This is a genomic window from Amycolatopsis thermalba, from assembly GCF_023376025.1.
Classification (GTDB): domain Bacteria; phylum Actinomycetota; class Actinomycetes; order Mycobacteriales; family Pseudonocardiaceae; genus Amycolatopsis_E; species Amycolatopsis_E thermalba.
In genome coordinates, this window is record NZ_CP091196.1 from 1525787 (window position 1) to 1639592 (window position 113806).

General features: G+C 72.7%; 104 protein-coding genes and 1 other RNA gene (2 of these 105 cut by a window edge). 68 read left to right on the top strand and 37 right to left on the bottom strand.

Annotation, left to right across the window (positions count from 1 at the left end; all coding sequences use genetic code 11):
* Window positions 1–1274 carry the 5' portion of a hypothetical protein gene (locus tag L1857_RS07510; protein WP_116111423.1) on the bottom strand. 157 nt of this gene lie to the left of the window's left edge, so the window shows 1274 of its 1431 coding nt (coding positions 1–1274); the start codon lies at window positions 1272–1274; its stop codon lies off the left edge, out of view.
* A gap of 22 nt (window positions 1275–1296) precedes the next feature.
* Window positions 1297–2028: an ESX secretion-associated protein EspG gene (locus L1857_RS07515; protein WP_116111422.1), complete on the bottom strand. Its 732-nt coding sequence runs from the start codon at window positions 2026–2028 to the stop codon at window positions 1297–1299.
* A gap of 99 nt (window positions 2029–2127) precedes the next feature.
* On the opposite strand from L1857_RS07515, the gene L1857_RS07520 reads away from it, so the two are divergent.
* Complete coding sequence (locus L1857_RS07520) at window positions 2128–2985, top strand: RecB family exonuclease (RefSeq protein ID WP_094006843.1); 858 nt, start codon at window positions 2128–2130, stop codon at window positions 2983–2985.
* 249 nt (window positions 2986–3234) lie between these two features.
* On the opposite strand, the gene L1857_RS07525 is transcribed toward L1857_RS07520, so the two are convergent.
* A complete protein-coding gene (locus L1857_RS07525) occupies window positions 3235–3843 on the bottom strand; it encodes a TetR/AcrR family transcriptional regulator (protein ID WP_249464693.1) in 609 nt (202 codons plus the stop codon).
* A 59-nt stretch (window positions 3844–3902) separates the two neighbouring features.
* Between L1857_RS07525 and L1857_RS07530 the strand changes: the two genes are divergently transcribed.
* Both L1857_RS07530 and L1857_RS07535 read left to right on the top strand, forming a co-directional pair.
* A complete protein-coding gene (locus L1857_RS07530) occupies window positions 3903–4661 on the top strand; it encodes an SDR family oxidoreductase (protein ID WP_116111420.1) in 759 nt (252 codons plus the stop codon).
* A gap of 99 nt (window positions 4662–4760) precedes the next feature.
* The gene (locus tag L1857_RS07535) at window positions 4761–5081 is read left to right on the top strand and encodes a hypothetical protein (protein ID WP_240323257.1); all 321 of its coding nucleotides are present in this window, start codon (window positions 4761–4763) and stop codon (window positions 5079–5081) included.
* Here L1857_RS07535 and L1857_RS07540 read toward each other — a convergent pair.
* The 3 genes from L1857_RS07540 to L1857_RS07550 are packed head-to-tail and all read right to left on the bottom strand — an operon-like array spanning window position 5078 to window position 8927.
* Window positions 5078–5908, bottom strand: coding sequence for an alpha/beta fold hydrolase (locus tag L1857_RS07540; RefSeq protein WP_249464696.1), 831 nt, complete (start codon window positions 5906–5908; stop codon window positions 5078–5080). The genes L1857_RS07535 and L1857_RS07540 overlap by 4 nt on opposite strands.
* Window positions 5905–7260, bottom strand: a complete 1356-nt coding sequence (locus L1857_RS07545; protein WP_249464699.1) for an Rv3212 family protein — start codon at window positions 7258–7260, stop codon at window positions 5905–5907. Before L1857_RS07545 ends, L1857_RS07540 begins: the two co-directional genes overlap by 4 nt.
* A gap of 47 nt (window positions 7261–7307) precedes the next feature.
* A complete protein-coding gene (locus L1857_RS07550; protein ID WP_094006837.1) occupies window positions 7308–8927 on the bottom strand; it encodes a DEAD/DEAH box helicase in 1620 nt (539 codons plus the stop codon).
* A gap of 333 nt (window positions 8928–9260) precedes the next feature.
* Between L1857_RS07550 and L1857_RS07555 the strand changes: the two genes are divergently transcribed.
* Complete coding sequence (locus L1857_RS07555) at window positions 9261–9908, top strand: ferritin-like fold-containing protein (RefSeq protein WP_094006836.1); 648 nt, start codon at window positions 9261–9263, stop codon at window positions 9906–9908.
* Between the two features lie 44 nt (window positions 9909–9952).
* Window positions 9953–10183, top strand: a complete 231-nt coding sequence (locus L1857_RS07560; RefSeq protein ID WP_094006835.1) for a DUF3107 domain-containing protein — start codon at window positions 9953–9955, stop codon at window positions 10181–10183.
* 70 nt (window positions 10184–10253) lie between these two features.
* Here the strand turns inward: L1857_RS07560 and L1857_RS07565 are convergent, their stop codons facing one another.
* Together L1857_RS07565 and L1857_RS07570 are read right to left on the bottom strand one after the other, a co-directional pair.
* Complete coding sequence (locus tag L1857_RS07565) at window positions 10254–10571, bottom strand: DUF4873 domain-containing protein (protein WP_094006834.1); 318 nt, start codon at window positions 10569–10571, stop codon at window positions 10254–10256.
* On the bottom strand, window positions 10561–11328 hold the full coding sequence (locus L1857_RS07570) for a TetR/AcrR family transcriptional regulator (protein WP_094006833.1): 768 nt from the start codon (window positions 11326–11328) through the stop codon (window positions 10561–10563). The genes L1857_RS07565 and L1857_RS07570 overlap by 11 nt, the downstream gene beginning before the upstream one ends.
* Window positions 11329–11380: 52 nt before the next feature.
* On the opposite strand from L1857_RS07570, the gene L1857_RS07575 reads away from it, so the two are divergent.
* Together L1857_RS07575 and L1857_RS07580 are read left to right on the top strand one after the other, a co-directional pair.
* Complete coding sequence (locus L1857_RS07575; RefSeq protein WP_094006832.1) at window positions 11381–12286, top strand: AurF N-oxygenase family protein; 906 nt, start codon at window positions 11381–11383, stop codon at window positions 12284–12286.
* Window positions 12283–13176, top strand: coding sequence for an alpha/beta fold hydrolase (locus L1857_RS07580; protein WP_094006831.1), 894 nt, complete (start codon window positions 12283–12285; stop codon window positions 13174–13176). The genes L1857_RS07575 and L1857_RS07580 overlap by 4 nt, the downstream gene beginning before the upstream one ends.
* On the opposite strand, the gene L1857_RS07585 is transcribed toward L1857_RS07580, so the two are convergent.
* Window positions 13173–13814 carry a TetR/AcrR family transcriptional regulator gene (locus L1857_RS07585; RefSeq protein ID WP_094006830.1) on the bottom strand — a complete coding sequence of 214 codons (642 nt, stop codon included), beginning with the start codon at window positions 13812–13814 and terminating at the stop codon, window positions 13173–13175. The two genes, L1857_RS07580 and L1857_RS07585, sit on opposite strands and share 4 nt — an antisense overlap.
* Before the next feature lie 84 nt (window positions 13815–13898).
* Between L1857_RS07585 and L1857_RS07590 the strand changes: the two genes are divergently transcribed.
* The 14 genes from L1857_RS07590 (at window position 13899) to L1857_RS07655 (ending at window position 31117) form a co-directional block, all read left to right on the top strand.
* On the top strand, window positions 13899–14909 hold the full coding sequence (locus tag L1857_RS07590; protein ID WP_094006829.1) for an alpha/beta fold hydrolase: 1011 nt from the start codon (window positions 13899–13901) through the stop codon (window positions 14907–14909).
* Between the two features lie 82 nt (window positions 14910–14991).
* Window positions 14992–16110 carry a DUF3152 domain-containing protein gene (locus L1857_RS07595; protein ID WP_167481456.1) on the top strand — a complete coding sequence of 373 codons (1119 nt, stop codon included), beginning with the start codon at window positions 14992–14994 and terminating at the stop codon, window positions 16108–16110.
* A 100-nt stretch (window positions 16111–16210) separates the two neighbouring features.
* Complete coding sequence (gene moeZ, locus L1857_RS07600; RefSeq protein ID WP_094006828.1) at window positions 16211–17389, top strand: adenylyltransferase/sulfurtransferase MoeZ; 1179 nt, start codon at window positions 16211–16213, stop codon at window positions 17387–17389.
* 131 nt (window positions 17390–17520) lie between these two features.
* The gene (locus L1857_RS07605) at window positions 17521–17862 is read left to right on the top strand and encodes an effector-associated constant component EACC1 (protein WP_094006827.1); all 342 of its coding nucleotides are present in this window, start codon (window positions 17521–17523) and stop codon (window positions 17860–17862) included.
* On the top strand, window positions 17855–19732 hold the full coding sequence (locus L1857_RS07610) for a caspase, EACC1-associated type (protein ID WP_116111417.1): 1878 nt from the start codon (window positions 17855–17857) through the stop codon (window positions 19730–19732). The genes L1857_RS07605 and L1857_RS07610 overlap by 8 nt, the downstream gene beginning before the upstream one ends.
* A gap of 56 nt (window positions 19733–19788) precedes the next feature.
* Window positions 19789–20592 (top strand): TIGR02569 family protein, encoded by an 804-nt coding sequence (locus L1857_RS07615; RefSeq protein WP_255407924.1) that lies wholly within the window; start codon window positions 19789–19791, stop codon window positions 20590–20592.
* Window positions 20593–20787: 195 nt separating this feature from the next.
* Window positions 20788–22800, top strand: a complete 2013-nt coding sequence (locus tag L1857_RS07620; protein ID WP_249467405.1) for a molybdopterin oxidoreductase family protein — start codon at window positions 20788–20790, stop codon at window positions 22798–22800.
* Window positions 22797–24239, top strand: coding sequence for an FAD-dependent oxidoreductase (locus L1857_RS07625; RefSeq protein WP_249464703.1), 1443 nt, complete (start codon window positions 22797–22799; stop codon window positions 24237–24239). Before L1857_RS07620 ends, L1857_RS07625 begins: the two co-directional genes overlap by 4 nt.
* A gap of 9 nt (window positions 24240–24248) precedes the next feature.
* Entirely contained in the window at window positions 24249–25622 is a 1374-nt protein-coding gene (locus L1857_RS07630) for a nitrate/nitrite transporter (protein WP_094006823.1), read from the top strand.
* A 31-nt stretch (window positions 25623–25653) separates the two neighbouring features.
* Window positions 25654–28197 (top strand): nitrite reductase large subunit NirB, encoded by a 2544-nt coding sequence (nirB, locus tag L1857_RS07635; RefSeq protein ID WP_094006822.1) that lies wholly within the window; start codon window positions 25654–25656, stop codon window positions 28195–28197.
* Window positions 28194–28544, top strand: coding sequence for a nitrite reductase small subunit NirD (gene nirD / locus L1857_RS07640; RefSeq protein WP_116111415.1), 351 nt, complete (start codon window positions 28194–28196; stop codon window positions 28542–28544). The genes nirB and nirD overlap by 4 nt, the downstream gene beginning before the upstream one ends.
* Window positions 28541–29653 carry a uroporphyrinogen-III synthase gene (locus L1857_RS07645; RefSeq protein ID WP_249464710.1) on the top strand — a complete coding sequence of 371 codons (1113 nt, stop codon included), beginning with the start codon at window positions 28541–28543 and terminating at the stop codon, window positions 29651–29653. The genes nirD and L1857_RS07645 overlap by 4 nt, the downstream gene beginning before the upstream one ends.
* Complete coding sequence (locus L1857_RS07650) at window positions 29650–30333, top strand: sirohydrochlorin chelatase (protein ID WP_094006819.1); 684 nt, start codon at window positions 29650–29652, stop codon at window positions 30331–30333. Before L1857_RS07645 ends, L1857_RS07650 begins: the two co-directional genes overlap by 4 nt.
* Before the next feature lie 40 nt (window positions 30334–30373).
* Entirely contained in the window at window positions 30374–31117 is a 744-nt protein-coding gene (locus L1857_RS07655; protein WP_094006818.1) for an SDR family oxidoreductase, read from the top strand.
* Between the two features lie 40 nt (window positions 31118–31157).
* On the opposite strand, the gene L1857_RS07660 is transcribed toward L1857_RS07655, so the two are convergent.
* Window positions 31158–32279 carry a DNA glycosylase AlkZ-like family protein gene (locus tag L1857_RS07660; RefSeq protein ID WP_116111412.1) on the bottom strand — a complete coding sequence of 374 codons (1122 nt, stop codon included), beginning with the start codon at window positions 32277–32279 and terminating at the stop codon, window positions 31158–31160.
* Entirely contained in the window at window positions 32279–32671 is a 393-nt protein-coding gene (locus tag L1857_RS07665) for a DUF3224 domain-containing protein (RefSeq protein ID WP_116111411.1), read from the bottom strand. Before L1857_RS07665 ends, L1857_RS07660 begins: the two co-directional genes overlap by 1 nt.
* A gap of 61 nt (window positions 32672–32732) precedes the next feature.
* On the opposite strand from L1857_RS07665, the gene L1857_RS07670 reads away from it, so the two are divergent.
* The 3 genes from L1857_RS07670 to L1857_RS07680 all read left to right on the top strand — a co-directional run bounded on the left by L1857_RS07670 (window position 32733) and on the right by L1857_RS07680 (window position 35699).
* Entirely contained in the window at window positions 32733–33698 is a 966-nt protein-coding gene (locus tag L1857_RS07670; RefSeq protein ID WP_249464713.1) for a helix-turn-helix transcriptional regulator, read from the top strand.
* Window positions 33691–34497: a uroporphyrinogen-III synthase gene (locus L1857_RS07675; RefSeq protein ID WP_094006814.1), complete on the top strand. Its 807-nt coding sequence runs from the start codon at window positions 33691–33693 to the stop codon at window positions 34495–34497. The genes L1857_RS07670 and L1857_RS07675 overlap by 8 nt, the downstream gene beginning before the upstream one ends.
* A gap of 71 nt (window positions 34498–34568) precedes the next feature.
* A complete protein-coding gene (locus L1857_RS07680; RefSeq protein WP_249464715.1) occupies window positions 34569–35699 on the top strand; it encodes an alpha/beta hydrolase family protein in 1131 nt (376 codons plus the stop codon).
* Here the strand turns inward: L1857_RS07680 and L1857_RS07685 are convergent.
* Entirely contained in the window at window positions 35668–35955 is a 288-nt protein-coding gene (locus tag L1857_RS07685) for an MGMT family protein (RefSeq protein WP_116111409.1), read from the bottom strand. The genes L1857_RS07680 and L1857_RS07685 overlap by 32 nt on opposite strands.
* Window positions 35956–36014: 59 nt before the next feature.
* Between L1857_RS07685 and L1857_RS07690 the strand changes: the two genes are divergently transcribed.
* The 4 genes from L1857_RS07690 (at window position 36015) to L1857_RS07705 (ending at window position 44436) form a co-directional block, all read left to right on the top strand.
* Entirely contained in the window at window positions 36015–39224 is a 3210-nt protein-coding gene (locus tag L1857_RS07690) for an ATP-dependent helicase (protein WP_369806805.1), read from the top strand.
* Window positions 39225–39630: 406 nt separating this feature from the next.
* Complete coding sequence (locus L1857_RS07695; RefSeq protein WP_249464716.1) at window positions 39631–42852, top strand: ATP-dependent helicase; 3222 nt, start codon at window positions 39631–39633, stop codon at window positions 42850–42852.
* Between the two features lie 11 nt (window positions 42853–42863).
* The gene (locus L1857_RS07700) at window positions 42864–43934 is read left to right on the top strand and encodes a potassium channel family protein (protein WP_094006809.1); all 1071 of its coding nucleotides are present in this window, start codon (window positions 42864–42866) and stop codon (window positions 43932–43934) included.
* Window positions 43935–43986: 52 nt separating this feature from the next.
* Entirely contained in the window at window positions 43987–44436 is a 450-nt protein-coding gene (locus L1857_RS07705) for a hypothetical protein (RefSeq protein WP_094006808.1), read from the top strand.
* Window positions 44437–44608: 172 nt separating this feature from the next.
* Here L1857_RS07705 and L1857_RS07710 read toward each other — a convergent pair whose 3' ends face one another.
* Entirely contained in the window at window positions 44609–45580 is a 972-nt protein-coding gene (locus L1857_RS07710; RefSeq protein WP_249464718.1) for a neutral zinc metallopeptidase, read from the bottom strand.
* A 140-nt stretch (window positions 45581–45720) separates the two neighbouring features.
* On the opposite strand from L1857_RS07710, the gene L1857_RS07715 reads away from it, so the two are divergent.
* The 5 genes from L1857_RS07715 to L1857_RS07735 are packed head-to-tail and all read left to right on the top strand — an operon-like array spanning window position 45721 to window position 50731.
* Window positions 45721–46728: a DUF7847 domain-containing protein gene (locus tag L1857_RS07715; protein ID WP_094006807.1), complete on the top strand. Its 1008-nt coding sequence runs from the start codon at window positions 45721–45723 to the stop codon at window positions 46726–46728.
* Window positions 46725–47354 (top strand): DUF4129 domain-containing protein, encoded by a 630-nt coding sequence (locus tag L1857_RS07720; RefSeq protein WP_094006806.1) that lies wholly within the window; start codon window positions 46725–46727, stop codon window positions 47352–47354. Before L1857_RS07715 ends, L1857_RS07720 begins: the two co-directional genes overlap by 4 nt.
* Window positions 47351–48469 (top strand): DUF4350 domain-containing protein, encoded by a 1119-nt coding sequence (locus tag L1857_RS07725; RefSeq protein WP_249464721.1) that lies wholly within the window; start codon window positions 47351–47353, stop codon window positions 48467–48469. Before L1857_RS07720 ends, L1857_RS07725 begins: the two co-directional genes overlap by 4 nt.
* A complete protein-coding gene (locus L1857_RS07730) occupies window positions 48466–49434 on the top strand; it encodes an AAA family ATPase (protein WP_094006804.1) in 969 nt (322 codons plus the stop codon). Before L1857_RS07725 ends, L1857_RS07730 begins: the two co-directional genes overlap by 4 nt.
* 1 nt (window position 49435) lies before the next feature.
* Window positions 49436–50731, top strand: coding sequence for a DUF58 domain-containing protein (locus L1857_RS07735; protein WP_249464723.1), 1296 nt, complete (start codon window positions 49436–49438; stop codon window positions 50729–50731).
* Window positions 50732–50940: 209 nt separating this feature from the next.
* On the opposite strand, the gene L1857_RS07740 is transcribed toward L1857_RS07735, so the two are convergent.
* The 3 genes from L1857_RS07740 to L1857_RS07750 are packed head-to-tail and all read right to left on the bottom strand — an operon-like array spanning window position 50941 to window position 52479.
* Complete coding sequence (locus L1857_RS07740) at window positions 50941–51234, bottom strand: hypothetical protein (protein WP_233157372.1); 294 nt, start codon at window positions 51232–51234, stop codon at window positions 50941–50943.
* On the bottom strand, window positions 51215–51427 hold the full coding sequence (locus tag L1857_RS07745) for a ribbon-helix-helix protein, CopG family (RefSeq protein ID WP_233157371.1): 213 nt from the start codon (window positions 51425–51427) through the stop codon (window positions 51215–51217). The genes L1857_RS07740 and L1857_RS07745 overlap by 20 nt, the downstream gene beginning before the upstream one ends.
* A 47-nt stretch (window positions 51428–51474) precedes the next feature.
* Entirely contained in the window at window positions 51475–52479 is a 1005-nt protein-coding gene (locus L1857_RS07750) for a stage II sporulation protein M (RefSeq protein WP_094006800.1), read from the bottom strand.
* Between the two features lie 22 nt (window positions 52480–52501).
* Between L1857_RS07750 and L1857_RS07755 the strand changes: the two genes are divergently transcribed.
* Window positions 52502–53416: an RDD family protein gene (locus tag L1857_RS07755; protein WP_233157370.1), complete on the top strand. Its 915-nt coding sequence runs from the start codon at window positions 52502–52504 to the stop codon at window positions 53414–53416.
* Window positions 53417–53634: 218 nt separating this feature from the next.
* On the opposite strand, the gene L1857_RS07760 is transcribed toward L1857_RS07755, so the two are convergent.
* Window positions 53635–54345, bottom strand: a complete 711-nt coding sequence (locus L1857_RS07760) for an SDR family oxidoreductase (protein WP_198958291.1) — start codon at window positions 54343–54345, stop codon at window positions 53635–53637.
* Window positions 54346–54420: 75 nt separating this feature from the next.
* Here L1857_RS07760 and L1857_RS07765 point away from each other — a divergent pair, with 75 nt between their 5' ends.
* The 5 genes from L1857_RS07765 to nudC are packed head-to-tail and all read left to right on the top strand — an operon-like array spanning window position 54421 to window position 59951.
* On the top strand, window positions 54421–54990 hold the full coding sequence (locus L1857_RS07765; RefSeq protein ID WP_094006798.1) for a TetR/AcrR family transcriptional regulator: 570 nt from the start codon (window positions 54421–54423) through the stop codon (window positions 54988–54990).
* A gap of 9 nt (window positions 54991–54999) precedes the next feature.
* On the top strand, window positions 55000–56271 hold the full coding sequence (locus L1857_RS07770; protein ID WP_249464725.1) for a DUF2207 domain-containing protein: 1272 nt from the start codon (window positions 55000–55002) through the stop codon (window positions 56269–56271).
* A 19-nt stretch (window positions 56272–56290) separates the two neighbouring features.
* Complete coding sequence (locus tag L1857_RS07775; RefSeq protein ID WP_249464728.1) at window positions 56291–57568, top strand: M16 family metallopeptidase; 1278 nt, start codon at window positions 56291–56293, stop codon at window positions 57566–57568.
* Window positions 57565–58947 carry a M16 family metallopeptidase gene (locus L1857_RS07780; RefSeq protein WP_116111499.1) on the top strand — a complete coding sequence of 461 codons (1383 nt, stop codon included), beginning with the start codon at window positions 57565–57567 and terminating at the stop codon, window positions 58945–58947. Before L1857_RS07775 ends, L1857_RS07780 begins: the two co-directional genes overlap by 4 nt.
* Window positions 58944–59951, top strand: coding sequence for an NAD(+) diphosphatase (nudC, locus tag L1857_RS07785; protein WP_116111498.1), 1008 nt, complete (start codon window positions 58944–58946; stop codon window positions 59949–59951). The genes L1857_RS07780 and nudC overlap by 4 nt, the downstream gene beginning before the upstream one ends.
* Window positions 59952–59954: 3 nt before the next feature.
* On the opposite strand, the gene L1857_RS07790 is transcribed toward nudC, so the two are convergent.
* From L1857_RS07790 to L1857_RS07800, 3 genes are read right to left on the bottom strand one after another with little or no spacing between them, the layout of a single operon-like run.
* Window positions 59955–60281 carry a hypothetical protein gene (locus L1857_RS07790; protein ID WP_094006793.1) on the bottom strand — a complete coding sequence of 109 codons (327 nt, stop codon included), beginning with the start codon at window positions 60279–60281 and terminating at the stop codon, window positions 59955–59957.
* 46 nt (window positions 60282–60327) lie between these two features.
* Window positions 60328–61701 (bottom strand): GntT/GntP/DsdX family permease, encoded by a 1374-nt coding sequence (locus L1857_RS07795; protein ID WP_249464731.1) that lies wholly within the window; start codon window positions 61699–61701, stop codon window positions 60328–60330.
* Entirely contained in the window at window positions 61698–62195 is a 498-nt protein-coding gene (locus tag L1857_RS07800; RefSeq protein ID WP_116111496.1) for a gluconokinase, read from the bottom strand. Before L1857_RS07800 ends, L1857_RS07795 begins: the two co-directional genes overlap by 4 nt.
* A gap of 133 nt (window positions 62196–62328) precedes the next feature.
* On the opposite strand from L1857_RS07800, the gene L1857_RS07805 reads away from it, so the two are divergent.
* A complete protein-coding gene (locus L1857_RS07805) occupies window positions 62329–62997 on the top strand; it encodes a FadR/GntR family transcriptional regulator (protein ID WP_094006855.1) in 669 nt (222 codons plus the stop codon).
* Between the two features lie 34 nt (window positions 62998–63031).
* Window positions 63032–63979, top strand: a complete 948-nt coding sequence (locus L1857_RS07810) for a cobalamin biosynthesis protein CobD/CbiB (protein WP_249464736.1) — start codon at window positions 63032–63034, stop codon at window positions 63977–63979.
* Here L1857_RS07810 and L1857_RS07815 read toward each other — a convergent pair.
* The 3 genes from L1857_RS07815 to L1857_RS07825 all read right to left on the bottom strand — a co-directional run bounded on the left by L1857_RS07815 (window position 63915) and on the right by L1857_RS07825 (window position 66660).
* A complete protein-coding gene (locus L1857_RS07815) occupies window positions 63915–64796 on the bottom strand; it encodes an SURF1 family cytochrome oxidase biogenesis protein (RefSeq protein WP_116111494.1) in 882 nt (293 codons plus the stop codon). The two genes, L1857_RS07810 and L1857_RS07815, sit on opposite strands and share 65 nt — an antisense overlap.
* A 420-nt stretch (window positions 64797–65216) precedes the next feature.
* Window positions 65217–66077, bottom strand: coding sequence for a fructosamine kinase family protein (locus tag L1857_RS07820; RefSeq protein WP_249464742.1), 861 nt, complete (start codon window positions 66075–66077; stop codon window positions 65217–65219).
* Window positions 66078–66144: 67 nt separating this feature from the next.
* Complete coding sequence (locus tag L1857_RS07825) at window positions 66145–66660, bottom strand: low molecular weight protein-tyrosine-phosphatase (RefSeq protein WP_429727736.1); 516 nt, start codon at window positions 66658–66660, stop codon at window positions 66145–66147.
* Here L1857_RS07825 and L1857_RS07830 point away from each other — a divergent pair.
* The 3 genes from L1857_RS07830 to L1857_RS07840 are packed head-to-tail and all read left to right on the top strand — an operon-like array spanning window position 66659 to window position 69294.
* Window positions 66659–67465: a Nif3-like dinuclear metal center hexameric protein gene (locus L1857_RS07830; protein ID WP_094006781.1), complete on the top strand. Its 807-nt coding sequence runs from the start codon at window positions 66659–66661 to the stop codon at window positions 67463–67465. The genes L1857_RS07825 and L1857_RS07830 overlap by 2 nt on opposite strands.
* Window positions 67466–67480: 15 nt before the next feature.
* Window positions 67481–68218: a zinc ribbon domain-containing protein gene (locus tag L1857_RS07835; RefSeq protein ID WP_094006780.1), complete on the top strand. Its 738-nt coding sequence runs from the start codon at window positions 67481–67483 to the stop codon at window positions 68216–68218.
* The gene (locus L1857_RS07840; RefSeq protein WP_116111491.1) at window positions 68215–69294 is read left to right on the top strand and encodes a bifunctional RNase H/acid phosphatase; all 1080 of its coding nucleotides are present in this window, start codon (window positions 68215–68217) and stop codon (window positions 69292–69294) included. Before L1857_RS07835 ends, L1857_RS07840 begins: the two co-directional genes overlap by 4 nt.
* Window positions 69295–69301: 7 nt before the next feature.
* Here the strand turns inward: L1857_RS07840 and L1857_RS07845 are convergent, their stop codons facing one another.
* Complete coding sequence (locus L1857_RS07845) at window positions 69302–70528, bottom strand: SLC13 family permease (protein ID WP_249464750.1); 1227 nt, start codon at window positions 70526–70528, stop codon at window positions 69302–69304.
* Window positions 70529–70616: 88 nt separating this feature from the next.
* Between L1857_RS07845 and rnpB the strand changes: the two genes are divergently transcribed.
* From rnpB to L1857_RS07895, 10 genes are all read left to right on the top strand, one after another.
* An RNA gene (gene rnpB / locus L1857_RS07850) (RNase P RNA component class A) lies at window positions 70617–71004 on the top strand.
* A 40-nt stretch (window positions 71005–71044) separates the two neighbouring features.
* Window positions 71045–71917, top strand: coding sequence for an SCO6745 family protein (locus L1857_RS07855; protein ID WP_205413299.1), 873 nt, complete (start codon window positions 71045–71047; stop codon window positions 71915–71917).
* 819 nt (window positions 71918–72736) lie between these two features.
* Window positions 72737–73003, top strand: coding sequence for a hypothetical protein (locus L1857_RS07860; RefSeq protein WP_094006776.1), 267 nt, complete (start codon window positions 72737–72739; stop codon window positions 73001–73003).
* A gap of 18 nt (window positions 73004–73021) precedes the next feature.
* A complete protein-coding gene (locus tag L1857_RS07865) occupies window positions 73022–73477 on the top strand; it encodes a hypothetical protein (protein ID WP_094006775.1) in 456 nt (151 codons plus the stop codon).
* Between the two features lie 10 nt (window positions 73478–73487).
* A complete protein-coding gene (locus L1857_RS07870) occupies window positions 73488–76373 on the top strand; it encodes an ATP-binding protein (RefSeq protein ID WP_094006774.1) in 2886 nt (961 codons plus the stop codon).
* Entirely contained in the window at window positions 76370–78430 is a 2061-nt protein-coding gene (locus L1857_RS07875; protein WP_094006773.1) for a hypothetical protein, read from the top strand. Before L1857_RS07870 ends, L1857_RS07875 begins: the two co-directional genes overlap by 4 nt.
* 5 nt (window positions 78431–78435) lie before the next feature.
* Window positions 78436–79032, top strand: a complete 597-nt coding sequence (locus tag L1857_RS07880; protein WP_094006772.1) for a hypothetical protein — start codon at window positions 78436–78438, stop codon at window positions 79030–79032.
* A gap of 3 nt (window positions 79033–79035) precedes the next feature.
* Window positions 79036–80034 (top strand): C40 family peptidase, encoded by a 999-nt coding sequence (locus L1857_RS07885; RefSeq protein ID WP_094006771.1) that lies wholly within the window; start codon window positions 79036–79038, stop codon window positions 80032–80034.
* Window positions 80035–80047: 13 nt separating this feature from the next.
* Window positions 80048–81349: a hypothetical protein gene (locus L1857_RS07890; RefSeq protein ID WP_116111486.1), complete on the top strand. Its 1302-nt coding sequence runs from the start codon at window positions 80048–80050 to the stop codon at window positions 81347–81349.
* A 310-nt stretch (window positions 81350–81659) separates the two neighbouring features.
* Window positions 81660–83705 (top strand): ATP-binding protein, encoded by a 2046-nt coding sequence (locus tag L1857_RS07895; protein ID WP_249464753.1) that lies wholly within the window; start codon window positions 81660–81662, stop codon window positions 83703–83705.
* Here the strand turns inward: L1857_RS07895 and L1857_RS07900 are convergent.
* Genes L1857_RS07900 through L1857_RS07910 form a run of 3 tightly spaced genes read right to left on the bottom strand, consistent with a single transcriptional unit; the run spans window position 83689 to window position 86109 of the window.
* On the bottom strand, window positions 83689–84612 hold the full coding sequence (locus tag L1857_RS07900) for a carbohydrate kinase family protein (protein WP_249464756.1): 924 nt from the start codon (window positions 84610–84612) through the stop codon (window positions 83689–83691). The two genes, L1857_RS07895 and L1857_RS07900, sit on opposite strands and share 17 nt — an antisense overlap.
* Window positions 84609–84908: a hypothetical protein gene (locus L1857_RS07905; protein ID WP_116111483.1), complete on the bottom strand. Its 300-nt coding sequence runs from the start codon at window positions 84906–84908 to the stop codon at window positions 84609–84611. The genes L1857_RS07900 and L1857_RS07905 overlap by 4 nt, the downstream gene beginning before the upstream one ends.
* Window positions 84901–86109 carry a hypothetical protein gene (locus L1857_RS07910; protein WP_162831116.1) on the bottom strand — a complete coding sequence of 403 codons (1209 nt, stop codon included), beginning with the start codon at window positions 86107–86109 and terminating at the stop codon, window positions 84901–84903. The genes L1857_RS07905 and L1857_RS07910 overlap by 8 nt, the downstream gene beginning before the upstream one ends.
* Window positions 86110–86338: 229 nt before the next feature.
* Here L1857_RS07910 and L1857_RS07915 point away from each other — a divergent pair, with 229 nt between their 5' ends.
* Window positions 86339–89344, top strand: a complete 3006-nt coding sequence (locus L1857_RS07915; protein ID WP_162831115.1) for an ATP-binding protein — start codon at window positions 86339–86341, stop codon at window positions 89342–89344.
* Between the two features lie 164 nt (window positions 89345–89508).
* A complete protein-coding gene (locus L1857_RS07920) occupies window positions 89509–89706 on the top strand; it encodes a hypothetical protein (RefSeq protein WP_094006765.1) in 198 nt (65 codons plus the stop codon).
* A gap of 53 nt (window positions 89707–89759) precedes the next feature.
* Here the strand turns inward: L1857_RS07920 and L1857_RS07925 are convergent, their stop codons facing one another.
* Together L1857_RS07925 and L1857_RS07930 are read right to left on the bottom strand one after the other, a co-directional pair.
* Window positions 89760–90152: an SCO5389 family protein gene (locus tag L1857_RS07925; RefSeq protein WP_094006764.1), complete on the bottom strand. Its 393-nt coding sequence runs from the start codon at window positions 90150–90152 to the stop codon at window positions 89760–89762.
* Between the two features lie 21 nt (window positions 90153–90173).
* Complete coding sequence (locus tag L1857_RS07930; protein ID WP_116111479.1) at window positions 90174–91136, bottom strand: ATP-binding protein; 963 nt, start codon at window positions 91134–91136, stop codon at window positions 90174–90176.
* Window positions 91137–91261: 125 nt separating this feature from the next.
* On the opposite strand from L1857_RS07930, the gene L1857_RS07935 reads away from it, so the two are divergent.
* From L1857_RS07935 to L1857_RS07945, 3 genes are read left to right on the top strand one after another with little or no spacing between them, the layout of a single operon-like run.
* Window positions 91262–92665, top strand: a complete 1404-nt coding sequence (locus L1857_RS07935; RefSeq protein WP_249464759.1) for an RNB domain-containing ribonuclease — start codon at window positions 91262–91264, stop codon at window positions 92663–92665.
* Complete coding sequence (locus L1857_RS07940) at window positions 92662–93036, top strand: DUF4326 domain-containing protein (protein WP_116111477.1); 375 nt, start codon at window positions 92662–92664, stop codon at window positions 93034–93036. Before L1857_RS07935 ends, L1857_RS07940 begins: the two co-directional genes overlap by 4 nt.
* The gene (locus L1857_RS07945; protein WP_094006760.1) at window positions 93033–93806 is read left to right on the top strand and encodes a helical backbone metal receptor; all 774 of its coding nucleotides are present in this window, start codon (window positions 93033–93035) and stop codon (window positions 93804–93806) included. Before L1857_RS07940 ends, L1857_RS07945 begins: the two co-directional genes overlap by 4 nt.
* Here the strand turns inward: L1857_RS07945 and L1857_RS07950 are convergent.
* Window positions 93793–94521: a cache domain-containing protein gene (locus L1857_RS07950; RefSeq protein WP_094006759.1), complete on the bottom strand. Its 729-nt coding sequence runs from the start codon at window positions 94519–94521 to the stop codon at window positions 93793–93795. The genes L1857_RS07945 and L1857_RS07950 overlap by 14 nt on opposite strands.
* 34 nt (window positions 94522–94555) lie before the next feature.
* On the bottom strand, window positions 94556–95299 hold the full coding sequence (locus L1857_RS07955) for a FadR/GntR family transcriptional regulator (protein WP_167481501.1): 744 nt from the start codon (window positions 95297–95299) through the stop codon (window positions 94556–94558).
* Between the two features lie 132 nt (window positions 95300–95431).
* Between L1857_RS07955 and L1857_RS07960 the strand changes: the two genes are divergently transcribed.
* Genes L1857_RS07960 through L1857_RS07985 form a run of 6 tightly spaced genes read left to right on the top strand, consistent with a single transcriptional unit; the run spans window position 95432 to window position 101842 of the window.
* Window positions 95432–96862 carry a gamma-aminobutyraldehyde dehydrogenase gene (locus L1857_RS07960; protein WP_094006757.1) on the top strand — a complete coding sequence of 477 codons (1431 nt, stop codon included), beginning with the start codon at window positions 95432–95434 and terminating at the stop codon, window positions 96860–96862.
* 5 nt (window positions 96863–96867) lie between these two features.
* Window positions 96868–97935, top strand: a complete 1068-nt coding sequence (locus tag L1857_RS07965; RefSeq protein WP_094006788.1) for an ABC transporter ATP-binding protein — start codon at window positions 96868–96870, stop codon at window positions 97933–97935.
* A gap of 12 nt (window positions 97936–97947) precedes the next feature.
* Complete coding sequence (locus L1857_RS07970) at window positions 97948–99159, top strand: ABC transporter substrate-binding protein (protein WP_094006756.1); 1212 nt, start codon at window positions 97948–97950, stop codon at window positions 99157–99159.
* 1 nt (window position 99160) lies between these two features.
* Window positions 99161–100018, top strand: a complete 858-nt coding sequence (locus tag L1857_RS07975) for an ABC transporter permease (RefSeq protein ID WP_162830562.1) — start codon at window positions 99161–99163, stop codon at window positions 100016–100018.
* Between the two features lie 10 nt (window positions 100019–100028).
* Window positions 100029–100835: an ABC transporter permease gene (locus tag L1857_RS07980; protein ID WP_116111476.1), complete on the top strand. Its 807-nt coding sequence runs from the start codon at window positions 100029–100031 to the stop codon at window positions 100833–100835.
* A gap of 53 nt (window positions 100836–100888) precedes the next feature.
* Window positions 100889–101842 (top strand): undecaprenyl-diphosphate phosphatase, encoded by a 954-nt coding sequence (locus L1857_RS07985; protein ID WP_249464762.1) that lies wholly within the window; start codon window positions 100889–100891, stop codon window positions 101840–101842.
* 437 nt (window positions 101843–102279) lie between these two features.
* Here L1857_RS07985 and panB read toward each other — a convergent pair whose 3' ends face one another.
* Window positions 102280–103140, bottom strand: a complete 861-nt coding sequence (panB, locus tag L1857_RS07990) for a 3-methyl-2-oxobutanoate hydroxymethyltransferase (protein ID WP_116111474.1) — start codon at window positions 103138–103140, stop codon at window positions 102280–102282.
* 589 nt (window positions 103141–103729) lie between these two features.
* Window positions 103730–104437 carry a maleate cis-trans isomerase family protein gene (locus tag L1857_RS07995; protein WP_116111473.1) on the bottom strand — a complete coding sequence of 236 codons (708 nt, stop codon included), beginning with the start codon at window positions 104435–104437 and terminating at the stop codon, window positions 103730–103732.
* A gap of 292 nt (window positions 104438–104729) precedes the next feature.
* On the opposite strand from L1857_RS07995, the gene L1857_RS08000 reads away from it, so the two are divergent.
* Window positions 104730–105263, top strand: coding sequence for a methylated-DNA--[protein]-cysteine S-methyltransferase (locus L1857_RS08000; protein ID WP_094006750.1), 534 nt, complete (start codon window positions 104730–104732; stop codon window positions 105261–105263).
* Window positions 105264–105409: 146 nt separating this feature from the next.
* On the opposite strand, the gene L1857_RS08005 is transcribed toward L1857_RS08000, so the two are convergent.
* The 3 genes from L1857_RS08005 to secA2 form a co-directional block, all read right to left on the bottom strand.
* Complete coding sequence (locus tag L1857_RS08005) at window positions 105410–106006, bottom strand: DinB family protein (RefSeq protein WP_116111471.1); 597 nt, start codon at window positions 106004–106006, stop codon at window positions 105410–105412.
* A 65-nt stretch (window positions 106007–106071) separates the two neighbouring features.
* On the bottom strand, window positions 106072–107781 hold the full coding sequence (locus L1857_RS08010) for an NAD+ synthase (RefSeq protein WP_094006748.1): 1710 nt from the start codon (window positions 107779–107781) through the stop codon (window positions 106072–106074).
* Between the two features lie 33 nt (window positions 107782–107814).
* Complete coding sequence (gene secA2, locus L1857_RS08015; RefSeq protein ID WP_094006747.1) at window positions 107815–110133, bottom strand: accessory Sec system translocase SecA2; 2319 nt, start codon at window positions 110131–110133, stop codon at window positions 107815–107817.
* Window positions 110134–110247: 114 nt separating this feature from the next.
* Here secA2 and L1857_RS08020 point away from each other — a divergent pair, with 114 nt between their 5' ends.
* Both L1857_RS08020 and L1857_RS08025 read left to right on the top strand, forming a co-directional pair.
* Complete coding sequence (locus tag L1857_RS08020) at window positions 110248–111840, top strand: alpha/beta hydrolase (protein ID WP_240323266.1); 1593 nt, start codon at window positions 110248–110250, stop codon at window positions 111838–111840.
* Between the two features lie 22 nt (window positions 111841–111862).
* The gene (locus L1857_RS08025; protein WP_249464766.1) at window positions 111863–113416 is read left to right on the top strand and encodes an alpha/beta hydrolase; all 1554 of its coding nucleotides are present in this window, start codon (window positions 111863–111865) and stop codon (window positions 113414–113416) included.
* Here the strand turns inward: L1857_RS08025 and L1857_RS08030 are convergent.
* Window positions 113413–113806 carry the 3' portion of an LppX_LprAFG lipoprotein gene (locus L1857_RS08030; RefSeq protein WP_094006745.1) on the bottom strand. 302 nt of this gene lie beyond the right edge of the window, so the window shows 394 of its 696 coding nt (coding positions 303–696); the start codon falls outside the window, past its right edge; the stop codon is at window positions 113413–113415. The genes L1857_RS08025 and L1857_RS08030 overlap by 4 nt on opposite strands.

Sequence of the window (113806 nt, forward strand, 5' to 3'; positions counted from 1 at the left end):
CCCGTCCCGGACGCGCCGGCCTTGCCCGCCGCTCCGGCGCGGCCGCTGTTCGCGCTTTCCGCGGCGGCCCGCGCGCCCGGCTCACCGACCCCGGCCTTGCGGCCCGCCGCCGGTTCCTGGCCCGCGGCGCCGCCGAGACGGCCCGCCGCGCCACCGGCGGCCCGGCCACCCACGCCCGCCCGCGGCGGGACACCGGCCCGGCCCGCACCCGCACCCGGGCGCGGTGACGTGCGGGTCTGGTCGGCCTGGCCCGGCGCGATCGGCATCATGCCCGCCCCGGCCGAGGTCCCCGAGCTGCCGGGAACCGTCGTGCCGGGGGAGCGGCCCCAGCCACCGGCGTGGTCGGCGAAACCGGCGGCCGGTGACGCACCGGTGGTCGGTCCGGCGCCCGGCAGCGGCACCGTGGGCGGCGCGATGCTCCCGACGGTCCGCACCCCGCCCGGGGAACCACCCATCGGGCCGACCCCGCCCGAACTCGACGCGATGGTGCTGTCGTTGGCGGCGAACTGCGGGGTCGTCGTCCCGCCGGTGTCGGGTTGCGCGGTCGGCGTCGCGTACACGGGCTGGGTCGAGCCGCCGGAGTGCAGCATCAGATCCCGCTGCGCCAGGACCGCCGCGGCCTCCTGCTGGGCCTGGTGCTGGAGCGCGGCCTGGTTCTGCATGTCGTTCATGGTGGCGGTGGCGGCCTGCCAGTCCCCGCCCGCGAGCTGCTGCCGGGCGGCGGCGACCGATTCCTCGACCGACCGGCCCGCCGGTTCCGGCATGCTGTTGCGCGCCTGAGAGAGGGCCGCGGAGGTCTGCGAATAGCGGTTGGCCGACAGGAAGGCCGCGTCCTTCGAGCTGTCCGCCCAGGTCGCGAGCGTGTTGAAGTAGCCGAAGGCGGAGTTCGCGCCGTCGCCCTGCCAGCCGGCCTGCTCCTTGGCGACACCCTGCCGGAGCGCGGAGGCCATCTCGCCGAAGGCGTTGCCGAGGTCGTTGACGATGGTGCCCTGCTCGTCGACCTCCTCCGGGGAGACACCGTCGGTGACCATCGTCTTCAGCTGCTCGTGCGGCACCCCGTCGTAGAGCTGGTCCGAGGGCGGCAGGCCGTCGCGGTAGGCGCCGCCCTCGGCCTGCAGCTTCCGCGTGTAGATCTGGCCGGACTTGATCGAGTAGCCGCCCGCGACCGCCTCGGCGTCCGGCCCGAAGAACTTGCCGGCGGACTTCCCCGCGGTCTCGGCGTAGACCTCCGACTCGTACCGGCGACGCGAGTAACCGTTGTCAGGCTGCGTCATGGCTCCCCATCCTCCCCTGGACTCAGCGATGCACCGCGGTCAGGTGCTGGTTGACCCGGTCCCGCACCCACTGGCCGATGCGCGCCCGGTCGGCCGGGGTGAACGTGTGCCGCTGCGCGCCGTCGGGCAGGTGCTCCACCGTGGTGAAGAACCGGCCGTCCGGGGTGTCGAACCAGGTCAGGCGGCCCGCGTCCACCCCGCGGACCGAGCACGAAACCACCCCGGCCCGCAGCGGCGGCGCCGCGAAGTACCGGTCCGCGACGCGCTTCTCCCGCGGCGGCTCCCCGCCGCCGAACAGATCGCCGCCGCGGGGCTGCGACACGTAGTTGACGGGCGCGATGCGCACCGGCGGCACCTCCGGCAGCGGGTCGAGCAGTTGCGGGAGCACCTGGCCCGCACGCAGCTCGTGGAACGTGACGTCGTCGCCGGTCTGGCGGCTCAGCACGCCGTGTTGGCCGGCCCAGCCGCCGCGCGCCAGGATCTGCGCGTCGGTGGTCAGCTCGGCCACGACCTGGGTGACGAGCACCTCGGGCCGCGCCCACAGCCGCAGCAGGTCCTCGAACTCGGGTTGCAGCCGGTCCCGCGACATGCGTCCGAGCCGGTGCCAGTGCTCGAACACGCGCCGCCGCTGCTCGGCCCGCTCGGTCCGGGTCCCGCTCACGAACGGGACCTTGTGCGGGTAGACGAACCTCCCGAGGCCCAGTTCCTCGTCGAGGATGTCCAGTTCGGCCGGCGCCGCTTCGAACGTCAACACGCACTGCCCCCTGATCCGAATGCCAACCGCCCAGATCATATGCGCAGCGGGGCGCGGGCGGAGCCGAAAGTGTCGGAGGTGGTGCGTACCGTAGTGAGCGTGGAGCAACTGGGGTTCGAGTTCGCGGTCCAGCCGCGGCGGTTGACGAAGGTGAGCCCGGCGCGGCTGGCCACCTTCGCGGACTGCCCGCGCCGGTATCGCCTGGCCTACCTCGACCGGCCGACCCCGCAGCGCACGGGGCCGTGGGCGCACAGCACGCTCGGCGCGGTCGTGCACAACGCGTTGCGTGCGCTGTTCGACCTGCCGCCCGCGCGCCGCACGCCGGAGCGCGCCGCGGCGCTGTTGTCGGAGCACTGGCAGGACGCCGGTTTCGCCGACGCCGAGCAAGCCGCGACGTACCGCGCGCGTGCCAAGCAGTGGGTGGCCGAGTACGTCGAGCAGCACGACGTGACCAGCGATCCGGTGGGCATCGAGCGCTGGGTGTCGGCGCCGGTGAACCCGGAGCCGGGGCAGCCGGCGTCGATGATCATCGAGGGCCGCGCGGACCGGATCGACCAGCGCGGCGGCGAGCTGGTGATCGTGGACTACAAGACGGGCCGCCGCGCGCCGGACGAGTACGAGGCCCGCAGCTCGCAGGCGCTGGCGATGTACGCGGTGGCGGCCGAGCGGACGTTGCGGCGGCCGTGCACGAAGGTCGAGCTGCACCACCTGCCCAGCGGCACGGTCGCGGAGGCGACGCACACGCCGGACAGCCTGCGGCGGCACCTGCGGCGCGCGGAGGAGACCGCGGAGGACGTCCGGCTGGCCACGGACACCCTGGAAGCCGGCGGCGACGGCGACGTGCTGTTCCCCGCCCGCCCCGACCGCCGCTGCGGCTGGTGCGACTTCCGCCCCAGCTGCGAGGCCGGACAGGCGGCCGCCGCGGCGGCGAAGCCGTGGGAGCTGCTGGCGCCGTAGGGGCGAGGCCGGGCTCAGGAGCCCCGCTCGGCAGCGGGCGGTGGCGGTTGCTGGCGCCGTAGGTGTGGGGCTGACCGCGTGGCTGGTGTGTGCGGCCGGACCGTGGGGGTCGTTGGCGCCGTAGGTGTGGCCGGGCGGTCGGCTGGTGTGGGTCGAGGTCGTGGGGGTTGCGGTGCCGGGTGGTTCTCGCCCAGCCGCCGATGGGGTGACCGGCCGGCCGCGGCACGAATTCCCTCGGAAACTCCAGAGTCAGGTCGCGCCGCCCTCCGCGGCGTCACCGAAGGCGGCGGCTTGTGCTTGCGCGATGAGGGCCGGTAGCGAGGTCTTCCCGTCCTCCTCGGCCCAGCGCACCAGCGCCGTGTGCATCGCGGCCAGACAGGCTCCGGCCGCTGCTCGGGCTTGGAACGTCCCCTCGGGGTCGGTCACGCCGAGGGCGTCCACGATCGCCTCCTGCAGGGCGTAGTGGTTGTCCAGGTGCCTGGCCCGCAGTGCCGGTGCCGAGATCATCAGCCGGAGACGCGCGAGCAGGTGCCGCCTCGTCGCGGGGTCACCCTCGGTCAGCGTCGCCGTCGCGTCGACGAGTGCCCTGCCGATCCGGCGGACCAGCGGCTGCGCCGGCGAAGTCGCGGCGAGCCGCTCGGCGACGAGCCCGCCGTGCTGGTCGGCGAGCACGAGGTCTTCCTTCGTGGGGAAGTGCCGGTACACGGTCATCGCCGAAACACCCGCGGCCTCGGCGACCTCGTTCACGGTCGTCGCGTCGTAGCCGCGTTCGGTGAACAACCGCACCGCGTGCGCCTGGATCACGCGCTGCGTTTCGGCTCGTTGTCGCGCCCGCAACGTTGATTGCCGCTCAGCCACCTGGTAGACAGTACCGCAATGGTAGTCACTAACAATTCGGTGGCAGCTAACAGACTGGGGTGATCGGTGTGCGAACGGCTTTGGTGACCGGGGCATCGCGTGGCATCGGACGGGCGATCGCGGCTCGCCTCGCCGCGCAGGGGGCGGTGGTGGTCGTGCACTTCGGCACGGACGCCGAGGGCGCGGCGGCGACGGTCGCCGAGATCGAACGCGACGGTGGGCGCGCGTTCGCCGTCGGGGCGCGGCTGGGTGTGGACGACGACGTCGAAACGCTCTTCGCGGGCGTCGAGTCCGCCTTGGCGGGGCGGCCGCTGGACATCCTCGTCAACAACGCCGCGGCCGCACCCGCCGGACCGCTCGGAGCCACGACGCGGACCGAGTTCGACCACCTCTTCGCCGTCAACGTGCGTGCGCCGTACTTCATCATCCAGCGCGCGTTGCCGCTGTTCCGCGACGGCGGCCGCATCATCACGATCTCGTCGGTCGCGACCCGGATGGCCAACCCGGCCCAGACCTCGTTCGCCATGACGAAGGGGGCCGTGGAAACGATGAGCATGACGTTGGCCAACGAACTCGGTGCCCGGGGCATCACGGTGAACGCGGTCGCTCCCGGCGCCACGCGGACGGCGACCAACGGTTCCGCGTTCGAGGCCCCGGGCCTGGCCGAGTTCATCGCCGGCTCGACGGCGCTGAACCGCCTCGGCGAATCCGGCGACATCGCCGACGTGGTCGCGTTCCTCGCCTCCGACGCGGCGCGCTGGATCACCGGTCAGGTCATCGACGCCAGTGGCGGCCTGTTCCTCGGGCCGCGCGCCTGACCGGGATCCCCGGTGCGGGTGGTCCCGATTCGGCCCGTCGCGGGCGTGGTGGAATCCTCGGGGGTCCCGGTCGAGGAGTGGAACAGGGTGAGCGAGGACATGACGGACACCGAAGAGCTGGCGCTGGCCCCGGCGCGTGGCCGGAGCCGGACGGCCCGGCGGTGGCGCGGGCTCACCGGCTCGCTGGCGGCCGGGCTCGTCGCGCTGGCTGTGCTCGTGCTTGGTGCCGGGCTGCTGTGCGCCTTCCTCGACGTCCCCGGGCCGGGTGCCGCGCCGATGATCGCCCACCCGGCGGCCGCCGTGCTGGCCCTTCTCGCGCAGCGCGTCGCCGATCGGAAGGACGGGGTTCTCGCCGGCGCCGCCGGGCTCGCGGTGCTGATGATCCTCGCCGGCGCGTTGTGGACCTTCTGGTGGGCCTAACCCAGCCACTCCCGCCACGCGCGTAGCAGCACCCGCAGCAACGCGGCCGGGTTTTCGGTGTTCGGGGAGTGCGCGGCGCCGCGGATGAGTTCGAACGGCGCGCCCAGCCGCGCGGCCATCTCGCGCTGCGCCGCCACGCTCCACGCGTCGTCCCACTCGCCCGCGACCACCAGCGTCGGGACGCCCGTCGCGGCGAGGGCGTCCACCAGGTCCGGCTCGGTCCGCAGGCCGTCGGCCATGCCCAGCAACCCCACCGGGCTCGACGCCAGGAACCGCAACCGCAGGAACTCCTTCAGGTCCGCCGGCATCGCCGCCCACATCGGTGACCGCGCGCTCACCTGCTCCCGCACCCGGTACACCTCGTCCAGCCCGGACGTCCGCAACACCGGCTCACCCGCCCCCAGCGCCCGCCGCCGGGCGCCGTCGGGCAACTCGCCGGGGCCGCTGTCCAGCAACGTCAACCCCACGACCGGCGCGCCCGCCAGCACCGCCGCCCGCGCGACCAGCCCGCCGTAGGAGTGGCCGAGCAACACCACCGGCCCCTCGACATCGGCGACCAGCTCGGCCACCACCGAACCCAGCGCGGACGGCAGATAAGCCTTCTCGTCCGGCGGGCCGGGCGACTCGAACTGGCCCGGCAGATCGATCGCGACCGCGCGGAAACCACCGTCCGCCAAGCCGTCCAGCAGCGGGGCGAAGTCCTCTTTGGACCCCGTGTACCCGGGCACCAGGACGGCCGTCGCCGTCGCGGGAGCCGGTGTGCGCAGCGCCGCCAGGCCCCGCAGCCGCACCTTCTCGGCCCCGTGCGGCGTGAGCTGACCGGTCACGACAACGCGACCAGCGTGTTCCCGCGCTGCTCGAACAGCACCGGTCCGAGCGCGGCCAGGCGCACCGGTCCGGTGTAGCCGTGCCGGTCCACCGCGATGGTGCGGATCGTCGACCCGTCCGACTCGTTGAGCACCGCCAGCCCGCCCTGGATCGGCACGACCAGCTGGTGCGCGAACGTGATGCCCGGCCCCAGCGCGCTGTTCAACGTCCACAGTGGAGTGAGATCGTCCCGGGACAGCGCCATCGTCTTCGAGCCGGTGAACCAGTACACGTTCGCCGACGTGGTCGACGTGACCGGCGCCAGGCCCACCGGGTCCTGCGCCAGGTCCGACGCCGGCACGTCCAGCGGGTACGCCGCCGTCTGCTCGCCGTCGGCGTCGTACCGCACCAGCAGCCGCTGGTCCGGCAGCGCGACCGCCGTGTAGTCACCGGACATCGCGACCAGCTTCGCGTTGTGCCCGGCCACGATCGCGCTGAACGACACCTGCGGCTCGTCCGACTCCTTCGGCACGGCCTTCATCACCGTCAGCCGGTCTCCCGGATCGCCGGGGCAGCGCTCGATCACGCCGATCCGCCCGGACGCCATCGCGACCGACCCGTACGTGCACCCGGTGCGCGGCTGCTTGCCGGGGTTCACCAGGGCGGGGACCTTGCCGTACTCGTTGGTCTCCACGAGGTCGTCCCGCCAGGTCACGAGCAGCTCGGACCCGGTCGCGGTGACCTGGCTGCCGTCGGTCACCAGCCGCGTGCCCAGCGGCGCGCTGCCGGTGCGCTGCGCCTTGCGCAGCCCGGTGTCGATGCCGAGCCCGACCACCTCGGAGCAGCCGGACTCGCCGTTCACCCCGTCCTTGCGGTACACCGCCAGCACCCGGCCCCAGGCCTCGGCAGCGGTGCACAACGTCAGGTCGCGGGCGTAGCGCCAGCGCACCGCGCCGGTGAGCGGGTCGCGACCGGCGATCTCACCGCCGTTCGCGGTCGCCACCGCCGTGCCCTCGGCGATCGGGACCGGGGCCGCGTCGCTGGGCGCCTGCCACAGCTCACGCAGCGTCGCCGGCACCGTCGCGGGCGAGGGCGGCAGGGGAGTGCCCGGCGCGGACGTCTCCTGGGTCGTCGCGCGGTTCGCGCTACCGGCCCAGATGACGACGCCGGTGACGACCACGACGACGGTGATCGCGACCGCGATCACCCGGTCGCGTGGCCGGTTCCACGGCGACGGCCGCTCGCGTCGCGGCCGCTGGGGAGCCGGCGCCGGGGCGGGAGCACCGGCCAGCACGTCCTCCGCGCCGATCGGCCCGGCGGCCGCATCGCCCTCGGGACGGCGGTGCCGTCCTCCCGCCTCGGGCTCGCTCACGTTCCTGCTCCCGGTGTTCGCCGGCGCCCCCGCGGCGCCGGTCGGCCTCAGTCTGCCGAACCCGGTGTATCAGACGTGTTCGCCGACGCGCTGGCCGAGCCCGAACGGCGACGGCGGCGACGACGGGCGGGTCGCTCCGCGGACTCGCCGGCCTCTCGCTCGGCCGGGCCCTTCTCGGACGGGCCGGAGGCCTCGCCGACCGCCTTGCCACCGCGCGTGCGGCGGCGCGGACGGCGCTCCTCACCCGACGACTCGCCGGTGGCCTCGGCCGCCTCGCCCTCGGCGGGCTTCGCCGCGCCACGCGTGCGGCGGCGGCTGCGGGTGGTCGCACCGCCGCTGCCCCGGCGGCCGCCCATCTGCTCCTCCGGCTCGGCGGCCAGCCCGGCGCGGGTGCGCTTGGACAGCGGCAGCCGCCCGGTGGCGTCCTCCGGGATGTCCAGGTTGCTGAACAGGTGCTTCGACGTCGAGTACGTCTCGACCGGCTCGGCCATGTCGAGCTTGAGCGCGTCGTTGATGGCCTGCCAGCGGTGCATGTCGTCCCAGTCGACCAGCGTGATCGCGACACCGGTCTTGCCCGCGCGGCCGGTGCGGCCGATGCGGTGCACGTAGGTGCTCTCGTCCTCGGGCGTCTGGTAGTTGATCACGTGCGTCACGTCGGTGACGTCGATGCCGCGGGCCGCGACGTCGGTGGCGACCAGCACGTCGACCTTGCCCGAGCGGAACGCGCGCAGCGCCTGCTCGCGGGCGCCCTGGCCCAGGTCACCGTGCACCGCGGCGGCGGCGAACCCGCGCTCGGCGAGGTCGTCGGCCACCTTCTGGGCGGTGCGCTTGGTGCGGGTGAAGATCATCGTCAGGCCGCGGTCCTTGGCCTGGAGCACGCGGGCGATCAGCTCCGGCTTGTCCAGCGAGTGCGCGCGGTAGGCGAACTGGGTGGTGCGCTCGTGCACCGCGCTGGAGTCGTTCTCCTCGGCCCGCACGTGCGTCGGGCGGTTGAGGAAGGTGCGGGCCAGCTTGATGATCGGGTCCGGCATCGTGGCCGAGAACAGCATGGTCTGCCGCTCGTCGGGCACCATGGTCAGGATGCGCTCGATGTCCGGGAGGAAGCCCAGGTCGAGCATCTCGTCGGCCTCGTCCAGCACCAGCGCGCGGACCTTGCCCAGGACCAGCGCCTTCTGCTCGGCGAGGTCGAGCAGGCGGCCCGGGGTGCCGACGACCACGTCGACGCCCTTGCGCAGCGCGCTGATCTGCTGCTCGTAGGGGCGGCCGCCGTAGATGGCGAGCGTGCGCACGTCCAGGTGCTTGGCGGCGTCGGTGATGTCGCGGGTGACCTGCAGGCACAGCTCACGCGTCGGGACGACCACGAGCGCCTGCGGGGTGCCGTCGCCGGGGGAGACCACGCGCTGCAGCAGCGGGACGCCGAAGCCCAGCGTCTTGCCCATGCCGGTGCGGGCCTGGCCGATCAGGTCGTCGCCGGCCAGCGCGAGCGGCAGCGTCAGGGCCTGGATGGCGAAGGTGTGCTCGATGCCGGCCTCGGCGAGCGCGCGCACGATCTCGGGGCGGACGCCCAGCTCGGCGAAGGTGGGCGTGGCGGGCTCGACGTGGTCGGCCTGCAGCGGGTGGGAGGTGTCGGTGTCGGGAACCCCGGTCTCGCTGTGCTCGAGGGCCACCGGGTCGGTCGTGTTTTCCGGATTCGTCGCGGTCAGTGTGATCGCCTCTCTCTACCAGCGCGCACGGCCTGGTCGAGATTGGGCACTCAACCGGCGGGAAGGTCCACCGGGAATGCCTGGACGGCGTGCACGCGCATTACCTGCCGCTCGCCCTGCGCCCGGGTGTGCTCGTCCTCCGGCGAGTCGAGGCGGGTGTGCCTCGGGTGGGGCGCATCTGAGCTGATGCGGTAGCTTTCCCGTCCAATTGTAACGGGTGCGGCCCCGGCCTCGGCATTTCGGCCCGGTGTGTCCACGTTAGATTCGTCTCTCCGGCGCGGCGGTACGCTCACGGCCGTGACACGAGAGATCAGCGAAGGCGTCGTCGACCTGCTCGGGGTCATCGCGTACGGCGAGTTGTCCGCGTTCGACCGGATGGCGGAGGACGCGCGGAAGGCGCCCACCCTGTCCGGGCGCGCCGCGCTGTCGGCGATGGCGGCCGCCGAGATCGGGCACTACGAGATGCTGGCGAAGTTCCTCGCCGACCACGGCAGGCGCGTCGAGGACGCGATGGCGCCGTTCGTGGCCCGCTTCGACGCCTGGCACGCGTCCACCGCGCCCCGGTCGTGGCTGGAATCGCTGGTCAAGGCCTATGTGGGGGACGGGCTGGCGGCGGACCTCTACCGCGAGGTCGGCAGCTGGCTGGACCCGGAGACCAAGGACCTGGTGGTCACCGTGCTCGCCGACACCGGGCACTCGGCCTTCGCCGAGCGGGAGGTCGCGGCCGGGATCGAGGCCGACCCGAAGACGCGGGACAAGCTGGCGCTGTGGGGGCGGCGGCTGCTCGGCGAGGCGCTCACCCAGGCGCAGTACGTGGTGGCCGAGCGGGACCCGCTGGCGGAGCTGATCGTGTCCGGGTCGGGCGACCTGTCGGGAATCGCCGGGCTGTTCCGGCGGTTGCAGCAGGGGCACACCAAACGGATGCAGGTGCTCGGGCTGGGCTAGCCTGGGCAGTGGAGTACGTGGCAGAACCCAGTCGGAGGTAGCAGGTGGAGGTCAAGATCGGCATCAAGGACACCCCGCGTGAGCTGGTGGTGTCCAGTGGCCAGTCCGCCGAGGAGGTCGAGAAGCTGGTCGCCGACGCGCTGAAGACCGCGGACGGCCTGTTCAGCCTCACCGACGACAAGGGGCGCAAGTTCCTGGTCCCGTCGGACCGGATCGCCTACGTGGAGATCGCGCCCACGGACGTGCGCCGGGTCGGGTTCGCGGTCGGTTCCTGACAAGCAGACGCGAAGAAGGGGCGCCCACCGGCTGGTGGGCGCCCCTTTCTGCGTTTCACGGGTGACGCGGTTATTCGGCCAGTTCGGCCAGTGTCCTGGGCACCGTGAACGGCGGGGTGCTCGTCCCGAGGATGCGGTAGCGGCCCCACGGGTCCGGGTCCGACAACTCGCCCGCCGCGGAGCCGTCCGGGGTGCGGATCTCGCCCTTCTTCTTGCGGCCACCGCACAGCTCGTCCAGCCGGGCGTTCGGCGCGATGCGGCCGTACCAGCGGTAGTAGCCGTCGATCGGCTGGAAGTGGCCCCTCAGCGCCACCTCGACGGGCACCTCGGTGCCGTCCACCACCACCGTCGCGGGACCGGTGTAGCCGTCTTCGTCGTCAGCCGACATCCGTTTCCTCCTTCGGGCGCACCCGTCCGAGCTGGACGATCTTGTTCTCCTCCAGCGGCTTGTTCGGGTCGATCGTGACCCCGTGCTGGCGGGCCAGCCCGTCGATGGCGGCCCAGATGATCTGCGTCAGGTACTCCACGACGCTGTCCCGGCTCATCGACCGGCGCTCCAGCCACCACTCACCCGTGTTCTGGACCATTCCGACGATCCCGTAGGCCCACGGCTCGGCGGCGCCGGAGTCCATGTTGAACATCCGCATGTAGTCGCCGAGCAGGGCGGTCAGCGCGGTGGCGATCAGTTCCTTGTCCTCGGCCACCACGTCGGCGTCGGCCTGCTTGCCCGCGAACGAGCCACGCGCCAGCAGCCGGTACAGGTTCGGGTGCTCCTCGATGACGGTGAAGAACGCGTCCAGCGCCATGCGGATCCGCGGCACCGGCGCCAGCTCGGCGTTGATCGCCGGCACCAGGCGCGAGAACAGCAGCTCGGTGCCCCGCTGGCCGAGCGCGTCGTACAGGTCGGCCTTGTCCGCGAAGTGCCGGTACAGCACCGGCTTGGTGACCCCGGCCGCGACGGCGACGTCGTCCATCGCCAGGTCCGGCCCGCGCTCGTCCAGCGCCTTCAGGGCCGCCTCGACGAACTCGGCCCGCCGCTCCACCCGGTGCTTGCGCCAGCGGTCGCGGCGCGCGTCGCCGGTCGCCGGCTCGCCGGCCGAGGGGTGCTTGCCGCTGCGCTTGACACGATCCGTCACGCGCCCCATGCTACCAGAGGTAACTGTTACCACGGGTTACACAATCAGTGGGGAGCACGCGATGACGCGAACGCTGGATGACCACGGCCGGGAGAAGACCGCGGAGCGGTTGCTGAAGTCCTCGGCGAACAAGTTCTACGACCCCGAGGTCGACATCGACTGGGACGCCCCACTGGACGAGGGCAAACCGTTCCAGCTGGAGCACCGCAGCTCGCTCTACGGCACGCACCTGTGGGACCGGCTCAGCGAGGAGCAGCGGCTCGAGCTGGGCAGGCACGAGCTGGCCAGCGTCGCCAGCAACGGCATCTTCTTCGAGGTGCTGCTGATGCAGCTGCTGCTCAAGGAGGTCTACAACTCCGACCCCACCACGCGTCACGTGCAGTACGCGCTCGCCGAGATCGCCGACGAGTGCCGCCACTCGACGATGTTCGCGCGCTCGGTCGAGCGGGTCGGCGCACCGGCCTACGGGCCGGTCAAGATCGTGCACCGGCTGGGCAAGCTGCTGCAGTTTATCGGCTACGGGCCCGCGCTCTACGGCTCGATCCTGGTCGCCGAGGAGATCCTCGACCGCATCCAGCGGGAGAGCATGGCCGACGAGAACATCCAGCCGCTGGTGCGCATGGTCAACCGCATCCACGTGCTCGAAGAGGCGCGGCACGTGACCTTCGCCCGTGAGGAGGTCACCCGCGGCATGGCGAAGCTGTCCAAGGCCGAGCTGCTCTACCAGCGCTGGCTGATCGCCGTCGTCAGCTTCGCGATCACCCGCAGCCTGATCAACCCGCGCGTCTACAAGGCGGTCGGCCTCAACCCGCGCGAGGCGTGGGAGACCGCGATGAGCAACCCGAACTGGCACGAGACGCTGCGCTGGTCCGGCGAACGCATCATGGCGTTCCTGGACGAGGCCGGGCTGGTCGGCCAGCCGGGCACGTACTGGTGGCGCAAGTCCTTCCTGCTGGGGGCCCGATGACGGCGACGGTCCGTCGAAGGGGGACGGACCGTCGCTTCACCACCAGCGACGGCACCGTCCTCCACGTCGACGCGTCCGGCCCGCGTGACGCCACCGTCACCCTGGTCCTGGTGCACGCGTGGACGCAGGACCACCTGGAGTGGGACCCGGTCCTGCCGCTGCTGCCGACGGGGGTGCGGGTGCTGCGCTACGACCACCGCGGCCACGGCTGGTCCGAGCCGGCCAAGCCCGGCACGGCGACCGTCGCGCAGCTGGCCGACGACCTCGCGGAGCTGATCGCCGAGCTGGCGCCGGCGGGCAGGCTGGTGCTGGCCGGGCACTCGATGGGCGGGATGACCGTGATGGCGCTGGCCGAGCGGCACCCGGAGCTGGTGGAGTCGCGGGTCGACGGGGTCGCGTTGATCGCCACGTCGTGCTGCGACATGGACCGGCTCACGCTCGGGCTGAACGGGCGGGCCGGACGGGTGGCGGCGCGCGTGGACAAGACGTTCGGGCGGCTGCTGAACCGGTGGGGCGCCGAGCACGTGCCGATCCCGGCGCCGCTGGCGCGGCCGTCGGTGAAGTGGCTGGCGTTCGGGAAGAAGGTCCGCCGCGCGGACGTGCGCGCGATGACGGAGCAGTTCCTGCGGGCGCACCCGCGCAGCGTGGGCGGGTTCCGGGACTCGATGTCCGACCACGACCGGCGCAAGGCGCTGGCGACCCTGCGCGGCACGCCGACGGTGGTGATGGTCGGGGACCGGGACCGGATCACGCCGGTGCACCACGCGCGGGTGATCGCCGAGGAGCTGCCGGACGCGGAGTTCGTGCTGTTCCCCGGCGCGGGCCACGAGCTGACCTACGAGCGAACCCGCGAGGTCGCGAAGCGGCTGAGCCGCCTGCTGCGGAACTAGCCGGACTCGCCTGGCGCGTGCTGGAGCGGGAAGCCGCCGCCGATGCCGCGCCAGGCGAGCGTCGCGGTCAGCGACACCGCCTCCTCGCGGCTCATCGTGCTGTGGTGGGCCAGCCAGAAGCGGGCGCTGACCTGGCTCAGCCCGACCAGGCCGACCGCCAGCAGGCGTGCCCGGCCCTCGTCCAGGCCGGCGTCGGCCGTGATGGTGTCCGTGATCGCGTTCACGCACTCGGTGGTGGCGCGGTCCACGGCCTCCTGCACGACGGGCTCGCCCCGCAGGTCGGATTCGAAGATCATCCGGAAGGCGCCGGTCTCGCTGGCGACGAAGTCGAAGAACGCGCCGACCGCGGCCCGCACGCGGAGCTTGTTGTCGGTGGTCGAGGCCAGCGCCTCGTTCACGCGCGCGACCAGCTCGTCGACGTGGTTCTCCAGCAGCGCGGTGTAGAGGTCGAGCTTGCCGGGGAAGTGCTGGTACAGCACGGGCTTGCTGACACCGGCCTGTTCGGCGATCTCGTCCATGGCCGCCGCGTGGTACCCGTTGGCCGAGAAGACCCGCTGCGCCGCGGCCAGAAGCTGAGCGCGCCGCTCGGTCCGGGGTAGCCGGACTCCCCGCTGTTGCGCCGCCGCAGTCTCCGTCATGCTTTCCTCCCAAAGAACCCGTTCGAGATTACTCGCCGGTATCGCCGAGTCGCCAAGGGACGGGTCGGTAGGCATCCTGGATTGATGACCGACACCGTCCCGAGTTCCCGGCCGACCCCGGATTCCGGGGCGCCCCGGGTGCCCGTCACGCACGTTCCGCTGTCCACTCGTGAGTTACCCGAACTGGACCCGAAACTCCCGCCGTGGCCCGGCGAAACCGAGCAGGTCGGCGGCGTCTCCCTGCACGTCCGCCGCACGCCCGGCGCCCAGGACGAGACCGTCCTCTACGTGCACGGGCTCGGCGGGTCGTCGACGAACTGGACGGATCTGGCCGCGCTGCTCGCGCCGACGGCCGGGGGTGTCGCGATCGACCTGCCCGGCTTCGGGTTCTCCGAGCCGGAACGCGCGTTCGACTTCAGCCTCGACGCGCACGCCGAGGTGGTCGCCAAGTTCATCACGGGCCTCGGCGTCGGCCCCGTGCACCTGGTCGGCAACTCGATGGGCGGGGCGGTGTCCCTGCTCGTCGCGGCGCGCCACCCGGACCTGGTCAAGACGCTGACGCTGATCTCGCCCGCGATGCCGGACCGGCGGCCCGACCCGCGGCGGCTGTCCGATCCGCTGATGGCGCTGGCCTACCTGCCGTTCATCGGCCGCCGCGCCCGGCGCAGGCTCGCCGCCTACACCGCGCAGGAACGCGCCAAGATGGTGATCAAGCTGTGCTTCGCCGATCCGGACTCCTTCCCCGAGCACCGCATGGCCGAGCTGGTCGAGGAGCACAGCGCCCGCGCCGAGCTGGCCTGGGCGAACCTCGCGATGTCCCGGAGCACGTTCGGGATCTTCCGGACCTGGTTCGCGCGGGGCGCGGCGTCGCTGTGGCGGGTGGTGCCGAACGTGACGGTTCCCACGCTCGTGGTGTGGGGCACCGAGGACAAGGTGATCTCCGTCCGCCGGGCGGCGCGGACCGCGAAGCTGCTCCCGCGCGGGCGCCTGCTCGTGCTGCCGAGGACCGGTCACGTGGCGCAGATGGAACGCCCGATCGTCGTAGCGAAGGCTGTTCTGGGTATGTGGGAGGAAGTCGCCGCCGGTTCGTGGTAGCCCATTCGAGCTAATTCGAGTTCGCAGCGTGACGGCTTGGTCGCGCGTTGCGTAACTCTGCGCATGTGGCAATCTGGGACCCGTGAATCGGGCGAGTAACGGCGAGCGTGGCGAAGGACGGCGAGCGCAGTACGCGCCACCGTCGGGCCGGTCGTCGGTCCGCCTGAGTGAGGACCGCTACCGCCCGCGTGCGCGCCGCGTGCAGGCCGAGCCGCTGACCGCGTCGTGGAAGCCGCCGCAGGCGCAGCTCGAGCAGGACCCGGAGGAAGCCCGCGAGGCGCGCCGCCGCAAGGGCCGGATGCGGCGTCTCGTCGGCGCCTACGGCTGGCGCGCGTACGCACTGCCGGTCCTCGTGGTGATCACCGTCCTGGTGGTGTTCAACACCGCCACCGAGCCGGCCCCGCCGCAGACGAACTCCGCGTCGCAGGCCGTGGACGGAGGTGCCGGGCAGGGCGGGGACAGCGTGCTGTCCGAACAACCGGCCGCGCCACGCGACCTCAACATCCCCACCGCCGAGCTGCCGACCGGCGGTGATTTCACGCCGGGCGGCTCGATGGCCTACCACGTCGTGCCGGTGCCCAACGACGGTGTGAGCGGCAAGGAGGCCGGCAGCGGCGGGAAGCTGTACCACTACACGATCGAGGTCGAAAACGGCATCGACCCGGCCAGCTACGCCGGGGACGACGCCTTCGCCAGCGCCGTCGAGCGGACGCTGTCGGACGTGCGCAGCTGGATCGGCACCGGCAAGGTCAAGCTGCAGCGGGTCGGCGCGGACTACCCGGACATCGACTTCCGCGTGAGCCTCACCACTCCGGACACCGCCAAGCGGCCGGACGTGTGCGGGTTCAGCATCCCGTTCCCGACCTCCTGCTACTCGCGGGCGTTCGACCACCGCGTGGTGATCAACCTCGCCCGCTGGGTGCGCGGGGCGATGGCGTTCACCGACCTCGGGCTGTACCGCCAGTACGCGATCAACCACGAGGTCGGGCACGCGCTGGGCAAATCGCACGTGGGCTGCCAGGAGAACGGCGCGCTGGCGCCCGTGATGATGCAGCAGACCTTCGGGGTGTCCAACAACTACGTGGCCCAGCTGAACGCGGTCGACCAGTACAACTCGAAGGCCGTGCCGGCCGACGGCAAGACGTGCGTGCCCAACGCCTGGCCGGTGCTCCAGTTCGGCGACAGCGCTCCCGCCGGCTGACCCGGTCCCACATCCTGGGACGGCGGGAAGAGTCCGGTCGCGCTCCGTGTTGTGGATACTTGGGGAGCGACAACGACAGCCGCGCGAACTTGGAGGACCGATGGCAGGCACGCTGCCGCCGCTCGTGGAGCCGGCGGCCGAACTCACCAAAGAAGAGGTGGCCCGCTACAGTCGGCACCTGATCATCCCGGATGTCGGGATGGACGGGCAGAAGCGGCTGAAGAACGCGAAGGTCCTGGTCATCGGTGCGGGCGGCCTCGGCAGCCCGGCGCTGCTGTACCTGGCCGCCGCGGGTGTCGGCACCCTCGGCGTGATCGACTTCGACGTGGTCGACGAGTCGAACCTGCAGCGCCAGGTCATCCACGGCCAGTCCGACATCGGCAAGCCCAAGGCCGTGTCGGCCAAGGAGTCGATCGCCGAGATCAACCCGTTCGTCGACGTCATCCTGCACACCGAGCAGCTGACCACGGCGAACGCGCTGGACGTCTTCCGCGGGTACGACCTGATCCTGGACGGCACGGACAACTTCGCCACCCGCTACCTGGTCAACGACGCCGCCGTGCTGCTGGGCAAGCCGTACGTGTGGGGCTCGATCTTCCGGTTCGAGGGCCAGGTCAGCGTGTTCTGGGAGGACGCGCCGAACGGGCAGGGCCTGAACTACCGCGACCTCTACCCCGAGCCGCCGCCGCCGGGCATGGTCCCCTCGTGCGCCGAGGGTGGCGTGCTGGGCGTGCTGTGCGCCTCGATCGGCTCGATCATGGTGACCGAGGCGATCAAGCTGATCACCGGCATCGGTGAGCCGCTGCTCGGCCGCCTGATCAGCTACGACGCGCTGGAGATGAAGTACCGCGAGGTCAAGATCCGCAAGGACCCGGAGACGCCGAAGATCACCGAGCTGATCGACTACGAGGCGTTCTGCGGTGTCGTGTCGGACGAGGCGCAGCAGGCGGCGTCGGGCAGCACCATCACCCCGGCGGAGCTGAAGGCCAAGTTCGACGCGGGCGAGGACTTCGAGCTGATCGACGTCCGCGAGCCGCACGAGTACGAGATCGTGAACATCAAGGGCGCCAAGCTGATCCCGAAGGACCGCATCCTGTCCGGTGAGGCGCTGGCCGAGCTGCCGCAGGACAAGCCGATCGTGCTGCACTGCAAGTCGGGTGCCCGCTCGGCCGAGGCGCTGGCCGCGCTGCACCGGGCCGGGTTCAAGGACGCCACCCACCTCGGTGGCGGCGTGCTGGCCTGGGCGCGGCAGATCGACCAGAGCCTGCCGACCTACTGACGCGTGCCGGAAGGGCCCGCCGCGGTGTCGCCGCGGCGGGCCTTTTTTTCGTCAGCGCCGCCCATTCGGCGACCCTTTTCTGCGACGATGCGAGTGCGAAGCGTGTCAGTCCGAGCAGGGCGAGGGGGATCATGCGCGGGAAGAACGCGTCCTGCAGCGTCGACGTGGTGGTGTCCGACCCGGCCGAGCTGCGGTCGCTGCGCGAGCACCTGGGCCGGATCCCCGGTGTGGAGGTCACGCAGGTCCCGGGCCGGCCCGGTGCCGGCGAACAGGGGGCCTGGGACCTGCTGCAGGTCCTGGCCGCCGGTGGCGGGGTGCTCGCGGTGACGATCAAGACGCTGCCCGAGTTCATCCGGTCGCGGCGCTCGAACGTGACCGTCACGCTGGAGTCCGGCGATCGCCGCGTGACGGTGACCGCCGAGAACGTCGAAGACGCGGAAGCCGTGGTCGACAAGCTGCTTGGCGATGCCTGACGCGCTGGATGGGGAGTTTTCCCGGTCGCGGGCGGTGCTGATCGGTACCTGGAAGTACCGTCACCTGCCGCCCGTACCGGCCGCCGAGTACAGCCTGAACCGGATGACGGCCCTGTTGACGAGTCCGTTGTGCGGACCGTGGCCCCAGGACCGGATTTCGGTGGTCGGCAATCGGGCGAGGCTCGGCGACCTACCGCACGAACTGGTGGTCGGGTTGCGCGACGCGGTGGACGTCGCGTTGTTCTACTACGTCGGCCACGGCCAGTACGACAACGAGGACCGGCTCTGCCTCGCGCTGGGCGACTCCAGCCCGGACCCGGTCCTGCGCACCACCACCAGCCTCACCTTCGACGCCGTCCGTCAGGCTTTCCGGGCCAGCAAGGCGACCACGAAGATCGCGATCCTGGACTGCTGCTTCGCCGGCCTCGCCGCGGGCCGGGACGGCCACCTCGCCGGAACTCCGGACCTGCCGCGTTCGCCGGGCTTCTACCTGATGATGGCCAGCGGCGAATTCAACACCGCCTGGTTCGAGACCGCGGCCGGCAACCCACGACCGCAGACCTACTTCACCAAGTACCTGGTCGACGTGGTCGAGGCCGGGATTCCCGGCCAGCCACCCGGGCTCACGCTCGGCCCGATCTTCGACCGGGTTGCGGAAGCCCTGGTGCGGGACGGCAAACCCGAGCCCGGCAGCCGGGTGAGCGACCGTGCCGCCGACTTCGTCTTCGCCCGCAACCGCGAAGCCTCGGCAACGGGTGCTGACCAGCCTGCCGGACACCCGGGGAAACCGCAGATCAGTCCGGGGCCGGCGCGAGGCTGGCGGCCGAGTCGCCGTGCCGTCCTCACCGCCGGGGCAAGCGCACTGGCCGCCACCCTGGCGGTCCCGGTGGCGGCCAAACTGATTTCCTCCCCGTCGGCGAACCAGGGCGGCCAAGGCACGGCCGCCGCGACCACGCACAGCGGTGCCCCTCCGGTGGATCTCGCTGCCGACGACATCGTGCGCGGGCTGGCGTTCAGCCCGGACGGCACGCTGCTCGCCGCCGGGGTCTCCTACTCCATCAAGCTCTGGGATCCGGTCACACACCGGTTGCTCGCCCCGCTCAGCGGTCACATCACCGTTGCCCGGTCCGTTTCGTTCAGCCCGGACGGCAAAACCCTGGTCTGCGTCGACAGCGGCGGCGAGGTCACCCTGTGGGACCCGATCGCCCGCACCTACACGACCAAGCTGACCGGCACCGGGCACGTGACGGCGACGACGTTCCACCCGGATGGCACCGGTATCGCCTGCGGCAACGAGGACGGAACGATCAGCCTGTGGAGCACCGTCACCCACCAGCACGCCCGCGACCTGCCGCCCGAGGAGCAGCCGGCGGCGGTCAGCGCGGTGGACTACAACGGCAGCGGTGCGCTCCTGGCCGCCGGCTGCGCCGACAACGCCGTGCGCGTGTGGCCGCTGCGTCAGCCCGGCACCGTCGTCACCCACGTCGGTCACACCGATCGGGTCACCTGCCTCGCCTTCGGCCCGGTCGACCCGGTCGGTGTGGTCAGTGGCAGCGCCGATCACACGATCAAGCGGTGGTTCGCCGGCAGGGAGGAGGATGATCTCCTGGGCACGTTCGTCGGCCACACCGGCGCGGTGAACGCCGTCGCGTACAGTCCCGACGGCAAGACCCTGGCCAGCGCGAGCGACGACGGCACCGTCTGCCTGTGGGATCCGTGGTCCGTCGACGACGCCGGCGAACGGACCGCACCCGTCGCGGTCCTCACCGGCCACACCGGCCCGGTGAACGCCGTCGCGTTCAGTCCCGACGGCAACACACTCGCCAGCGGCGGCGATGACGGAACGATCAAACTCTGGGCCGTCCGATGAGGCCGGTCGTGCTCGAACGGCCGAAAAACGTCGTCCCCACGCGGTAATCTCGGGCGGTGCCCGACGGTCCGAGAGCAGGTCAGCCACCGGCGGCTGTGCTCATGGCCTTCGGCCTCCAGCACACCACCCCCGAGCCGCTGCCCGGTGGGCGGGCGCACCGCTGCGGTGACATCGTCCTGACCCCGGTGCGGGACCGGCCGCGCACGCTGTGGCTCGCCGGCACGCTGCCCACCCTCGACGTCCCCGACCTGCGCCTCGCCAAGCCGCAACGCGCGCGGGACGGGCGGTGGATCGTCGCGGGGTGGGCGGCGCGCCGCTACCTCGACGGCAGTCCCGAGCACCGGCACGACGAGATCATGCTCGCCGCCCTCAAACTGGCCCACGCGCTCGACGGCCTGCCGCGCCCGCGGCACCTGGCCGCCCGGACCGATCCGGACGCGGTGGCCGACCGGGTGGCCTGGGGCGAGGCCGACGTGCCGGTCGACGAGGCCAAGGGCGGCCGCTGGTTCGAGGTCCTCGCGGTGGCGCGAAGACCCGTGCGGCTGCCGGACCAGGTCGTGCCGGGCGACCTCTTCGGCACCGTCCTCTTCGACGACGACGCCCCGCCCGGCATCGTCGACTTCGACCCGTTCTACCGGCCCGCCGAATGGGGCGCCGCGGTGGCCGCCGTCGACGCCGTCGCCTGGGGTGACGCCGCGCCCGGCTTCCTGCGGCGCTGGTCCCACCTGCCGGAATGGCCGCAGCTCCTGCTGCGGGCCGTGCTGTTCCGGTTGGCGGGCAACGCGCTCAGCCCGCGCGCCACGGCCGCTTCGCTCGACGGTTTGCGTGCCGCCGCGGCCGCGGTGAGTGAGATCCTGTAGCCCGCGTCACTTCTCACCGGGCATCCCTCGAAATGCCGTAGCAATGTCAAACGCCTGAAACATTCGAGAGTTTCCAGGTAACACGCCGTTCCTACCGTCTCTGGGCAGAGGCGGAAGGAGGTGCGCGTGACGCTCACCGCGGAACCCCAGGTCAAGGTGGCCACCCACTGTCCCTACTGCGCCCTGCAGTGCGGGATGAGCCTGTCCGGCACCGCCGTCGCACCCCGCGAGTTCCCCACCAACGGCGGCGGCCTGTGCCAGAAGGGCTGGACCGCCGGCAGCCTGCTCACCAGCCCGGCGCGGCTGACCACGCCGCTGGTCCGGGTCGACGGCGAGCTGGTGCCGGCGACCTGGGACGACGCGCTCGACCTGGTCGCGCGCCGGATCGCCGAGGTCCAGGCCGAGCACGGCCGGGACGGGGTCGCCGTGTTCGGCGGCGGCGGTCTGACCAACGAGAAGAGCTACCTGCTGGGCAAGTTCGCCCGGGTCGCACTGGGCACCTCGCAGGTCGACTACAACGGCCGGTTCTGCATGTCGTCCGCGGCGGCGGCCGGAAACAAGGCGTTCGGCCTGGACCGCGGGCTGCCGTTCCCGCTGACCGACGTCGGCGAGGCGGACGCGGTCCTGCTGATCGGGTCGAACCCGGCGGAGACCATGCCGCCGTTCATGCAGCACCTGCGCAAGGCCATCGACCTCGGCGGGCTGGTGGTGGTCGATCCGCGCCGCACGCCGACCGCGGACCAGGCGAGCCTGCACCTGGCGCCCGCCCCGGGCACCGATCTCGCGCTGGCGCTGGGCATCCTGCACGCGCTGGTCGCCGAGGGCCTGCTCGACCGGTCCTACGTGGAGCAGCGCACCCGCGGTTTCGACGCGGTGTGGCAGATCGTCGCGCGCTGGTGGCCCGAGCGCGTCGAGCGGGTCACCGGTGTCGCCGCCGCCGACCAGCGCCGCGTCGCCACCCTGCTGGCGAACGCCCGCGACGCCTACATCCTCACCGCGCGCGGCACCGAGCAGCACGCGAGCGGTTCGGACACCGTGAGCGCCTGGATCAACCTGGCGCTGGCGCTCGGCCTGCCCGGCCGCGCGGGCTCGGGTTACGGCTGCCTCACCGGTCAGGGCAACGGCCAGGGTGGTCGCGAGCACGGCCAGAAGGCCGACCAGCTGCCCGGCTACCGCAAGATCGACGACCCGGCCGCCCGCGAGCACGTCGCGCGCGTGTGGGGTGTCGACCCCGCCGATCTGCCCGGCCCCGGCCGCTCGGCCTACGAGCTGCTCGACGCGCTGGGCACCGAGACCGGCCCGAAGGCGATGCTCGTGTTCGGCAGCAACGTCGTGGTGTCCGCGCCGCGGTCGGCGCACGTCGCGGATCGCCTGCGCGGCCTGGACTTCCTCGTCGTCGCGGACTTCGTGTTGTCCGACACCGCCGCGATGGCCGACGTCGTCCTCCCGGTCACGCAGTGGGCCGAGGAGAGCGGCACGATGACCAACCTGGAGGGCCGTGTCCTGTTGCGGCAGAAGGCGATCGACCCGCCCGCCGGGGTGCGCAGCGACCTGGAGGTCCTCAGTGGACTCGCGCGGCGCCTGGGACAGCCGGCCGCGCGCTTCCCGGTCGAGGCGGAGACGGTGTTCGCCGAGCTCCGCGAGGCCTCGCGGGGTGGGCTCGCCGACTACTCCGGCGTCACCTACGAACGCCTGCGCGACGGTGAGGCCCTGTACTGGCCGGTGACCGGCACCGAGCACGCCGGGACGCCGCGGATGTTCCTGGACTCCTTCGCCCACCCGGACGGCCGCGCCCGGTTCGTGCCGGTCGAGCACCGCGGCCCGGCCGAGCCGACCGACGGCGAGTTCCCGCTGATCGCGACCACCGGCCGGGTGCTGCAGCACTACCAGTCCGGCGCCCAGACCCGGCTGATCGGCGAGCTGAACGACGTCGTGCCGGAGGCCTACGTCGAGGTGCACCCGGACACCGCCGCCCGCGCCGGTCTGGCCGACGGCGACTGGGCGGCGGTGGTCTCCCGGCGCGGGGAGACCACCGCGCGTGTGCGGTGCGTCGCCTCGATGCGGCCGGACACGGTGTTCCTGCCGTTCCACTTCCCCGGCGCGCAGCGGGCGAACCTGCTGACCAACCCCGCCCTGGACCCGACGAGCCGCATGCCCGAGTTCAAGGTGTGCGCGGTTCGCCTGACCACGAAGGACGGTGCGGAATGACCCGCAAGGTGGTGGTGCTGGGCTACGGCATGGCCGGGGCCCGGCTCGCCGACGAGATCCGGGCCCGCGACTCGGAAGGCGCTCGCGTCACGCTGACCGTCATCGGCGAGGAGCCGCACGCCGCGTACAACCGCGTGCTGCTCTCCGCCGTCGTCGCCGGGACGATGCGCCCCGAGATGGTCCGCCTGCACGATCCGGACTGGGCGGCCCGGCACGCGATCGACCTGCGCACGGACGTCAGGGCCGAGCACATCGACCGCTCCGCCCGCCGGATCCGGCTCAGCGACTCCTCCACTGTGGACTACGACGCGCTGGTGCTGGCGACCGGCAGCCGCCCGTGGCTGCCGCCCGTCGAAGGCCTGACCCTGGACGACGGCACCCCCGCGCCGGGCGTGGTCACCTTCCGCACGCTGGACGACTGCGACCGCATCCTGGACGCCGCCCAGGCCGGGGCGCCGGTCGCGGTGCTCGGCGGCGGCCTGCTCGGCCTGGAAGCCGCCCGCGGCCTGGCCGGGCGCGGCAACCTCGTCACCGTCGTGCACCCGGTCGGCCACGTGATGGAACGCCAGCTCGACGCCGGGGCCGGTGGCGTGCTGGCCAGGGCGCTGGGCGAGCTGGGCATCGACTTCCGGCTCGGCGCGGGCGCGGCCCGGTACGTTCCCGGCGACGGGCTCAAGCTCGACGACGGCAGCAAGGTCCACGCCGACCTGGTCGTCGTCAGCACCGGCGTGCGGGCCGAGACCACGCTCGCCGCCGAGGCCGGTCTGGCGGTCGACCGCGGCATCGTGGTCGACGACGCGCTGCGCACCAGCGACGGCCGCATCCACGCGATCGGCGACTGCGCGCAGCACCCGGGCACGGTGTCCGGCCTGGTCGAGCCGGCCTGGCAGCAGGCGAAGGTGCTGGCCGACCTGCTGACCGGCGCCGACGTGTCCGCCCGCTACCGCGGCACGCAGGTGATCACCAAGCTGAAGGCACGCGGCATCGACCTCACCGCGCTCGGCGACGTGCACACCGACGCGAGCGACCCGGACGCCGAGGTGGTGTGCTTGACCGACCCGGCGCGCGGCCGCTACGCGAAGCTCGTGGTGCGCGGCGAACGGGTGGCCGGGGCGATCCTGCTGGGTGCGCCGGACGCCGCCGCGAACATCACGCACCTGTTCGACCGGGGTGTCCCGGTCCCCGAAGACCGGCTCGCCGTCCTGCTCGGGCGCGCGCTGCCGGGCGGGGCGACCGTCGCGTCGAGCCCCGCCGACATCCCGGCGGCCGCCCTCGTCTGCCGGTGCAACTCGGTGACGAAGGGCCGGCTGGTCGAGGCGTTCCGCGCCGGTGCCACCGACGTCACCGAGCTCGCTTCCGTGACCCGAGCGACAACCGGATGTGGCAGCTGTCGCGACGCCGTCTGCGGCATCGCCGACTGGCTCGCCACCACCGCCTAGGGAGGCCACATGACGACAACGATGACCGCGCCGGCGGCGCGCAAGCACTGGATCGAGCACTGGGAGCCCGAGAACGAGTCGTTCTGGGAGTCCACCGGCAAGAAGATCGCCCGCCGCAACCTGTGGTTCTCCATCTTCTCCGAGCACATCGGGTTCTCCATCTGGACACTGTGGTCGGTGATGGTCCTGTTCATGGGGCCGCAGTACGGGTTCTCGGCCGCCGACAAGTTCCTGCTGACCTCGACGCCGACCCTGGTCGGCGCGATCGCCCGGCTGCCCTACAGCTGGGCGGTGGCGCGCTTCGGCGGTCGCAACTGGACGATCGTCAGCGCAACCCTGCTGCTGATCCCGAGCATCGGCGCGGCGATCGTGATGGAGCCGGGCACCCCGCTGTGGGGCTTCCTGATCGTCGCGGCGCTGGGTGGTGTCGGCGGCGGCAACTTCGCGTCCTCGATGACCAACATCAACGCGTTCTTCCCGGAGAAGGCCAAGGGCATGGCGCTGGGCCTGAACGCGGGCGGCGGCAACCTCGGCGTCGCCGTGATCCAGCTGCTCGGTCTGCTGATCATCGCCACCGTCGGCACCGGCGCGCCGCGGATCATCCTGTTCATCTACATCCCGCTGATCGTCGTCGCGGCGCTGTGCTCGGCGTTGTTCATGGACAACATCGCGTCCGTCCGCAACGACAAGAAGGCGATGCGGGAGATCATCGGCGACGCCCACACGTGGGTGATGTCGTTCCTCTACATCGGCACGTTCGGCTCGTTCATCGGCTACAGCTTCGCCTTCGGCCTGGTGCTGCAGAACCAGTTCGGCCGCACCCCGCTGCAGGCCGCGGCGGTCACGTTCCTCGGCCCGCTGCTCGGCTCGTTCTCCCGCCCGGCCGGGGGCTGGCTGGCGGACAAGCTGGGCGGCTCGCGGGTCACCTTCACCACGTTCGTCGGCATGGCGGTGATGACCGTCATCCTGATCATCGCGTCCAACACCCAGTCGCTGGCGTTGTTCACCACGGCCTTCATCGTGTTGTTCGTGCTGACCGGGGTCGGCAACGGCTCCACCTACAAGAGCATCCCGGCCATCTTCCGCACCAAGGCGAGGGCCGCGATCGCGGCCGGCGCCGACGAGGCGACCGAGATGCTCAAGGCCCGCAAGCGGTCCGGCGCCCTGATCGGCCTGGCCGGTGCGGTCGGCGCGCTCGGCGGCCTGTTCATCAACCTGGCGTTCCGGCAGTCCTTCCTGGACACCGGCAGCGGCGTGCCGGCGTTCGTCGGGTTCCTCGTCTTCTACGGGATCTGCTTCGTCCTCACCTGGGCCGTGTACCTCCGCAAGTCGGACGCGCCGGTGAGCGAGCGCGGGCTGGCTCTCGCCGGTGCCCGGGTCTGAAGCAAGAGCAAGCGAGCAGGAGGTTTCGGTAATGCGCACACTCGTCGTCGTCGGGAACGGCATGGTGAGCCACCGGCTGGTGGAGGCACTGCGGGCCGAGGACACCGAGGGCGCCTGGCGGGTCGTCGTGCTCGCCGAGGAGCCGCGCCCGGCCTACGACCGGGTTGCCCTGACCTCCTACGTGGATGGCTGGGACGTCCAGGCGCTCACCCTGTCCGGTTCGGATTACGAAGGTGACGACCTGGTCGAGCTGCGGCTGGGCGACCCGGTCACCGCGATCGACCGGGCGACCAGGACGGTCACCACCGCGTCCGGGCACGTGCAGCCCTACGACGCGCTCGTGCTCGCCACCGGCTCGCGCCCGTTCGTGCCGCCGGTGCCGGGACACGACCTGCCCGGCTGTTTCGTCTACCGCACGATCGAGGACCTGGACGCGATCCGGGCCGCGGTCGAGCACGCGAAGGCGACCAAGCGCGGCCGCGCGGCGGCGATGGTCGTCGGCGGTGGCCTGCTCGGCCTGGAGGCGGCGAAGGCCCTGCGCGACATGGGCCTGTCCCCGCACGTGGTGGAGATGGCGCCGCGGCTGATGCCGCTCCAGGTCGACGACGGCGGTGGCCGGCTGCTGCGCAAGCTGGTCACCGACCTGGACCTGACCGTCCACACCGGAACTTCGGCCGAGAAGATCGAGCAGGACGGCGACCGCCTGTTCACCAGGCTCACCAACGGCACCGAGCTGGACCTGGACCTGGTGGTGTTCTCCGCCGGTGTCCGCCCGCGCGACGACCTGGCCCGCTCGTCCGGGCTGGCGGTCGGCGAGCGCGGCGGGATCATCACCGACCTGGCCTGCCGCACCAGCGATCCGGACATCTGGGCGGTCGGCGAGTGCGCCGCGGTCGAGGGCCGCTGCTACGGCCTGGTCGCCCCGGGCTACACGATGGCCGAGATCGTCGCCGCGCAGCTGCTCGGCAAGACTGGCGAGTTCCCGGGCGCGGACCTGTCCACCAAGCTGAAGCTGATGGGCGTGGACGTGGCCAGCTTCGGCGACGCGCACGCCACCACGGAGAACGCGGTCGAGGTCGTGCTCTCCGACGCGGTCGGCGGGTACTACAAGAAGCTCGTCGTGTCCGAACCTGATGAGCACGGGCGCCGACTCCTGTTGGGCGGTGTGCTGGTCGGTGACGCGAGCGCGTACAACCTGCTCCGCCCGCTGGTCGGCAGCCCGCTGCCGGCCGATCCGGCCGCGATGCTCGCGCCGGAAGGCGGCTCCAGTGCGGTGGGTGTGGACGCGCTGCCGGACGAGGCGCAGATCTGCTCGTGCAACGCGGTCAGCAAGGGCGCCATCACCAGCGCGATCCACGACGAGGGCTGCGACAGCGTCGCGAAGATCAAGGGCTGCACCAAGGCGGGCACGACGTGCGGGTCGTGCGTGCCGATGCTGGCGAAGCTGCTCGACGCCTGCGGGGTCGAGCAGTCCAAGGCGCTGTGCGAGCACTTCGCCTACTCGCGCCAGGAGCTGTTCCAGATCCTCAGCGCTACCCGCATCACCACGTTCGGCGAACTGATCGCCAAGCACGGCACCGGCTCGGGCTGTGAGATCTGCAAGCCGGCCGTCGCCTCGATCCTCGCCACGCTCGACACGACCCACCGCGACGGCGGTCACGTCCTGGCCGGCGAGCAGGCCGCGCTGCAGGACACCAACGACCACTTCCTGGCGAACATGCAGCGCAACGGCACCTACTCGGTCGTGCCGCGGATCCCCGGCGGCGAGATCACCCCGGCGAAGCTGAAGGTGATCGCCGAGGTCGCCGAGGAGTTCGGGCTCTACACCAAGATCACCGGCGGGCAGCGGATCGACCTGTTCGGCGCGACCGTGGACCAGCTGCCGCACATCTGGAAACGGCTGGTGGACGCCGGGATGGAGTCCGGGCACGCCTACGGCAAGTCGCTGCGCACGGTGAAGTCGTGCGTCGGCTCCACCTGGTGCCGCTACGGCGTGCAGGACAGCGTCGGCCTGGCCGTCGAGCTGGAGCTGCGCTACCGCGGCCTGCGCTCGCCGCACAAGCTCAAGGCCGGGGTGTCCGGTTGCGCCCGCGAGTGCGCCGAGGCCCGCGGCAAGGACTTCGGCGTGATCGCGACCGAGAAGGGCTGGAACCTCTACGTCGGCGGCAACGGCGGCGCCCTGCCCCGGCACGCCGAGCTGCTGGCGTCCGACCTGGACAAGGACACGCTGATCACCTACATCGACCGGTTCCTGATGTTCTACGTGCGCACCGCCGACCGGCTGCAGCGCACCGCGCCGTGGATCGAGGAGATGGACGGCGGCCTGGACCACCTGCGGGCGGTGATCGTCGACGACAAGCTCGGCATCTGCGAGGAGCTGGACGCCGCGATGGCCAAGCACGTGCAGAACTACGCCGACGAGTGGCGCGGCGTGCTGGAGGACCCGGCGAAGCTGGCCCGGTTCACCTCGTTCGTCAACGCGCCGGGCACGCCCGACCCGACCATCTCGTTCCGCGCCGAACGTGACCAGAAAGTCCCCGTCCTGCTGGGTGTTCCGGAGGTGGTTTCGCGATGACCGCGGTGGAGGAGAAGCGCGCCACGGAGGCGGTCGAGATCTGCCCGGTCGACCGGCTGATCCCCGGTCGCGGGGTGGCCGCCCTGCTGCCCGACGGGCGGCAGGTGGCGATCTTCCGCACGGTGACCGGCGACGTCTACGCCGTGTCCAATGTGGACCCGTTCACCAAGGCGGCGGTGCTCTCGCGGGGGATCATCGGTGACGTGAAGGGCGTGCCGCACGTCGCTTCGCCCATGCTGAAGCACCGGTTCGAGCTGGCCACCGGCAACTCGCTGGACGACGAGACGGTGGCTGTGCGCACGTATCCGGTGCGGGTGATCGAGGGTGTGGTGTACCTCCAGCCATGATCGATTCCCCCGGTGTCCTCCCGCTCGCCGGGTTCGCGGTGGGCATCACGGCCGCGCGCCGCGCGGACGAGCTCGGCGCGCTGCTGGTGCGCCAGGGCGCGACCGTGCGGTACGGGCCGGCGATCCGGATCGTGCCGCTCGCCGACGACACCGAGCTGCACGCCGCGACCGTGCGGATGCTGGCGGAGCCGGTCGACGTGGTCGTGGCGACCACCGGCATCGGGTTCCGCGGGTGGGTCGAGGCGGCCGAGGGCTGGGGTCTCGGCGAGGCGCTGGTCGGCCGCCTCGGCGAGGCGTCGCTGCTGGCCCGTGGGCCGAAGGCGCGTGGCGCGATCCGCGCGGCCGGGTTGTCGGAGAGCTACTCGCCGGCCTCGGAGAGCAGCGCGGAGCTGCTCCAGCACCTGCTGGCGTCCGGTGTGGACGGTCAGCGGGTCGCGGTGCAGCTGCACGGCGAGCCCCTGCCGTACTTCGTGGAATCGTTGCGGGAGGCCGGGGCCGAGGTCATCGAGGTGCCGGTGTACCGCTGGGTCGGGCCGTCCGATCCGGGGCCGCTGGACCGGCTGATCGACGCGGTGCTGGACGGCTCGGTGGACGCGATGCCGTTCACCAGCGCGCCGGCCGCGGCGAGCACGCTGGCGATGGCCAAGCGCACCGGGCGGCTCGCGGCGCTGGTGGAGGCGCTGACGCACCGGGTGCTGGTCGCGTGCGTCGGGCCGATCACGGCGGCCCCGCTGGCGGCGGTCGGGATCCCCACCGTGCAGCCGGAGCGGGCGCGCATCGGCGCGCTGGCGCGGACGGTGTCGCAGGCGCTGGTCGAGCGGTCGCCGAAGCTGCGGGCGGCCGGGAGGCTCATCGAGCTGCGCGGCCAGGCGGCCATTGTGGACGGTCAGCTGTGCGACGTGGCGCCCGCGCCGATGGCGGTGCTGCGAGCGCTGGCCCGCGAGCCCGGCCGGGTCGTCTCGCGCCGGGAACTGACGTCGGCACTGCCCGGCGGCGGTGAGGAACACGCGGTGGAGACCGCGATCGGGCGGCTGCGCACGTCGCTCGGCGAAGGGAAGCTCGTGCAGACCGTGGTGAAGCGCGGATACCGGTTGGCGGTGGAACGATGATCGTGCTGGCAGCGCATGGGACGCGGGACCCGCGGGGCGCGCGGGTGATCGAGGAGCTGGCGGACCGCGTGCGGGCCGGGACGCCGGTGCCGGTGCGGGTGGCCTACGCCGACGTGCGGCAGCCCGACGTGACGACGGTCCTCGATGCGGTGCGCGGCTACCAGGCGATCGTCGTGCCCGCGTTCCTGGCCGCCGGGTACCACGTGCGAACCGACATCCCGGCGCAGATCGCCGCGAGCGGGCACCGGAACGTGCTGCTGGCCGACCCGTTCGGCCCGGCGCCCGAGCTGGTCGGCGTGATGCGGGACCGGCTGGAGTGGGCTGGCTACCGCGCGGGTGACGCGGTCGTGCTGGCCGCGGCGGGCTCCAGCGATCCACGCGCGCTCGCCGAGGTGCGGGTTGCCGCGGATGCCCTGGGTGCGGTGCTGGGCACGTCCGTGCGGGTGGGTTACGTCGCGACGGCGCAGCCCTCGATCGCCGACGCGGTGGCCCGGGCGCGGGGGCGGGGCCGCCGGGTGGCGGTGGCGTCGTGGCTGCTGGCGCCGGGGTTGTTCCAGCGGAAGGTGCTGGACGCGGGCGCGGACGTGGTGGCCGATCCGCTGGGCGTGCACCCGGACGTGGTGGACCTGGTGCTGGCCCGGTATCAGCAGGCGCAGCGGCGGCTCGCGGTCGCCGCCTGAGACTTGTGGTTCGCTGGATGAAACAGTAGTTTCTGTTTTCGTGAAGCGCTACGTGGGTCGCGTCGTCCTGATCACCGGTGCCGGGCAGGGGCTCGGCCGTGCCATGGCGCGCCGGTTCGCCGACGAGGGGGCGTCGCTGGCGTTGTGCGACGTCAACGAGGCCGCGGTGAAGGAGACCGCGGCCGACTGCATCGACGTGCGGGCGTCCGTGGTGGACGTGGCCGATCCGGCGCAGGTCGGTTCGTGGGTGGCGGGGACGCTGGCAGCGTTCGGGCGGGTGGACGTGCTGGTCAACAACGCCGGGGTGATCCGCGACAACCGGCTGGAGCGGATGACCGACGACGAGTGGGACGCGGTGATCGACGTCAGCCTGCGCGGCATGTTCAACTGCAGCCGGGCGGTGTTCGGTGCGATGAAGCGGCAGGGGTACGGGCGGCTGCTGTCGTTGTCGTCGATGTGCTGGCGCGGAAACTTCGGCCAGGTGAACTACTCCGCGGCGAAGGCCGGGGTGGTCGGGATGGCACGCACGATCGCGCTGGAAGGCGCGCGGCACGGCGTGACCTCGAACGCGATCGCACCGGGGCTGATCGCGACGCCGATGCTGGCGTCGATGGACGACAAGGCACGGGCGAAGCTGGCCGCGCGGGTGCCGGTGGGGCACATCGGCGACCCGGCGGACATCGCGGAGGCGGCGGCGTTCCTGTGCTCGGAGGCGGCCGGCTACGTGACCGGGGTGGTGCTGGATGTGGATGGCGGCATCAGCATCGGCAGTGCGTTGCGCTGACGAGACCGCGGTGCGCCCGCGACGGCTTCGGCGACTGGTGCTAGTTCCAGCTCACCTTCAGGTCCGCGAACCCCCGCGTGCGCGCCACCCGTTCGGCCTCCTCCTCGGCGGCTGTCCGCGCCGCGGGCGGGAGCGGGTCGAACGCGGTGATCGTGAAGTCCAGCCGCTTGCGGCCGCTGCCCTTCGCGCGCCACACGCCGGCCACCTCGCCGCCCGCGAGCAGCGCTCCGGGGTTGCCGAGGATCCTCCAGACCTCCTTCTGCCGCGCCCGGTCCGGCACCAGCACCGCCCGGTCCCGCGACTGCAGGAACGGGTCCCACGGCGGCAGCAACCGCACGACGTCGGGCTCCGGCGGGTTCTCCAGCGCCGCCACGTCACCGGCCGGCAGGAACACCGTCCGCCCGGCGAACCGCACCTCGGCGAGCTCCTCCGGCCACATCCGCTTCACCACGGCGACCTTCGTCCCCACGAAATCCGCCGCCTCCTTCGGCGCCGCCGGGCCGTGCAGGTGCAGGTAATCCCGGACGACGGCCGTCGCGGCCCCGGCATCGGGCGTCGTCCGCATCCGCGGCCGGCCGTCCAGCGGCGCCAGCGTCGCGGGCTGGGCCCCGGCTTCCAGCCGCACCCCGCCGTGGATCGCCGCCAGCCGCATGACGTGATCCAGGATGTGGGTGGCCTGGCAGACGCGGCACTGGTACGACAAGCCGTCCGGGATGATCTTCGTGACGGCCTCGCTCACCGCGCCCTTCGACATCACCCGGGTGACGACCTTCCGCATCGCCCGCGCCGCGGTGAACAACCCGTCCAGCGCGCCCATCCCGGCCGCCTCGATCTGCTTGCGCTGCCAGCCCATCCGCGCCATCGCATCGTCCTCGTCGAGCGGGACCAGCGCGGCGGTGACCCGGCCGATCTCGTCCGTGCGATGGAAGTGCGGCGCCCCGCGGTGCGTCCACGCCAGCACGAACCGCGGATCCTCCACGAAGGACTCCTCGGTGACCGGGCCGGGCAGCCGCGCCGCGAGGGAGATCGCCGCCGTGTCGCGCTGGGTGCTCTGCAGGCCGAGGTCGAACACGGTCAGCCCGGCCGGGTCGGCGACGTCGCGGTGCAGGCCCTGCGCCGCGATCCGGTGGGCGAGCACCTGCTCGCGCTCGACCTCGATCATCACAGCCGGTAGTCGAAGGTGTAGTTCACGGTCTCGCTCGCTCCTCCGATCGTGCCGGTCCCGGCCAGTCCGGCCAGCTCACCCGTGCCCGAGCCCTCGACGACCGTGAACGTGCCCTGGATGCCGTCGGCGCCGTAGGCCACGTCGTGCCGGATCACGAAGCTGCCCTTCCGTCCGTCCACGCTGCCCTCGATCCGCTCGAACCCCGGCGCGGTCTGCCCGCTGCCGCTGTAGCCCTCGCCCGGGTAGTACAGCAGGAAGTCGCACGCCGACTCGCCCTCGATCATGCCGGAGTAGGCGAACGTGGCGTGCGCGTGGGCGTACCGGGGGCCGTTCTCCGGGCCGCTGACGACCTTCTCGTCCCAGGTCCGCGTGGTGAAAGTGTTGGTCATGGCCCCAGTGTGCGACCCATGCCTGACACCTTCTGTCAGGTTTCCGGGGAATACTGGGTCCATGCGCGCGAGCAGGTTGCTGTCGGTGCTGCTGCTCCTGCAGAACCGCGGCCGGATGACCGCCGAGGAGCTGGCGGAGGAGCTCGAAGTGTCGGTGCGGACCGTGTACCGGGACATCGAGTCGCTGTCCGCCGCCGGGGTGCCGGTCTACGCCGAACGCGGCCGGGCCGGCGGCTACCGGCTGCTCGACGGCTACCGCACCCGCCTCACCGGCCTGACCGGCGAGGAAGCCCAGTCGCTCCCGCTGGCCGGGCTGCCCGACGCGGCCGCCGAGCTGGGCCTGGGCACCGTGCTGACCGCCGCCCAGCTCAAGCTCTACGCCGCGCTGCCGGACGAGCTGCGCAGCCGCGCGGGCAAGGTCGCCGAGCGGTTCGTGCTCGACGTGCCCGGCTGGTTCCGCGGCATCGAAAGCCTGCCGCACCTGGCCGAGGTCGCCCAGGCGGTGTGGGATTCGCGGCGGGTTTCGGTGAAGTACCGGCGGTGGGACAACAGCGAGACGAACCGGCTGCTGGAGCCGCTGGGGCTGATCCTCAAGGCCGGGAACTGGTACCTTGCCGCACAGTGTGAGGGTGCGATCCGGACCTATCGAATGTCCCGGATCCGCTCGCTCGAACCCGGCGCCGCGTTCGAGCGCCCGGCCGGGTTCGACCTGGCCGCCTATTGGCGGGAGTGGTCGGAGCAGTTCGAGCGGCGGATGTACCCGCGGGTCGCCGTGGTGCGGCTGTCTCCGCTGGGCCGGGACCTCGTACCGTTCTACCTGGGCGCGGTGGGTGCCCGCGCTCTGCGCGAGTGCCGCGAGGTGCCGGACGAAGACGGGTGGTTGCGCGTGGAGTTACCGGTGGAACCCGGCGCCCCGGCACTTGGGGAGCTGCTGCGGTTCGGGCCCGAGCTGCGGGTGCTGGAGCCCGCGGACCTGCGTGACCAGGTGGCGGCCGCGGTGGACCGGATGGGTGCGTTCTATGGGTGATCTGAGCGGAGTCACGATCGGGGTGACCGCGGAACGGCGGGCCGAGGAGTTCATCGGCGCGCTGGAACGCCACGGCGCCACCGTGCGGCACGCGCCGCTGATCCACATCGTCCCGCTGCCCGACGACGCCCGGCTGCGCGCGGCCACCGAGGAGGTCCTCGCCGAACCGCTGGACATCCTCGCGGTCACCACCGGCGCCGGGTTCCGCGGCTGGGTGGACGCCGCCGAGGGGTGGGGGCTGCGGGAGGACCTGCTGGCGTCGCTGACCCGGGCGCGGGTGTTCGTCCGCGGCCCGAAGGGCAAGGGCGCGGTGCGGGGCGTCGGGCTCACCGAGGAGTGGGCCGCGCCCGAGGAGAGCAACCGGCAGCTGTTCGGTCACCTGCTGGACGCCGGGGTCGCGGGCGCGCGGCTGGCGGTCCAGCTGCACGGCTCGCCGCTGCCCGAGCACACCGCGCCGCTGCGGGAGGCCGGCGCGCGGGTGATCGAGGTGCAGCCGTACCGGTGGGAGTGGCCCGCGGACCTGCACCCGGCGCACGAGCTGCTGGACGGCGTGCTGGCCGGCACGGTGCGGGCGCTGGCCTTCACGAGCGCCCCGGCCAGCGCGAACATGCTGGAGCTGGCCCGCGAGCGCGGCAGGTACGACGAGCTGGTGCGGGCCCTGCGGGGTGACGTGGTGTGCGCGTGCGTGGGCCCGGTGACGGCCGCACCGTTCACCGAGGCCGGAGTGCCGACCCTGCAACCGGACCGCCAGCGGCTGGGCGCGCTGGTCAAGCTGCTGGTCGCGGAGCTGGGCACCTAGGGGGAGATCTCCGGGCCGCTCCCGGTGATCAACCCGATGTGCCCGGTCCGGCCGCTTCCTAGGTTCGGTGCATGGTCAAACCAAGATCGACGATCCGCCGCCTCGCACTGCTCACCGCCGCCGCCTTCGCGCTCACCGTGGTCCCGGCGTCGGCCGGGACGGCACTCGCCCTGCCGGAACCGTCCGGCCCGTTCGCCGTCGGAGTCACCGAGCTGCACCTGGTCGACCAGGCCCGCGACCGCGAGCTGATGGCGACGGTGCGTTACCCCGCGATCCACGACCGCGGCCCGCGGGCGCCGTTCCTGACACCCGGCGCCGCCGCCGTGATCGCCGAAGCCGACGCCGCCCGGCTCGGCATGGACCCCGCCCGGCTGGACTACGGCTTCGCCACCAACGCACGCTCCGGCGCGCCCGTCGCCGCCGGACATCTGCCCGTCGTGCTCTACACACCGGGCGCCGAGCAGCCCCGCGCGCTGGCGACCACCCAGCTGGAGGAGCTCGCGAGCCGGGGGTACGTCACCGTCGCGTTCGACCACCCCGGCGAGACGTCCGTGGTGGAGTTCCCGGACGGCCGCCTGGTGCGCGGCGCCCTGCCACCGCAGAGCGTCGAGGTCGGCCGCCGGATGATCGCCACCCGCGTCGCGGACGCCCGGTTCGTCCTCGACCAGCTCGAAGTCCTCGCGCGGGGCGGCAACCCGGACGCGGAAGGGCGTGCGCTGCCCGCCCGGCTGGGCCGCTCGCTCGACCTGACCCGGATCGGCATGTTCGGGCATTCGGCCGGCGGGTTCACCACGGCCGAGACGATGCTGGCCGACCCGCGGATCGACGCGGGCGCCGACCTGGACGGCAGCATGGCCTACTCGCAGCGGGACCGGATCTTCGGGCAGGCCGTCGAGCAGGGCCTGGACCAGCCGTTCCTGCTGATGAGCGCCGGTGACCACAGCGCCGCCACGGACGGGTCCTGGCAGGAGTTCCTGAGCAACCAGCGCGGCCAGGCGAGCAGCGGCACCTGGCCGGCGGCGAGCACTTCAGCTACACCGACTACCAGTTCCTGCTGCCCCGGCTCGGCGTCGATCCGGCGATCACCGCGCCCTGGATCGGCGACGTCGACGCCGCCCACAGCCTGGACTTCCAGCGCACCGGCCTCGTCGAGTTCTTCGACCAGCGGCTCTACGGCCGCCAGCGGTAGGTCTTCAGGTTGACTTTCTGACCGTCCGCCAGCACGCCCTCCGCCCGGAGGAGTTCCAGCTGCCGGTGCACGAGGTGCGGCGCGGGCGTGCCGTTGGCGCGCAGGATCCGGTGCCACGGCAGGTCCGCGCCGTCCTCGGACAGGATCCGGCCGATCATCCGGGGTGACGGGGCGCCGGCGATCGCCGCGATGTCACCGTACGTGGCGACCTTCCCCGGCGGCACGGTCGCGACCACCTCGCGCACCCGCTCGTGCAGCTCCTCGTTCACGTGACCAAACTACCGCCAGGGTGTGCCGGTCCCCGGTTCTGTCGGGCGGTCGTGATTCCATGCCAGACGTGAGCGCAGAGGGCACCCGGTCCCGGGCGGGCGCGCGGCTGGTCCGGCCGCCCGCCCCCGAGCAGCGCCCGGAACGCTGGGACGACGACGCGCGGGCGGTGCTGGCGGCGCCCCGCGGGTTCGTCCGCGTCCTCGGTGGACCGGGCACCGGCAAGACCACCCTGATCACGAGCGCGGCGGCGGCCCGCATCGCCGGTGGCGCCGATCCGGAGAGCCTGCTGGTGCTCACCGCGTCCCGCCGCGCGGCGAACGCCCTGCGTGCCGAGATCACCCGCCGCGTCACCGCCGGTGACGGCGTGCCCCGCACGATCCGCGAGCCGATCGTGCGCACCGTCCACTCCTACGCGTTCTCCTTGCTGCGCCTGCAGGCCGGGTTGCAGGACGTGCCGGCGCCGCGGCTGCTGTCCAGCCCGGAGCAGGACGTCGTGGTCCGCGAGCTGCTCGCCGGCGACCTCGCCGAGGGCGCGCCGGACTGGCCCGAGCAGCTGCGGCCCGCGCTGGCTGTGCCCGGCTTCGCCGAGGAGCTGCGCGACCTGCTGCTGCGTGCCGCCGAACGCGGTCTGGGCCCGGAGGACCTGGTCAAACTCGGCAGGCGCAAGGACCGCCCGGAGTGGGTCGCGGCCGGGGTGTTCTGGCGGCAGTACGAGGAGGTCACGGTCCTGCAGGGCGCGGGAGGCAACGCGCTCGGCGCGCCCGGTTCGCCCGCGCTGGACGCCGCCGAGCTGGTCGCGAGCGCGCTCGTCGAGCTGGAGGGCGACCCGGACCTGCTGGCGCGCGAGCAGGCGCGGATCCGGCACGTGTTCGTCGACGATGCCCAGCACCTGGACCACCTGCAGTTCCGCCTGCTGCGGCTGCTCGGCACCGCGGCCGAGGACTTCGTCGTGACCGGCGACCCGGACCAGGCGATCTTCTCCTTCCGCGGCGCCGACCCGAACCTGCTCACGCGCGCCGACGCCGACGGCGGCCGCACGGTGACGCTGACCCGGACCCACCGGTTGAGCCTGGCCGTGCACGAGGCGGTGACGAAGCTCGGCGCGACCCTGCCGGGCGCGAACCGGCACCGCGCGATCAGCGTCGACCCGAAGGCCGACGAAGGCGAGGTGAAGGTCCGGCTGCTGCCGACCCCGTCCGCCGAGGCGAGCTGGGTCGCCGACCAGCTGCGCCGCGCGCACCTCATCGACGGCGTGCCGTGGTCGGAGATGGCCGTGCTGGTGCGCTCGCCGGGGCGGTCGTTCCCGGTGCTGCAGCGGGCGTTGCGGGCCGCGGGGGTGCCCATCGCGTCGGCGGTGGAGGAGCTGCCGCTGGCCCGCCAGCCGGCGGTGCGGCCGCTGCTCGCGGTGCTGCGCGTCGCCGGTGATCCCGCGCTGCTCGACGTCGACACCGCCGAGATGCTGCTGGCGTCCCCGCTCGGTGGCGCCGATCCGCTGGCGCTGCGCCGGATGCGGCGTGGTCTGCGGCGGCTGGAGCTGGCCGGTGGCGGTGAGCGGTCCAGTGACGAGCTGCTCGTGGAAGTGTTGCGGGACAACGACAAGCTCGGCGGTCTCGCGGAGGCCGAGGCGGCGCCGATCCGGCGGGTCGGTGGTCTGATCGCGGTCGCGCGCGCGGCGATCGGCCGGGGCGCGGGGGTCGAGCAGGTCCTGTGGGACGTGTGGCAGGAGAGCGGCCTGCAGAAGCGGTGGGTGCGGCTGTCCGCGCGCGGCGGGACGCTGGGCGCGCAGGCCGACCGCGACCTGGACGCGGTGGTGGCGCTGTTCCACGCCGCGGGCAACTACGTCGACCGGCTGCCGAAGGCGAGCGTGGCGGCGTTCGCGGACTACCTGTCGTCGCAGAACATCGCGGGCGACAGCCTGGCGCCGGTGGCGATGCGCGGCGAGGGCGTGTCCCTGCTGACCGCGCACGGGGCGGCCGGTCGCGAGTGGACGGTCGTGGCCGTGGCGAACGTGCAGGAGGGCAGCTGGCCGGACCTGCGGCTGCGTGGCTCGCTGCTCGGGGTCGAGCGGCTGGTGGACCTGCTGTCCGGGCTGGAGGAGGAGACGGTGTCGGCGACGGCGCCCATCCTGGCCGAGGAGCGGCGGCTGTTCTACCTGGCGCTCGGCCGCGCGAAGCGGACGCTGCTGGTGAGCGCCGTGATCGGGGAGGACGAGCAGCCGTCGCGGTTCGTCGACGACCTGGAGGCCAACAGCGCGGACGAGTCCGGGCTGGACTCGCGGGTCAAGCCGCCGGGGCGGTCGCTGGTGCTGGCCGAGCTGGTCGGCGACCTGCGGCGCGCGGTGTGCGACCCGGACGTGCCGCCGGACCGGCGGGCGCGGGCGGCGCGGCAGCTGGCGCGGCTGGCGCGGGCCGGGGTGCCGGGCGCGCACCCGGATTCCTGGTACGGGCTGGTGGAGACGTCGACGGACACGCCACTGTACGGCGAGGGTGACGTGGTGCGCATTTCGCCGTCCACTGTGGACACTCTGAAGAAGTGCCCGTTGCGGTGGCTGATCGAACGGCACGGCGGGTCTGACCCGGCCCAGCTGGCGGCGATCACCGGGACGCTGGTGCACGAGCTGGCGCAGGCCGCGGCGGACGGCGTGGACGACGAGGGCCTGCGGCGCGCGCTGGACGAGGCGTGGGCGAAGGTCGACGCGGGCGCGCCGTGGTTCTCGCGGCGCGAGCGGAACCGGGTCGAGCAGATGGTGCGCAACTTCCTGGCGTGGCTGGCGAGTTCGCGGCACGAGCTGCAGCAGATGGGCATCGAGCAGGACATCGAGGTCGAGCTGCCGGTCGGTGGCGACGGTCTGCTGGTCAAGCTGCGCGGCCGGGTGGACCGCCTGGAGCACGACGCCGAGGGGCGGCCCGTGATCGTCGACCTGAAGACGGGGAAGACCGCGGTGAGCGCCGCGGATGCCGAGCTGAACCCGCAGCTGGCGGCGTACCAGTTGTCGGTGCTGCTGGGCGCGTTCGGCGGCGGGAAGCGTCCCGGCGGGGCGAAGCTGGTGTACCTGGCGAAGTCGCACAACAAGACGGGCGCGACGGTGCGGGAGCAGCCCCCGCTCGACGACGAGAGCGGCCGGGAGTGGCTGGAGCTGGTGCGGAAGGTGGCGGCGTCGGCGACGGGCCCGGCGTACGAGGCCACGGAGAACCCGGACTGCGACCGCTGCCCCGCGAAGGGTTCCTGCCCGCTGCGACCGGAGGGCAGGCAGGTGACGGGGCCGTGACCGGTTCCGCGAAACCCGCCGGCACGGCTGCTACTGCGCACCGGCCACGCGCGATCACACTTGTGATCCGGCGCTGGGCGCCTTGGGCGGGGGCAGTGCCGAGCGCCGCGATGCCTGCCACGGCGCCCGGGCGGCGGGCGGTGGTGCGGATGGCGGTGCCGAATACCTCGGCGACCGCCGAAGCCGCGCTACGCGCGGCGGCTCCTGCGGGGGCGGCGGTCCGCGTGGCGGTGCCGAACGGCTCGACGACCGCCGAGGCCGCGTTGCGCGTGGCGGTTCCTGCTGAGGCCGCGCTGCGCGTGCCAACCCCCACTGCCTCCGCGCTGTGCGTGGCCGCGCCTGCGCCGGGGCTCGCGCCGCGGGCGGCGTCGCAAGCCGCTCCCGTGTCCAGCACGGGAGCCAAGCCATGACCGAGATCGCCTCCCCGGCCGAGATCGCGCACGCGCTCGGCCTGCACCCGCCCACCCCGGAGCAAGCGGCGGTCATCGCGGCGCCCATCGAGCCCGCGCTCGTCGTCGCGGGGGCTGGGGCCGGGAAGACCGAGACCATGGCCGCCCGGGTGGTCTGGCTCGTCGCCAACGGGTTCGTCACCCCGGAGCGCGTCCTGGGCCTCACGTTCACCCGCAAGGCCGCCCGCCAGCTCGCCGACCGCGTCCGCGCCCGCCTGCGCCGTCTCGCCGGCTCCGGCCTCCTCGACCGGCTCGACCCGGGCGGCGCGCGCCGGGCCGCGGTGCTCGCCGGGGAACCCACCGTCCTCACCTACCACGCCTACGCCGGCCGCCTCCTCGCCGAGCACGGCCTGCGCCTGCCCGTGCAACCCGGCGTCCGCCTGCTCTCCGAAACCAGCTCCTGGCAGCTCGCCCACCGCGTGGTGTCGACCTGGGACGAAGACCTGGACACCGACCGCGTCCCCGCCTCGGTCACCGCGCAACTCCTCGCCCTCACCGGCGAACTCGGCGAACACCTGGTCACCGAAGAGAAACTCGCCGAGTACACCCGCTGGCTGTGTGACCTCATCGAACGCGCCCCGCGCGCCAAGGGCCAGCGCGCCGCGATGCCCAAGTCGCTGACCGACATCATCGCCGCGCAGAAGTTCCGCCTCTCGCTCATCCCGCTCATCGAGGAGTACCAGCGCCGCAAACGAGCCGAGGGCGCACTCGACTTCGCCGACCAGATGTCCCTCGCCGCGACCCTCGCCGACCAGCACCCGGCCGTCGCCGAGGGCGAACGCGCCCGCTACGGCGCCGTCCTCCTCGACGAGTACCAGGACACCGGCCACGCCCAGCGCATCCTGCTGCGCGCGCTCTTCGGCGGCGTCGAGAACGAGCCGCTGCCGGTCACCGCGGTCGGCGACCCCGCACAGGCCATCTACGGCTGGCGCGGCGCCAGCGCGGCCAACCTGCCCCGCTTCACCACCGACTTCCCGCGCCCGGGCCTCGAACCCGCCCACGAGTACGGCCTGCTCACCAGCTTCCGCAACCCCGCCGAGGTCCTCGTCCTCGCCAACGGCATCGCCGAACCGCTGCGCCGGCGCGGCCTCGGCGTCGAACGGCTCCGCGCCCGCGACAACGCCGACCCCGCCGACATCGAGGTCGCCCTGCTGCCGGACATCCGCACCGAACGCGAATGGGTCGCCGACGCCGTGGCGCGCAGGTGGTTCGCCCACCAGGACGAGCACGGCGCCCCGCCCACCGCCGCCGTCCTCGTCCGCCGCCGCGCCGACATGGCCCCGATCGCCGCCGAGCTGCGGGCCCGCGGCCTGCCGGTCGAGGTCGTCGGCCTCGGCGGGCTCCTCGACGAACCCGAGGTGGCCGACCTCGTCGCCACCCTGCGCGTCCTCGCCGACCCGCTCGCCGGCACCGCCGCCGCCCGCCTGCTCACCGGTGCCCGCTGGCGCCTCGCGGCCGCCGACCTCGCCGCGTTGTGGCGGCGCGCCAACGAGATCTCCGCGCCCCCGCCCACCGAAGAGTCCAAGGTGGACGAGCTGTTCGCCGAACGCGCCGAGCAGACCGGCCTCATCGACGCGCTCGACGACCCGGGCGACCCCAAGCGCTACTCCCCGGAGGGCTACCGCCGCATCCGGCAACTCGGCCAGGAACTCGCCGCGCTGCGCCGCCGCCTCGACCAGTCGCTGCCCGAGCTGGTCGCCGACGTCGAACGGACCATGCTGCTCGACGTGGAAGCGCAGGCCCGCCCCGGCAGCGCCCGCCGCGCCCACCTGGACGCCTTCGCCGACGTGGTCACCGACTTCGCGGAGACCTCGCCCACCGCCACCCTGATGTCCTTCGTGGACTACCTGGCGACCGCCGCGCACGCCGAGGACGGCCTCACCCCGGGCGAGGTCGAGGTGGTGCCGGACCGCGTGCAGGTGCTGACCGTCCACTCCGCGAAGGGCCTGGAGTGGGAGGTCGTCGCCGTGCCGCACCTGGCGCGCGAGGTCTTCCCCAACAAGCGCCGGTCCTCGTCCTGGCTGCGCACCGTCACGTCGCTGCCCGCCGCGCTGCGCGGTGACTCCGCGGACCTGCCGAAGCTGCGCGTGTCCGACGGCATGGACCGCAAGGAGGTCATCGAGGCGTTCGAGATCCACGAGCAGGACTTCGCCGAGCGCGAGGCCGACGAGGAACGCCGCCTCTGCTACGTCGCGCTGACCCGCTCCGAGCGCGCGCTCGTCGTGTCCGGGCACTGGTGGAACGAGACGAGCACCCGTCCCAAGGGCCCCTCGGACTTCCTGCTGGAGGTCGGCGAACTGGCCGCCGACGGCGTCGGCAAGGTCGCCGCGTGGGCCGAGGAACCACCGGCCGACGAGGAGAACCCACTGGTCAGCCAGGCCCGGACGGCGCACTGGCCGTCCGACCCGCTGACCGGCCGCCGCGACGCCGTGCACGAGGGCGCCGACCTGGTCCGCACCGCGCTGGCCGACGGCGAGGTCGAGGAGGACGAGGACGAGGACGATCCGGACGGCTGGATCGCCGACACCGACGTGCTGCTCGCCGAGTACGCCAAGCGCGCCGGCACCGCCGACCAGGTCGCGCTGCCCGACCACCTGTCGGTGAGCCAGCTCGTCGAGCTCGCCGCGGACCCGGCCGGACTCGCGCGCCGCCTGCGCCGCCCGCTGCCGGTGCCGCCCAACACCTTCGCCCGCCGCGGCACCGCCTTCCACGGCTGGCTGGAGCGCCGCTTCGCCGGTGACCGGCTGTTCGACCTCGACGAGCTGCCCGGCGCCGCCGACCCGGACGAGGCCGGCGACGACGCGCTCGAAGCGCTGCAGGAGGCCTTCGACCGCAGCGCCTGGGCGTCGCGCACGCCGCACGAGGTGGAGGTGCCGTTCTCCACCGAGGTGGACGGCGTGACCGTGCGCGGGCGGATGGACGCCGTGTTCGCCGATCCGGACGGCGGCTGGACCGTCGTGGACTGGAAGACCGGCGCCGTGCCCGAGGAGGGCCGGATGGCCTCGCTCGCCGTGCAGCTGGCGGCGTACCGTCTGGCTTGGGCGTCGCTGTCCGGAACGCCGTTGGAGAAGGTGCGCGCCGCCTTCCACTACGTGCGCGAGGACCACACGGTGCGCCCGGTGGACCTGCTCGACGCGGACGGTCTGCGCGATCTGCTCCGCAGCGTGCCACAGCCCTAGCGAGGCCTGACATGATCCCTTACGATCCGCGGGTGCGTGTCGCGGACGAACCGGACCACTCGCTCGTCGGCGTCGTCCGGATGCCGGAGCCGGCGGTCAGCCCGATCCGGTCCATCGGCAGACGGGTCCTGTGGGCGCTGGTCGCGCTGGTGGCGGCCGTGTTCATCGTCTACCTGGGGCGGGACGGCTACCGGGACGTCAACGAGGACGGGCTCTCGCTGCTCGACGCGTTCTACTACGCCACGGTGTCGCTCTCGACCACCGGTTACGGTGACATCACCCCGGTCACGAGCACGGCCCGGCTGATCAACGTGCTGGTGATCACGCCGTTGCGGGTGCTGTTCCTGATCGTCCTGGTCGGCACCACGCTCGAGGTGCTGACCGAGCGGTCGCGGCAGGCGCTCCGGATCCAGAAGTGGAGGACCAAGGTGCGGGACCACGTGGTGGTCGTCGGGTTCGGGACCAAGGGCCGGGCCGCGGTCAAGACCCTGCTCGGTGACGAGGCGATCGAGCCGAACAAGATCGTCGTGGTGGACACCGACCAGCAGGCGCTCGACGCGGCCGCCGCGCTGGGCCTGGTCACCGTGCACGGCTCGGCCACCCGGTCGGACGTGCTGCGGGTGGCGGCGGTGCAGCGGGCGCGGGCGGTCGTGGTGGCCGCGGATCGCGACGACTCGGCGGTGCTGGCCACGCTCACCGCGCGGGAACTGGCGCCCAAGGCGCACATCGTGGTGTCGGTGCGCGAGGCGGAGAACGTGCACCTGCTCAAGCAGTCCGGCGCGAACCAGGTGGTGGTGTCGAGCGAGACCGCGGGACGGCTGCTCGGCATGGCGACGTCCACGCCGGTCGTGGTCGACATGTTCGAGGACCTGCTGACCCCGGAGTCCGGGCTGGCGATCGCCGAGCGCCCGGCGGAGAAGTCCGAGGAGGGCGGCTCGCCGCGGCACCTGCCGGACATCGTGCTCGGCGTGGTGCGCGACGGGCAGCTGTACCGGGTGGACTCGCCCGCCGTGGACGCCATCGAACCCGGCGACCGGTTGCTCTACGTGAGGAAAGTGACCCCGGCCGACCGGGTTGAGTGATAGATCTCGGCAGCCCGTCGGCGGCTGTGCTTCACCCGGCGCTTCTGGAAGCATGGTGATCGTGCTGCGCTGGAACACCCTCGCCGTCGCCGTGCTGGTCGGCATCGCCATCGTGACCGCCGTGTGGTGGGCGGGGCCGGGCGTGCTGGGCACCGCGGCCGCGGCGCAGGGCACGGTCGCGCAGGCCACGGTCACCAAGGGTGCCGAGTGCACGGCGCCGAACCCGCAGGAGACGGTGGAGATCACGGTCGACGGCCGGACCCGCACGGGGATCCTGGACGCGTGCGGGCACGACCAGAACGACCGGGTCGACGTCACGGTGCCGGCCTCCGCGGGCGACGGGGAGATCCAGGTGCACCTGGCGGACGTGGTCACCGGCCACGACGACCTGCGCCGCCCGATCGGGCTGGCGCTGCTGGCGCTGAGCTGCCTCGGCGGAGGCACCTACGCATTCCTGATCCACCGCGGCCCGCGCCGCGCGGAGATCCCTGCCGCGAGCTGACCCGGCGCGCCGACGCTGCTGGCCCCACCGGAGGAGGTGAGGCCACATCACCCGCGACACGCGGAGGGCAGCCTTCCCGATGCCACCTGCACCGCGTGGGCGTGACCCGTCGGGCACATCCGGGAAGTGCGCGTCGGCTGGCCCCGGCCGCGGCGCCCGCCCGGAACCGCCCTCAGCGGACCTCCGCCGCCGGGGCCGCGAACGTGTTGCACTTCGCGATCCGGTTGAACTGCGCGCCCGTCCGCCACCACTGCGCGTAGTGCGCGTTGGTGCCGTGGTCGGAGCTGCCGGAGGTGTTGTCGCCGCGGGTGTCCTGGTCTCGCCAGGCCTTGGCGTACATGTCGCGCGTCACGGAGCCGCCCCGGTCGACCACCGCGCCCAGGAACATCCCCGAAAAGCACTGCGCCTGCAGCTCCTTGCGCCGCGACAGCTCCAGCCCGGCCGGGCTGTTCTGCCCGACGGCGTAGATCTGCTGCCACACCGCGTCCATGATCCCGGCGACCTCCTGCACGTGGTGGCCGTACTCGTGCGCGAACAGCGCCAGGTAGACACCCGGGTTGTCGCCGTACTGGTCGGTCTGCAGGCCGCGGAAGGGCACGTACAGGTTGTCGTCGCAGTAGTAGGCCGCCGTCGCCACGCTCACCGCGATCGTGCCGCACGCGGTGGTGAAGTGGGTGCCGGTCGGGAAGTGCAGGGTCGGCGGGGTGAACGGCAGGTGGTAGCGCTCCAGGAACTCGCCCCAGGCCTGGTTGAGGCACTGGTCGGCGGCGGTGAAGAACGCCTCGGCCGACGCCTGGTCGCTGCGCCACTCCGGCAGCTCGCACGCGAAGTTCTGCAGCCCGTCGTCCGGGTTCTGCAGGATCGGGTGGCTCGCCAGCGCAAGGATCTTCTCGCCGTCCACCGAGCTGGTCGCCGCGCCCGCCGCGTTGCCGCCGCTGGCCGCGGTGCTCGTCGGGGCGGCCACGGTCGGCGACGGCGAGTCCGGCCTGTTGCCGACCGCGATGAACACCACCAGCCCCGCGAGCAGCACCACCACGGCGCTCAGCGCGAACGCGGTCACCGGCCGCGAGGAACGACGCTCCGCCCGGTGCCGCGGCGCGGACGAGGGCGGCGGCAACGGTTCCCGGGGCGGCGGAGACGTCATCGGCCGCCAGCATAGTCAGCGCGCGTCCCGCGAGGGAGAGATCACGACTCGGCGGCGGCCGCGTGCCACCCGTGGCCGGTGCCGGACCGCTCTGCGAGAGTGGGCGGCGAAGCGACCCGCAGGAAGTTGGAGAAGACCCGATGAGCGACACCGGAGGCTGGACCGGCCCCGATCCGAAGGACCGGCCGGACGACAAGACGCCTCCCGCCGGGAACCCGATCCCGCCCGCCCCACCGCCGCCCGGCGCGCCCTACCAGCAGCAGGGCTGGGGGCCGCGGCCCGGCTACGGCAAGCCCGGCGTGATCCCGCTGCGCCCGCTGTCGGTCGGCGAGATCCTCGACGGCGCCATCACGACCATGCGCCGCCACCCGGCGCTCGTGTTCGGCTCGTCGGCCGTGGTCGCGGTGATCGGCGCGGTGCTGCAGCTGCTCGCCAGCCGCTACCTGCTGCCGGACTTCCAGACGCTGCAGAACCTCGGCCCCGCGGCCACCGACCAGCAGATCCAGGACGCCGCACTGGAGGCGCTGGGGGACACCGCCGCGGTCCTCGGCGTCTCGGTGATCATCACCGTGCTGACGCAGACCTTCCTGTCCGGCTTCCTGACCGTGGTCATCGGCAAGGCCGTGCTGGGCAGGCCGGTCACGTTCGCCGAGGCCATGGCCGAGGCCCGGCCGCGGTTCCTGCCGCTGCTCGGGGCCACGATCATCTACGTCATCGCGGTCGGCGTCGGCTCGCTGCTGTGCCTGGTCCCGGGCATCTGGCTCTACACCTTGCTCGGCCTCACCACGCCCGCGCTGGTGCTGGAGCGCGCGGGCGTGGGGCAGTCGCTGAAGCGCTCCGCGAGCCTCGTGTCCGGCTCGTGGTGGCGCTGCTTCGGCGTCCTGGTGCTGGCCGGGCTGATCGCCTCCGTGCTGGCGTACCTGATCGACATCCCGTTCAGCCTCGCCGCGGGCGGCACCGACGCGCTGACCGGTGAGGCCGTGCCGTCCGGCTGGGGCGCGCTGCTGATCATCGCCGTGGGACAGGTCATCTCGCAGACCATCGTCGCGCCGTTCGCCGCGAACGCCACCGCCCTGCTCTACATCGACCAGCGCATGCGCAAGGAGGGCATGGACCTCCAGCTGGCGCGGGCGGCGGGCACGGCTTGATCCGGCTCGCCGACGTCCCGGTCGTCGTCGACGCCGACGACGCGCGCCGCGCGGCCGAGGCCGAGCTGTCCGACCCCGCCTACGCGCTGGCGCAGCCGAGCTGGTTCGACCGTGCCATCGGCTGGCTCGCCGAACGCCTCGCCGACCTGTTCACCAGTGCGGCGAACGTGGTGCCGGGCGGCGGGTTCGGGGTGCTCGTGCTGATCGCGGTGCTGGTGCTGGTGATCGTGGTGGTGCGGCTGCGGGTCGGGCCGCTCGCCCGGTCCGCGCGCCGCCCGGGCGTGGTCTTCGCGGACCGCACGCGCACCGCCCAGGACTACCGGGACGCGGCCGAGCAGGCGTTCGCGGCCGGCGACCCCGGTGCCGCGGTGCGCGACCGTTTCCGCGCCGTGGTCCGGGCCCTGGAGGAACGCGGTGTGCTCGACGAACGCGCCGGGCGCACGGCGGACGAGGCCGCGCGCGAAGCCGGCGCACGCCTGCCCGCGGCCCGGGACGCCCTGCGGCAGGGCGCCGAGCTGTTCGACGCCGTGCACTACGGCGGCCGCCCGGCCACCGCCGACGACTACCACCGCCTGGCCGGCCTCGACGAGCTGGTCCGCCGCAGCCGTCCCGAGGTGCCGGCGTGACCAGTGTCGCTCCCGACGCCCGCCGGATCTGGCGGGCGGCCCGCGCTCCAGTGGTGATCGCGGTGATCGTGCTCGTGGGCGCGGTGGTCGTGCTGCTCGGCTCGGCCGGGCAGCAACGCGGGTCGCTCGACCCCGAGTCCGTCCAGCCCGGCGGATCCCGTGCGCTGGCGCGGCTGCTCGACCAGCAGGGCGTGCGGATCGTTCCCGCGCGGACCTACGCCGAGGCCGAAGCCGCGCTGCGAGGCGAAACGACGCTCCTCGTGACCGGTCCGGACCTGGTCGAACCGGGCCGCCTCGCGGCGCTGCGGTCCCGGGCGACGGACGCGGTGCTGGTCGGCCCCGGCGATCCGGTCCTGGACATCCTGGTGCCCGGGGTGGTCGTCAGCGGCGAGGTCGAGCCGTCGGCGCGCGAACCCGGGTGCACGGTCGCCGGCGCGGTCGCCGCGGGCAACGCCGTGCTGGGCGGCTTCACCTACGAGGCGCACGGCCGGGCCCGCGGCTGCTACGACGGCACGCTGCTGCAACTGCCCGGCGACCGCGGCACCACCACGATCCTGGGCGACGGCTCGCCGCTGACCAACGACCGCCTCGACGAGGCGGGCGACGCGGCGCTGACCATGCGCCTGCTCGGCCGCCACGCCACGCTGGTCTGGTACGTGCCCACGCCGGGCGACACCGGCGCCGGGCTCGGGGCGCGGTCGTTCACCGATCTGATCCCGCGCCCGTGGCTGTTCGGCGCGATCCAGCTCGGTGTCGCCGCGGTGTTGTTCGCGCTGTGGCGGGCGCGGCGGCTCGGGCCGGTCGTGACCGAACGGCTGCCGGTCGTCGTGCGCGCCGCCGAAACGACCGAGGGCCGCGCCCGGCTCTACCGCCGCGCGGGCGCGGCCGATCACGCCGCGGCTACGCTGCGGCAGGCGGCGATCGACCGGATGCGGCCGCTGCTCGGCCTCGGCGCGGGGGCGGAACCGGCGGCCGTGGTCGCCGCGGCCGCGGCCCGCACCGGACGGCCCGCCGCGGCCGTCGGGGAGCTTCTGTACGGTCCCGCGCCGGGGGACGACGCCGGTCTGGTCCGCCTCGCCGACGAGCTGGACCGCATCGAGAGGGAGATCAGTTGACCAGCACGGACACCACTTCGGACGCCCGGAACGCGTTGGTCGCGTTGCGCGCCGAGGTCGGGAAGGCGGTGGTCGGCAACGACGCCGCGGTCACCGGGCTCATCATCGCGCTGCTGTGCCGCGGCCACGTGCTCGTCGAGGGCGTGCCGGGGGTGGCGAAGACGCTGCTCGTGCGGGCACTGGCGACGGCGCTGGACCTGGGCACCACGCGCATCCAGTTCACGCCCGACCTGATGCCCGGCGACGTCACCGGCTCGATCGTCTACGACTCGCGCTCGGCCGAGTTCTCCTTCCGCGAGGGCCCGGTGTTCACGAACCTGCTGCTCGCCGACGAGATCAACCGCACCCCGCCGAAGACGCAGTCCGCGCTGCTGGAGGCGATGGAGGAGCGGCAGGTGTCGGTGGACGGGCGGCCGCGGCCGCTGCCGGACCCGTTCATCGTCATCGCCACCCAGAACCCGGTCGAGTACGAGGGCACCTACCCGCTGCCGGAGGCGCAGCTGGACCGGTTCCTGCTCAAGCTCACCGTGCCGCTGCCCGCGCGCGAGGACGAGATCGGCGTGCTGGCCCGGCACGCGCAGGGGTTCGACCCGCGTGACCTGTCCGCGGCCGGGGTGCGTCCCGTCGCGGGCGCGGACCAGCTCGCGGTGGCGCGGGCCGCGGTCGCCGGGGTGACGGTCGGACCGGAGGTGCTCGGCTACATCGTCGACCTGTGCCGCGCCACGCGGGCGATGCCGTCGGTGCGGCTCGGGGTGTCCCCGCGCGGCGCCACCGCGTTGCTCGCCGCGACGCGGGCGTGGGCCTGGCTGTCCGGGCGGGCGTTCGCGACCCCGGACGACGTGAAAGCGCTTGCGCGGCCCGCGCTGCGGCACCGGCTGAACCTGCGGCCGGAGGCCGAGCTGGAGGGCGCGACCGCGGACGGCGTGATCGAACGCGTGCTGGCCACCGTTCCCGTCCCGCGCTGACATGGCGATCACCGGCCGGGCCGGCCTGCTGGCGCTCGTGGGCATCGTCGTGGTGGCGCTCGGGGTGCCGTCGTGGACGGGTGTGCTCGCGGTGCTCGGCGTGATCGCGCTCGGTGTCGTCGTGGATCTGCTGCTCGCGGCTTCGGTGCGGGGGCTGGGGTTCGCGCGGTCCGGGGCGGGCGCGGTGCGGCTCGGCGAGACGGTCGAGGTGACGCTGTCGGTGACCAACCCGGGATCCCGTCCGCTGCGGGGGATGCTGCGGGACGCGTGGCCGCCGAGCGCCGGTGTCGAGCAGGACCGGTTCCGGATCGCGGTGCCGGCGGGGGAGCGGCGGTCGGTCGTGGTGCGGCTGACGCCCGTGCGGCGGGGCGACCGGTCGTCGGCGCGGGTGACCGTGCGCGCGCTGGGACCGCTCGGGCTGGCCGGGCGGCAGGGGTCGCACCGGGTGCCGGGCGGTGTCCGGGTGCTGCCGCCGTTCACCAGCCGCAAGCACCTGCCGTCGCGGCTGGCGCGGCTGCAGCAGCTCGACGGCAGGCAGGCGGCGCTGGTCCGGGGCGAGGGCACGGAGTTCGACTCGCTGCGGGAGTACGTCATCGGCGACGACGTGCGGTCGATCGACTGGCGGGCGTCGGCGCGGGCGGCGGACGTGATGGTGCGCACGTGGCGGCCGGAGCGGGACCGGCGGGTGCTGCTGGTGCTGGACACCGGGCGGACGTCGGCGGGCCGGGTCGGCGACGCGCCGCGCCTGGACGCGGCGATGGACGCGGCGTTGTTGCTGGCGGTGCTGGCGTCGCGGGCGGGGGACCGGGTCGACTTCCTGGCCTACGACCGGCAGGTGCGGGCGGACGTGCGCGGGCTCGCGGCCGCGGAGTTGTTGCCGGGACTGGTGAACGCGATGGCGCCGCTGGAGGCGAGCCTCGTGGAGACCGACGCGCGCGGCATGGTGGCGCAGGTGCTGCGCCGCGCCCGGCGGCGGTCGCTGGTGGTGCTGCTGACCGGGCTGGACGCGGCGCCGCTGGAGGAGGGTTTGCTGCCGGTGCTGCCGTCCGTGGTGGGGCGGCACCAGCTGCTGGTGGCCGGCGTGACGGACCCGGGGGTGGCCGCGATGGCCCGTGCCCGCGGCGACGCGGAGGCGGTCTACGAGGCGGCGGCGGCCGAGCGGACCCTGGCGGAGCGGCGGCACGTGACTGGTCTGCTGGCGCAGCGCGGGGTCGAGGTGGTGGACGCGGTGCCGGACGAGCTGGCACCCGCGCTGGCCGACCGGTACCTGGCGCTGAAGGCCGCCGGCCGGTTGTGACGGCGGTTCGCGCGGAGACACCCGCACAACCGCAGAACTCACCGCCCGGAGCGCAGAACTCACCGCCCGGAGCGCAGAACTCGCCCGCGCGAACGTGGGACTCGCGCCCACCGCGAGTCCCACGTTCCGGCGCGTGAGTTCCACGTTCCGGCGCGTGAGTCCCACGTTCCGGCGCGCGAGTTCCACGTTCCGGCGCGTGAGTTCCGCGCTCAGTCGGTGGCGATCACCATGAACAGGCGGGTGCTGAGGCGCTGCATCAGCTCCTCCGGCACCTCGCCGACCTGGCGCGTCAGCGACTCCTTCGGCACATGGTCCAGCCACGTGTACCGCACCCAGCCGCCCGCGCCGGTGGCCACGCTCAGCGGCACGGCGTGCTCGATGACCTCCATCGTCACCACGTGCTCGTCGTCGATGTCGTTCAGCATGTTGCCCGAGAAGACCAGCACCCGCCGCGAGCCGCCGGACACCGTCCAGATCTGGCCCCTACGCGGCCGAAGAGCCACGGGCACGCCATTCGTCCGCGGCGGCGCGCACCTGCTCGGGGTGCTCGGCGTTCCACCGCGCCTGCTGCTCGCACAGCTGCCGGTACGCCTCGCGCTCGACGGCAGCCCGGACCCACTCGCCCACGGACTGCCCCGCCGCCTCGGCGAGGGCCGTCACCTGCGCGTACGTGTCATCGGAAAGCTCCAGCCGCATGCCTGCCACCATAAGACCCGGTACCGACGATCCCGGGCAGCGGCGTGTCACCCGGCCTCGGGCAACAGGTCGCCGCGCTCCCGCACGCCGGTGTCCCCGGTGACCCCGGCCCGCACGGCCCGCCGCCCGAGGACGAACACGTACACCAGGAACAGGACCTCGGCGGCCACCCCGATCGCGATCCGCCCCCACGTCGGCAGCCCGGAGGGCGTCACGAACGCCTCGATCACGCCCGACACGAACAACACGCACGCCAGCCCGAGCGCCATCCCCGCGGCCGCCCGGCCCTCCTGCGCGAGCGCCGCCGCGCGGGACCGCCGTCCCGGGTTGACGACCGTCCACCCCAGACGGAGGCCGGTGCCCGCGGCGACGAACACCGCGGTCAGCTCCAGCAGCCCGTGCGGGGTGATCAGGCCGAAGAAGACGTCCAGCCGCCCGGCCGCGGCCATGAACCCGGCCGACAGCCCGACGTTGAGCACGTTCTGCCACAGCGCGACCAGCACCGGGATCCCCAGCAGCACCCCGAAGAACAGGCACACCGCCGCGACCCAGGCGTTGTTCGTCCACACCTGCGCGGCGAACGAGGCGGCCGGGTTGCTGGAGTAGTACGTCTCGAACTGGCCGCCCGGCTCGGTGAGCGCGCGGATCTCCTCCGGCGCGGCGATGCTCGCCTGCACCTGCGGGTCGGACGCGATCCACGCGCCGATCAGCCCGCCCACCAGGATCGACACCAGCGCGGTCGGCAGCCACCAGCGGACCGTCGTGTAGACGGCGGCGGGGAAGCGCTGCGCGAAGAACAGCCCGACCTCGCGCCAGGCCGGCGTGTGCGAGCCGGTGACGGCCGAGCGGGCGCGCGTGACCAGCGACGACAGCCAGGACAGCAGGGCCGGGTCCGGCGCCGAGGACCGCACCACGGACAGGTGCGTCGCGGCACGCTGGTACAGGGTGACCAGTTCGTCGGCCTCCGGGCCGGTCAGCCTGCGGGCGGCCAGCAGCTGGTCCAGCCGGGCCCATTCGGCGCGGTGGGCCGCGACGAACAGGTCCACGTCCATGGGGGCAGATTACAGTGAGCGCGTGACAGGCGAACCCGATCTGGTGACCGGCGAGGCCGTGGTGCTGGAGCTGCCGATCGCGCAGCTCGCCAGCCGGGCCGCGGCGTTCGCGATCGACGTGGCGGTCCAGGCCGCCGCGCTCGTGCTCTTCATGCTGGCCCTGTCCGTGTCCGGCGTGACCGACGAGGCGCTGTTCGCCGCGCTGGCGCTGAGTTTCTTCGTGCTCGTGCGGGTCGGGTACTCGGTGCTGTTCGAGACGCTCAGCCGCGGCCGCACGCTCGGCAAGATGGCGCTGGGACTGCGCGTGGTGCGCGACGACGGTGGCCCGATCCGCTTCCGGCAGGCCCTGACGCGGGCACTGGCCGGCGCGATCGTCGACTTCGGACCGGTGCTGGCGTGGAGCGCGGTGGCGTTGTTCGTGTCGCTGTTCTCGCCGCGGTCCAAGCGGGTCGGCGACTACCTGGCGGGCACGGTGGTGATCCGGGAACGCGCGGCGCGGACGGTGGCGCCGAACATCGCGATGCCGCCCGCGCTGGCCGGCTGGGCGGCGCAGCTCGACCTGACGGGGCTGAGCGACGAGCTGGCGCTGATGGCGCGGCAGTACCTGGCGAGGTACGCCGAGCTGAGCGACCGGGCGCGGGAGCCGTTGGGCCACCAGCTGGCCCAGGACGTCGCGGTGCGCATCGGGACGCCGCCGCCGTGGGGCGTGCCGCCGTGGGCGTACCTGCAGGCGGTACTCGCGGAGCGGCGGCGCCGGGCCGGTGGGTACGCCGGAACGCCCGGCTGGACGCCGGTGACGCAGCAGCCGTTGGCGCCGCCTGCCACGCCGTCGGCGGCGGCGCCGGGCGAGCTGCCCGCCGCCACGCCGTCGGCCGCGCCGTTGCCGGCGGCGCCGGGCGAGCCGACGCCGCCGCGCGGGTTCGCGCCGCCGAGTTGAACTTCCGGCGGGGCTGGGCGTGGTGGGGGCCGCGCGTTGGTGGTGGGGCCGGGGAGTCGATGCCGCCGCGCGGGTTTGCGCCGCTGAGTTGATCTTTCGGCGGGGGGCTGGATCCCGGTGACGCAGCAGCCATTGGCGCTGCCTGCCACGCCGGCGGCCGCCGGGCCGGGGGAGCCGACGAGTTGATCTTCCGGCCGGACCCGCCCCCGCCGTCTGGATCAGGCCGCCGAGGCCAGTCGTCCGCCGCCGTCGACTCGGAGGACCACTCCGGTCGTGTAGGTGTTCTCCGTCAGGAACGCAATTGCCGAGGCGATGTCGTCCGGCGTGCCCACCCGGCGGGCCGGCAGCCCGGCCGCGATGGCCTCGAACGTCGCCGCCTTGGTACCGGCGTCCAGAAAGTCCCACCACGCCGTGTCGACCACCCCGGGCGACACCGCGTTGACCCGCACCGGCGCCAGCTCCACCGCCAGCACCGGCACCATCGCCTCGATCCCGGCGTTCACCGCCGCCAGCGCGGCCGTCCCCGGCATCGCCGCCCCGGCCGACGCCGCCGTCACGAACGTCAGCGAACCCCGCAGCACCGGCAGCGCCGCGCGCGCCGCGGCGGTGTGCGGCACCAGCTTCCCGTCCACGCCCTCGCGCAGGCCGTCCATCGTCAGCTCGGCGAACGCCGTCGTCCCGGGCGCCCCGGTGACGGTGACGACCAGGTGGTCCACCGGCCCGGTCGACCCGAAGAACGCCTGCAGCGCCGCGTGATCCCGCGCGTCCACGACCTCGCCCCGCGCGTCGCCCAGCTTCGCCAGCGCGGCGTCGAGCTTCCCGGCGTCGCGCCCGGTCACGATCACCTCCCGGCCGCTGTCGAGCATCCGGTGCGCGGTCGCCAGCCCGATGCCGGAGGTGCCACCCAGGATCACGACTCGTTCGGTCACGATCTCTCTCCTCAATTTCGAGACACTATGCGCCGAAAACATATCCGAGGCAAGGTGTCTTGTAAAGTGCCGCGCATGAGAGGACGCCCCCGCAGCGAAGAGGCCCGGCGCGCGATCCTGGACACCGCCCTGCGCATCTGCCACCGGGACGGCTACCAGCAGGTCACGATCAAGGCGATCGCCGACGAGGCAGGCGTCGGACGGCAGACCGTCTACCGCTGGTGGCCCGACCGCGCCCAGGTCCTCCTCGACGCCCTCATCGACCTGCGCACCCGCGAGCCCGGCCTCGACCGGAACACCGGCGACACGCTGCGCGACGTCGAGCGGGTGCTGGTGCGCACCTTCGAACTCACCCACGAGATCACCGGCCCGGCCCTGATCGGCCTGATGGCCGACGCCCAGACCGACGACGACCTGTCCGCCCGCCTGCAGGGCACCGTCATCGGCCCCCGGCGCGACGCCCTGCGCGAGATCCTCCGGCGCGGCGTGGAGTCGGGCGAACTCGCCGAGAACGTCCCGCTCCCGCTCGTCGTCGACTTCGCGTTCGGCACGATGTGGTACCGCCTGCTCAGCCGCCACGCCCCGGTGGACGACCGGCTCGCCGCCGACATCACCGCCGCGATCGCGCGCCTGCTCGCCCGCTAACCTGCGCGGGTGCGATGGCTGTGCGCCGCCCTCCTGCTGATGACACCGCCGCTGCCGGCCCTGCCGAACAGCGCCGAGGTCGAGATGCGGCTCCAGCCCGACGGCTCGCTGTCGGTCGTCGAGGCGATCGACACCGGCGCCCGCACCACCCGCACCATCCCGCTGCGCACGCCGGCCGGAGGCGACCGCGACCGGGTCTACACGCTGCGTGACCTGAGCATCGAGGGCTCCGGCTCGGCCGAGCGGCGCGACGAGGCCGTCACCCTCCGCCTGAACCCCGGCACCTCGATCATCCGGTACACAGTGGACGGTGCCGTCCGGGACGCGGGTGACCGGCTCGAGGTGACCTGGACCCTGGACGGCTGGGACACCGCCCGCACCCTCGTCCGCGCGAGCTTCGCCGCGCCGCGCATCGCGATCGGCGTCCGCTGCACCGGGTGCGCCGCCGCCCAGAACGACCAGACCGGCCTGACCCGCTTCTCCGGTCAGCGCCTGGAGCCGGGCCAGACGCTGGACATCGCGGTCGATCTCCCGCCGGGCACGGTCCCGGCCAACGCCCGCCTGCTGCCCGCGAAGACCCTGGCCGGCGCGTTCGTCCTCACCGCACCCGTCGCCTGGGCGTGGGTCGCCTTCGGGCTCCTGCTCCTCGCCGGGGCGGTGTCGCTCGCGCTCGCCCGCCGTGCCCGCGCGCCGCTGCCCGCCGGGTTCACCGCCGAGCCGTTCGCGACCCCGGACGGCGTCCTGCCCGGGCACATCGCCTTGCTCCGCAACGAGAACCCGGCGGACGTCACCGCCGTCGACCTCGCGGTCCGCGGCTACCTCGGGCCGGACGCCGCACCGGTCCACCCGCCCGACGACCGGCTCACCGCGTTCGAGCGCCGCGTCCTGGCCGGCGAGGATCCCGGGCCAGCCCTGACCGCCGACGCGATCCGCCGCGGCTGGCTCCGCCCGCCCGGCCGCGCACGCCGCGCCGGCATCCGGATCGCCTGCTACGGGCTGTTCCTGACGATCGTGCTCGCGCTGACCACCGGGTACGCGCAACTCGGCGTGATCCTCACCCTCGCCGGGCTCGCCCTGGCGCTCGGCGCGCGGTTCCTCCCCGCGCTCACCCGGCGCGGCCGCACGCTGGACCGCCGCCTGCGCGACCCGGCCGAACTGCCCGCCGGTGAGCGGTTCGTCCCCTACGCGCTCGCCCTCGGACGGCCGGTGCCGGACACCGCGTTCGCTCTCGGTGAATTCCTCGCCGCCCTGCAGGACCGTCGGCGGACCCCGGCCCCGTGATGGCCGTATGGTGGGGCCCATGGCCGAGACCTCCCGCTTCACCCTGCACAACGGCCTGCGCGTAGTGCTCGCGCCGGACCCGACCGCCCCGGTGGTCGGCGTCGCCGTGCACTACGACGTGGGCTTCCGCTCCGAGCCGGAAGGGCGCACCGGGTTCGCCCACCTGTTCGAGCACCTGATGTTCCAGGGCAGCGAAAGCCTGGAGAAGCTCGCGCACTTCAAGCTCGTGCAGTCCAGCGGCGGCACCTTCAACGGGTCGACCCACCCGGACTACACCGACTACTACGAGGTCCTGCCCTCGGCGGCGCTGGAGCGCGCGCTGTTCCTCGAGGCCGACCGCATGCGCGCGCCGAAGCTGACGCGGGAGAACCTCGCCAACCAGATCGACGTGGTCAAGGAGGAGATCCGCCTCAACGTGCTGAACCGGCCCTACGGCGGGTTCCCGTGGATCCTCCTGCCGCCGGTGCTGTACTCGACGTTCCCCAACGCGCACAACGGCTACGGCGACTTCACCGACCTGGAGCAGGCCAGCCTGGACGACTGCGCGGCTTTCTTCGACACCTACTACTCGCCGGCCAACGCGGTGCTCACCGTCGCCGGTGACGTCGAGCCGGACCGGGCCCGCGAGCTGATCGAGAAGCACTTCGGCGACGTGCCGCACCGCCCGGCGCCGCCGAAGCGCTCGTTCGCCGAGCCGCCGCCGTCCGGTGAGGTCCGCGGCCACCACACCGACCCGCACGCGCCGCTGCCCGCGCTCGCCGTCGGGTACCGGTTGCCGGACCCGGTCGGCGAGCTGGACGCCTACCTCGCCAACCTGGTGCTGGCCGGGGTGCTGACCGACGGCGACGGCTCCCGGCTGCAGCAGCGGCTGGTGCACCGCGAACCGCTGGTCACCGACATCGGCGCGGGCGCCGGCCTGTTCGGCCCGTTCGAGGCGCGCGACCCGGACACCTTCTCGATCACCGCCATCCACTCGCCGGACGTCTCCGCGGAGCGGGTGCTGACCGCGATCGACGAGGAGCTGGAGAAGCTGGCGGCCACGCCGCCGGACGCCCAGGAACTGGCCAAGGTGACCGCGCGCTGGAGCGCGAGCCTGCACGCCGAGCACGACCGGCTGATGTCCCGGACGCTGTCGCTCGGCGCGTTCGAACTGCTCTACGGGGACCCGACGCTGGTGTCCCGGCTGCCGGACCGCATGGCGGCCGTCACCAGCGAGGACGTGGCCGCTGCCGCCAAGGCGCTGCGGCCCGACTCGCGCGCGGTCCTGCTCGTCGAGCCCGAAGGGGGAGCGAAGTGACAACCGCCGGACACCGCAGCGCCGAGGAGATCGGCCGCACCGCCACCGGGCCGCGCCCGGTCCCGGAGCTGGGTGCGCAGAAGGCCGCCGCGGACCTGTCCCATGTGGACACCGTGCTGCCCAGCGGCCTGCGCCTGCTCGCGGTCCGCAAGCCGACCGTGCCGCTGGTGGAGCTGCGCCTGCGGATCCCGTTCGGCGGCACCGCGCCGCTGCACGCGGCCACCGCGGAGGTGCTCGCCGAGACGATGCTCACCGGCACCGCCCGGCGCGACCGCATCGAGATCGACACCGAGCTGGCGCTGATCGGCGGCGAGCTGGACACCGTGGTCGACCCGGAGCGGCTGACCATCTCCGGCAACGGCCTGGCCGCCGGCCTGCCGACGCTGCTGGACGTGCTCGCCGACGCGCTCACCGCGGCGTCCTATGTGGACGACGAGGTGGCGCGCGAGTCGGCGCGGCTGGTCGAGCGGCTGGCCGTGTCCCGCACGCAGCCGCGGGTGATCGCCCGCGAGGCGCTGCTCAGGCACGTCTACGGCGACCACCCGGCGACCCGGGAGGTCCCGCAGGCCGCCGATGTCGAGCAGGTCACGCCCGAGGCCGTCCGCGCGCTGCACACCGCCGCGGTGCTGCCGCGTGGTTCGGTGCTGGTGATCGTCGGCGACATCGACCCGGAGAAGATCGCCGGGGACGTCGAGCGCGTGCTGGGCGGCTGGTCGTCGGAGGCGTCCGCGGTGGCGATGCCCGGCCTGCCCGAGGTGACCGGCGGTGACCTGCTGCTGGTGCCGCGGGCCGGGGCGGTGCAGTCGCAGATCCGGCTCATCGCGGAGTCCCTGCCGCGCACCGACCCGCGCTACGCCGCGCTGCAGCTGGCGAACCTGACCTACGGTGGCTACTTCTCCTCGCGGCTGGTGGAGAACATCCGCGAGGACAAGGGTTACACCTACAGCGCGCACTCCGGGTTCGAGTTCACCGGCGCCACCGCGACGGTCGGGGTCGACGCGGACACCGCGAACGAGGTCACCGCGGCCGCGCTGCTGGAGACCCGCTACGAGCTGGGCAGGCTGACGGTCGTGCCGCCGACGGCCGAGGAGGTCGAGTCGGTGCGCCAGTACGCCGTCGGCTCGCTGCTCACCGCGACGTCCTCGCAGGCCGGGCTGGCCAGCCAGCTCGCCGCGCTGACCGCGGCCGGCCTGGGCACGGAGTGGCTGGCCGAGCACCCCGAGCGGGTCGCCGCGGTCACCGTCGACGAGGTCGCGCAGGCCGCGCTGGACTTCTTCGCCCCGACCCGGTTCACCGGCGTCGTGGTGGGTGACGCCGAGACGCTCGCGCCGCAGCTGACCGCGCTCGGCGGCGTCGTCGTGGGGGAGCCCGGGAAGTGACCGTCGCACCGTTCACCCTGGGCCGCCTGCCGACCCTGTCCCGGTCCACTGTGGACCGTCAGGAGATGTTGCGGACCAACCCCGAGCGCCTGCGCACCCGCTGGCCGGACGCGCAGGTGATGCTGCTGGACCAGCAGTTGCGGACGCCGGTGCGCGAGGGGGAGGCGGTGCTGGCGACTCGCAAGGCCCTGGCCTTCGGCGAGGAGCCGCCCGCCGACGCGGTGTTCCTGGGCGAGTGGCAGGGCGTCGACTACTGGGCGCTGCCGGGTGAGCCGGAGGGCGAACCGGAGATCGTCGGGATGCCGGGCAGCTGGGGCGTGCCCGAAGAGGTGCCGCGGGCCGGCGGCGAGCTGTGGGTGACGCTGCGGGCGTACGGCGACCAGCTGGACGACACGGCGGCGGGGCTGTTCACCACGGCGCAGGCGCTGCGGGTGTGGCACCGGCAGGCGCGGTTCTGCGTGCGCGACGGCAGCCCGACGCGGCTGGTGCAGTTCGGGTGGGCGTCGCAGTGCGAGGCGTGCGGCCGCGAGGAGTACCCGCGCACCGACCCGGCGGTGATCTGCCTGGTGCACGACGAGGAGGGCGTCAACGGCGAGCACGTGCTGCTGGCGCGGCAGCCGGTGTGGCCGCCCGGGCGGTACTCGGTGCTGGCCGGGTTCGTCGAGGCCGGTGAGTCGCTCGAAGGCTGTTGCGTGCGGGAGATCCGCGAGGAGGTCGGCGCCGAGGTCCACGACGTGCGCTACCTGGGCAGCCAGCCGTGGCCGTTCCCGCGCTCGATCATGCTCGGCTTCACCGCGAAGGCCGACCCGTCCCGCCCGCTGGTTCCCGCCGACGGCGAGATCGAGGCCGCGCTGTGGGTGCCGCGCGCCGAGGTGCGCGCGGCGTTCGAGGCGAAGGGCGAGCCGGTCCCGATCCTGGACGGGGCGAGCGAGCTGATCCTGCCGGGGAACTCGTCGATCGCGCGCGTGATGCTGGAGGCCTGGGCGTACGCGGACCGCGGCTGAGCCTCAGCCGCGCACCAGGCGTTCGGCGTGGCCGGCCTCGGCCGGTGACACGTCGCTCGCCCGGCTCGCGCGGACCTGCCACCGCTCGGACAGGGCCCGGTCGATCCGGTGCCGGACCTCGCGTTCGGCACCGGGCTCGGCGGCGAACAGCACCCGGACGTGCAGCTCGTCGCCGCGCCGGTCGGCCCGCACGTGGTGCGGGGCCAGCGGACAGGGCGGCTCGTGCTCCCAGTGGCCGCACAACGCCACGGTCACTGCTGCGCCGGGAGCCCGCTCGTCGGCCCCGGGGGCCATCCCGAGCACCGCGTCGTGCGCGAAGACCTGCCGCATGAGACCAGTATGGCCCGGCATCCCGGTCGCGGCTCCGGTTGCCATCTCAGGCGAGCAGCGCCCCCAGCGGCAGGATGATCACGATCGCCACCACGGAGATCACCGTCTCCATGATCGACCAGCTCCGGATCGTCTGGCCGACCGACAGCCCGAAGTACTCCTTGACCAGCCAGAACCCGGCGTCGTTGACGTGCGAGAAGAACAGCGAACCCGCGCCGATCGCGAGCACCAGCAGCGCGGCCTCGGTGGGCGACATGGTGGCCGCCAGCCCGGACACCAGCCCGGCCGCGGACACCGTCGCCACCGTCGCCGAGCCCGTCGCGAGCCGGATCAGCACCGCGACCAGCCAGCCGAGCAGCAGTGCCGGGATGTTGGCCCCCTCGGCGATCTGCGTGACGACGTTGCCCACGCCCGCGTCGACCAGGATCTGCTTGAACCCGCCGCCCGCGGCGACGATCAGGATGATCCCGGCGATCGGGCCGAGCGAGTCGCCGACCGTCGACGCCAGCCGGTCGCGCGTGAACCCGGCGGCGCGGCCCAGCGTGACCATGCCCAGCAGCACGGCGGCGAGCAGCGCGATCAGCGGGTCGCCGACGAAGTCCAGCACGCGGCGCACCGGGTTGCCGCTGCCGACGAGGATGTCCGCGATCGCCTTGCCCAGCATCAGGACCACCGGCAGCAGGACCGTCACCAGCGTCGCCCCGAAGCTCGGCCGCAGGCGCACGTCCTCGCTGCCGCCGCTGGCCGGGATCAGGTGCTCCGGCGCCTTCGCCTCGGGCACCCACCGCGCGGCGAGCTTGCCGAACACCGGACCCGCGATGATCACGGTCGGGATGGCGACCAGCAGGCCGAGACCGAGCACGATGCCGACGCTCGCGTTCAGCGCACCGGCCGCGGCCAGCGGACCGGGGTGCGGCGGCACCAGGCCGTGCAGCACGGACAGCCCGGCGAGCGCGGGGATGCCGACCAGCATCAGCGGTTTGCCGCTGCGCTTGGCGACCAGCAGCACGACCGGGATCAGCATGACCAGGCCGATCTCGAAGAACATCGGCAGCCCGATCAGGGCGGCGACCAGGGCCATCGCCCACGGCAGCGCCTTCGACGAGGTGCGGGACAGGATCGTGTCGACGATCTGCTCCGCCCCGCCGGAGTCGGCCAGCAGCTTGCCGAGCATCGCGCCCAGCGCGATCAGCAGGCCGACCGACGCGACGGTCGAGCCGACCCCGCTGGAAAAGCTCTTGATCACTTTGTCGACCGGCAGCCCGCCCAGCAGGCCGACCACCAGCGATCCGAAGATCAGGGACAGGAAGGCGTGCATGCGGGCCTTGCTGATCAGCACCACGATCAGGGCGATGCCGACCAGCGTCGCGACGACCAGCCGGGTGTCGGTCCCGGTCCAGGCGGCGGCGAGAGTACTCACGGCTGCTCCTTCGCCAGCTCGGTGAGCGCGCGGTCCACGATCGCCGCGGGGGATTCGAGGATGTCGGCGACCATGCCGCGCTCATCGGTTTCGAGGGGTTCGAGGTCGGCGAGCTGGGAGTCCAGCAGCGACACCGGCATGAAGTGCCCGGTCCGCCCGCGCATCCGCTCCGCCAGGACGTCCCGCGGGCCGTCGAGGTGCAGGAACCACACGTTCCCGCCGGTCCGCAGCACGTCGCGGTAGCGCCGCTTGAGCGCGGACGACGACACCACGCCGCCGGTGCGCTGGTGCTCGGCGATCCACGCCGCGATGGCGTGCAACCAGGGCCACCGGTCGTCGTCGTTCAGGGGATGGCCGGACGACATCTTCTCGATGTTGGCCGGCGGGTGGAAGGCGTCGGCCTCGGCGTATTCGACGCTCAGTCGCTCGGCCAACGCCGAACCCACCGTCGTCTTGCCCGACCCGGCGACACCCATCACGACGATGACCGTCATTGGCTTCGCTCCTCCGACCTCGCTGTCACTCGATCAGTGCAACGCAAAAGTACTACTTATTCAACCCACAAGTACTACTTAATCGAATCAGTGGTCTAGCGTCACCGGCGTGGCCGAGGGAATGCACGAGCGCATGCTCGACGCGGTGGGGACCGCGATCGCCTGTGGGGAACTGCCGCCGGGATCGGTGCTGCGGCTGGAGGAGCTGCAGCAGAGCTACGGCGCCTCGCGGACGGTGGCGCGCGAGGTGGTGCGCGCGCTCGAAGCGATGCGGCTGACCACGAGCAAGCGCCGCGTCGGCGTCACCGTGCGGGACTGCGCCGACTGGAACCACTACGACCCCCGGTTGATCCGCTGGCAGCTGGACAGCGAGCAGCGGCCCATCGCCCTGCGCAACCTGATGGAGCTGCGGTGGGCGGTCGAACCGAGCGCCGCGCGCTTCGCCGCGATCCGCGCGACCCCCGAGGAGCGCGGACGGCTGCGTGCACTGGGTGCCCGGCTGGAGGTCACCGCACACGCCCGGGACCTGCACACGTTCCTCGGGCACGACATCGACTTCCACCACCTGGTGCTCGCGGCGTCGGGTAATCCGATGTTCACGCAGCTGTCCGAGGTGGTGGCGGAGGTGCTGACCGGCCGCACCGAGCACGGCCTGATGCCGCCGGAACCACAGCCCGAGGCCGTCGCGCTGCACCTGGAGGTCGCCCACGCGATCGATTCCGCCGACGCCGACCGGGCCGAACGCGCGATGCGGGACATCATGGTCCAGGCACGCGACGAGGTGGCTTCCCAGTTCCAGTAGTCTCACGCCGGGATTCGACTTCGGGGGGCCACGAGTGAGTGCCGCACGGGCGATCGGACTGCTGCTGGGGGCGGCGGCGGACGGGGTGATCGGCGAGCCGAAGCGCGGCCGGCCGGTCACCGTGTTCACCCGCGCCGTCCGGACCGCCGACGCGAACCTGCCCCAGCACCGCCTCGCCGGCGTCGCCTTCGCCGGTGGCCTGGCCGGTTCGGCCGTGGTGGCCGGGCTGCTGGCCGAGCGGTCGGTGCGGCGCAGCCCGGTCCTGCAGGCCCTCGGCACGGCCGTCGCGACCTGGGCGGTCCTCGGCGGCGCCGGTCTCGCCGCCGACGGCACCGAGCTGGCCCGCGACCTCGAAGAGGGCGAGCTGGACGCGGCCCGCGCGACGCTGTCCGAACTGGACAACCGGCAGACCGGCGGGCTGAACGTGGTGGGTCTGTCCCGGGCGTCGGTGGAGTCGGTCGCCCAGCACACCGCCGATGCCGTCGTCGGGCCGCTGTTCTGGGGCGCGGTCGCCGGGATGCCCGGCCTGCTCGCCGCGCGGACGGTGTCGGTGCTGCGGACCCTGGGTGATCCGACGCGGCCGGCCGGCTGGTTCGCGCGGCGCCTGGACGACCTGGTCAACCTGCTGCCGACGCGGTTCGCGGCCGCGTTGACGGTGTCGAGCGCGCCGGTGGTCGGCGGTTCGGCGGCCGGGGCGTGGCGTGCGTGGCGGCGGGACACCGCGGCCCACCCGAGCCCCAACGCGGGCCGCATGGAGGCGGCGTTCGCGGGCGCGTTGGAGATCCGCCTCGGCGGCCGCACGGTCTACCCGCACGGCGTCGAGGAGCTGCCGGTGCTGGGCGACGGGCGGAACCCGGACGCCGGGCACGTGACCCGTGCGGTCGAGTTGTCCCGGGTGGTGGGGTGGCTGGCCGGGGTCAGTTCCGCCGTGCTGGCTGCTCTGTTCGGTCTGCGTCGCCGGAGTCGTCAGCCCCAGCCCTAGCCCTAGCCTCGTCTTCGGCGAGGATTTCCGCGACCGACTTCCGCTTGCGCTTGTTCTTCTCGGCCATCTCGTTGAGCACGCCGCCGGGTTTCATCTCGCGGACGGTGAAGTACACCAGGCCGGCGATGGCCATGATCCCGAACGCGATCCACTGCAGGGCGTAGGAGAAGAAGGGGCCGGCGTCGGTCTGCGGCAGGGGGAGCGCGTTGAGCACGCCCGGCTGGTCGGAGTCGAGCTGGAAGTAGCCGCCGCGGATGTCCAGGCCGCTCGACCGCGCCACGACGCGCGAGTCGACGCTGTAGCTCTGGAGCTTGCCGTGGGTGGAGGCGTCGGCGAAGGCGTCGCGGGTCTTCGGGTCGTTCTCGTCCGCCCGGATCCGCGCGACGATCGTCACGGTGCCCGCCGGCGGGGCGGCGTAGGGCGGGACCTCGGTGCGGGAGTCCGGCTGGAGGTACCCGCGGTCGACGAGGACGACCTGGCCGTCGGTGGTGCGGAACGGGGTGAGCACCTCGAAGGCGGGCTGCCCCTGAACGGTCCGCAACCGGGCGACGACCTCGTGCTCGGGGAGGTAGGCGCCGGTGATCTCGACGCGGGTCCACTCGGTGTTCGCGTCCGGCGCGGTGCCGGGCGGGAGAACGTCGTTCAACGGGCGCGGGTCGGCGGTGAGAGAGGCCTCGATGGCCCGGTTCTGGGCTTCGCGCTCGTCGTTGCGGGAGAACTGCCACGGAGACAGCAGCGTGAAGCAGGCGAACGCGAACGCGAGCACACCCACCACGAGGGCGAGCCAGCTCGGCCGGAGGAGGAACTTCAGCCGCACAGGTACACGGTAGGCCGTGCCCGGTGGGGGTGGTGTGGGGAGGTCAGCGCAGGGTGTGGCAGGTGACACCGGCTCCGGCCGGTGGGGGCTTCGGGCTCTGCCCCGCATGGGGCGTGCTCCCGCCTGGCGACCCCGGCGAGCCCAGGCGCCCTGCGGGCGCTTCGCGCCGCGCGCCCTGCGGGCGCTTCGCGCCGCGCGCCCTGCGGGCGCTTCGCGCCGCGCGCCCTGCGGGCGCTTCGCGCCGCGCGCCCTGCGGGCGCTTCGCGCCGCGCGCCCTGCGGGCGCTTCGCGCCGCGCGCCCTGCGGGCGCTTCGCGCCGCGCGCCCTGCGGGCGCTTCGCGCCGCGCGCCCTGCGGGCGCTTCGCGCCGCGCGCCCTGCGGGCGCTTCGCGCCGCGCGCCCTGCGGGCGCTTCGCGCCGCTCAGCCCGCCAGCGTCTCCGCCACCCGGAGCGCCTGCCGCGCGTACCCGGCCCCGAACACAGCGGCGTGCATGAGCAGCGGGAACAGCTGGTGCAGCTCCACGCGCTCCCGCCAGCCGTCGGCCAGCGGGGCGTCCAGATCCTTCGCCTCCTCCTCGTACGCGCCGAGGATGTGCTCCAGCAGCGGCGTCCCGAACAGGCGCAGCATCGCCAGGTCCGTTTCGCGGTGGCCGCCGTGCGCGGCGGGGTCGATCAGCCACACCGCGCCCCGCGCCCAGTGCACGTTGCCGCTCCACGCGTCGCCGTGGAGGCGGGCCGGGGGTTCGGCCGGGCCGCCCAGCTCGGGCAGCCGCGCGCACACCCGCTCGAACACCGCCGCCTGCCCGGCGTCGTACAGGCCCTGGTCCACGCACATCCGCACGTACGGCAGCACGCGGTACGAACCGTAGAACGTCGCCCAGTCGGCGCACGGCTCGTTGCGCATCGGCGCCAGGCCCATCCACGCGTCGGCCGGTCCGCCGGGCGGTGGCGATCCGTACGCGGGCGCGCCCCGCAGGTGCAGGCGCGCCAGGCCGCGTCCGAACGCCTCCGCCGCGGCGGTCTCGGGATACGTCGGCGGGACGTACTCCATGACGATCCACTCGTCGTCGTGCGCGTGGACCTGCGGGACCGGCACGTCGCCGTGCTCCCCGAGCCAGCGCAGCCCGGCGGCCTCGGCGTCGGTCGCGCCCGGGCCGCTGCCCTGCTTGGCGACCAGCACGCCGCGCCCCTCGGTCGTCACCAGGCACACCGCGCCGCCGCTGCGGCGCACCCCGGTGACCGGGACTCCCAGCAGCCGTTCGACGGCTTCGCGAACGCTCATGTCCAGCACCTTTTCGTCTGCCCGCCGCCACGGTATCCGCGCGCGGCGGCAACCGCATGGCCGCAGCTCAGAGCCGCGCCTTCGCCCAGTCCAGCAGCGCGGGGACGGTCCGTTCGACCATCGCGAGGACCTCGGGGAAGCCGTCGTCGCCGCCGTAGTACGGGTCGGGGACCTCGGCACCGTCGGGCGCCTCGGGGTCGAAGGACCGCAGCAGCCGCACCCGTGCGGGGTCGTCCACCATGCGCCGCAGCTCCCGCAGGTGGCCCCGGTCGGCGGCGAGGAGCAGGTCGGCGGCCAGGTGATCGCTGTCGACCTGCGCGGCCACGTGCTTGCCGCGGTAGCCGGCCTCGCGCAGCGTGTCGCGGGCGCGCGGGTCGGCCGGTTCGCCGACGTGCCAGGGTCCGGTGCCGGCGCTGGTGACGCGGACCCGGTCGGCGAGCCCGGCTCGCTCCAGGTGCGCGCGGAAGACGATGGCCGCCATCGGGGAGCGGCAGATGTTGCCGGAACAGACGAAGCAGATGTGCAGGCTCGGCTCGGTCACACCCCGCAGTCTGCCCCACGGCACGTGCGAAGATCGCCCCATGCCCGCGCTCGCCGAAGTGATCGCCGCCCTGGAGGACGCCTATCCGCCCGCGCTGGCGGAGAGCTGGGACGCGGTCGGCCTGGTCTGCGGCGACCCCGCTGAGCCGGTCACCGACGTCCTGATCTGCGTCGACCCGGTCGCCGCGACCATCGACGAGGCGATCGAGACCGGTGTGCAGCTGGTCGTCGCGCACCACCCGCTGCTGCTGCGCGGCGTGCACGGCGTGCCGGCCGACACCCCGAAGGGCGCGCTGGTGCACCGGCTCATCCGCGCCGGCGTCGCCCTGTACTGCGCGCACACGAACGCCGACTCGGCGAATCCGGGCGTGTCCGACGCGCTCGCCGAAGCGATCGGCCTGCGCGTGCTCCGCCCGCTCGACCCGCACCCGGACGGCGGCACCGGCCTGGGCCGCATCGGCGAGCTGCCCGAGCCCGAACCGTTCGCCGCGTTCGTGCGCCGGGTCGCCGACGCCCTGCCGCGCACCGAGCCGGGCGTGCTCGGGGCAGGCGACCCGGATCGTCTGATTAGGACGGTCGCGGTGTCCGGCGGGGCCGGCGACGGCTTCCTGGGCGCCGCGACCGCGGCCGGGGTGGACGCCTACGTCACCGCCGACCTGCGCCACCACCCCGCCGGCGAGCACCTGGAGACCGGCGCGGACGCGCCCGCCCTGGTCGGCCTGACCCACTGGGCCAGCGAGTGGCCGTGGTGCGGGCAAGCCTCGGCGGTCCTGCGTGCCGCCTTTGCGGGTAACGTCAACGTGCACGTGTCCGCGCGCCGGACCGATCCGTGGACCATCCGCGCGTAATCCGAGGGAGTACCAGTGAAGGCAGAGCCAGCCGTCCAGCGTCAGCTGCTCGAGCTCGCGAAAGTGGATGCCGAGCTGTCCCGGGTCGAGCACCGCCGCCGCACCATGCCCGAGCTCGCCGAGATCGAGGGCATCCAGAAGACCCTGCGCGAGCTGCGCGACACCGCGATCCGGCACGAGACCGCGGCCTCCGACCTGGACCGCGAGATCGCCCGCCAGGAGAAGGAGATCGAGTCCGTCCGCGCCCGCGAGGACCGCGACCGCAAGCTGATCGACGGCGGCACGCTGCCGTCCAAGCAGGTCGCGGACCTGCAGCACGAGCTGGAGACCCTGGCCCGGCGGCAGAGCGCGCTGGAGGACGACCTGCTGGAGCTGATGGAGCGCCGCGAGGCGCTGGGCCTGGACGTGCAGCGCACCGGCGCCGAGGTGGACAAGACCGAGCAGGCGCTGGCCGACGTGGAGAGCCGCCGCGACGAGACGCTCAAGGACCTGGACACCACGAAGACGCGCCGCGAGGAGGACCGCGCCAAGCTGGTGCCGCGGTTCCCGGAGGGCCTGCTCAAGCTGTACGAGCGGGTCCGCGCGCACAAGGGCATCGGCGCCGCGCTGGTGCGGGCGCGCAAGTGCCTGGCCTGCAACATGGAGTTCGACCGCAACACGGTGTCCGAGCTCAAGGCGGCCGCGGAGGACGAGGTCGTGCAGTGCGAGAACTGCGGCGCGATCCTGGTGCGCACCGTGGAGTCGGGCCTGTGAGAGCGGTCGTCGAGGCCGACGGTGGCTCGCGGGGCAACCCCGGGCCGGCCGGCTACGGCGCCGTCGTCCGCGATGCCGCGACCGGTGAGATCCTGGCCGAGCGCCAGGAGGGGCTGGGCGTGGCGACGAACAACGTCGCCGAGTACTCGGGCCTGATCGCCGGGCTGCGCGCGGCCGCCGAGGCGGGGGCCACCGAGGTCGACGTGCGGATGGACTCCAAGCTGGTGGTCGAGCAGATGTCCGGCCGCTGGAAGATCAAGCACGAGGCCCTGAAGCCGCTCGCCGAGCGGGCGCGCGAGCTGGCCGCCGGGTTCGCGCGGGTGAGCTACCAGTGGATCCCGCGCGCGGAGAACGCGCACGCCGACCGGCTCGCCAACGAGGCGATGGACACCCAGGCCGGCAAGGACCCGGCGCCGGAGCGCACGACGCCGCAGAAGTGGACCGGCGCGCAGGGCACGCCGGTCCGGATGATGCTGCTGCGGCACGGTCAGACCGCGATGTCGGTGGACCGCCGGTATTCCGGCCGCGGTGACGTGCCGCTGACCGAGCACGGCGGGCAGCAGGCCGCGGCGGCCGCGAAGCGCCTGGCCGCGGTGTCCGAGCTGGGCACGGACACCGCGATCGTGGCCTCCCCGCTGACCCGGACGAAGCAGACCGCGCAGGCGGTGGCGGACGCGCTCGGCGCCCGCGTGGAGACCCACCCCGGCCTGCTGGAGACCGATTTCGGCGAGTGGGAGGGGCTCACGTTCGCCGAGGCCGCCCAGCGCGATCCGGAGCTGCACGGCCGCTGGCTGCGCGACCCGTTGGTGCCCGCGCCGGGCGGGGAGAGCTTCGACGCGGTGCACCAGCGGGTCCGCCGGACCCGCGACGAGCTGGTCGAGACCCACGCCGGGAAGACGATCGTCGTGGTCAGCCACGTCACCCCGATCAAGTCCCTGCTGCGGCTGGGTCTGGACGCGGGCCCGTCGCTGCTGTTCCGGCTGCACCTGGACCTGGCGTCGCTGTCGATCGTCGAGTTCTACCCGGACGGCAACGCCTCGGTGCGGCTGGTGAACGACATCTCGCACCTGGCCTGAGCACGCGTCACGGGAGCACCAGCCACAGCGCGACGGTCGCCGCGGCGAGGCTCGCCGGGACCGTCGCCAGGCCGAGCCGGGTGAACTCGCCCAGGCCGGGCGCGTCCCGGCCGAGCACGCGCCGCCACAGCAGCGTCGCCAGCGAGCCGACGTAGGTGGCGTTCGGGCCGATGTTCACGCCCAGCAGCACGGCGAGCAGCACTCCGGGAGCCGGGTGCGGGCCGAGCGCCGCCAGCAGGATCAGCGTCGCCGGGAGGTTGTTCACCAGGTTGGCCAGCGCGGCCGCCACGAACGCCGTGAGCAGCAGCGCGGGCAGGCCGGTCGTCGCCGGCAGCACCGCCCGCAGCGGGCCGCCGAGCAGGTGGTCCGACACCGCCTGGACGACGATCGCGAGACCCAGCACGAACAGGCTGAGCAGCGGGTTCGCCGCGACGACCAGCCGCACCGGGCTCGTCGTCCGCAGCGTCAGCGCCCGGACGGCGAGGACGGCGGCGGCGATCGCGGCCACCCACCCCGGCGCGAGCCCGATCAGCGGACCGGCCCCGAACCCGGCGAGCGTCAGCCCGAGGACGACCAGCGCGAAGACCGGCGCCTCCCGGCCGGCGTCCGCGGGCGGCGCGAACCCGGTCAGGTCGCGCCGGAAGAACCACCGGAAGACCGCCAGCTCGACCGCGATGGTGACCAGCCACGGCACCGCCATCAGCGCGGCGAACCCGGTGAAGGTCAGCCCGGACGCGGCGAAGGCCAGCAGGTTCGTCAGGTTCGAGACGGGCAGCAGCGTCGACGCCGAGTTGGCCAGGTGGGCACACGCGTACACGTGCGGCTTCGGCGGCAGGCCGAGGGTTCTCGTGGTGGCCAGGACGACTGGTGTCAGCAGGACGACCGTCGCGTCGAGGCTCAGCACCGCGGTCGTGCCCGCGGCGGCCGCGAAGGTCAGCGCGAGCAGCCACCGCGTCCTGCCGCGGCAGGCGGTGGCCAGCCGCGCGCCGAGCCACCGGAAGACGCCCTCGCGGTCGGCCAGGTCGGCGAGGACGAGGATCGCCGCGAGGAATCCGAGCGTCGGGGCCATCGCGGTGACCTGTTCCCACGCCTCGCCCGGCGGCACCAGCCCGGCGGCGAGCACGACGAGCGCCGCGGGCACCGCGACCAGCGCCTCCGGCAGACCCCGCGGACGCGCCATGGCGAACCCGAGAACGGCGGCGAGCGCCCCGAGGCTCCCGACCGCCGCGACCATGCCCGCACGCTAGCCCGCCGGCCGATGTTCTCCGGCGGGAGGGCAACCGCCGTCCGCGGCGCGGGAACGGTTACCCTGAGTGGGCGGACGAGTTGGCCGGGCGGTCGCGAGGGGTCACTCCCTCGAGGAAAGTCCGGACTCCGCAGGGCAGGGTGGTTGCTAACCGCAACCCGGGGCGACCCGCGGGACAGTGCCACAGAAAACAGACCGCTCCGGCCGTCACCGGCCGGGGCAAGGGTGAAACGGTGGTGTAAGAGACCACCAGCACCCCGGGTGACCGGGGTGGCTCGGTAAACCCCACCCGGAGCAAGGCCAAGAGGGCGCCGCGAGGCGCCTGCGCAGGCGATCGAGGGCGGCCCGTCCGATGCCTGCGGGTAGGCCGCTCGAGCCTGCCGGCGACGGCAGGCCTAGATGGATGGCCGCCACCGCGGCTTCGCGCCGCGGGACAGGATCCGGCTTACAGGCCAACTCGTCCGCCCCTTTCCCGCCGGCCCGCCGGTGGCCTAGGGTCGGGCGGTGGATCACGCAGAAGCCCGCGGCGTCGCGTTCCGGTGTCACCGGGTGCTCGAACCGCTGCACTCGTTCGTCTACTTCGCGCCCGAGGCGGAGCAAGCGCTCACCGAGGCCGGGTTGCGGCCGGGCCGGATGGGCTACTTCGCCAGCCGCGCCGCGCCGATGGGCACGGTGAGCGCGGGTGTGGTCGCGGCCACCTTCTACAACTTCAACCCGGAGCTGGTCGCCCGGCACATCCCGCGGGCGTGGACGCTGGCCACGCCGGAGCGGATCCTGCCGGCCCGGATGGCGGCGGCGGACGCCGGGCTGTGCCGCGTGCTGGGGGAGGAGCTGATCACCTCGCCGCGGCTGGCCGAGGCGGCGGAGCTGGCCCGCTCGGCGGCGTCGGCCTGCACGGCGGAGGGGCGCCCGTTGTACGCGGGGCACGCGGAGCTGGAGTGGCCGTCCGAGCCGCACCTGGTCCTCTGGCACGCGGCGACGCTGTTGCGTGAGTACCGGGGCGACGGGCACATCGCGGCGCTGGTCGGTCACGGGCTGGGCGGGCTGGCCGCGCTGATCACCTACACGGCGACGGGGAAGGGCTTCCTGGAGCCGGTCGCCAAGACGAGCCGCGGCTGGTCGGACGAGCAGTGGGACGCCGGCGTCGAGGACCTGCGCGCCCAGGGCCTGCTCGACGAGGACGGCCGGCTCACCCCGGAGGGCACTGCGCTGCGCGAGAGCCTCGAGGAGCAGACGAACGCCTCCGCGGTGGCCCCGTGGCGCCACCTGGGCGCCGAGAAGGCCGCGCGACTGCACGAGCTGGGCCGGGAACTGGCCCGCCACGCGGTCGCACACGGCGCCTTCCCGGACGGCATCTTCGCGGCGACGCGGGCCTGAGCTTCGCGCCTGTGGGCACGGAGGTCGCGCCAGCGATGGCACGTGCGACGCCCCGCGGTCGCGCGGAAGCGCGCGCCGCCCGGCTATCGAACGCCCGGCCCCTACCGTGCGGAGCCCGAGTTCTCACGGCGCCGGGCCCGCCGAACGCCCTCAGCCCCAGCCGCGCGGAGCCGGACTTCTCACGTTCGGTGAGGAGGAAAGCGTTCGCCCTTGCCCTGTGTCACCGCCGCTCGCCGCGGAAAGCGCTCGCCGCCTCCGCGCGACCCGGTGGGCCCGCACTGTTCACCTCGCCGCGGTACACCGCGGCACTCCGCACAGCGAGCGCTTACACTCGAGTCCACCCGAAAGTGCGTATCGATCACACATCGTGAGGACGAAACGGCTCCACTTGGGCGCTGGGTGACGGTGTTCGCTGGATCGGATGATCGACTCGCCCGGAGAAGTCGTCACGCCCGGGTACATGGCATGCGGCCGATCGGGTCATGCCACACTGTTGTCCGCGCCATCGAGGAGCGATACCGCGCACCCAGAGTGAAACGGGAATGCGCCTGTGGGTGAGTCCCTACCCACACTAGGAAATCCGGGTGCAGGGGGTTAACCCTGAGCGGTCTTGCCACGATGATGGAGGGCGACGAGTTCAGGAGAAGTGGCCGTACTGTGCCTGGTGTGGATGGACTGCCGTTCGACAGAGAGCGCTTTGACCGTCACAGCTTGTGACGCCATGATGGGCTAGACAGACCGGACGAACTTTCCGACCTCGTGGGCCCGCCCCGCGCTGACCCACCCGACACCCACACTCCTCGCACCTGGGAGTACGCGATGACCATGATGACACTTGTGCAGCACCTGGCGCAGGGCGAGATCAGGACCCGTGGAGTCCAGCAGTGGCTCCTCGACAACATCATTCCCCTGGTCCTGCTCGCCGTCGCGCTGCTGCTGCTCTGGCTCGGTGGCGGCAAGGGCGACAACGCCGGCGTCATGCGCCGCCTGGCCGGTGTGGTGATCGCGCTCGCGATCGTCGGCCTCGCCGTGAGCGGGCTCGGCGTCAACGTCGGCGAATGGATCGCCGGCTTGTTCACCAGCTGACGGCGCGGGGTAGCGCGCGTGCGGATTCGAACCGATGACGAGGTCTACCGGGTCGACGCGGTCTGGCTCGGCCCGCCGAAGGCGACGTTCCCGTGGCGGGCGCGGTACGTGGCCTGGGGTGTCGGCATCCCGGTGTTCCTCGTCGTCCTGGCCGTGGAGCGGCAGCTCGGCTTCGGGTTCGGCTTCTTCTCCACCGCGTGGGCGTTCGTCATCACGATCTTGATCACCCGGATGATCACGGCCAAGATCAGTCACGAGCGTCCGCTCGGTGCGGTCATGACGATGTGGCTGCGCGAGCTGCAGACGCCCCGCGAGAAGACCTCCGGAGAGGGCGGTGCGGTCACGGCCACGAAGATCCGCGTGCGGAACGAGCGGCCGCTGCCCAAGCACAAACGGCACCTCGCCGCGGCGGGGTCGCATCCTCACCACCAGCCAGCACGACCGCGTGGCGCGCGCACTTCGGCGCCACGGTAGGAGGTAGAGGTTGTTCGGAAGCGGCGGACGCCGGAAGGCCGGGAAGTCCGACCCCAGCGGGGCTGCGCAGTGGCCGCCGCAGCCGGGTCGCGCCCCCGGCAAGCAGGGCCGCCGGCTCCCCGGTGAGCAGGCGATACCCAGCTACACCCCGTCGATCTCCCTGCGCACCATCGACGGGCACCTGGTGCGCACCGAGAACGAGGTCTACGCCTGGTACCGGCTGGCGCCGCAGCGGTGGTCGTTCCGGTCGGACTCCCAGCGTCGCGACCTGATCGCCGCGATCGCCGGCCAGTACGCCGAGCTGCAGGGCCGCTGGCTGCACCTGCGCGTCACCACCCGGCCGTACCCGATCCGCATGTGGGCCGAGGCCCACGTGCACAACGCCATCCGCCGCCCGCCGGACGTGCCCGGCGCGCTGTCGTTCGACGACTACCTGATCGGTGAGCAGCAGCAGCTGCTCGGCCGGTCGATGGCGGAGAAAGAGGTCTACATCGGCGTCCAGGTGCAGACCCGGCGCGTCGTCGACCGCGCGGTGGAGCGCGCCGCCCCGCTGCTGCGCCGCATCCTGCCCGAGGCGGTCGACGCCGAGCTGGCCGCGCTGGACTCCGAGGTCGAGCACCTGGACCAGGTGATCGGCTCGTCCGGGCTGGAGGGCCGCCCGGTGCACGCCGAGGAGATGTCCTGGCTGATGCACCGCTCGTGCTCGCTCGGCCTGCCCGCGCCCCGGAATCTGCCCGCCGTGCCCGGCGCGGTGTGGGAGCCGGAGGACCTGGCCAGCTTCACCGACGCGGCGGACTTCCACGCCGAGCCGTACGCGCCGACGCTGACCGTGCGCGGCCGCACCGGGTCCAACGCCGGGGTGCAGCGGCACCTCGCGGTGCTGACCGTGGGCCAGATGCACGGCCTGCAGATCCCCGAGGTCGACGACCCGTGGGTGCAGCACGCGGACCGGCTGCCGGCTTCGGTGGAGTGGTCGGCCCGCATCTACGTGCGCCGCCCCGAGGAGGTGGCCGGCGAGCTGCAGCGCCAGATGAACAAGGTGCGCTCGCAGGTCAAGCACTACACCGACGAGCACGAGCTGGAGCCGCCGCAGTCGCTGGCGCGGCAGGCGACGCGCGTGCTCGAGATCGACGACGAGATGACCTCCGGCTTCACCGCGCTGGCGACCCGCGTGCGGTCGTGGTGGCGGCTGGCGGTGTCCGGCGACACCGAGCGCGAGGCGCTGCGGCTGGCGCAGCAGCTGCTCGACCTGTACAAGCCGAAGATCGCGATCGAGCACCCGGAGGCGCAGTACGCGCTGGCGCGGGAGTTCATCCCGGGTGAGCCGCTGTCGTCCTCGGCGTACATGCGCCGGGGTTCGGTGGTCTGGGCCGCGGCGGCGGTGCCGACGGCGACGGCCGAGGTCGGTGACCGGCGCGGCATCCTGCTCGGCGAGACGGTCACCGCGACCCGGCGCCCGGTCGCCTGGGACCCGTGGATGGCGCAGGAGATCCGCGACGGGTCCGGCCTGACCGCGATGGTCGCCGGTCTCGGTGGCGGCAAGTCGTTCCTCGGCGGCGGCATCGTCTACAAGACCCTGCGCGCCGGGGCGCACTGGACGCTGCTGGACCCGTCCGGCCCGCTGTCCCGGTTGTGCGATCTGCCGGAGATCCGGCCGTACGCGCGGCCCATCAACTTGCTGAATGCACAACCCGGCATCCTCAACCCCTACCGCGTGGTGGCCGAGCCGCTGCTCGAGCACTTCATGGACGAGGAGGACCCGGAGCGGGCGTGGCGGCGCGAGCGGGCGCTGGCCGGCGCGACCCGGCGGCGGCTCGTGCTGGACGTGCTCACCGGGGTGCTGCCGTACGAGGTCGCGCGGATGCCGCAGAGCCGGATCGTGCTGCTGCGGGCGGTGCGCGCGGTCGGCGGCCGGTACGACGCGGACCCGGGCCAGGTGATCGACGCGCTGCGCCGGGACTCCAGCGAGCACCACGAGCACGCGGTGGTGGTGGCGGACTTCCTGGACGAGATGCGTGAGCGCATGTCGCTGCTGATCCCGGAGAACGACGCCGACCCGTACTCGGAGACGCGCGACGACCGGCTGACGGTGCTGACGATGGCCGGGCTGACGCTGCCCAAGGACGGCGTGGGCCGCGAGCACTGGACCGACGCCGAGGCGCTCGGTGTCGAGATGCTGAACCTGGCCGCGTGGCTGACGCAGCGGTCGGTCTACGAAAAGCCCAAGGACCTGCGCAAGGGCGTGTGGATCGACGAGGCGTTCTTCCTGTCCGAGGTGCCGACCGGGCGGGTGCTGATGAACCGGTTCGCGCGTGACTCGCGGAAGTGGAACGTCCGGGTGCTGCTGTCCTCGCAGATCCCGGCGGACTTCCTGAAGATCCAGGGTTTCGTCGCGCTGCTGGACTCGGTGTTCGTCGGGCGCCTCGACGACGACGAGGCGCAGGCCGACGCGCTGCGGCTGCTGAAGGTGCCGGTGGGCGTCGGGTACGAGCAGGTGGTCGCGTCGCTGGGCCGGCGGCCCGGTGCGCAGCGCGGCCTGGAGCGCGACCGCGAGCCGAGGCAGTTCATCTTCGGCGACGGTGCCGGTGGCGTGGAGCGGATCCGGGTGGACTTCTCCGGGCCGCACCTGGCCCACCTGCGCGCGTCCCTGGACACGACGCCGGGTTCGAAGGACGCGCTGCCGGCGGACACGCACGCCCGGGACACCGAACCCCCGCGCGAGGAGCAGCACGTGGCGTCCCCGCCACCGGACGACGAGCTGGAGCCGGACCTGGAGCTGGCCGCGGAACGCGACCTGGGGCTGACGGAGGAGCAAATCCTCGCCGAGGACGTCCCGGGTTCCGGCGACGGCGAGCGGGCGGGCGCGGGCAAGCGCGGCGGCTGGGACGCGGCATGACGCTCGTGACGGTCTTGAGCGTGCTGGCCGTGGCCGGGAGCTGGCACGCCCTGCGAAGGGGCCTGAAGAACCGCGGGAGCCGCCGGAAGAGACCACCCCGCTGGGCGGCCGTGGTGGCGGTCGCCCTGCTGATGGGTTTCCAGACCACGGTCATGGCCCCATCAGCCTCCGCGGCGTCCTGTGGTGAGGCGCCGAACCCCGAGCGGCCTGGTGCCGGTTTGGTGGGCGCTCTCGACCCACCTGCCCGGCACGGCGAGAACGGCAGCGCCTATCTGGACTACAGCTACGCCGGGACGGTCTGGTACGTGTACCAGACCGACTGCGGTCCGCTGTCCGGGATCACCAGCCCGAACACGACCATCGACACCTGGGCCGGCAACCAGCTCTTCAACATCGGCAAGAACATCGTGGGAGCCACCAACTCACTGCACTACACGGTGATGGAGGGCGGGCTCCTCAACCCGATCTACAACGCCGTGAAATCGGGCGCGGAGAAGGTCTACAACAACGTCTACGCGCAGCTCTTCGGTCTGTTCGCGCTGGTGCTCGCCATCATGATGTTCCGCAACATCTGGCGCGGGGACCTGTCCGCGGTGAGCAAACGCGGGCTCTACGCCCTCGGCGCCGTGTGGCTGGCGGCGTCGTCGATGGCGATGTTGCAGTACTTCGATCCCATCGACCGGGCGATCGTACAGACCAGCACCAACATCCAGGCCGGGTTCGTCGACAACTCGGGCGACCGGATCGTGCGCGAAGTCCTGCCCACGGACCTCTACAACCAGGTGATCTACAACAACTGGCTGCGCGGGGAGTTCGGCGCGCCGGACGCGCCGCAGGCGCAGCAGTTCGGGCGTCCGCTGCTCGACGCGCAGGCGTTCACGTGGACCCAGATCCGCAACGGCGACGACGCGAACCAGGGTGTGGTGGACGCGAAGAAGGCCGCGTACAAGAACATCTCCACCCAGCTCGGTCCGGCGACCCAGTACTTCACCGGAGAGGGTGGCAGCCGGACGGGATCCGGGTTCCTCGCACTCGGCCAGAGCCTGGTCTACGCCTTGTTCCAGTTGCTGGCCAAGGCTTCCGTGCTGCTGGCCCAGGTGCTGATCCGGTTGTTCGTCCTGACGGCACCGTTGATCGGCCTGGTGGCCCTGGTCCACCACGACATCCTGCGCCGCGTGGCGCGGTTGCTCGGGGCGGTCGGCTTCAACCTGCTCGTCCTCTCGGTGCTCGCCGGTGTGCACGCCCTGCTGCTGCAGGCCATCTTCGCCGCGGGGAACTCGCTCTCGATCCTCACCCAGATGGTCATGGCGGGGCTGGTGACCGTTCTGCTGTTCCTCGTCGGGCGGCCGGTGCGTCGGCTCTGGCAGATGGTCGAGATGTCCGTCGGCGTGGTCGGGTCCTCCATTCCGGCCCCGAGCGGCGGCCTGTTCAGCCGCTTCCGCAGGAAGCAGGGGCCCACGCCGCAGGACGAGTTCTGGGAGAGCGTCCGCGAGAGCGAGGAGAGCGAGGTCGCCAGCCCGACCGGGTCCGCCGGCCGCGGGCGTCCCGAGGCGACCGTCTTCGCCACCGCCCAGCGTCTCGACGGCGCCGGGGCCATGGCCGCCCGCCCGGCGGCCGCCTGGTCCGGTGCGCCCTGGCCCGGCGGTGGACCGGCGCTGCCCGGACACGCCAGGCCCGGCCTGCCCGCCGGCGGCGGCAACCAGCCCGCCTTCGCCGGTTACGCACCCGACGGCGCGGACCCGGACGCGTTCGTCTACTCCGCCCCGCCGGGCACCACGCGCCGCGCGGACGGCTGGATGCCGCCGGTCGCGCAACGGCCCAGCCGCCGCGTGGACACCTCGCCCGTCTACGACCGCGGCTGGGACGAACCCGACCCCGTCGTCGTCCCGTCGCGCATCTCGCGGCCCGGCATGAGCGCCACCCCCGCCCAGCGGCCGGAACCCCGCCGCGCCGGGCAGGAGCTCGTCGGCGGCAAGCCGGTCCACGTGCTGTACCGCCCCTCCCGCGGGCTCGAGGTGCGCGACGACTCCCGTGACACCGACCGGATCGTGCGGTGATGTAGATGCCGATCCGGACCAACCGCGGCCGCGCCGCCGTCTACCGCCGCATCTGGGGTTTCCCGCTGCGCTCGCCGGCCCACCTCGTCGGCACCGCCGTCGCGGTGATCGTGCTGATCGTCGCCATCGGCATCGTCGTGCCGCAGTTGCTGGGCAACCCCAACCGTTCCGGGCCGACGCCGGTGCGCATCCAGGACCCCGGCGCCGGCAGCAGCCCGACCAGCGCGGGCTCCTCGCCGGCCCCGATGTCCACCCGCCTCACCGCGCCGCTGCTCCAGCCGACCTCCGCCGCGCCGGACCCGGCGGCCCTGCGGATCGCCAAGCAGTGGGCCACCGCGTGGGCCACCCACCCGGACGGCATCACCAACGCCCAGTGGCTGGACGGCCTGCGTCCACTCACGACGGAGGAGTACCTGCCGGAGATGTCCACTGTGGACCCGGCGAACATCCCGGCGACCAGGGTGACCGGCGAACCCACCGTCACCAAGTCCTACACCAGTTCCGTGGAGGTGCTCGTCCCGACCGACGGCCCGAAACTGTCGATCACCGTGGCGAAGACGCCGTCCGGCTGGCTCGTCACCGGCTACGACCAGGCGAGCTGACCCATGCGGATCGGTGTCCTCGTCGGCGTTCTCGTCGCCGTGCTCTTCGCGGGGGTCGCGACCGTCGGGGTCGTCACCAAGGTCGTGACCGACCAGCAGCAGGCCCAGATGCAGGCCGCGTACACCAACGTCAGCTGCGACGCGGCGATCGGCCCGAGCGTGCCCGGCACCGACCAGGGCGCCGCCCAGGCCGCGAAGCTCAACGACGAGCAGCGGTACATCATCAGCCAGATCATCGAAATCGGCAAACAACGCGGGTTGTCGCCGCGTGCGTGGCAGATCGCGATCCAGGCCGGCATGACCGAGTCCGGCATGCGCAACCTGAACTACGGCGACCGGGACTCGCTGGGCATCTTCCAGATGCGGCCGTCGATGGGCTGGGGCACGCCCGCCCAGCTGCAGGACATCCCGTACCAGATCAACAAGTTCTACAACGTCCTGCTCACCGTGCCGGACTGGGACAAGCAGCGCCCCGGTGCGTCGGCGCAGGACGTCGAGCGGTCGGCGTTCCCCGAGCGCTACCACAAGTGGGAGCAGATGGCAGCCCACCTGGTGGAGAACCTGGGCCAGGTCGCGGACATGGTCGGCTGCGGGCAGAGCGCGGGGCTCGTGCTGCCGCCCAACAACGCCGCGGCCGCCGCGATCCAGTTCGCGCTGGGGGAGCAGGGCAAGCCGTACGTGTGGGGCGCGACCGGGCCGAACTCCTACGACTGCTCCGGCCTGATGCTGCGGGCGTACGAGGCGGCGGGCATCACACTCAGCCGGGTGTCGCGCGACCAGTACAAGAACGGCGCGATGCTTCCGGTGCGTGACGCCCAGCCCGGTGACCTGCTCTTCTGGGCGTATGACCCGTCGAACCCGGCGACCATCCACCACGTCGCGATGTACCTTGGCGACGGGAAGATCGTGGAGGCCCAGCAGACCGGCGTGCCGGTGCACACCCGGAAGGTCTCCTGGAACGAAGACGAGCTTGTGCCGCAGGCAGTCCGGCCCGGCGTGTAGAAGGTGATGCCCCGTGGCGAAGAAGTTCGGTAAGCGCAACAAGAAGCCGGCGCAGCTGGGCGACCTGTTCGGCGCCCCGCCGCCCCCGCCGCGGTCGGGGCCGCCCGCGTCGAGCACGCCCCTGTCCGATTACCTGTCGCAGGGACTGCCGGGTGTGGACGACGGTTACGTCGTGCTGCCGCGTTCGCTGGCGGAGGGGATGTCGCTGCCGTGGCAGCAGCAGATGGCCGCGTTGCTGTCGCAGTTCCACCAGACGCACCGGTCGCTGTCGTGGCCGATCTACCGCACGGTGCCCTCGCGCTACGAGAAGCTCGTCGACCTGGACGAGGAGCAGCTCGCCGAGGTCGGCTACCTGGTCGAGATCGACGCCGACGGGGACATGGTCTACCGGGAGCGCAGCGGGCGGAAGGTCGAGGAGCCGGAGAACACGACCGTCCTGGTGCCCTGCCTGGACCCGATCCCGCCGCGCGGACGGACCAGCCGCGAGGCCGAGGCGCCCGCCCCGGCCGCGGACGCCCCCCGCGCCGCGCCGATGATCATCCCGCCCGCACCGGTGTGGCGGACCACGCCGACGACGCCGTCGCCGGAGGTGCCGCCGCTGCCGGAGCCGCCGAAGAAGCTCGCCGCCCCGCGCACACCCCCCGAGAGCGGCCCAGCGCTGCCCAGCGCACCCGAGGCGGGTGCCGTGGCCGGTCCGGCCGCGGTGCCCGGTGCTGCCGAGAGTGGCTCAGGAAGGGCCAGGGTGCCCGGTGCGCCCGAGGTGGGTTCGGTGGCCGGTGCGCCTGGGGCCGGTCCGGCCACGGTGCCCTGTGCTGCTCCCGCCGGTCCGGTGGCGCCGGGCCCCTCTGGGAGTGGTTCGTCCGCGGCGCCCGGCGCCTCTCCGGCCGGCCCGGTGGCGCCCGGCGCGCCCCAGGCCGGCCCGGCAACCGGGGCTTCTCAGGCAGGGCCGGGAATGCCCGCAACTGGCTCGGGGCCGGCCGTGGCGCCGGCCGGCCCCGCCGCGCCCGGTCCGTCCGGGGCAGCCCCCAACGCGCCGTCGCCCGAGGGTGCCCAGCGGGTCACCAACCCGCAGGCCTGGCGCACGATGGAGCCGCCGGAGGAGCCCCCGCGCTTCACCGAACCGCTGCCCCCGCAACCGCAGCCCACCCCGGCGGCCGGTATTCCGCTGGGCGGCCTCACCAAGCACGATCCGGAGCCGACGCCGCCGCAAGGCACGCCAAGGGTGAACCGCGACTGGTTCGAGCCGGACCAGCCGGAGCACGAGTTCGGCCCGACCGGCCAGCCGACGGAGCTGCCCTACCGCTACCGCCCCTGACCGGGACGTCCCGGCCACAGCCGACCTTCTGGGGGCCGCCGTATCTCCGTCGGCGGTGCGCTGCCCGTTCACGGCACCGGGGCCCGCCCCCGTCCGGAGGGATCGTCGTATCTCCGTCGTCGGTGCGCTGGCCGCTCACAGCACCCCTACTCCGCCCGGAGTAGCCGCCGTACGCCACCAGCCGTGGCTTCGGCGTTCACCGCACCGCCCCAGGGAGCAAACCACCGCACCCCGGCCACCCTTTCCTCCACCCCCCGTTGCACGCCGTACTACTTTGGAGTGAGTAGGCGAGCGTGACTGGGGGTTGACGGTGAGTGAGCACGCCAACTCGGTTTCGGGCGGGGTCGAGGGTGCCGTCGTCCAGGCGGGCTCCGTGCACGGCAACGTGTACATCTCGCAACCGGCGCCGATTCCGGTCGTGCCCCGCCAGCTTTCGCCGCCGCCGGCCGGGTTCGTCGGCCGCGACGCCGAAGTGGCGCGGCTCGACGAACTCCTGGCCGACGGCGGCGTCGTCGTGCTCAAGGGACCCGGCGGCGTCGGCAAGACCGCCCTCGCGTTGTCCTGGCTCGCCCGCGCCTGCAAGCGCTTTCCCGACGGTCAGCTCCACGCCGAACTCGCCCTCCCGACCGGCGAACCGGTGGCGCCGGAGGACGTGCTCGGCCAGTTCCTCCGCGCGCTCGGCGTGCCGGCTCCGCAGGTGCCGGCCGGGCTGGCCGAGCGAACCGCCCTCTACCGGTCGGTGACCACCGGCAAGTCGCTGGCCGTCCTGCTCGACGACGCGGTCTCGGCCGCACAGGTCCGCGTGCTGCTCCCGGTTTCGGGCGTCACGGTGGTGACCACGCGCCGGGCACTGCTCGGTCTCCTCGCCACCGGGGCGCACGTCGTTCCGGTCGGCCCGCTGCCCGCGGAGCCCGCGCTGACACTGCTGGAAGCGCGGATCGGCACCGAGCGGCTGGCGGCCGAGGAAGAGGCCGCGCGCGATCTGGTCGGCTTCTGCGGAGGACTGCCCATCGCGCTGTGCGTCGTGGCCGCCCGGGCCGCCACCAGGCCACGGCGTCCGTTGATCCGGTTGGTGGCCGAACTGGCGGACGAGCGCGCCCGGCTCGACCGACTGTCGGCGGAGGGAGACCTTTCGGTGCGTTCTACTTTGGACGGTGCGTACGACGACCTTCCCGCTGACCTCAGGCGCCTCTACCGCGCCCTGAGCCTGCACCCCGGCGACGGGTTCGGCCCCGAGGTGGTCGCCGCGATGCTCGCCGTCGGCGTGGACACCGCCCAGGACGGGCTGGACGCCCTGGTGGACGCCAGCCTGGCCGAGGAACTGGAGGAGGGCTCCTACCGGCTGCACGATCTCGTCCGGGTGCACGCGCACGGCCTGGCGCTGGCCGAGGACAGTGAGGACGAGCGTGCCGGCCTGGTGCACCGGATCGCCCGCTGGTACGTGTACGCGACCCACCGCGCGAACCGCATGGTGATGCCCGCGCGAGCGATCATCAGTTCCGAACCCGAGCCGGCCGAGTTCGCCTGGCCACGGTGCCTCACCCAACACAGCTCGGCACTGGACTGGCTGGAAGCGCACCGCACCACGCTGCTCGCACTGGCCAAGGAAGCCCTGGGACGTTCGTGGCCGCGGCTGGCCCTCGAACTGGCCGACGCGTTGCAGCCGCTGCTCAAACTGCACAAGCACCGCGCGGACGCCTTCGCCAGCAACGAAATCGCCCTGCGCGCCGCCGAAACCGCGGGAGACCCAGCACTGCGCGACCGCATGCGCAAGCGGTTGGCCCGGGCGCACCTCGCGCGCGGCGAATGGCAGATCGCGCAGGAGCACGCGGCGGATCTCCTGCAAGCCAGCCGAGCCCGTGGCGACCGGCGTGGTGAAGCCGGCGCGCTCAAGACCCTCGGCCTGGTCGCGGTCGAACGCGGTGATCTGGACGACGCGGCCACCTCGTTCCGCGCGACCGCCGAGATCCTGCGTTCACTCGGCCGGAGCCGGGGCGAGGCTCTCGCCTTGATCAACCTGAGCGAGGCGCTCGTGGGGCTCGGCCGGCACGAGGCCGCGATCGAAGAGGCGGGCCGGGCGCGCCGCTTGCTGTCGACGCTCGGCCGGGCGGACCCGTACAACGTCGCGAGAGCTGTCGCCGTCCTCGGGCACGCGCACCTCGCGGCCGGTGACCTCACGCAGGCGCGCCCGCTCCTCGAACACGCCCTGACCGCATTCGCCGAGCTGGGTTCCGATCACGAGCGCGCCCGTGCCCACCAGTTGCTCGCCCAGCTGGCCCGCCGCGTCGGTGACGACGACCAGGCCCGGCGGCACGAAGACCTGGCCCGAACGCTGCTGGCTACGCGAGCGTGGTGATCGGCGGCAGACCCGGCGACCGGCACAGTCCGGCCAGGGCGTCCGCGTCGATCCCCGGCTCCTCGTCCGGCCCGCCGCCGACTTTCCAGCCCGCCGCCAGCACGGCCCGCCGCAGCGCCCGGCCCGGGTCGCCCGAAGCGAAGTACCCGTGCGTGAAGGTGCCCAGCAAGGTGTCGCCGGCTCCGGCCATGAAACGGACACCACGCGGGCTCACGGATTCCACCCGCCAGATGCGCCGGTTCGTTCTGACGCCGAGCACAGCGCCTTCGGAACCGCAACCGACCAGAACCACTTCCGTGCCGTAGCGGTCCCAGATGGCGCGGATCCAGTTCTCCGGGAGCATCGGCAGCTTCTCGTGCGAACAGGCCAGTACGTGCGCGCTGTGCATCCAGTCGCGGTTGTGCCGGGAACCGATGTCGTCCACCAGGTGCAGATCGGTGACGATCGGGATACCCCGGTCGACGGCGGCGGGGATCAGCGGACGCGTGAACCCGATGTTCGTCAGCACCGCCGCCGTGCAGCCGTCCGCGACAGCCTGCGCGAAGCGCGCCGCGGGATAGGCGAGCCGGGGCGTGCCGCGCAGGTCGGAGGCGCCGCACCGGGTGCCGTTCCGGTCGTAGAGCACCATCGACCGGGGCTGGCTCTCGCAGGGGAGTGTCGTCGTCCCGGCCAGCCCGTGCCGGCGCAGTCCCAGCTCGACCATCCGGCCCAGCAGATCGGTGCCGACGAAGGTGGCCAGGGTGACCCGCTCACCGAGCCGCTGGAGCGTGCGTGCGACGGTCCAGCCGACCCCGGCCAGGCGGAGGCTGATGTCACCGGGATGAGTCGTGCTGGACACCAGCGGGATGGGGAAGGACTCGAACTGGCGCGCCATCCGCACGGTCACCGCGCCCGCGACGAACATCATGACGTCACCGCCCTGGTGTGCGCTTCCCGAGCGTGCTCGCCCAGCGCCTGCCAACTGATGCGCCCACTGAAGCCGGGCCGGACGATCCGCGGATCGTGCCCGCGCGCGGCGAGCAACGCCCACTGCCCGCACTCGTGCCGGACCGCGACGACCAGGCAGCCGGGATAGCCGGCGAACGCGCTGACCAGCTGCCACGAAGCCCGTGCCAGCGTGGCCGCCTCCAGGAGGATGATGTCCGCGCACTGCAGGACACACCGGCTCGCGGAACCAGCGCGGACGAGCAGCTCGTCAGGCATCGAGGTCTCCTTCCGTGCGCAGGGACGCCGGCGGGACGGCCCGGTGCTTCCCGGGCATCGGGAGCCGCAGCAGGCGGTACATCTCCGCGCGGAGCAACCGGTGCGCCTGCCCAGGCCGGGAGGTCAACCGCCGCGTGACCTGGACGCCCCAGTCCGCCGGGGGTGTCTGGTGCAGTTGCGGCTCGATCGGCTGAAAGCGCCGCAGCCGCGGTGCGTGCCTGCCGACGTACGCCTGCGCTGAGTCGTCGTCCAGCTCGCCGAGCGGGATGTCGGTGTGCAGCACCGGTTTGCCCACCGCGGCGGCGTAGACCGTCGTCGAACCGTGATCGCCGATGACGCGGTCGGCAGCCACCACGACTGCCTTCCAGTCGGCTTCGGGCTCGACGAGCACCAGGCCGGCCGCACGCTCCTCCGCCAGCCAGGCCTTCACCTGGCGTCGCCCGTGCCCGGCCCACGCCGCCGGGTGGAGCATCGCCGCCACCCGGTACCGGTCGGGATCGAGCTGACGCAGCAGGTCACCGAGCAGTCCGGGATGCCGCCCGAACAAGGAATGCGGTCCCCAGGTCGAGGTGACCAGCACCAGTTCCCGGTCGCCGATGCCGAGTTCGCGCCGGTAGCCGTCGCGGTGAGCGACGCTCGCGGCGAGCTGGTCGACACACGGATCACCGGCCACCAGCGCGACTCCGGCCGCTTCGGGGCACTGCTCGGCGAGCACGGCCAGCTGGGCCTCGTGTGACAGCACGATCGACGCCGGCACGACTCGCCCGGCCTTCACCAGGTGCTCGGAGCCGAGACCGTAGACGCTCCGGCGGGCGGCGACACCCGCGGCGGCGAGCGGGGTCTTCTTCGCATACCCGGCGCCGTGCGGCAGGACGAGCACCGGCGCGTGCACGTCGGCGATCCCGCCGTAGGCGGCCGCGAGACCGAGGTCGAACCGTTCCCGGACCGCCTGCTCCCACGGAATCTCCAGCGCGCCGGCGCTGCGCAGCAGGTCACTGACGCCCTCGGTGAAGACGTCCGGCGCCTGCGTGAAGACGGCCTGGACCGCCTGGTCCTCTTCGATCAGGCCGAGCACGTCGAGCAGCCGCTGCCCGGTGACGATCGTGTGCACGACGACGAGGACCGTCCGGCAGCCGCGCCTGGTCACCCAGCGGTCGGCATCCGGCCCCACCGGGACGGCCGACCATTTTCGCTCCACCATGTTCCGCTCCCCTCACGAGACGGTGTGGTCCAGCATCGGGAGGGGCACGACCAAAACAGTTGCAACGCCGGGCAACGCATTGCCGGGCAATGTGCCGCATAACGATGGAGTATCGGAAAGAGGCAGGCTCGCCCGAGCGTTGCCGGTGCGGTGACACTTCTTGAGGAGTGGGCCGCATCCGATGGGTGTGCGGGGGCGAATACCAATGGAATTTCGAATTCTGGGGCCGGTGCGCGTCGCCGCACCGGAGGCGCTCGACGAGCTTCGTTCCGTCAAGCGCCGTGGGCTGCTTTCGATCGTGCTGCTGCAGGCGAATCAGCGCGTGCACGAGGAAAAGCTGTTGAACTGGTTGTGGCGGGACGAGGACGGTAGCGAGAACCTCGCGGAGTTGCGCCGGACCGTCACGAAGGTCCGGCGTGTTCTGAAGCGCACGCCCAGCCGTCCGGAACTGCGGCGGGAAGGCGAATATTACCGACTCGACGTGAACCCCGATCTGGTCGATTTCCACGTCTTCCGGCGGCTCGCGAAAGAGGGGGCCGGCGCCCGGGAAAGACGGGAGCACCGGAAGGCGTTGTCCCTGCTGGAAAGCGCGCTGGAGCTCTGGCCGGAACCCGTGGCGTTCGAGAACGTTCCGCTGTCGTGGGCGCGGCAGGCCAGTGACCGGCTGGTCGAACACGAGCTGGTGCCCGCGTGCCGCGATTACTACGAAACCCACCTCGCGCTCGAACACTACGACGTCGTCGTCTCGCACCTGCGGCAGCGACCCGCGTTGTTGGAGCGCAACGAAACCATCGCGGCCGTCTACGTCCGGGCGCTGGCCGTCGTCGAGGACGCGGACGCCGTGGCGGACTTCCGCGAGCGGTTCGCCGACGGGTTCCGCGAACACTTCGGAGAAGACCCGAGCGAACGCTTCTTCGCGCTCTGCCGTCGGCTGATCGACGAGCAACCGCCGGCTTCGGCGTACGGCCTTCCCGAGCCGCCCTGTCTGCTGCCCCGCGACGTGCCCGACTTCGTCGGGCGGGAGGACCTGCTCACCACTCTCGACGACTGGCTGGTCGCCGACGACGTGCCGGGTGTCGCGGCACTGGACGGCCTGCCCGGATCCGGCAAGACCGCGATCGCGAAGCACTGGGCGCGGACGCGGGCCGAACACTTCGTGCACGGCCAGCTCTACGCCGATCTCGAGGGCTTCGGCCCGGCGCGCCCCCTGGCTCCCTCAGCGGTCCTGGCGCGGTTCCTCGCGGTGCTGGGCGTCCACCAAGCGGATCTGCCGCACGGCGTCGAGGAGCGGGTGATGCTGTTGCGGCACAAGCTGCGTGGCCGCCGGGTGCTCGTCGTCCTCGACAACGTCCGCGACGCGGCGCATGTACGGCCGTTGCTCGACGCCACCGCGCCGTGCTCGGTGCTGGTGACGAGCCGGAACCGCCTGGGGCTCGCCGACTGCCGTCACCTGACGGTCCCCAGCATGGCCCCGCACGAAGCGGTCGCGCTGCTGCACCGCCGGATCCGTGACGGGCGCGCGCGGCACGAAGCCGGTGCGCTGCGAAACCTCGCGCGCCTGTGCGACGGGCTTCCGCTGGGACTGCGGATCGCCGCCGAGTACGTGGCGGCCCGGTCCGACGTCGCGATCGGGGATCTGGTCGGTCAGCTCGGTTCCCGGCAACGACTCCTGGACCTGAGCAGTCCGGGGGACAGCGAGTACCGGACGTTGCGCGCGGTCTTCACGTCGTCGTTCGCGCTCCTGCGGCCGGAGGCGCAGAGGTTGCTGCGTCTGCTCGGGCTGCACCCCAGCGCGTCGATCACCAGCCCGGTGGCGGCGGCGATGGCCGGAACGCCGGTGCCGGACGTCGAGGACGTCTTCGCGGTCCTGCTCGGTGCGCGGCTGGTCGATCAGAAGACCGTGACCGGTTACCGCGTGCACGACCTCGTCCACGCCTACGCGGGCGACAGCGCGCGCCGCTACCTCGGGGAGGCGGAGCGACGCGAGGCACTCGTGCGGATGGTGGAGTTCTACCGGACCACGGTGGACAACGCGGTGCGCACCATCGAGCCGTCGCTGACCGAGGTGCCGGCGATGGCGGTGCCCTCCGGCGTGACGCCGCTCGAGTTCGCCGACCCGGAGGAGGCCCTGGCGTGGTGCACCGAGCAGCGCGCGCAGGTGCTGGCCGTCAGCCGGGTCGCCGCCGACGAAGGTCTGCACGAGCAGGTGTGGCGCATCGTCGGGCGGTTCGCGGAGGTTCTCAAGCGCCACGGTGATCCGCGGGAGGTCGTCGAGGTGCACGAGATGGCTCTGCGGTCGGCCCAGATCGCGGCGTCGCGGCTGGGGGAGGCGATGCTCACGAACAACCTGGGGTCGGCGCTCCTCGGGGTCGACGAGTTCGAGCAGGCGGAGACCGCTTTCCGGCGTGCGCTCCAGCTGAGCCGGGAGCTGGGGGACGATCTCGGGCAGGCCGTCGCGTTGCACAACGCCGGTCACGCGGCGTTCCTGCGTGGGTACCTCGCGCGCGCCGGGCGGCTGTTCACCGAGGGCCTCGAACTCTTCACCCGGCTCGAGCACCGCCTGGGCCGGTGCAAGGCGTACCTGCACCTCGGTGACATCGAGTGGCGGCAAGGCCGTGCCCGCGCGGCTTCGCTCTGCTACCGGCACGCCCTGGCCATCGAGCGCCACCCGGACGTCCTGGCCAAACTGGCCGCGTTCCACCACGAGACCGGGGAGCCGGACGTGGCCGTCGAGTACGGCCGCGAGGCCCTCCGGCTGCACCGGGAGGCGCGGCACGAGCGGGCGGCGTGCGGTGATCTGCTCGTCCTGGCCGAGGCGCTGCACGACCTGGCCGAGCACGAAGAGGCGATGAGTTGCGCGCGGGAGGCGACGAGTCTCGCCGAGAGCTGCGGCGACCTGCGGACGAAAGCCGCGGCGCTGGAGTTGACGGGCGTGTGCGCGGAGGCGCTGGAGGCCCGGGGACGCGCGGCCGAGTTCTGGACGGCCGCGGCGGACCTGTTCGAGGAACTCGGGGACAGCCGGGCCGCGCGGGTCCGTGCCCGGCTGGCGGAGGCGGGCGCTGCCCGGGTGATGCCCGAACAGCGCCGCGCCGGGAATGGGTCAGTTGAGGATCTGCGTGATCTGCCAGCAGGCCAGGACCGCGAGGCCCGCCATTGCGACGGGCTTCGACCGGCCGAGCCTGCTCAGGCTGCGGCCGAGCGCCGCAACAGCGTTCTTGATCATGGCGGTCAGTAGACCACCGAGGCGCGGTATGGAGCGGAGGCGGGCACCGATCCGCGGTAGCTCGATCGTGGATAGGATGGCAGGTTCTTCTACTTGGAATAGCCCTCGGGGCGGAGCGCGTCGCTCGGCGGTGAAGACCGGGTGACAGCGGGGCCGCCGGGTGCGAAGCTCGGAGCATGGCGAAGAGCAAGGATCCCAACCCTGACCAGGGGTGGTATTATAATACCAGGACCGGCGAGGTCGAGCACCTCGAGCGGTCGCGGTCCATCGATCTCCTCGGGCCGTACCCGGACGAGGCCACCGCCCGCCGGGCGCTCGAGATCGCCCGGGAGCGCACCAAGAAGGCCGACGAGGAAGACGCCAAGTGGCGCTGACCGACGAGCAGGAGCCCCGGACCGCGGGGGTCCGGGGCTCCTAGAACACACCGTCAGCAGTCGCGCAGCGCGGGGCTCTGGTTGCGCAGCTGGCCGGCCGCCGAGATGAACTCCCGGTACGCGTCACTGTCCACGGCGGCCGGGCGGAAGGCCGCGACCCGGTGGCAGTTCTGGAACGCCAGCTTCATGCCGAAGTGCCGCTCCAGCCCGCCGCGGATGGCGTCCGAAGCCAGCGCCCGCAGCAGCTGGCCCCGCTCCTTCTCGCTCGGCGGCGGGGTCGCGTGGTCGGCGAAGTCGGCGGCGCCGCCCTCGAGGTCCGCGGCCACTTCGCTGATCACCTGCCACGCGTAGGGCAGCGAGTCGCGCACGCAGGCGACGAACTCGGCGTCGCTCACCTCACCGGATTCGGCGCGGGCGAGCAGGTCGGCGGGTACATCGAGGGACATCGTGCTCCTTTCGATTTCTTCCTACGCCCCGGCCAGCGCGGGCGGGCCGGGCACGAACTCGGGGTCCACCTGCGCGGCCAGGTCCAGCCCGGTGCGCTCGGTGCCCCACGACCGGGCGTTGCGCAGGTGGAACTCGACCGCCTGGCGGTGGAACTTCGCCCAATCCCGCGGTGTGGCATCCACAGTGGACTGGATGGTGGCCAGCGCGTCCAGGTTGTGCGGCTCCAGCGCGGTGATCGGCCGGGTCCGGCCGCGCTCGGCGGCCCGCACGTGCGACGACCCGGTCAGCCAGCACAGCAGGTCCGGGCCCAGCTGGTCGCGCAGGAACTCGACGTCCTCGTCGTCGGTGACCTTGTTCCCGACCACCGCGAGCCGCACGCCGAAGTCGCGCGCGTACTCGGCGTACTGCCGGTACACGCCGACGCTGCGCAGCGTCGGCTCGCACACCAGGAACGTCACGTCGAACCGCGTGAACAGGCCGGAGGCGAACGCGTCGGCGCCCGCGGTCATGTCCATCACCACGTACTCGCCTGCGTCGTCGACCAGGTGGTTGAGCAGCAGCTCCGCCGCGCCGACCTTCGAGTGGTAGCAGGCCACGCCGAGGTCGTCCTCGGTGAACTGCCCGGTCACGCCCAGCCGGACCCCGGCGACCTCGCGGAAGCACGCCGCGAAGACCGGGTTGTCCTCGAACGGCCGCACCAGTCGCGATCCGCGCCCGGGCGGGGTCGTCTTGATCATCGCGTCGGCGCCGGCGATCCGCGGGTTGTCGCCACGCAGCCAGTCCTTGATCAGCGGGAGGTGCTCGCCGAGCGTCGGCAGCGCCGCCGCCTCCTCGGCGGACGCGCCCAGCGCGACGGCCAGGTGCTGGTTGATGTCGGCGTCGATGGCCAGGACGGGGTGGCCGGAACCGGTGAGATAAGCGGCGAACAGCGAGGTCAGCGTCGTCTTCCCGCTTCCGCCCTTGCCGACAAAGGCGACTTTCACAGTGGGGGCACCCTTCATCCAGTTGAAAACGATATCGCTTTTCGGTGGTGTGCGGGCAAGATACACCCGTCCGGCTCAACCCCGAACGGGCGACCGAACCGGCGATACCGGGTTAGGGTCTAGGTGTGCACCACGTCGTGACCAGCACGAACTCGGCGGACGGCGGGTTCGCCCGGCTGCGCGCCGAGTTCGAGCTGCCGGAGGACTTCGACCCGGCTGTCCTGGCCGAGGCCGAGAGCGTCGTGATGGACCCGTCCGAGTTCGCCGCCGACCGCGCCGACGCGACCGACCTGCCCCTGGTCACGCTCGATCCGCCGGGCGCGAAGGACCTCGACCAGGCCATCCTGATCGAACGGCGCGCACGCGGCTTCCGGGTGCACTACGCGATCGCCGACCTCGCCGCGTTCGTCACGCCGGACGGCCCGATCGACCGCGAGGCGCGCCGCCGCGGCCAGACCCTCTACCTGCCCGACGGCACCGTGCCGCTGCACCCGCCGGTGCTGTCCGAGGGCGCCGCGAGCCTGTTGCCCCGCGAGGTCCGGCCCGCCGTGCTGTGGACCCTGGACCTCGGCCGCGGCGGTGAACTCACGCACGCCACCGTGCGCCGCGCGCTCGTCCGCTCCACCGAGCAACTCGACTACGCGACCGAGGACCCGGCCGCGCCGCACCCGTCGATCGCCGCCCTGCCCGAGCTGGGCACGCTCCGCCGCGAACTGGCCGTCCGCCGCGGCGCGGTCGAACCGCAGCTGCCGGACCGGATCATCGGCGCGAACGGCGGCGACTGGGTGCTCGGCATGCGGCCGCGCACCAGACTGGAGGCCTGGAACGCCGAGATCTCCCTGCTCACCGGCATGGCCGCGGCGGAGATGATGATCGGCGCGAAGATCGGCCTGCTGCGCACCCTGCCCGAGCCGGACGCCGAAACGCTCGACTGGCTGCGTGGCGCGGCCGGCGCGCTGGGCATCGACTGGCCGGCGGGGACCAGCGTCGCCGAGCTGCTCGCCGGGCTCGACCCGGCGCAACCGGAGTCGATGGCCTTCTACACCGACACCACCCGCCTGCTGCGCGGCGCCGGCTACACCACCTTCGACGGCGAGCTGCCCGAGGTCGTCACCCACGCCGGCATCGGCGCCCCGTACGCGCACGTCACCGCGCCCATCCGGCGGCTGGCGGACCGGTTCGCCGCCGAGGTCTGCCTCGCCGTCAGCGCGGGCGAGCCGGTCCCGGCGTGGGCCCGCGCGGCGCTGACCGAGCTGCCCGGCCTGATGAACGCCTCCGACCTGCTCGCCGCGCGGGTCGAGAAGGCGTGCCTGGACCAGGTCGAGGCGTGGATGCTGGCCGACCGCGTCGGCGACACGTTCGAGGCGGTCGTGCTGCGGGCGGAGGAGAACCGCGCGGAGATCCTGCTGGCCGACCCGCCGGTGATGGCGCGGTGCGCGGGGGAGAACCTGCCGGAAGGCCGCCGCATCACGGTCCGGCTCACCGCGGTGGACGTCGACAAGCGGAAGGTGTCGTTCGAGCGGGCATGAGCGACTGGACCGACGAGGAGCGCGACCTGGCGCGGCGCGTGCGGGACGGCCACGCGGTGGTCGTCAACGTGCGGAAGTCCGGACCGCACGAGCACCTCGTGCCGTGGCTCGTGGCGCACGACCTGATCACCTACATCGGCCACCGGGGCAACCGGCACGCTTGGCCCGAGTCCCCGTTCGCGAACCCGTTCGTCAAGGAGGCCAAGCAGGACCGCGCCGCCATGGTGCGGCACTACCGCGAGTACCTGAACGGGCGGCCGGACCTGCTGGCCCGGCTGGACGAACTGGCGGGGCGGGCGCTGGGATGCTGGTGCGCGCCGGAACCCTGCCACGGCGACGTCCTGCTGGAACACCTCGAAGGAGACCGATGACGCTGTTCGACGACCTCGGCGCGGACGTGCCGCTGCGTGGTGTGCCCCAGCGCGTGGTCTCGCTGGTCCCGGCTCTGACGGAAGCGGTCGAGGAGAGCGCGCCCGGCCGCATCGTCGGCGCCACCGACTACTGCACGCACCCGGACCGCCTGGAGGTGTCGCGGGTGGGCGGGTCGAAGTACCCGAAGGTCGACGACGTCCTGGCGCTGCGCCCGGACCTCGTGCTGGCCAACTCCGAGGAGAACCGGCCGGAGGACGTGGAACGCCTGCGCGCCAACGGGGTTCCGGTGTGGGTGATGGAGGCGCCGGCGACCGTCCCGCACGCGCTGGCGTCGTTGCGCCGCCTGCTGGCCCAGGCGCTGGAAGTGTCCGAACCGGACTGGCTGGTCACCGCCGAGGAGCTGTGGCGGGAGGCGAAACCCGAGCGCGCCCGGGCGGTCGTCCCGGTCTGGCGCAAGCCGTGGATCGTGCTCGGCCGGGACACCTTCGGCGGCGACGTGCTGCACCGGCTGGGCATCGTGAACGTCTACGCCGACCACGAAGATCGTTATCCCCGGCCGAAGATCGACGAGCTGCGGGCGCGGTTCACCGAGGGCGGGGCCGATCTGCTGGTGCTGCCCGACGAGCCGTACCTGTTCACCGACACCGACGGCCCGGAGGCGTTCCCGGACGTGCCGTTCGTGCTGATCTCCGGCCGTTACCTCACCTGGTACGGACCGTCCCTGGTGGACGCCCACCGCGAGCTGTCCGCGGCGTTCAGCGCTTGGTGACCAGCAGGGCGATCGGCGCGTCACCGCAGCGGAGCAGCACCGTGTCCGCGTCGTGCACCGGCGGCGCGCCGGAGTTCCACCAGGACGCGATGTCCGGATCCCGCACCAGCGAACCGGTCGCCTGGCGGGCGGTGTTCGCGGCGATCACCCGGCCCTGCGCGTTGATCACGGCGGCCCGGCCGTCGACGCGGCGCAGCTTGGGCAGCAGCAGCCGCTCGAACTGGTGCACGAACACGTCCGCCCCGACGACCCCGGCGAACGCGCCGTCCCGCAGCACCGGGACGGTGAAGGTCAGCGTGTACTCGTCGGTGCACAGGTAGTCGACGTAGGGGCCGGTGATGTGGCGGCGGCCGGAGTCGCGCGGCACGGTGAACCACGACTGCCGCGTGTAGTCCAGGAAGTGGTCGCTGGCCGGGTCGAGGCTGATGAACAGCTGCGCGGGCGGCCCGCCGGGCGTGCACGTCCACCATTCGAAGCCGAAGCGCTGGTCGGCCAGTGCGTCCGGGGCGGCGATGAACCCGGCCCCCACGATCCGCTCGCCCAGCGCCGCGATCACGTCCGGGCGCAGCGCGTCCAGGTCGGCGGCGCGGACCGGGCCGGGTCTGCCGAGGATCGCGGTGGCCGCGGCGACGGCGGGCGCCAGCCGCTCGAAGACGCCCTCGACGATGCCGGACACCTCTTCGGCGATGTCCTCGCCGGCCAGCGTGTCGTTCACGATGCCGCCCCTGGTGTAGTCGAGGTGTCGAAGCTTAGGACCCGAGTAGGTCAAGATGCACCTCACCCAATCGGTCGATGGTGTCCAGGATGTGCTGCTCGGTCAGCTTGCGGGCCAATTCGCCGTCGGCCTGGGCGATCGCCGCGGCGATCGCCCGGTGCTCGGTGCACGCCGTCACCGGATCGTGGTGCCCGAGCGGCAGCCACAGCAACGCGCCCTGTTCGCTCTGCAACCGGATCTCCTGGTGGGTGAGCCGCGGGGACTGGGACGCGGCGGCGACCTCCAGGTGGAACTGCCGCTCGGCGCGGGCGGCCGCGGTGCCGACCGCACCGTCCAGGTCCTCGGCGGCGAGCTGGACGCGGGCGATGTCCTCGGTGGAACTGCGTTCGGCGGCCAGCCGGGCGGCGGCGCCCGCGATCGCGACGTAGTCGTCGCCGATGTCCCGCAGTTCGCTCAGCGAGACCTCGCGCAGCCGCGCCCGCCAGGTCTCGTCGTTCTCCTCCGGCGGCGCGCAGACGAAGCTGCCGCCGCCGCGACCCCGCTTCGTCTGCACCAGACCCTGCTGCCGCAGGGCCACCAGCGCCTCCCGCACGGTCACGGTGGACACCCCGAACTGCTCGGCGAGCTCGGCCTCGCTCGGCAGTTGCTCCTGGTCGGCGAGGACACCCAGCGTGATCGCGTCCACCAGCCGCCGGGCGACGAGCTCGGCCCGCCCGGTCTGGTCCAGGGGCGCGAACAGTACTGATCGCGCGCTGGGGGACGTCAACGGCCTTCGCATCGGGCTCCTTCTTTCGGGTACCGCCGCGAACAATCCTGCCTCAAAGCCTTGTCCTATGAAATATGGTCTTATATGTTTTCCGGCCATCGGGGTACCGACCCGCACCGTCCCCGCCGAGCCAGGAGCCTGCCCGTGCACCAGCTGAAGCACTTCATCGACGGCGAACTCGCGGATTCCGCTGACGGAGCCGTCGCCGAGATCATCGATCCGGTCACCGGCCGGCCGTACTGCACCGCGCCCGTCGGCGGCCCGCAGGACGTGGACCGTGCCCTGCGCGCCGCGGCCCGGGCCTTCGAGCAGTGGCGCGAAACCACGCCCGGCGACCGCCAGGTCGCGCTGCTGAAGATCGCCGACGCCGTCGAGCGGCGGGCCGAGGAGATCGTCCGCGCCGAGTCGGCCGACACCGGCAAACCGCTGGCCGTCACCACGGCCGAGGAGATCCCGGTGATCATCGACCAGTTGCGGTTCTTCGCCGGGGTCGCCCGCGCCCTGGAGGGCCGCGCCGCGGGCGAGTACCTCACCGGGCACACGTCCTACGTCAGGCGTGAGCCGATCGGGGTGTGCGCCCAGGTGACGCCGTGGAACTACCCGCTGATGATGGCGATCTGGAAGATCGCGCCCGCGCTGGCGGCTGGGAACACCGTCGTGCTCAAACCCGCCGACACCACCCCGGCGTCCACCGTGCTCCTCGCCGAGATCGCCGCCGAGTTCCTGCCGCCGGGCGTGCTCAACGTCGTCTGCGGCGACCGGGCCACCGGCCGGACGCTGGTCGAGCACGACATCCCGGCGATGGTGTCGATCACCGGCTCGGTCCGCGCCGGCATCGAGGTCGCCGGCTCCGCGGCCGCCGACCTCAAGCGCGTCCACCTGGAACTCGGTGGCAAGGCGCCGGTGATCGTCTTCCCCGACGCCGACCTGGAGAACGCGGCCGAGACCATCGCGGGCGCCGGGTTCTTCAACGCCGGCCAGGACTGCACCGCCGCCACCCGGGTCCTGGTCCACGAGGACGTGCACGACGAGTTCGTGGCCGCGCTGACCCGGCACGCGGAGGCGACCAAGACCGGGCTGCCCGACGACCCGGACGTGCTCTACGGGCCGCTGAACAGCGCCGGTCACCTCGCGAAGGTCACCGGGTTCATCGAGCGGCTGCCCGCGCACGCGACCGTCCACACCGGAGGCAAGCGCGCCCGCGACGAGGGCTACTTCTTCGAGCCGACCGTGGTTTCCGGCGTCCGGCAGGACGACGAGATCTCGCAGAACGAGGTGTTCGGCCCGGTCATCACCGTGCAGCGGTTCGCCGGCGACGACGAGGCGCTGGCCGCGGCCAACGGCGTCGAGTACGGGCTCGCGTCGTCGATCTGGACCGCCGACCACAGCCGCGCGATGCGCCTGTCCGCCAAGCTCGACTTCGGCTGCGTGTGGATCAACACGCACATCCCGCTGGTGGCCGAGATGCCGCACGGCGGGTTCAAGAAGTCCGGCTACGGCAAGGACCTCTCGCTGTACGGCCTGGAGGACTACACCCGCGTGAAGCACGTCATGACGGCCTGGGGAGCGCAGTGATCGACATGTCGCCCAACCAAGCACCCGCACTGGCCGAGAAGACCGCCCCGGCCGGGACCACGAGCGCGATCCGCCTGCGCGGCCTGCGCAAGGAGTTCGGGTCCGTCGTCGCCGTCGAGGGCGTCGACCTGGACATCGCGCAGGGCGAGTTCTTCTCGATGCTCGGACCGTCCGGCTCGGGCAAGACCACCGTGCTGCGCATGATCGCCGGGTTCGAGCTGCCCACGTCCGGGACGGTCGAACTGGCCGGCCGCGACGTCACCCGGCTGGCGCCGTTCGAACGGGACGTCAACACGGTGTTCCAGGACTACGCGCTGTTCCCGCACATGACCGTGCAGCAGAACGTCGAGTACGGGCTGCGGGTCAAGAAGGTGCCCCGCGCGCAGCGCCGCGAACGCGCCCGCGAGGCGCTGCGGACCGTCCACTTGGAAGGGTTCGAGGGCCGCAAACCCACGCAGCTGTCCGGCGGGCAGCGGCAACGCGTCGCGCTCGCCCGCGCGCTGGTCAACCGCCCCAAGGTGCTGCTGCTCGACGAACCGCTGGGCGCGCTGGACCTGAAACTGCGGCACGCCATGCAGACCGAGCTGAAGCAGATCCAGCGCGACGTCGGCATCACATTCATCTTCGTCACGCACGACCAGGACGAGGCGCTGACGATGAGCGACCGGATCGCCGTGTTCAACACCGGCGGGATCGAGCAGGTCGGCACGCCGAGCGAGGTGTACGAGAAGCCGGCCACGGCGTTCGTCGCCGGGTTCGTCGGCACGTCGAACCTGCTGTCCGGCGACAGCGCCGAAGCCGTGCTCGGCACGCGCGGCGTGTTCAGCATCCGGCCGGAGAAGATCCGCATCGACCCCGACCTGTCGCAACCGGCCGCCGCGGGCGAGGTCTCCGCGACCGGCACCGTCACCAGCACGTCCTACGCCGGCGCCACGGTTCGCTACGTGGTGGCGCTCGACGTCGGCGGGCAGCTCTCGGTGGTCCGGCAGAACGCCGGCGCACCCCTCGAACTTGCCGACAACCGCGTCCGTCTCGCCTGGCGGCAAGAGCACAACTTCCGCATCACCGAGTAAGGAGCCAACCAGATGCGCAACAGCCGGACCCTGCGCTTGATCGCGGGGCTGATGTGTGCGGGGACCGCCGTGGCGGCCTGCGGCACGTCGAGCACTTCGTCCAGCCCGTCCAGCACGGGCGGGCAGGGGTTCACGCCGCCCAAGCTCGAAGCCCTCTCCCAGCTCGGTCAGCCCGAGGGCGCGCTGAACATCCTGGCCTGGCCCGGTTACGCGGAGAACGGGTCCAACGACCCGAACGTCGACTGGGTCACCCCGTTCGAGCAGGCCACCGGGTGCAAGGTCAACGTCAAGACCTTCGGCACCTCCGACGAGGCCGTCAGCCTCATGAAGACCGGCCAGTACGACGTCATTTCCGCCTCCGGTGACGCCTCGCTGCGGCTCATCGCCGCCGGCGACACCGAACCGGTCAACACCAGCCTCATCCCGAACTACGCCGACGTCTACGACTTCCTCAAGAACAAGCCGTGGAACAGCGTGAACAACGTGTCCTACGGCGTGCCGCACGGCTGGGGCGCCAACGTCCTGACCTACCGCACCGACCACGTCAACCCGGCACCGACGTCGTGGTCGGTGGTGTTCGACGCGAACTCGCCCTACAAGGGCAAGGTCACCGCGTACGACTCGCCGATCTACATCGCCGACGCCGCGCTCTACCTGATGAAGACCAAGCCGGAACTGGGCATCAAGAACCCCTACGCCCTGGACGACAAGCAGTTCCAGGCCGCGGTCGACCTGCTCAAGCAGCAGCGCCCGCTGGTGTCGGAGTACTGGTCGGACTACCTCAAGGAAAGCCAGGCGCTGAAGAACGGCGACGCCGTCATCGGCACCGCGTGGCAGGTGACGGTCAACCTGACCAAGTCCGAGGGCGCGCCGGTGGAGTCCACGCTGCCGGTCGAGGGTGCCACCGGCTGGTCGGACACCTGGATGGTCTCCACGAAGTCGCCGCACAAGACCTGCGCCTACAAGTGGCTCGACCACATCGTTTCCCCGCAGGCCAACGCGAAGGTCGCCGAGTACTTCGGCGAGGCCCCGGCCAACCCGAAGGCGTGCGCGCTGACCGCGGACGCGAAGCACTGCGAGACCTACCACGCCGGTGACGCCGCCTACGCCAGCCAGATCTGGTACTGGACCACGCCGATCGCGCAGTGCGTCGACGGCCGCACCGACGTCAAGTGCAAGGACTACGGCGAGTGGACTCGCGCGTGGACGGAGATCAAGGGCTGACATGAGCATCGCCGCCAGTGTGTCGGGATTCCTCTACCGCAAACCCAGGCTGCGGCTGGGCATGCTGCTCAGCGCGCCGCTGCTCTGGCTCGGCCTGGCCTACCTCGGCGCACTGGCGGCGTTGTTCGTCACCGCCTTCTGGCACACCGACACGTTCACCGGCCAGGTCGTCACCGAGTGGTCGCTGGACAACTTCGCGACCCTGTTCACCGACGAGGTCTACCGCACGATCACCTTCCGCACGCTCGGGATCGCGGTGGCGGTGACGGTGATCGACGCCGTCATCGCCTTCCCGATGGCCTTCTACATGGCCAAGTTCGCCTCGCCGCGGGCGCAGCGGATCCTGGTGATCGCGGTGATGACGCCGCTGTGGGCCAGCTACCTGGTCAAGGCGTACTCGTGGCGGGTCATGCTGTCGGGCAACGGGCTGGCCGGGTGGCTCTTCGGCACCACCCCCGGCTACGGCCTGACCGCCACCATCCTCACGCTGTCCTACCTGTGGCTGCCGTACATGATCCTGCCGATCTACGCGGGACTGGACCGGTTGCCGAACTCGCTGGTGGAGGCGTCGAGCGACCTGGGTGGACGGTCGTGGCGGACGTTCCGCACGGTGGTGCTGCCGCTGACCTTCCCCGCGATCGTGGCCGGGTCGATCTTCACCTTCTCGCTGACGCTCGGCGACTACATCACGGTCAAGATCGTCGGCGGCGCCAACCAGATGCTCGGCAACGTCGTCTACGACAACATCGGCGCGGCGAACAACCTCCCGTTCGCGGCGACGGTCGCGACGGTGCCGGTCGTGATCATGCTCGTCTACCTCGCCGCGGTGCGCCGGACCGGCGCGCTGGACAACCTCTAGGCGGTTCCCGATGATGCTGTCCAAGAAGACCAAGTACGTCCTGCTCGCCGCGCTGGTGCTCGGGCTCGCCGTGATCTACGTGCCGCTGCTGGTGGTGCTGCTGAACTCGGTCAACAGCGACACCACGTTCGGCTGGCCGCCATCCGGGTTCACGCTGGAGTGGTGGGGCCGCGCGGCGCAGAACGAGGGCGTGTTGCGGGCGCTGCTGACCAGCCTGCAGGCGGGACTGGCGGCCACCGCGATCGCGCTGGTGCTCGGCATGATGGCGGCGTTCGCGCTCCAGCGGTACCGGTTCTTCGGCAAGGACACGGTGTCGCTGCTGATCATCCTGCCGATCGCGCTGCCCGGCATCGTCACCGGCATCGCGCTGAACAACGCGTTCCGCACGATCCTGGGCATCGACCTCGGCCTGTTCACCGCGATCGTCGCGCACGCCACGTTCTGCATCGTGGTGGTGTTCAACAACGTCGTCGCCCGGCTGCGGCGGATGGGCGGCAACCTCGAAGAGGCGTCGATGGACCTCGGCGCCGACGGCGTCACCACGTTCCGGCTGGTCACGTTCCCGATGCTGCGGTCGGCGCTGCTGGCAGGCGGGCTGCTGGCGTTCGCGTTGTCGTTCGACGAGATCATCGTGACCACGTTCACCCTCGGTGCCGGGCTGCAGACGCTGCCGATCTGGATCCTGGACAACCTGTTCCGGCCCAACCAGGCGCCGGTGGTCAACGTGGTCGCCGCGGTGCTGATCGTCGTGTCGACCGTGCCGGTGTACCTCGCGCAGCGGCTGTCCGGAGACACGGCCAGCGGCGGGCGGCTCTAGCGCCTCGGGTATTTTCAGCGGACGGTTTCCGGCGGTCGGAAAAGAGGTCCGCGATGTCCGCTGTCACGTATTTCGAGGCGATTGTCGTCGGCGCTGTGCAGGGTGTGTCGGAATTGTTTCCGGTGTCCAGCCTCGGGCACAGCATCCTGATTCCGGCCTGGCTGGGCGGTTCGTGGGCGCGCGACCTGAGCATGGGCGGGGAGTCGCCGTACCTGGCCGTGCTGGTCGCGATGCACGTCGCGACCGCTCTCGCGCTGGTGGTCTTCTACCGGCGGGACTGGGCGCGCATCGTGCGCGGGCTGTGGACGTCGGTGCGCGACCGGCGGGTGTCCGATCCGGATCAGCGGCTGGCGTGGCTGCTGGTGCTGGCGACGATCCCGGTCGGCGTGGCCGGGTTGCTACTGGAGCGTGCGCTGCGTGACGTGCTGGGCAAACCGGTGCCGACCGCGGTGTTCCTGGCGCTCAACGGGATCGTGCTGCTGGCGGTGGAGCGGTCGGCGCGTGCCGCGCGGCGGCCGGTCCCGGTCGCGCCGGTGCCCGAGCCGACTGAGGTGACGCGGGACTTTTCGGCGGAGATCACGATGCCGATCCGGATCGTCCGCGCCGAGGAAGCGGCCGACCGCCGCCTGGCCCGGCTCGGAGTGGGTGAGGCGGTGCTGATCGGGGCGGCGCAGATCCTGGCGCTGTTCCCGGGCATCAGCCGGTCGGGCATCACGATGGTGGCGGGCCTCCGGCGGGGCCTGTCCCACGAGGACGCCGCGCGGTTCGCGTTCCTGCTGGCCACGCCGGTGATCCTGGCCGCTGGCGTGCTGAAGCTGCCGTCCCTGTTCACCCCGGCGAACTCCGCGTCACTGGGACCCGCGCTGGTGGGCAGTCTGGTGGCGGGCGTGGCGGCGTATCTGGCGCTGCGATTCCTGACCCGTTATTTCGAAACCCGGACATTGACCCCGTTCGCGATTTATTGCGTGGTCGCCGGATTGGGCAGTCTGGCGTATTTCCTGGCGTGAATGCGGCCCGGTCTGCCGCCCTTCGCGGGAGGACGGCAGACCGGGCCAGGGTTGCGCCGCGCCGCGGCCGCGCGTTGCTGCTGCCCGCCGCGCGTTGCCGTCACCCGCGCACGTTGCCGTCACCCGCGCACGTTGCTGCTTCCCGCCTCGGGTTGTCGTCACCCGCGCACGTTGCTGCTTCCCGCCTCGGGTTGTCGTCACCCGCGCGCGTTGCTGCTTCCCGCCGCGCGTTGCTGCTTCCCGCCGCACGTTGCCGTCACCCGCGCGCGTTGCTGCCACCCGCGCATGTTGCCGCCACCCCGCATTGCCGCCACCCGCGCAGGGTCGCTCTGCCGCCACCCGGCGTGCCCGCGCTGCGCCGAGCCCGTCTTGCCGCGCCGTCTGGGCCTGCCGCGCCCGCCCGCGCCTGCGGCCCTCGCGCTCCGGGCCGTCAGTGATCAGTGGAAGGCGTGCTCGGCAGCCGGGAACTCGCCGCGGCGGACCTCGTCCGCGAAGGCGGTCGCCGCGCCGGACAGGGCGCCCGCGAGGTCGGCGTACCGCTTGACGAAGCGCGGCGCCTTGCCGCGGCGCAGACCGGCCATGTCCTGCCACACCAGCACCTGCGCGTCGCAGTCCGGGCCGGCGCCGATGCCGACCGTCGGGATCTTCAGCTCGTGCGTGACCTGCTTCGCGACCTCGGCCGGCACCATCTCCATGACCACGGCGAACGCCCCGGCCTCCTGGAGCGCGAGGGCGTCGGCGATCAGTTCCGCGCCCGCCTCGCCGCGGCCCTGGACCCGGTAGCCGCCGAGGTTGTGCTCGCTCTGCGGCGTGAAACCGATGTGGCCCATGACGGGTACGCCGGCGCCGGTGAGGGCCTCGACGTGCGGTGCGAAGCGGCGGCCGCCTTCGAGCTTGACGGCGTGGGCGCGCCCTTCCTTCATGAACCGGACGGCGGTGGCCAGCGCCTGCTCGGGCGAGAGCTGGTAGGAGCCGAACGGCAGGTCCGCGACGACGAGCGCACGTTTCGTGGCGCGCGTGACGGCGCGGACGAGCGGCAGCAGCTCGTCGACGGTCACCGGGAGTGAGGTCTCGTAGCCGAAGACGTTGTTGGCGGCCGAGTCGCCGACGAGGAGCACCGGGATGCCCGCCTCGTCGAACAGTTCGGCCGTGTACATGTCGTAGGTGGTGAGCATGGGCCACGGCTCGCCGCGGCGCTTGAGTTCCTGCAGGTGGGGGATGCGGACCTTCTTCACGGGGCCGCCGGAAGCCGGGCCGGAGCCGTACGGGGCCGCGGTCTCGCCGCTGTTGGTGGACATCTTCGTCGACCGTCCTTCCCTCGAGGCCCTCGTCGGGTCCCCGGGTCGTGGATCTGGGAAACCCAGCGTGACACCGGGGAACAACGGAGCCCAAGCCCCTGCGATGAGCTTCACACGACGGTGATCCAGGCCCCGGCAGGCGACGCGGAGCCGCGGACGCGTGGCCGAAGGGACACACCCGAACTCGCGGGTGACGGCCAGACCGGCCCGAAACGGCGAGACACCGAGCGTTTCGGCGAGGGAGAGGAGGGCGCCAGCGGCCGCTTCCCGCGCAAGGATGGCCCTCCGCACCCAGGCAACGATGGCCCGGTCTGCGTGCCCTCTGGGGGCGCCTCGGGTGCCGCGCGAGGGCGTCCCGGTCTGCGTGCCCGCTGCGGGGGTGGTGGGTTGGTGCGGTGGCGCCTCGGGTGCTGGGCGAAGGCGTCGCGGCCTGTGTCCCCCCGCGGGGCGGTAGGGCTTTCGTTCGGTGGTGGCCTGGCTGCTGGTGATGGCGTCCCGTTCGGCGTGCCCGATGCGGGACCGGCTGGGGCTGGCGAGCTCGGCTCGAGCGTTGCCTCTGGCTGGCGAGCCGGCTCCCGCGCGGAACCCATCAGCTCGTCAGCAGGTGCTGTCCCGGGCCGAGGGCGTTTGCGCCCACCGCGCGGAGCAGGGCCCACATCGTCGCCTGGTTGGCGGTCACCACGGGCTTGCCCAGCTCCTTCTCGAGCGGAGCGATGACCTCGTAGGTGGGCAGCCCGGTGCAGCTCACGAACACCGCGTCGGCCGCGGGGGTGTCGCCCTCGCGGATCAGGTCGGTCACCTCGTCGGGCTGGACGTCGGGGACCTCGTCGGCCGTCAGGGCGAAACCGGTGATCCTGGTGATCTCGAAGCCGTGCGCCGTCAGATACGCGTGCAGGCGCCTGCCGACCGCGGGCGCGTACGGGTGCACGACCGCCAGACGTCGGGCGCCGATGCTCCGCAGGGCATCGACGACCGCGCTGGACGTGGTCATCGCCCGGGGCGCGCCGAACGCCTCCATGGCCTCGCGCAGGGCGCGTTCGCCCGCGTCGCCGCCCACGAAGCTGCACGCCGTGCAGGCGTAGGCGATCGCCGCCACGCCGGTGCCGCACAGGGCCCGGACCGGGGCGGTGAGGTACGCGGGGTCGGCCAGCGCGGACACCATCGTCAGGTTGTCGTCGGCCGGGGCCTCGGCGGTCCGGCGCACCTCCAGCCCGACCCCTTCGGGCAGCCAGCGGCGGATCTCGTCGTCCCGGGTGAAGTCGAACGACGCGACCACACCGACGCGCAAGGTGTCCATGACGCCGGATACCCGCGCGGCAACGCAAGAACCGTCAAGACCCTGGCTTCAACACATACGGAAACCCTGATCCACACTCCTCTCGACACGGCCTGGGCTGCCCTACGGGACCGGGGTGCGCTCCACGAACGCCTCGCCCCCCGGCTTCGTCATCGGCACACGCCTCGACGGCACCGCTCGGATCGTCACCTCCTCCCCGGCACGCCGGCCGAGCTCACCGGTGCTTTGATGGAGCAAGGCACCGCCGTCATCAAGAACACGTTGGCGGCACCGGTCGGCCTGAGGGGACACCATGACAGCACTCGGTTACGCGCTCTTCGACACCGCGATCGGCCACTGCGGCATCGCCTGGGGCGAGCACGGTGTGACCGGCGTCCGCCTGCCCGACGGCGCCCCCGCGACCACGCGCGCCCACCTGCAGGCAGCCTTCCCCGAAGCCACCGAATCGACGCCCCCGGCGGAGATCCAGGCCGCGATCGACGAGATCACCGCCCTCCTGCGCGGCGAGCGCCGGGACCTCCTCGGGATCGTCCTCGACTACGAGGGCGTGCCGGAGTTCAACCGCCGCGTGTACGAGATCGCGCGGACCATCCTGCCCGGACGGACCCTCACCTACGGCGACATCGCCCACCGGCTCGGCATGCCGGGGTCGGCGCAGGCCGTCGGCCAGGCCCTGGGACACAACCCGTTCCCGATCGTCGTGCCGTGTCACCGGGTGCTGGCGGCCGGGCGCCGGATGGGTGGCTTCTCCGCACGCGGTGGCGTGGAGACCAAGCGGCAGATGCTCATCATCGAAGGCGCCGACGTCCAGCCGACTCTGTTCTGACGCGAGAGGGGGATCGCGCCCGACCGGGAGCCGGCGGCCGGCGTGGCGGCTGTTGTTCAGGAGGGCCTCCTCTGGGCAGGGTGCGGACGGACACGGGCTCTTCGCGTCGGAGGGAACAGGACGGGGCGACCCGAGCGGCGGCGCCCTCAACCGCTCGGTTGCCACGGGGCCAGCCACGGCCTGACCGGCCACCCCTCCACCGCGGCCATGAGTGGCACGGCTGTCGCGCCGTCGATGTGCTCCCGGAGGATGTCCGCGTGCCCGGCGTGCCGCGCGGTCTCCTGGATCAGGTGCAGCAGCACCCATCGCACCGGCCACGCGTCGGCGTCGTCCGGGAACCACGGCACGCCCCGCGGCGCCGGCACCGGTTGCCCGAGATCCTCGATCCCGCCGACGATCTCCTCGGTCTCCCTGGCCACCGAGTCGTAGGCGGCCAGCACGCCGGACAGGCTCTCCCGCTCACCGAGCCGGAAGCCCGCCAAGGCATCCCGGCCCGCGGACGCCGGAATTTCCCGTCGTGGCAACGGTTTCTCCCGGTGCAGCACCGCGGCCATCCATCTCCGCTCGGTGCTCGTCACGTGCTTGATCAACCCGCCGACGCTCAACGCGCTCCGCGTGGGCGTCAGCCGCGCCTGCTCGTCGCTCAGACCGTGCGCTGCCAGCCGCAGGACATGGCGCTGCTGCGCGAGAAAGGTGAGCAGGCCGTCGCGCTCGTCGGCCACCGGACGGACATTCCCAGCCATGACAACAGTTCCTTCCAGGAGGGTCATGGGGGAATGATGGCATCCGGGTCCGACAGTTTCCGGCCTCAGAACTCCCCTTCACGCCAGCAGTTCGTGATGGGCAGCCGTCGATCTCGCCCGAAAGCCTTGAAAGTTGTCTTCGTACCGATCGGGTACTGGCGGCGTTTGTACTCCGCACGGTCGACCATCCGGATCACCCGATCGATCGTTTCCGGCGAAAACCCGGCCTCCACCAACGAACCGTAACCCCGATCGCCTTCGACGTAGTCGTCGAGGATGGCGTCCAGCAACCCGTAGTCCGGCAGGGAATCCGTGTCCAGCTGACCCGGTCGCAGCTCGGCCGACGGCGGCTTCGCGATCGAGTTCTCCGGGATCGGCGGCACCTCACCCCGCTTCTCGGCCGAGGCGTTGCGCCACCGCGCCAGCGCCCACACGTGTGTCTTGAACACGTCCTTGAGCGGCGCAAAACCGCCCACCGCGTCCCCGTACATCGTCGAGTACCCGACCGCCAGCTCGGTCTTGTTCCCGGTCGCCAGCACCAGATGACCCTCCTGATTGGACAGTGACATCAGGAGCATGCCGCGCACCCGCGCCTGGATGTTCTCCTCCGCCAGGCCGGACAACCCCAGCCGGTCCACGTAGATCCGCACCATGTCCTCGACCGGTTCCACCCGGAAGTGGCACCCCAGCCGCCGTGCCAGCTCCGCCGCGTCGTCCCGCGAATGCCCCGACGAGTACCGCGACGGCATCGACACCCCGTGCACCGAATCCGCCCCCAGCGCATCCACCGCCAGCGCCGCCGTCGCCGCCGAGTCGATCCCGCCGGAGAGCCCCAGCACCACCGAGCGGAACCCGTTCTTGTGCACGTAGTCCCGCAGCCCGACGACCAGCGCCGACCACACCTCCGCCTCGTCGGACAACGGCTTGCTCACCGCCGCGGCCAAGGGTTCGTACGCCGGCACCGGATCCGCGGACAGCACCCGCCGCCGCACCTCGAGCCCCTCGTACGTCCCCGGCGCACACCCCACCGCGTCCACGAAGAGATCCACCACCAGCAGGTGCTCCACGAACTGCGGCGCCCGCGCGAGCACCGACCCGTCCGCGCCGACCACGAACGAGTCGCCGTCGAACACCAGGTCGTCCTGCCCGCCGACCTGGTTCGAGTAGACCAGGGGCGCACCGGCCTCCGTGGCCCGCCGCGCGACCAGCGGCAGCCGGATGTCGTCCTTCGATCGCTCGTACGGCGACGCGTTCGGCGACACCACCACGCCGACCCCGGCCGCTCCGAGCGCGGACACCGGCCCGCCCTCCTGCCAGAGGTCCTCGCAGATCACCATGCCGATGTCGACGCCGTGGAACCGCAGCACGTCCAGCGTCCGCCCCGCCTCGAACCACCGCTGCTCGTCGAACACGCCGTAGTTGGGCAGGTGGTGCTTGAACTGCCGCGCGACGACCTCGCCCCGCCACAGGGCCGCCGCCGCGTTGCGCGGGCCGACGGCGTCCACGTCGAGGTAGCCCACGTACACGAGCAGCTCGCCACAACCCGCGTCAGCCAGCGAAGCAGCCAACGCCCGCAACGCAGCGCGCGACGCCTCCGCGAACGTCCCCCGCAACGCGAGATCCTCGACCGGGTACCCGGTCAGCGACATCTCGGGGAACACCACGACGTGCGCCCCCGCCTCGGCGGCCTTGCGGGTCCACGTCACGGTCTGCGCCGCGTTGCCCGTGAGGTCGCCGACGGTCGGGTTCACTTGGGCCAGCGCGATCCGGAGCATGACCCCATTGTCGGTCACACCCCGGCGGACGGCTCAGTTCTTCTTGCGCCGCAACAGGCTGCGCACCTGCCGCAGCGTCTCCTCGAACCCCGCGTCGAACGGCGCGTCGTGCACCAGGTACGTCCACGTCGAGCTGGCCCGCCGCACGCCCGAGGCCGCCAGGTCGATGCCGTCCGCGCTGATCTCCGCCTCCGCGAGCGTCTCGGCGGACCGCTCCTGGATCCTCGGCACGATCTTGCGGAACTCCGGGATCGCGATGCGGTGGAACTCGTCCAGCGGCGTCTCCCGCGCCAGCGCGCGCAGGTGGATGCTCTCCCGCACGTCGGTCAGGAACGCGAGGTGGTCCGACCACAGCTGGTCCAGGTGGTACAGCATGATCTCGCGGCACACCTGCTTCGCCGTCTCCTCGCCGGCCTTCTCGACCAGCTCGTCGTACCGCTTCTCGCCCTCCAGCGCCTCCGCGGCCGCGTCGGTGCGCAGCAGCTTGTCGCGGTACTCCAGCAGTTCGCGCCGCTGGTGCTCGATCAGCCGCGTGTAGCGCCAGGTGTTGCGGTGGATCTCCAGGTCGACGCCCTCGGCGACGCGCTGCGCGTGGTCGATGTGGCGCTTGGCCGCCGGATCGGTGATCTCGCCCGAGTCGTCCGCGTCGATGCCATCGGGCACGTCCGGCGCGTTCGAGGTGACCAGCTCGTCGTTCAGGCTCGCGAAGAACACCGCGCTGCCCGGGTCGCCCTGACGGCCCGACCGGCCACGCAGCTGACCGTCGAGGCGGCTCGACGGGTACCGCGCGGTGCCGATGACGTGCAGACCGCCCAGCTCGGCGACGCGTTCGCGGTCCTTGCCGTCCGCGCCGCCCAGCCGGATGTCGGTGCCGCGGCCGGCCATCTGGGTGGACACGGTGATCGCGCCGTACTTGCCGGCTTCGGCGATGATCGCGGCTTCCTCGGCGTCGTTGCGCGCGTTGAGCACCACGCACGGCAGGTCGGCCTTCGCCAGTTTCTCGGCCAGCTCCTCCGATTCGGCGACGTCCTGGGTGCCGACCAGGATCGGCCGCCCGGTCTCGTGCACCTCGCGGATCTCCGTCACGATCGCCCGCAGCTTGTGCGACGGCGAGGCGAAGATCCGGTCGTCGAGGTCCTCGCGGATGTTCGGCTTGTTCGGCGGGATGACCGCCACCTCGAGCCGGTAGAACTCACGCAGCTGCTCGGCGACCGCGACCGCGGTGCCGGTCATGCCGGCGACCTGCGGATACCGGGCGATGAGGGCCTGCACGGTGATCGAGTCCAGGATCTCGCCGCGGTCGGTGGGCGCGACCTGCTCCTTCGCCTCGACCGCGGCCTGCAGGCCGTCCGGCCAGCGCTGCAGCTCGGCGACCCGGCCGCGGGAGGCGTTGATCAGCTCGACCTTGCCGTCGCGCACCAGGTAGTCGACGTCGCGGGTGAGCAGCGCGTGCGCGTGCAGGGCGACGTTGACCGCCGCGAGCCGCTCGGAGCCGGACTCGCTGTAGAGGTCGACGCCGCCGAGGGCCTTCTCCACGACCGACGCGCCGGCCGTGGTCAGCCACGCGTTGCGGCCGTCGGTGTCGGTCTCGTAGTGCAGGCCCAGCCGCAGCCGCCGGACCACGTTGGCGACTTCGGTGTCGGCGATCGCCTGGTCGACCGAACCGGCCATCACCAGCGGGACCCGCGCCTCGTCGACGAGCACCGAGTCGGCCTCGTCGACGATCGCGACCTCCGGGTCGGGCTGGACGACGTCCTCGGCGCGCGTGACGAGCCGGTCGCGCAGCATGTCGAACCCGATCTCGCTGACCGCGCCGTAGGTGACCTCGGCGTCGTACGCCGTGCGCCGCTCCTCGCGGGTGAGGCTGCCGTCGACCCAGCCGACGGTGACGCCGAGCAGGTCGTACACCGGTTTCATCCACTCGCCGTCGCGGCGCGCCAGGTAGTCGTTGACGGAGATGACGTGCACGCGCTTGCCCTGCAGCGCGTACCCCGCCGCGGCCAGCGCGCCGGCCAGCGTCTTGCCCTCACCGGTCTGCATCTGCACCACGTGCCCGGACAGCAGGCCCATCGTGCCGAGCAGCTGCACGTCGAACGCGCGCTCGTCCAGCGCCCGCCGCGCGGCTTCCCGGCCGAGGGCGCACAGCTCCACCAGCTGCGGGTCGCCGAGCTCGGCCTCCAGGCGGAGCTTGCCCGCGCGCTCGGTCAGCTCGGTGTCGCTCAACGCCTCCAGCTCGGGTTCGAGCGCCTCGATGTCCGGCAGCAGTGCCTCGTACTTGGTCAGCTCGACGCTGCCCGGCCGCTCGATGAGCTTGCGAAGCCGCTTGCCCATTCGGCTGATCAGTGCTGGCACCCGTGGTCTCCTGTCCTTCTCGCGCGCAACCCACCAGCCAACGAGGTGGCGGTGCACCTGTGTTCCCACTCAGGATGGCACGATCACGACGTGCGCCTCCTTCAGCGAGCCAGGTTGTCCTCCGTACGCGCCGCCGTCCTCGGCGCCTGCCTGCTGGTGCCGGTCGCGGCCTGCACCTCGCCGGAGCCGTCGCCTGCTCCGGCGCCGACGGTGACCACCGAGTCGGCGGGGCCGGCCGGCGTGGTGCCCGCGGGGCTGGACAGGTTCTACGCACAGCCGTTGACCTGGGGCGACTGCGAACCTTACGCGACTTCCGACGACATCCGATCCGCTTTCGGCAGGACTGGCCTCCAGTGCGCCCGGCTGACGGTGCCGCTGGACTACGGCAAACCGGACGGCGACACGATCACGATCGGCGTGCTCCGGCACAAGGCGACCGGAAACCGCATCGGCTCGCTCGTGATCAACCCGGGCGGCCCGGGCGCGTCCGGCATGTACGCGGCCGCGGGGCTCTCGTCCCAGGTCGCGAACACCGACATCGGCAAGCGCTTCGACCTCGTCGGCTTCGACCCGCGCGGGATCGGCGCCAGCGAGCCCGACGTCACCTGCCTGACCGACGCCGAGCGCGACGAGCAGCGCGCCGAGGACCTGGAGGCCGACGGCTCGCCGGCCGGCGTGGCCCGCCAGGACGCCGAGTCGAAGGAGTTCGCCGACAAGTGCGCCGAGCGCACCCAGTTCGGCACCGCGATGCTGGCGAACCTGGGCACCCGCGACGTCGTCAAGGACATGGACGTCCTGCGGTCCGCGCTCGGCGAGGAGAAGCTGACCTACCTCGGCTACTCCTACGGCACCCGGATCGGCTACACCTACGCCGAGGCGTTCCCGCGGAACGTGCGGGCGATGGTGCTCGACGGCGCGCTGGACCCGAGCCAGGACGAGGTCGAGTCGCTGGTCGCGCAGGGCCAGGGCTTCGGCGTGGCGTTCAACGACTTCGCCAGGTGGTGCGCCGCCCGCCGCGACTGCGCGCTCGGGACGAACCCGGCGGCCGCCACGCAGGCGTTCCAGAACCTGGTGCGGCCGTTGATCGACAACCCGGTGCGCCTGCGCGACGGCCGGGTCCTCAGCTACGACGACGCCACCCTGGGCGCGATCCAGGCGCTGTACTCGCAGCAGCTGTGGACGGTGCTGAACGCCGGGCTCAACGAGCTGAAGAGCGGCCAGGGCACCACGCTGATGGCACTGGCCGACCAGTACAACGAGCGCGACAGCAGCGGCCGCTACGCCAACACGCAGGACGCCTTCACCGCGATCCGCTGCGTCGACGACCCGCCGGTGACCGATCGCCGCGAGATCCTCGAGGCGGAGAACCGCTACGACCAGGTGGCGCCCTTCCTCGACGACGGCAGGCCGAACGGCGCGGCGCTGGACCCGTGCGCGTACTGGCCGGTGCCCAACACCTCGCAGCCGCACGAGCCGAACGTCGCCGGCGTGCCGCCGGTCCTGGTGATCTCGACCACCAACGATCCGGCCACTCCCTACCAGGCGGGGGTGAACCTCGCGAAGGCGATGAAGGGCGCGCTGCTGACGTTCGAGGGCACCCAGCACACCGTCTTCCTGCAGGGAATCTCGTGCGTGGACGACATCGGCAGCGACTACCTGATCAACGGGACGCTCCCGGCGGACGGCACGCGCTGTACCTCTCAGTGACCGGACTGGCACGATGTGGGAGATGCGTTTCTCCCGCTGCCGGACGCTGATCACCGCGGGCCTGCTGGCCGGCGCGCTGACCGCGTGCACCCCGCAGGCCACCGCACCGCCGCCGTCACCCTCCCCGGTGGCGGACACCCACGCGCTGGACCGCTTCTACGACCAGAAGCTCGCGTGGGGCGACTGTGCCGCGTATGCGACGGGGCAGCCGAGCCAGGACGCGTTCCGCACGCCGGGCGTCGAGTGCGCCCGGCTGACCGTGCCGCTGGACTACGCCAACCCGCGCGGCGAGACGATCACCATCGGCGTGCTGCGGCACGAGGCGCTCGACCCGGCCAACCGGATCGGCTCGCTCGTGATGAACCCGGGCGGGCCGGGCGGGTCCGGCATGGAGGCGGCCGCGCGGCTGGTGCCGACGGTGTCCAACAACGCCATCGGCCTGCGGTTCGACTTCGTCGGCTTCGACCCGCGCGGCGTGGGCGCCAGCCGTCCGCGCGTGCAATGCCTGACCGACGCCGAACGCGACGCCGAGCGGGCGAGCAACCCGGGCACGTCGGAGGCCGCGTGGAGCGGACAGGCACGCGACTTCGCGGCGAAGTGCGCCCAGCGCACCGAGCACGGCACCGCGATGCTGGCCAACATGGGCACCCGGGACGTGGTCAAGGACCTCGACGTCCTGCGCGCCGCGCTGGGTGACGCGAAGCTGAGCTACCTCGGCTACTCCTACGGCACCCAGATCGGCTACAGCTACGCCGAGGCTTTCCCGGAGCGGGTCCGCGCGCTGCTGCTGGACGGCGCGATCGACCCGGCCGAGAACGACCCGGATTCGCTGGTCGCGCAGGGCGCCGGGTTCGCCCGCGCGTTCGGGCAGTTCGCGGTCGAGTGCGCCCGGCACGACGGCTGCGCGCTGGGCCGCGACCCGGCGAAGGCGGCGGCGGAGTTCCAGAACCTGGTGCAGCCGCTGGTCGCCGCCCCGGCGAAGGCCGGCGACGGCAGGCTGCTGTCGTACCGGGACGCGATCACCGGCGTGGTCGAGGCGATGTACTCGAGCCACTCGTGGCCGTTCCTCGACACCGGCCTCGGGCTGCTGCGGCGCGGTGACGGCTCGGTCCTGCTCCGGCTCGCCGACGGCTACTACGAGCGCGCCGCGGACGGGAAGTACTCGTCGCTGCAGGACGCCTACTACGCGGTGCGCTGCGGGGACAACCCGCGCGCGAGCGACCCCGCGGTGTCCCGGCAGCGGATGACCGACGCCGCGCCGTTCCTCGGCTGGGGCCGTCCCGACCAGGGCGAACTCGACGTGTGCGCGTCCTGGCCGGTGCCGAGCACGTCCCAGCCGCACCGGCCGACGGTCACCTCCGCCGCGCCACCACTGGTCATCTCGACGACCAACGACCCGGTCACCCCGTACCAGGCGGGCGTCAACCTCGCGAACGTCTTCCACGGCGGCCTGCTCACCGTCGACGGCACCCAGCACACCGCGTTCCTGCACGGCAACATGTGCGTGGACGTGGCCGGCCTGGACTACCTCGTCGACAACAGCCAGCCGGCCCCGGGCACCCGCTGCCAGGCCTAACCGCCGGTCGTGGTCCCCACCGGGACGTTCTGGTCGGACAGCGCCAGCTCCAGCTGGATCGCGCCCTCGTTCGGCTGCCGCGGCGGCACCTGGATCCACACGCGCACCAGGTTGCGCGGCTCGGCCTTGGTGACCCAGAACTTGATGTCCACGTCCGCCTGGATGCCGGGGATGACGCCGGAGATGACGTCCCGTGCCAGCTCACCGGTGACCCGGTAGGCCTCCACGCCGAGGACGTCCTCCTTGGTCTCCGTCTTCAGCGCCGTCGCGTCGGACATCAGCCTGGGCAGCCCGCGCTCGGGATCCAGCAGCGTCATCGGGTTGTAGTCGGCCGGCACCGGGACCTGCCGCTGCTGCCCCTTGGTGTCGGTGAGGAACAGCGTCTCGCCG

Bases quoted from the DNA above. Each gene is read 5' to 3' on its own strand.
- L1857_RS07535 (WP_240323257.1), top strand. From the start codon at position 4,761: ATGACGGACACCGAAGAGCTGGCGCTGGCCCCGGCGCGTGGCCGGAGC.
- L1857_RS07565 (WP_094006834.1), bottom strand. From the start codon at position 10,571: ATGTCGGCTGACGACGAAGACGGCTACACCGGTCCCGCGACGGTGGTG.
- L1857_RS07570 (WP_094006833.1), bottom strand. From the start codon at position 11,328: ATGGGGCGCGTGACGGATCGTGTCAAGCGCAGCGGCAAGCACCCCTCG.
- L1857_RS07575 (WP_094006832.1), top strand. From the start codon at position 11,381: ATGACGCGAACGCTGGATGACCACGGCCGGGAGAAGACCGCGGAGCGG.
- L1857_RS07580 (WP_094006831.1), top strand. From the start codon at position 12,283: ATGACGGCGACGGTCCGTCGAAGGGGGACGGACCGTCGCTTCACCACC.
- L1857_RS07585 (WP_094006830.1), bottom strand. From the start codon at position 13,814: ATGACGGAGACTGCGGCGGCGCAACAGCGGGGAGTCCGGCTACCCCGG.
- L1857_RS07590 (WP_094006829.1), top strand. From the start codon at position 13,899: ATGACCGACACCGTCCCGAGTTCCCGGCCGACCCCGGATTCCGGGGCG.
- moeZ (WP_094006828.1), top strand. From the start codon at position 16,211: ATGGCAGGCACGCTGCCGCCGCTCGTGGAGCCGGCGGCCGAACTCACC.
- L1857_RS07605 (WP_094006827.1), top strand. From the start codon at position 17,521: ATGCGCGGGAAGAACGCGTCCTGCAGCGTCGACGTGGTGGTGTCCGAC.
- L1857_RS07610 (WP_116111417.1), top strand. From the start codon at position 17,855: ATGCCTGACGCGCTGGATGGGGAGTTTTCCCGGTCGCGGGCGGTGCTG.
- L1857_RS07620 (WP_249467405.1), top strand. From the start codon at position 20,788: ATGAGCCTGTCCGGCACCGCCGTCGCACCCCGCGAGTTCCCCACCAAC.
- L1857_RS07625 (WP_249464703.1), top strand. From the start codon at position 22,797: ATGACCCGCAAGGTGGTGGTGCTGGGCTACGGCATGGCCGGGGCCCGG.
- L1857_RS07630 (WP_094006823.1), top strand. From the start codon at position 24,249: ATGACGACAACGATGACCGCGCCGGCGGCGCGCAAGCACTGGATCGAG.
- nirB (WP_094006822.1), top strand. From the start codon at position 25,654: ATGCGCACACTCGTCGTCGTCGGGAACGGCATGGTGAGCCACCGGCTG.
- nirD (WP_116111415.1), top strand. From the start codon at position 28,194: ATGACCGCGGTGGAGGAGAAGCGCGCCACGGAGGCGGTCGAGATCTGC.
- L1857_RS07645 (WP_249464710.1), top strand. From the start codon at position 28,541: ATGATCGATTCCCCCGGTGTCCTCCCGCTCGCCGGGTTCGCGGTGGGC.
- L1857_RS07650 (WP_094006819.1), top strand. From the start codon at position 29,650: ATGATCGTGCTGGCAGCGCATGGGACGCGGGACCCGCGGGGCGCGCGG.
- L1857_RS07660 (WP_116111412.1), bottom strand. From the start codon at position 32,279: ATGATCGAGGTCGAGCGCGAGCAGGTGCTCGCCCACCGGATCGCGGCG.
- L1857_RS07665 (WP_116111411.1), bottom strand. From the start codon at position 32,671: ATGACCAACACTTTCACCACGCGGACCTGGGACGAGAAGGTCGTCAGC.
- L1857_RS07670 (WP_249464713.1), top strand. From the start codon at position 32,733: ATGCGCGCGAGCAGGTTGCTGTCGGTGCTGCTGCTCCTGCAGAACCGC.
- L1857_RS07675 (WP_094006814.1), top strand. From the start codon at position 33,691: ATGGGTGATCTGAGCGGAGTCACGATCGGGGTGACCGCGGAACGGCGG.
- L1857_RS07680 (WP_249464715.1), top strand. From the start codon at position 34,569: ATGGTCAAACCAAGATCGACGATCCGCCGCCTCGCACTGCTCACCGCC.
- L1857_RS07690 (WP_369806805.1), top strand. From the start codon at position 36,015: ATGCCAGACGTGAGCGCAGAGGGCACCCGGTCCCGGGCGGGCGCGCGG.
- L1857_RS07695 (WP_249464716.1), top strand. From the start codon at position 39,631: ATGACCGAGATCGCCTCCCCGGCCGAGATCGCGCACGCGCTCGGCCTG.
- L1857_RS07700 (WP_094006809.1), top strand. From the start codon at position 42,864: ATGATCCCTTACGATCCGCGGGTGCGTGTCGCGGACGAACCGGACCAC.
- L1857_RS07705 (WP_094006808.1), top strand. From the start codon at position 43,987: ATGGTGATCGTGCTGCGCTGGAACACCCTCGCCGTCGCCGTGCTGGTC.
- L1857_RS07710 (WP_249464718.1), bottom strand. From the start codon at position 45,580: ATGACGTCTCCGCCGCCCCGGGAACCGTTGCCGCCGCCCTCGTCCGCG.
- L1857_RS07715 (WP_094006807.1), top strand. From the start codon at position 45,721: ATGAGCGACACCGGAGGCTGGACCGGCCCCGATCCGAAGGACCGGCCG.
- L1857_RS07735 (WP_249464723.1), top strand. From the start codon at position 49,436: ATGGCGATCACCGGCCGGGCCGGCCTGCTGGCGCTCGTGGGCATCGTC.
- L1857_RS07745 (WP_233157371.1), bottom strand. From the start codon at position 51,427: ATGCGGCTGGAGCTTTCCGATGACACGTACGCGCAGGTGACGGCCCTC.
- L1857_RS07750 (WP_094006800.1), bottom strand. From the start codon at position 52,479: ATGGACGTGGACCTGTTCGTCGCGGCCCACCGCGCCGAATGGGCCCGG.
- L1857_RS07765 (WP_094006798.1), top strand. From the start codon at position 54,421: ATGAGAGGACGCCCCCGCAGCGAAGAGGCCCGGCGCGCGATCCTGGAC.
- L1857_RS07775 (WP_249464728.1), top strand. From the start codon at position 56,291: ATGGCCGAGACCTCCCGCTTCACCCTGCACAACGGCCTGCGCGTAGTG.
- L1857_RS07790 (WP_094006793.1), bottom strand. From the start codon at position 60,281: ATGCGGCAGGTCTTCGCGCACGACGCGGTGCTCGGGATGGCCCCCGGG.
- L1857_RS07800 (WP_116111496.1), bottom strand. From the start codon at position 62,195: ATGACGGTCATCGTCGTGATGGGTGTCGCCGGGTCGGGCAAGACGACG.
- L1857_RS07805 (WP_094006855.1), top strand. From the start codon at position 62,329: ATGCTCGACGCGGTGGGGACCGCGATCGCCTGTGGGGAACTGCCGCCG.
- L1857_RS07820 (WP_249464742.1), bottom strand. From the start codon at position 66,077: ATGAGCGTTCGCGAAGCCGTCGAACGGCTGCTGGGAGTCCCGGTCACC.
- L1857_RS07830 (WP_094006781.1), top strand. From the start codon at position 66,659: ATGCCCGCGCTCGCCGAAGTGATCGCCGCCCTGGAGGACGCCTATCCG.
- L1857_RS07825 (WP_429727736.1), bottom strand. From the start codon at position 66,660: ATGGGGCGATCTTCGCACGTGCCGTGGGGCAGACTGCGGGGTGTGACC.
- L1857_RS07845 (WP_249464750.1), bottom strand. From the start codon at position 70,528: ATGGTCGCGGCGGTCGGGAGCCTCGGGGCGCTCGCCGCCGTTCTCGGG.
- L1857_RS07860 (WP_094006776.1), top strand. From the start codon at position 72,737: ATGACCATGATGACACTTGTGCAGCACCTGGCGCAGGGCGAGATCAGG.
- L1857_RS07875 (WP_094006773.1), top strand. From the start codon at position 76,370: ATGACGCTCGTGACGGTCTTGAGCGTGCTGGCCGTGGCCGGGAGCTGG.
- L1857_RS07880 (WP_094006772.1), top strand. From the start codon at position 78,436: ATGCCGATCCGGACCAACCGCGGCCGCGCCGCCGTCTACCGCCGCATC.
- L1857_RS07885 (WP_094006771.1), top strand. From the start codon at position 79,036: ATGCGGATCGGTGTCCTCGTCGGCGTTCTCGTCGCCGTGCTCTTCGCG.
- L1857_RS07900 (WP_249464756.1), bottom strand. From the start codon at position 84,612: ATGATGTTCGTCGCGGGCGCGGTGACCGTGCGGATGGCGCGCCAGTTC.
- L1857_RS07905 (WP_116111483.1), bottom strand. From the start codon at position 84,908: ATGCCTGACGAGCTGCTCGTCCGCGCTGGTTCCGCGAGCCGGTGTGTC.
- L1857_RS07910 (WP_162831116.1), bottom strand. From the start codon at position 86,109: ATGGTGGAGCGAAAATGGTCGGCCGTCCCGGTGGGGCCGGATGCCGAC.
- L1857_RS07920 (WP_094006765.1), top strand. From the start codon at position 89,509: ATGGCGAAGAGCAAGGATCCCAACCCTGACCAGGGGTGGTATTATAAT.
- L1857_RS07925 (WP_094006764.1), bottom strand. From the start codon at position 90,152: ATGTCCCTCGATGTACCCGCCGACCTGCTCGCCCGCGCCGAATCCGGT.
- L1857_RS07940 (WP_116111477.1), top strand. From the start codon at position 92,662: ATGAGCGACTGGACCGACGAGGAGCGCGACCTGGCGCGGCGCGTGCGG.
- L1857_RS07945 (WP_094006760.1), top strand. From the start codon at position 93,033: ATGACGCTGTTCGACGACCTCGGCGCGGACGTGCCGCTGCGTGGTGTG.
- L1857_RS07955 (WP_167481501.1), bottom strand. From the start codon at position 95,299: ATGCGAAGGCCGTTGACGTCCCCCAGCGCGCGATCAGTACTGTTCGCG.
- L1857_RS07965 (WP_094006788.1), top strand. From the start codon at position 96,868: ATGTCGCCCAACCAAGCACCCGCACTGGCCGAGAAGACCGCCCCGGCC.
- L1857_RS07970 (WP_094006756.1), top strand. From the start codon at position 97,948: ATGCGCAACAGCCGGACCCTGCGCTTGATCGCGGGGCTGATGTGTGCG.
- L1857_RS07975 (WP_162830562.1), top strand. From the start codon at position 99,161: ATGAGCATCGCCGCCAGTGTGTCGGGATTCCTCTACCGCAAACCCAGG.
- L1857_RS07980 (WP_116111476.1), top strand. From the start codon at position 100,029: ATGATGCTGTCCAAGAAGACCAAGTACGTCCTGCTCGCCGCGCTGGTG.
- L1857_RS07985 (WP_249464762.1), top strand. From the start codon at position 100,889: ATGTCCGCTGTCACGTATTTCGAGGCGATTGTCGTCGGCGCTGTGCAG.
- panB (WP_116111474.1), bottom strand. From the start codon at position 103,140: ATGTCCACCAACAGCGGCGAGACCGCGGCCCCGTACGGCTCCGGCCCG.
- L1857_RS07995 (WP_116111473.1), bottom strand. From the start codon at position 104,437: ATGGACACCTTGCGCGTCGGTGTGGTCGCGTCGTTCGACTTCACCCGG.
- L1857_RS08000 (WP_094006750.1), top strand. From the start codon at position 104,730: ATGACAGCACTCGGTTACGCGCTCTTCGACACCGCGATCGGCCACTGC.
- L1857_RS08005 (WP_116111471.1), bottom strand. From the start codon at position 106,006: ATGGCTGGGAATGTCCGTCCGGTGGCCGACGAGCGCGACGGCCTGCTC.
- L1857_RS08010 (WP_094006748.1), bottom strand. From the start codon at position 107,781: ATGCTCCGGATCGCGCTGGCCCAAGTGAACCCGACCGTCGGCGACCTC.
- L1857_RS08025 (WP_249464766.1), top strand. From the start codon at position 111,863: ATGCGTTTCTCCCGCTGCCGGACGCTGATCACCGCGGGCCTGCTGGCC.